We start from the raw sequence: 112,701 nt of genomic DNA on the forward strand, positions 1-112,701 counted from the left end.
CCCGGCCCGGACCCGCCCGGATCGCTCAGCGCCCGGCCTCGGCGCCGGTCCCCGGCAGCCAGCCCGCCTCGACGATCCGCGCCCCGAGGAAGGCCGCGCCCGGCAGGCTCCAGTGCCCGTAATCGAACAGCACCTTGCGCCCGTCCGGCGTGACGATGTCGCAAAGCTGCGCGGCGTCGTTGCAGATCAGCGTGCGCCGGTCGACATACCGCGCGCCGGTCTTCTCGGCCAGCGCGCGCAGGGCGGCGTTGATCGGGGCGGAGGCCGCGCGCAGCTCCAGCGCATAGGCCTGGCGGCGCAGCGCATCGGCGTCGAAGGGCGCGTCGCCGCGGCGCATCGCGGCGTCGAACAGCGGCAGGTCGCGATACCCGGGGAACATCGCGTTGTTGCCCGCCAGGATCACCTCCTTGCCCGCCGCCCGAGCGGTCTCGATGAAGGTCTCGAGCCGGGGCGAGAGCGGGGTCTCGTGCAGCGGCGCGACGAGCACCACGTCGGCCTTCGCCCAGGCCTCGGACCCCGTCAGCCGCGCCATCCGGCCCGGGGGCAGGTCGTTCTCCACCCCGAACCGCGCGAAGCGCCAGTCGGGCAGGGCGTCCTGGTTGGCCAGCAGCGCGTTGAACATGTCCTTGGCGTGGGAGTTGCCGATGATCAGCGCGCGCTTCGCCGTCTGCGGGTCCCCGGCCCCGAGATAGCGGAAATCGGGCGAGTCGAAGGGCGGCAGGCTGTCGAGCAGCGCCCAGCTCTCGGCCCGCAGGCGCTGGTTGTCGGGTTCCGCCGGGCCGTAGAGCGCCAGCAGCTCGGCCTGGCGGCTGCGCAGCCCGTCGGTGGCGACCATCGCCCCCGCGAACAGCATCGCCGCCGCCGCCGCCCCGCCGGTGAGCAGCGCGAAGGGCCGCGCGGGCAGGCTGTGGCGGAACGGGACCTCCACCAGCTTGTAGCCGATCCAGGAGCAGGCGACCGTCAGCGCCGTCCAGGCCGCCCAGTCCAGCGGCCCCGGGTCCCAGGTGGTCAGCCGCCCGAAGGCGAAGATCGGGAAGTGCCAGAGATAGAGCGAGTAGCTCAGCTTGCCGATCCACACGAAGGGGGCGGTCGACAGCAGGCGCGTCACCGGGTCCTCCGGTCGGGCGAAGGCGATCATCGCGCAGGTCCCGAGCACCACCGGCAGGGTCGAGAGGCCCGGGTGCATCGCCCCCGCCGCGCTGTCGCGCGACAGGAAGACCAGCGACAGCAGCACGGCGACGAGCGACGCGGACGGAACCCAGCGCAGCCGCTCGGCCCAGCGGTCGGGCACCGCCTGCCCGCCGCGCGTCTCGGCCAGCCAGGCGAGACAGCCGCCGGCCAGCAGCTCCCACGCGCGGCTGGTCGGCGAATAGAACGAGAGGTTGAAGCGCAGCTCGGTCGTGGCGACGGCGAGGATGAACCCCAGGACCAGCCCCGCCAGCAGCCCCGCGCCCACGATCCGCCACCGGTGGAACAGCATCAGCGCGACGGGCAGGACGATGTAGAACTGCTCCTCCACCGCCAGGCTCCAGGTGTGCAGGAACGGCTTGAGAAGCGCCGATTCCGCCCCGTAGGCGTGCTGCGCGCCGTACCAGAACCCGTTGGCGACGAAGAACAGCGCCGCGGGCAGGGACTGCGCGAATTCGACCATCTGCGAGGGCAGCAGGATGATCCAGGCGGCCGGCAGGCTCGCCAGCATCACCAGCAGCAGCGGCGGCAGGATCCGCCGCGCCCGGCGCGTGTAGAACGTCCCGTAGGACACCCGCCCGTTCGCCGCCACGTCCGCCAGCAGGATCCGCGTGATCAGGAAGCCCGAGAGGACGAAGAACACGTCGACCCCGAGATACCCCCCGCCCAGCAGCTGGACATCCCCGGCCAGCGTGATCTTGAGGTGGTAGATGATGACCGAGACCACCGCGATGGTGCGCAGGCCGTCGATTTCCGGGCGGTATCGCATGGGGAAATGGGCTCCGGGAACAGGTGGGCGCGCCGAAATGCATGGGCCGCGCGACGCGGCGGAGACTTGCACGCACGGTCCGGGCGCGCAGCAAGAGAATTGTCGCAAGGCCGGGGGCGGGGCGGCAAGGGCGGCGCGCGGGCGGGGAGGCGGGGCGCGGCCTGCGGGCGGGCCGCGCGAAGGCCGCGGCGGCCGCGCTTCAGGCGGGCCGCGGCCCCACGCGCAGGCGGCGGGGGCTTCGGGTCTTCGACCCGGCCCCGCCGACCCCCGAGAAACGAGAAGGGGGCGGCCGAAGTTTCCGGCCGCCCCCAGGATTCTTCGCCCTCCGCCCGCAGGCGCGGCGGATCAGGCAGAGGCTTCGAGCGCCGCGACGCCCGGCAGGGTCTTGCCCTCGAGCCACTCGAGGAACGCGCCGCCCGCGGTCGAGACGTAGGAGAACTTGGCCCCCGCGCCCGAGGCGTTCAGCGCCGCCACCGTGTCGCCGCCCCCGGCGACCGAGAGCAGCTTGCCGGCCTCGGTCAGCGCCGCGGCCTTCAGGGCGGCGGCGTCGGTGGCGGCGTTGAAGGGCTCGATCTCGAACGCGCCGAGCGGGCCGTTCCAGACCACGGTCTTCGCGGCCTCGAACTTCGCGGCCACGACGGCGACCGAGTCCGGCCCGGCGTCAAGGATCATCGCGTCGGCGGGGCAGGCGTCGGCGGCCACCGTCTCATTCGCCGCGTTGGCCGCGAACTCGCGCGCCACGACCACGTCCGTCGGCAGCACCAGCTCGCAGCCCTGCGCCTCGGCCTTGGCCATGATCTCCCGCGCGGTGTCGGCCAGGTCGTGCTCGCAGAGCGACTTGCCCACGTCGATGCCCCGGGCGGCGAGGAAGGTGTTGGCCATGCCGCCGCCGATGACGATGGCGTCGACCTTCTCCATCAGGTTGCTCAGCAGGTCGAGCTTGGTCGACACCTTGGCGCCGCCGACCACGGCCACCACCGGGCGCTCGGGCGCCGAGAGGGCGGCGGCGAGGGCTTTCAGCTCTTTTTCCATCAGCCGGCCCGCGGCGGCGGGCAGGGCGCGCGCCAGGCCTTCGGTCGAGGCATGGGCGCGGTGGGCGGCCGAGAAGGCGTCGTTGATGTAGACGTCGCCGAGCCTGGCCATCTCGGCGGCCAGGGCGGGGTCGTTCTTCTCTTCCCCGGCGTGGAAGCGGGTGTTCTCCAGCAGCACCGCCTCGCCCGGCGCGGCGGCGGCGATGGCCGAGGCGGCGGCGTCGCCGATGCAGTCCTCGGCGAATTTCACCGGGGCGCCGAGCGCGGCCTCGATCGCCGGGGCGACGACGCGCAGCGACATCTCGGGGACGACCTTGCCCTTGGGGCGGCCGAAATGGGCCAGCAGCACCGGCTTGCCCCCGGCGGCGAGGATGTCCTTCACCGTCGGCAGGATGGCCTGGATGCGGGTGTCGTCGGTGACCTTGCCGTCCTTCATGGGCACGTTCACGTCGACGCGCACGAGGGCGGTCTTGCCGGACAGGTCGAGGTCGTCGAGGGTCTTGTAGCTCATGGCGGCGCGGCTCCCGGATAAATGAAGGTCGCCCCGGGCGTCCGGGGCCTTGCAGTCGGGCGCATCTCTGGCAAGGGGCGGGCGCGGCGGCAAGGGCGCGCGGCGCCGCGGGGGGCATGATTTTCCTGCGCCCGGGCCAAGGTTTTCTGGGGCGGGGGCGTCAGGGCGGGGGCGTCACGTCGAAGCCCTCGGCCCGCAGGCGCGCCAGCCGCGGGCGCAGGGCCAGCGCGTGGGGGATGGGCGGCGGATCGGCGCCGTCATCCCGCGGCAGGCCGATCCCGGCGCCGGCCAGCGCGGCGCGCAGGGTGGGGCCGGGGGCCGCCAGCAGCCGCCACGGGTCGATCAGCGTCAGCCGGGCGGGCGAGGCGCGGTCGAGCAGCGCCCGCTCCGCCGCCACCGCGCGGCGCGCGGTCTCGGGGTCCGGCGCCGCCTCGCCCAGCGCCCAGGCGTCGCGCAGCACCAGGAGATGCGCCATCGGGTCCCCGCCTGCCGCCGCGACGACGGACGGCGCGTCCCGCGGGTCCAGCGCCAGCGCCGGGATCCGCGCGTCCGGCGCCGAGACGAGGGTGGAGAGGAGCCGCTCGGGCGCCGTGCACAGCAGGGCGCGGGTGACCACCATCCCCCCGGGCCCGACCTGCGCGCCCCCGGCGAAGCGCCCCGGCGGATCGGCGAAGATCCGCCCGTGCGGCGCGATGTCGGCGCGGGCGTTCAGCCAGTCCAGGATCGCCGCGCCCCAGGGCGCATCCAGCCCCACCAGCGCCTTCCATGGCCGCGGCGTCGCGGCCAGTCCCTCGGTCCGCAGCAAGGGCGCGCGGCCCGCGTGGCGCAGGCCCCGCGGCGGGTGCAGGGCGCGGGCCTCGATCGCGGCGAAGGGCAGGGCGGGGGGCGTCGCGGCGAAGCGCGCGTGCCCCTTCGGCCGGGGAAAGGCGGCGTCGAGCGTCGCGCCCGGCCAGGCCTTGCGCGCGAAGAAGAAATCCCCCGCCGCCAGCCCCCCAATATGGTCGTCATAGAGCAGCCACGGCTTGCCGGTCGCATCGAAGCGCTGGAAAGTCAGCGGCCCGCGCCGGTCCGGCGGCGCCGCGGAGACGCGCGGGACGAGGGTGGCGAAGAAGCTCTCGTCCGGCAGCCAGGAGAGGCGGAACCAACGGCAGAGGCGCGGCAGGTCGGGATCGGCCAGAAGCGCCTCGACCGAGCCGCGCGACAGGCACCACCATTGCAGCCCCAGCCGCGGTTGCATCGGCGGCGAGACCGCGGGCAGGGCCCGCCGGAACCCCGTCCGCCGCTGCAGGGCGCAGAGCGCGTCGAAGGCCCGTCGCCGCCGCCGCCAGTCGAGCGGGAACAGCCATTCGAACCGCTGGTGGGTCAGGCCCCCGCGACCCCATTCGGCGACCCTCGGGTCCACGCTTTCGATGAAATCCACCCCGGGATGGGCGGCCAGGAACCCGCGCAGCTCCGCCTCCGGCCGCAGTTGCAGATCGGCGCCCGAGAGCAGCGCGACATGGGAGAACGGCCGCCCCGAGGCGAGCAGCGCCGCGAGCCCGTCGAGGGTCGCCTGCACCAGCCCGAACCGCCCCCAGTCGGCGCGGCGGCGGGGGACCATGAGCGGCGCCGCGCCGGGCGGGAGCGCGGCGCGGAAGGGCGAGAGGTCGGCGCGCGCATCCACGTGCACCGCCACCGGCGCGCCATGGGCGCCGAGCCGGGCGGCGAGGCGGGCGGCGCGGGCCAGCCCGTCATGCGCCAGCATCAGGTAGGCGGGGCCGCTGTCCTGCATCAGCCGCGCGGGGCCATGGGCGCAGGGCGGCGGGGCGCGGCGCCGGGGCGTGCGCCCGCCAGGGCCGCAGGCTGCGCCCCCACGGACCGCATCAGGCCCAGAGCCCGCGGCCCATCAACCCGGCCCGGGCCAGGCTGCGCCAGCCCTGCAGCGGGGCCGAGAATGGGCCGTGAAACCCCGCGCCCCGGGCCGCCGCCGCGGCCCAGGCGGCATGTTCGCGCCCGCCCGCGTAGTGCTCGGCCATCCGGGCGGGGTCGGCGGCGCGCGCGGGGTCTCCGTCCAGCAGCTTGGTGTGCAGGATCGCGGCCGAAACCCCCTCGGCCCCGTCGCGCGCGAAGCCGCGGTTCAGCCCCCGCGGCAGCGCGGCATGGGCGCCCGAGACATAGGCGTCCCCGCGCGCCCAGCGGATCAGCGGCGTCTTGTTGAGGGCGGGGGCCTCGTGCGGCCGCTCCGCCGCCAGCCGCAGTCGCGGGCCGCCGCGGATCCACAGGTTGGCATAGCGCGGATCGCGCTCCACCAGCGTGTTGCACGGGTCGAACCAGGCGCGGTCCAGCCCGGCCCGGCGCCATGCGTCCCCGCCGGGGGCATCCGCGCCGCGACCAGGCGAGGCCCCCCCCGCGGCGCCGTCCCCGTGCAGGCGCGGCCCGCCCAGCCGCGCGTCCGGCGCCGGGTCCGGGGGGACCTCCGGCCCGGGATAGAGATCGACCATCTGCGCGGGCAGGCTGCGGCGCCCGCAACGCTCCAGCCAATGGGTCAGCGCCTGCAGGGGCCGGGCGTCGCACATCGGGTAGACCAGCAGCTCATCCGCATCGAGGGTCAGCACCCAGCGCCCCCGCGCCCAGCGGCCGAGCACGGCGTTGACCCAGTCCATGCCGAACCGCGCCGCGCGATAGCTGCCGCGGGCGCGCCACAGAACGGCGTCGGGCTGCGCCGCGACCCAATGGTCGCCGCCATCCACGCTGCCATTGTCGATGATGAGGAAGAGATCGACCCCGAGGCCGCGGTGCCAGTCGAAGAACCGGGGCAGGCGCTCGGCCTCGTCCCGGATCACGCACACCGCGCAAATCGCGCCGCGCGGCAGCCTGGCCAGCCTGGACCGCGCGGCGCGTCCGCCTTGTGGGGCCAGCGCGCGGCGGGCGGCCGTCGCGCGCAGGAGGATCAGGCGCCGTTCAAGGCGCAGCGAGAGGGCTTGGGCGAGGCCCATGCGGCTTCCTTTCCGCAGTCCCGTTCACCCGCTTCAGGGTGCTGACATTGGTTATCGCCGCGTTGAGTAAACGAAGGGTAAAGGCCGCCCCCCAGGCGTGAGGATTTTCCCGCGCCCCTCAGGTGAAATTGATCGCGGCCCCGGTCGCCATCGACCGGCGGCACGCGGCGCGCAGCAGCAAAAGCATGTACACTGCAACGGGTTGCGCCAGCCAGGCGGGCGCCTCCGCCGCGCCCTGAAGCGCCGCGTCGACCTCGGCCATCACCGCCGCGTCGTCGAAATCCGCGCCCTCGGGCAGGCCCAGCGCCGCCGCGACGGCGTCAAGCTCCTCCGCCAGCCGCGGGACCGAGCCCACGGTCCAGAGCGACTCGGCGAAATCCCCCGCCGAATCGCCGCGGATCGGCGCCGGGAAGTCCTGCGGCACGTACCAGCCGCAATCATCGGCATGCAGCAGCAGATGCGCAAAGGGCGGGCAGGGCGCGCCCGCGTCCAGCGCCGCGGAAATCCGCGTCGTCAGCGCATCCGCCGCCGGGGCCGCGCCTCCGTCCAGGGGCGCGTCGGGCAGGCCCTCGCCCGCCGCGATCCGCGCCGCGACCTCGCGCAGCGCGTGAAGGCCGGTTTAGCCCCAGCCGTCCTCGCCCCAGGGCTCGGCCTCGGCGGGCTCGGCGTGCGGGGCCAGGCCCGCCGCGGTCAGCGTGGCGGACAGGGCCGCCAGCTCCGCGCCCAGCTCCTCCCGCTCCGCGTCATCCTCGGCGTCGGCCAGCGCGCCGACCAGCACGAACAGGCCCATCGGATCAATACCGCCCCGTCTGCCGCCAGCGCCAGGCGTCGGTCACCATCGTCTCCATCACCGAGCGTTTCGGCGCCCAGCCCAGCGCCGCCTTGGCGCGCGACCCGTCGCAGACCAGCCGCGCCGGATCCCCGCCGCGCCGCGTCCCCATCTTGCGCGGCACCTTCATCTGCAGCGCCTCGTCCACCGCGTCGATCACCTCGCGCACCGAGAACCCGTGCCCGGTCCCGAGGTTCAGCCGCAGGCTGCCCCCGCCCTGCATCAGGTGGTCGAGCCCGAGGATATGCGCGTCGATCAGATCGCAGACATGGACGTAGTCGCGGATGCAGGTGCCGTCGGGCGTGGCGTAATCGTCGCCGAAGATGGTGATGTTCTCCCGATCTCCTGCCGCCGCATCCAGCACCAGCGGCACGAGATGCGTCTCGGGGCGGTGATCCTCGCCGATCTCGGCCTCGGGGTCGGCGCCGGCGACGTTGAAATAGCGGAAGGCGATGGATTTCAGGCCATGCGCGGCCTCGAAATCATCCAGCATCGCCTCGACCGCCAGTTTCGAGGCGCCGTAGGGGTTGATCGGCTTCTGCGGCGCCGTCTCGGTGATCGGGTCCTGGTCCGGCTCGCCATAGGTGGCGGCGGTGGAGGAAAAGACGATCTTGCCCACCCCCGCGTCGCGCATCGCCGACAGCAGGTTCAGGGAGCCGGTGACGTTGTTGCGCCAGTAAAGCTCGGGGTCCTTCACGCTCTCGCCCACGTTCGAGAGGGCGGCGAAATGCATCACCGCCTCGGGCTGCGCCTCCTTGAACGCGGCGGCGAGGGTGTCGCGGTCCAGCAGGTCGCCCTCGATCAGCGGGCCGAACTTCACCGCCGCCTTCCAGCCGGTGCGCAGGTTGTCGAAGGCGATGGGCTCATGCCCCGCGGCGCGGAGCATCTTGCAGGCGTGGCTGCCGATATAGCCGGCGCCGCCGGTGACGAGGATCCGGGACATGGGGATTCCTGTTGAAAGCGTGTCGCCGGCTGGGGACCGGCCGTTCAGAAAAAATTCATGCGCGCCGGGCGGGGAAATGCAAGGCGCGGCCCGGGCGCGGGGACGCGCCCCCTTGCGGAAGGGGGCGCGCCGCGAGGGGTCACTCGGCGGCTTCGACGCCGGCGACGGTGTTGCGCAGGAACTGCTCGAACTCGGGGCCGAGGTCCGGGCGGCGCAGGCCGAAGGCCACGGTGGCCTGCAGGAACCCGGCCTTGGAGCCGCAATCGTAGCGCTTGCCCTCGAACCGGCAGCCATAGACCTTGCGGCCCTGCTCGATCTCCTCGCAGATCGCATCGGTCAGCTGGATCTCGTTGCCGGCGCCGCGCTTGCCCTTGTCGAGGGTTTTCAGGACCGAGGGCTCCAGGATGTAGCGGCCGATGACGGCGAGGTTGGAGGGCGCCTCTTCCGCCAGCGGTTTTTCCACCATGCCCTTGGCTTCGACGAGGCGGCCCATGTCGCGCGAGATGTCGAGCACGCCGTAGGCGCTCGCCTTCTCGGGGGCGACCTCCATCGTCGCGACCATGCAGCCGCCGCGCAGCTCGTTATACGCCTCCATCATCTGCTGAAGGCAGGGGGTCTCGGCGGCGATCACGTCGTCGGGCAGCAGCACCGCGATCGGCTCGTCATCGTCGATCATCCGGCGGGCGCACCAGACGGCATGGCCGAGGCCGAGCTGCTCGGTCTGGCGGACATAGGCGATGGCGCCGCTGTCCATGTTGGTGCGCGAGACCTCTTTCAGAAGCGCGGTCTTGCCCTTGGCCTCGAGGCTGCGCTCCAGCTCCGGCGAGGTATCGAAATAGTCTTCCAGGGCCGATTTCCCGCGCGAGGTGACGAAGATGAATTCCTCGATCCCGGCGGCGCGGGCCTCGTCGATCGCGTACTGGATCAGCGGCCGGTCGACCAGCGGCAGGACCTCTTTCGGGATCGCCTTGGTGGCGGGCAGGAAGCGCGTGCCGAGCCCGGCGACGGGGAAGACGGCCTTGGTGACCTTGCGGGACATTCTGTTCTCTTCTCTCTTCTTCTGTCGGCGGCCCCTCGGGACCGGATCAAGCGGATCGCGCGGGGGCGGATGGGCCCGTGCGCTCAAAAAACTGGCGCGGCGCCGGGGCGGCCTGCGCGGTGATGTGCAATGCAGCATGCAACGGGCGCCCGCCCCGGACAACGACATAATTCCGCCGCGCAAGCGACGGTTCGGCGGCGAGCGTCCGCGCGATATCGGGCGGAATTGCGGCGGGGGCGAGCGGTTGCGGCGCCGCGTCGCCCGTCGGCGCAGGGGCCCCGCGCAGGGCGTAAGCGGGGGCGAGGAGAAGCTGCGCCGGGCGGCGCTCGGCGATGCGCGCAAGTTCCCGCGACAGGCGCGCGGCGCGGGAGAGGCGCGGGCGCGGCCGGTCCCGTTCCGCCATGCCCCAGAGCCCGCCGCGATGGACCCAGGCGCCGCTCTCGTCGAAGCGCAGCCGCAGCGGGCGCAGGCTGGCGCGCAGGTCCAGCAGGGTGACGATCCGGCCCCCGCGCGCGAGGGTCGCGGCGATGCGCGACAGGGCGGGCAGGTCGGCGGCGGGGCCGTGCAGGATGATCCCCTCGGCGGGCCGGTCCGGCGCCGCGTGGAGCGGCGTCCGCGGCGCCGCCGCGGGATGGGCGGGGGCGGCGCCGCGGGGCTGCGCGGCGCCGCGCGCGACCATGGGCCGCGTGCGCCGCGGGGCCGAATTCTCCACCCCGGAGGCGCGGAATTGGAGCGGTCGGGGCCCCGTCCCCCCGACCCCTGCGGCCAGCCCGGAGTCGAGCTCGGCCAGCAGCGGTTTCACCCGCCCCGGCTCCAGCCGCCCGGTCTCCATCGCCTCCAGCAGCGCGCGGCGGCGGCCCGCGCGGAACCGGGCCAGCGCCGCCCCGCGTTCGGCCTCGGGGCAGTGGCGGGCGAGGAACCGTGCGTAGGAGCGGCCGATGACCGACAGGCTCAGCGGCGTGCGGTCGGAGCGGCGGATGGCGCTGGCGGCGCGCAGGTGCTGGGCCTCGGCGCCCAGGGCGAAGCCGCCGGTCCAGCCGAGGGCGGCGAGGCGCAGGGCGAGGTCGGTCTCGTCGAGGTAATAGGCGAAGCCCTCGTCATAGCCGCCCGCCGCGGCCAGGGCGGCGGCGCGCACGGCATGGGCGGCGCCGATGATCGCGGGCGCGCGGTGCGGCGGGGCCAGGGTGAAGAGGGACTGGGTGAAGGGGGACTGGGTGAAGGGGGCGGCGGGCGCGATGGGGTGCGTTCGGGCGGCGCCGTCGACCCAGGCGGGGGGCGCCTCCTCCGACAGCCCGTTCCAGCCGCGCACCCGGGCGCCGACAAGACCCACCCGCGGGTCGGCGAAGGGGGCGGCGAGGGCGGCGAGGAACCCGGGCTCGGGGATCGCGTCGTCGTCGAGGAAGGCGATCACCGCGCCCTCGGCCGCCGCGGCGCCGATATTGCGCGCGGCGGAGACGTTGGGCGCAGGGCAGGGCAGGCGGAGAAGGCGCCGGGCCGGGGGCGGGCAGGGCAGCTCCGGCGCGTCGCCGACGAGGATCACCTCGAACCCGCGCGCGTCCTGGAAGGCCAGCGCGCGCAGGGCGCCGGCGAGGATTTCGGGTCGTCCCCGCGTGGGGATCACCAGCGAGACATGGGCGAGATCGCCCGCCGCCGCAGCCCCGTATTGCGCCGCCCCGGGCGCGCCGCCCACCAAGGCCCGCCGGTCAGTCGATCCCCGCGGCGGCCAGCGCGCCTTCCACGCGCGCGACGTCGACGGGGTTGTTCAGCTCCCAGAAGTCGCGCCCGCGGGCCTCGACCTCCACGCACTTCACCGCCGCGCCGTTCTCGAGGAAACGAAGCTGTTCCAGCCCCTCCCACGCCTCGTAGCGGCCTTCCGGCCACTCGGCATAAGCGCGCAGCGCGTCCGGCCGGTAGGCGTAGACGCCGACATGGTGGAACACGGGGCATGGTTCATCAGCGGTGAACATGCGCCCGGTGTAGGGGATAACCTCTTTCGAAAAGTAAAGGGCGCGGCCATTGCGGTCGAATACGGCCGTGGTCCCGCCGACGCGCCCCGCCGCGCGGTCCTCGGTGAAGCGCCGGTGGGCCTCGGCGTCGCAGCGCAGCACCGGGGTGGCGGCGGCGAATTCCTCCGCCCCCGACATCGCGTCGATCAGCGCGTCGAGGAACCAGACCGGGGTCAGCGGCGCGTCCCCCTGCAGGTTCACCACCAGTTCCGTCCCGGGAAGCTGGGGGAGCGCCGCGGCGCAGCGCTCCGTCCCGTTGCGGCAGGTGTCCGGCGTCATCACCACCTCGGCCCCGAAGCCGCGGGCGTGGTCGGCGATGCGCTCGTCATCCGTGGCCACCACCACGCGGTCCGCGCCCTTCGCCTGCATCCCCGCCTCCCAGCTGCGGCGGATCAGGGATTTCGCCTCGCCCGAGGCGCCCTTCAGCTCCACCAGCGGCTTGCCGGGATAGCGGGTCGAGGCGTAGCGGGCGGGGATGACGATGGTGGTGGACATGGGGGCCTCCGGTTGGATCAGAGCGGCTGGACGTCGACGCCCGGCGCGTAGCCGATGAAGAACGGGTTGTCCCAGCCGGGCTTGCCGTAAGCCAGCGGCCCGGTCCCGTCGAGCCGGTCGACGCAGCCGCCCGCGCCCAGCAGCACGGCGTGGCCCGCGGCGGTGTCCCATTCCATGGTGCGCCCGAGGCGGGGGTAGAGGTCGGCCTCGCCCGCGGCCACGAGGCAGAATTTCAGCGAGGAGCCCGCCGAGACGCTGTCCGCCACCTGGTACTTGTTGATGTAGTCGTCGGTGGCCTGGTCGCGATGGGATTTCGACGCCACCACGCGCAGGGCCGCGCCGTCGGGGGTGGAGACCTGGAGGCGTTTCGCGTTCGACCCGTCGGGGGCGCTTTCCCAGCTCAGCCCCTCGGCGTCGGTGTAGAACAGCCGCCCCTTGGCCGGCGCGTAGACCACGCCGCGGATCGGGCCGCCGTCCTGGACGAGGGCGATGTTCACGGTGAACTCGCCGCGGCGCTTGATGAACTCCTTGGTGCCGTCGAGCGGGTCGACGATGAAGAACAGCGCGGGCGCGGTGTCGGTCTGGGACGCGGCCTGCTCCTCGGTCACGATGGCGATCTCGGGGAAGGCGGCCTTCAGCTCGGCCGAGATATGGGCGTCGGCGGCGAGGTCGGCCTTGGTGACGGGGCTGTCGTCGGCCTTCGCCTCGACGCCCATGTCGGCGCTCTCGTAGATCTCCATGATCAGCGCGCCGGCATCGACGGCGATCTGCTTCAGCGCGGCTTCGATCTTAGCGTGATCCATGGCTTACGGCTCCTTAATGCAATCTCCCGCACTCTGCGGCGGGCGCCTGTCGGGCGCCCCGGGCGCAGGCCCCGGCGCAAATGCCGGGGCGGGCGGATCGTTTCGGGGCGCAAGGCCCCCTCCCGCCTGAATGCGCGCGCGAAGGCGCCGAGGCAAGGGACGAACGGACGCGGGGGGGGCGCGCGCGCGGGAGGAAGGCGGGAGGAAGGACGGAGCGCGGATGGCGGATGCAGGCGGCATGGGGATCAGCGGCGCGGGCGCGGCTCCGCCCGCGCGGCGGCGCGCGTCGCTGGCGCGCGAGGCGCTGCGCTTCTGCCTTCTGTGCCACGCGCTGGCGGTGCAGGGGATCGCGCGGCAGTCGACGGGCTCCTTCGGGCTGCTGGCGGCCTTCGCGACGCCGGTGGCGCTCTGCGCCGGGTTCCTCGCGGCGTATGAGATCCTGGGCCTGTTCCGCCCGGCGATCCGCGGCGACGTGGTGATCTTCCTGCTGACGGGGATCTACCTGTTCCAGCTCGCCGCGCGGGCGCGGGGGGCGGCGGATCTCAATGGCGGCGGGGCGCTGCTGTGGCACCAGCCGGTGCAGCCTGCGCTGGTGGTCTGGTCGGGGGCGCTGGGGGCGTTCTACATCACCGTCACCAGCATGGGGCTGATCCTGACGGGGGCGGCGCTGTGGCGCGGCGTGCCGCCGGCGGCGGACCCGGCGGGCCTCGGGGCGCCGCTGCTGCTGGCCTGGGGGTTCGGCGTCGGCTCCGGCATGGTGATGTCGGGCATCTCGCGCTACGCGGGGGGCGCGCAGCTGATGGGGATGCTGTGGCAGCGGGCGATGTTCCTGACCTCGGGGATCTTCTTCCTGGCCAGCGCGATCCCGGGCTGGCTGCGGCCGTTCTTCGACTGGAACCCGCTCTTCCACATCATCGACGCGATGCGCATGGCCGCCTTCGTGAACTATGGCGGCGGGGACACCTCGCTGGAATACGCCGCGCTCTGCGTCGCGGGGCTGCTGGCGGTGGGCCACGCGCTGGAGCGCAAGGTGCGGGCCGATTTCTCGATCTCTCGCAGCTGAGGGGGCCGGGGCAGGGGCGGGGCGGGCGCGCCGCCGGGTGCGGCGCGCGCATGACGCGGCGCCCGGCCGGGCCGGACGCCGCCGCGCTCCGCCTGCCTTCCAACGGGGAAAGACCTGCCAGGCGAAGCGCCGCCGCACCCGGCCCGCTGTGGGGCGGCCCGGGCGCGACGATCCTTGTTGGGAGGGCCCTGTCATGGGGGCCTTGTCATGGGGGCCTCACCATGGGGGCCTTGCTGCGCGGAGCCTGCGAAGGGGGCGCCATGCCGACGCCCCGGCCCTGCGCAGCCGCGGCTCAGGCGGCGGACGCCTTGCGCCGGCGCGCCGCGACGCCCATGGCCGCGAGGCCGAGCGCCATGAACGACGCCGCCGCCGGCAGCGGCACGTCGGCCGGGGCCTCGATCTGCCCGCGGATCGCGCCCGCGGCATAGGTCTGGGAATGCAGGTTCACGTAGAAATCGGTGAAGCCCGACGCGAACTCGATCATCGCGTAGATCGAATCCAGCCCCTCGGCCGAGGTCCAGACCCCGCTGATCTGCGTGCCGCCCGCGGTCGCGGTGATGCTGTCGGCGTCGGCGAGCAGGTCGAGCACGACCGGCCCGTTCATCCCGGGCGGCGCCTGGTGGATATGCATCGCCGTGGCCGCATCGCCCCCCGCGCCGCCGCCGCCGAAGCCGGTGAAGTCGAGCGCGTTGCTGATGGTGATGTCATAGCTCAGCGTCGCCGCGCCCATCGGGCCGTCGAGGCTCAGCAGCGCAAGCCCGTCCGCCGGGGACGCCGTGCCCGCGGGGCCGTTGTTCATCACCGCCTTGAAATCCTTGGGCAGGTGCGCGGCCTGCGCCGCGCCCGCGGCAAGGCCCGCCAGCGCGGCGGCGGCGGCGATTGATCGGATGGTCATCGGAAGCTCCTCTGTGTCATCGTCTCGCCCCGGGCACGCTGGGACCGTCCGGACGCGCCGTAGCAACGCGCCGCATCCGCGAAAGTTTCAGCCGAAACCTTACCCGCCCGCCGGGTTTCCACGCAATGGCGCCGGTTCCGGCAGGCGGCGCGGGCCGCCCGGCGCGATCCGGCTTGACCCCCGCCCCCCGCGCGCGACATGTGGGGCGCCCGCCCGATCCCGCCCGACCCCGCCCGAGGAGAGACCGCCCGTGACCGACCCGCGCGCGCCCGAACAGATCGCCCCCGACGCCCTGACCGAGACCGAGGCGCGGGCCGAGCTCGAACGCCTCGCCGCCGCGATGGAGGCGGCCGACCGCGCCTACCACCAGGAGGACGCGCCGCGGATCACGGATGCCGAATACGACGCGATGAAGGCCCGCAACGCGGCGATCGAGGCGCGGTTCCCGGAGCTCAAGCGCGCCGACAGCCCCTCGGACCGCGTCGGCGCCGCCCCGGCCGAGGGCTTCGGCAAGATCCGCCACCGGGTCCCCATGCTCTCCCTCGCCAACGCCTTCGAGGAAGAGGACGTGGCCGACTTCCTCGGCTCCGTGCGCCGGTTCCTCGGGATGGACGCCGGGGCGCCGCTGGCGATCCTGGCAGAGCCGAAGATCGACGGCCTCTCCCTCTCGCTGCGCTACGAGGACGGCAAGCTGGTCGAGGCCGCCACCCGCGGCGACGGCACGACCGGCGAGGACGTGACCCGCAACGCGCTGACCGTGGACGACATCCCCAAGACGCTGCCCGGGGGCGCCCCCGCGGTGCTCGAGGTCCGCGGCGAGGTCTACATGTCCCATGCCGATTTCGCCGCCCTGAACGCGCGGCAGGAGCAGGCCTGGCGGGACGAGCAGGCCCATCGCCGCGCCGCCGCCGAGGCGAAGGGCAAGGTCTACGAGCCGACCGGCGCGCCGCGCACCTTTGCCAACCCGCGCAACGCCGCCGCGGGATCTCTGCGCCAGCTCGACCCCACGATCACCGCGCAGCGCCCGCTGCGCTTCTTCGCCTATTCCTGGGGCGAGCTCTCCGCCCCCCTCGGCAAGACGCAGGAGGAGGCGCTGGCCACCCTGCGCGCCCTCGGCTTCACCACCAATGACCGCGCGACCCGCTGCGAAAGCCTCGCCGACATGATGGCCGTCTGGACCGGGATCGAGGCGGACCGGGCCGAGCTCGGCTATGACGTGGACGGCGTGGTCTACAAGGTCGACGACCTCGGGCTGCAGCAGCGGCTCGGGTTCCGGTCTTCGACGCCCCGCTGGGCGGTGGCGCACAAGCTCTCGGCCCAGACGGCCACGACGGTGCTGGAAGGGATCGACATCCAGGTCGGTCGCACCGGCGCGCTGTCGCCCGTCGCCCGCCTGCGCCCGGTGACGGTGGGGGGCGTGGTGGTGTCCAACGCCACGCTCCACAACGAAGACTACATCGCCGGGCGCGGCTCGGACGGCGAGCCCATCCGCGAGGGGCGCGACCTGCGCATCGGCGATCACGTCACCGTCTATCGCGCCGGCGACGTGATCCCCAAGGTGCTGGACGTGGACCTGACGCGCCGCGCCGCGGGCGCCGAGCCGTGGACGCCCCCGACCGTCTGCCCCGTCTGCGGATCGCACGCGGTGCGCGAGGAAGGCGAGGCCGTGCGCCGCTGCACCGGGGGGCTCATCTGCTCGGCCCAGGCGGTCGAACGGCTGAAGCACTTCGTCTCCCGCAACGCCTTCGACATCGAGGGGCTGGGCGCCAAGCAGGTCGAGGCGTTCCACACCCTCGGCTGGATCGCCGAGCCCGCGGACATCTTCGCGCTGGAGAAAACCCACGGTCCCGGCACGATGCAGAAGGTCGCGAACCTCGAGGGCTGGGGCGAGAAATCCGCCGCCAAGCTCTTCGCCGCCATCGACGCGCGCCGCGCGATCCCGCTCGAGCGGCTGATCTTCGGCCTCGGCATCCGCCATGTCGGCGAGACGACGGCCAAGATGCTGGCCCGGGCCTACGGGACCTGGGAGGAGTTCGACGCGGCGATGGAGGCGGCGGGCGCCGACCTCTCCGCCCGCCGCGCCGCCCTCGCCGCCCATGCCGCGGCGCCCGAAGACACGCGCCCGAAAAAGCCCGAGATGCCCGAGACCCCGGCCTGGGACGCGCTTCTCGGCATCGACGGGGTGGGCGAAGTGCTCGCCGTCTCGGTCGTCGAGTTCTTCGCCGAGGACCGCAACCGCGCCGCCGTCGCCCGCCTGGTCGCGCATCTGGACGTGCAGGAGGCGGAGAAGATCGCGGCCGAGGGCTCCCCGGTGCTGGGCAAGACCGTGGTGTTCACCGGCACGCTCGAAAAACTGACCCGCGCCGAGGCGAAGGCGGGGGCCGAGAGCCGGGGCGCCAAGGTCTCGGGCTCCGTCAGCAAGAAGACCGACATCCTGGTGGCGGGCGAGGCCGCGGGCAGCAAGCTGAAGAAGGCGCAGGAGCTGGGCGTGCAGGTGATGACCGAGGATGAGTGGATCGCGCTGATCGGCGGGTGAGCGCGGCGCCCGAATTCCTTTCCATATGAAACCATGGAAGGGCGAAGGCTTTCTGTTAAGCTGTGGCGAACCTTATTTCGCCATGGGAAGAGTTCCGTGAAACATGCATTCGCCGGCGCCGCGCTGGCCGCCCTCGCCGCCGCCACCCCCGCCGCCGCCGTCCCCTATGCCTGGACCGACTGGCAGAGCCAGACCGCGACCGGCGGCGTGACCGTGGAGGGCGAGATCACCACCGACACCGCGACCGTGGGCGTGACCTACAACAACCCGGTCGGCATCGGCTTCGCCCAGCTCTCGGGCGGGACGGATTACTGGCAGAACAACACCGGCGGGCGCAACGACGCGATCTCGCCCTATACCAGCCTTGCGAACCCGCTGCTGACCAACCCGTCGCCGGGCGTGGACAACAGCCCCACCGGCACGGACATCATCGCGCTGCGCTATGCCGGCCTGCAGACGCTGACCTTCACCGAGGCGGTGGCCAACCCGGTCTTCGCCTTCGTCTCGCTCAACGGCAACGGCTACGCCTTCGACCAGGACTTCGAGATCCTCAGCTGCACCCGCTGCAACATCGACGGCGCGGGGAACGACTCGGACGGGTATTACGGCGGCTCGAACAGCACCCAGAAGACGGTGGTCGAAACCTCGCCGGGCGTGTTCGAGTACCGGCTGATCTCCAATGACGGGGAGCCGCACGGCACGATCCGTTTCATCGGCTCGTTCAGCACGCTGACCTGGCGGTCGCTGTCGAACGAGTACTGGAACGGCTTCACCGTCGGCATCCAGGGCACGGCCGAGGAAGTGTTCTCGGACGTGCCGCTGCCCGCGGGCGCGGGGCTGCTGGTCGCCGGGCTGGCGGGCTTCGGCCTGGTGCGCCGCCGCGGCTGAGGCCGCCGGACCGCGCGAATGAAGAAGGGCCCGGCCGGGGAACGGCCGGGCCCTTTTGCGTGGGGCGGGGGGCGCGTGGGGCGGGCAGGGCGCGGCGCGCCTCAGCGCCGCTTGTCCCCGCCCTCCATCCAGCGGCCCAGCCGCCCGGCGATCAGCGGCAGCGCGAACAGGATCGCGAAGATCCGCGCCATGTGGTGGGTGGCGACGAAGCCCGGATCGGCGTCGATGGCGATGGCGATCAGCGACATCTCGGCCACGCCCCCCGGCGCGAAGGCGAGCATCGCGGCGAACAGGTCCACCCCCACCAGCCACTGCGCCGCCAGCCCGAACACCGCGGAGATGGCCATCAGCACGCAGGTCCCGACGAAGGTCCAGCCCAGCGTCGCCGCGAACACCCCCATCTTCACCCCGGCGAAGCGGGTGCCGATCGAGGCGCCGCAGACCAGCAGCGCCAGCTCCACCAGCCAGGCCGGGAGCTGCCCCTCCACCACCCCCGGAAAGCGCAGCGCGGCCGAGGCGATCAGCGGCCCGATCAGGTATGGCAGCGGCCAGCGCATCCGCGCCGCGCCCAGCGCCAGCACGGTCGAGGCCGCCGCCAGCAGCCCCGCATCGGCCCAGGAGATCGGGATCTCGGCCGCATAGGTCTCGGCCGTCGGGGCGGGCAGGCCCAGCAGCCCGAAGGCGATGGCGGGGGCCAGCAGCACCACGAAGGCCACGCGCATGGATTGCGACAGCGCCACCTGCCGCTCGTCCCCGCCCAGCCCCTGCGCGAAGATCGCCACCGCCGTCATCCCCCCGGGCAGGCCCGAGAGCAGCGCCGTGCCGCGCGGCATCCGTGCCGCGTGGCGGAACAGCAGGTAGCAGGCCGCCGCCCCGGTGGGCACGTAGGCCACCGCCATCAGGATGGTGGCGGGCCAGCGCGACAGCTGCGCCGCGGCGTCGGCGGTGAAGCTCTCCCCCAGGAACAGCCCGATCAGCCCCATGAAGATCATCCGCAGCCAGATCGGCACCATCACCGGCTGGCCTGCGACCGAGAACGCCATGCAGGCGAAGAGCGCCCCCAGCATCCAGGCCAGCGGCATCCCCGCCTCTTCCGCCGCCCAGCCGCCCGCGGCCCCGACCGCAAGCCCGTAAGCCAGCTTGGCGAGGTTCCGGCGGCTCAGCCGCTCGGCCCAGACCGCGCGCCAGTCGCCGCCGATCCCCGAGGCCTCGCCCTCGGCCGCCATGTTGGGGGTCTTGCCGGGCATTCAGTCGACCATCGGCTCGGACAGGATCACTTCGCCGCCGTCCTTCACCGCGGTGTAGAAGCACGACCGGCGGTTGGTGTGGCAGGCCGGGCCCTCCTGGCGCACCAGCATCAGCAGGCAGTCGCGGTCGCAGTCGACCCGCAGCTCCACCAGCGTCTGCACGTGCCCCGAGGTCTCGCCCTTGCGCCACAGCTGAGAGCGGGACCGGGACCAATAGGTGACTTGCCCGGTGGCGAGGGTTTCGCGCAGGCTGGTCTCGTTCATCCAGGCCATCATCAGCACTTCGCCATTGTCGGCGTCCTGCGCGATGGCGGGGATCAGCCCGGTCTCGGTCCACGTGAGGGTCTGGGGGTCGAAGGGCGTGCTCATCGGGGGCTCCTGTCGCGGCGCCCGGGGCGGGCGGCGGCTTGTAGGCGCCCCTCGGGGCGCGGCGGCGAACTCGCGGCTTTTACACCGGGCGCAAGGGGCCTATCTAGTGGCGGGACGCGCGCATCGCGGTGCGCGTCGAGGGCAGGAGAGCGACGAGATGTCGGACGGCGACCTGATCGACCTTTATTCCAAGCGCATCCTGGCGCTGGCGGCGGACATTCCGCATGACGCGGCGCTGGCGGACGCGATGGCCACGGCCAGGAAACGCTCGCCGCTCTGCGGCTCCACGGTGACGGCGCAGGTGTCGGTCGAGGACGGCAAGGTCTCGGGCTTCGGGCAGGACGTGAAGGCCTGCGCGCTGGGCCAGGCCTCGGCCGCCGTGCTGGGCGGCGCCATCATGGGCCGCACGCGCGACGAGTTGGCGACGGCGCGCGAGCAGCTCAAAGCTATGCTGAAAGCGGGCGGCCCGGTCCCCGACGCCCCGTTCGAGGGCTACGAGGTTCTGCGCCCGGCCAAGGACTACAAGAACCGCCACGCGTCGATCCTGCTGTCGCTCGACGCCGCCATCGCCGCGATGGACGAGGCGCTGGCTCAGGACGGCTGAGCGAGGGCGTCCAGCGTCAGCGGGCAGGGCGCGCCGCCGTAGAACCGGTGGAGGACCGCGTCGAAGGGGGCGGGGTCCAGGCCTTCCGCCTCCGCCGCCTGCGCGAACAGGGTCATCGAGCTGCGCAGCTTCAGGTCGTCGGGGCTGCCCATCACCTCCCGCGCCGTGCCCCGCGCCGCCGCCGCCAGCCCGGCGCAGCGGACCAGGCGGGGCCCGAGCTCGGGGTGGCGCAGGTACGCCCGCGCCTCGGCGAGGTCCGCGATCCCGTAGCGTTTCGCCGTGCCGCTGCGCCCCAGGGCGGCGAGCTGCGGGAAGATCCACCACATCCAGTGCGAGACCTTGGCGGAAGCCGCAAGCTCCGCCTCGGCCCGGGCGAGGGAGCCGTCCTGCGCGGCGGTGAAGCGGGAGAGGTCGTGCGGGTCCTGCATGGCGGCCTCCGTCACAGCGTCATCGACATTTCGTGCCAGCGCGCCCCGCCATAGCTCGACGCCGAGGGGCGGTCATAGCCATAGCCGAGCGCCTCGTAGAGCGGCACGTAATGCGTCTTGCACATCAGGTGGATCTCCTTCTTCCGGAGGGCGCGCATCCGCGCCACGAAGGCCTCCATCAACGGCCGCGCCAGCCCTTTTCCGTGATGCGCCGGGTCGAGCACCACCGACAGGATCACCACTTTCGGCGCCTCCGGGTCATGCCCGACCAGCGACTTGAACGCGTCATCGGCCATGTCGACGACATGCGCGCAGCCCGAGTTGATGAAACCCGCGATCTCGCCGTCCACCTCCAGCACCACGAAGCCCCCGGGGTTGAGGGCGATGCGCGTCTCGATCTTCGCCAGCGTCGCGGCCTCGTCGGGGCTGTAGGCGGCGGCCTCGATCTGGTGGCAGCGGGGGGCGTCTTCGGGGCGGGCGGTGCGGATGGTGTGCATGGGGCGGACGGTAACGCGGCCGGGCGCGGTTGACGACCCTCGCCGCCCCCGCGCGGGTTCGCCCCTGGCCGCGCGCGCCCCGTTCTGGCGCGCGGGCGGGTGGGCGAGCGGGGGGCCTTGCGCCCCCCCGAGCCCGCCCGCAGCTGCGCCCGGCAGGCCCGGAGCGCGCAGAAAAAAGCCGCCGCGCCCGGCAGGGGGACGCGGCGGCAGGGGGCGATATCCGGTGGAACTGGCGCCGGCGCGGCGCAAGGCGGAGGCAGGCGACCCCCGCGGCCGCCCCCCGGCCCGTCGCGAGGGACAGGACGGGCGGGGCGAAGGACCGGCAGGTCCGGAAACCGCGTGCAGGCGAAGCGCGGGCGAGGCGGCCCGCGGAACGCATCTCGGGAGTGTCTGGGAACGAGGAGGCGGGGCGCTCACGCCCCGCGGGAGGTCGGCGCGCAGACGGCTCGGGCGGCGCTCAGTACAGGCCCGCGGCCGAGAAGCCGCCGCCGATCAGCAGGCACAGGAACGCGAGCCCGATCGCGTCCTCGACGGCATAGCGGGGCAGGCGGTCGGCGGCGCGGACGATGCGGGCGATGGCGGTCATGGCGAGGTCTCCGATCCTGTCTTCTGCGGCTCTTCTGCGGCGGGTCTTCTGGCTTTCGGGGGCTTCGGAGCGCGCCGTTCGCGGCGTTCCGCTCCGTCCCTGTTGCCATTACGTTCTCACTCGAATCGGAAGAAAGCAAGAACATTTGCGGAATGTGAAGAGAACGTCACCGCCCCCGCGGACTCAAGGCATTGAAACGCAAGGGGAACATCGAATCGCCCGCGGAGCGCGGAACGTTCCCGGAACGCGCGCCCGCCGCCCGAATCGGAGACCACCGCGCGACTCGCGCCCTCAGCCGACCCCGAGCAGCCCGATCGCCGCGTCCCGCTCCATCAAATACAGCAGGATCCGCACCGCCTCGCCCCGCGGCGTGACCCAGAACGCCTCGCCCTCGGCGGCCAGCCGCTCCACGTCCAGCCGCGCCTCGTCCTGGGCGACGGCCATCAGCGCGGCCTGCCCCTCCATGTCGGCGATGCGGAATTTCGGCAGCCCCGATTGCTGGACCCCGAGCAGGTCCCCGGCCCCGCGCAGGCGCAGGTCCTCCTCGGCGATCACGAAACCGTCCTCGGTCTCGCGCATCACCGTCAGGCGCGCGCGGGCGCCCTCGGTCAGCGGCGGGTCGTACATCAACAGGCAGGTCGAGGCGTCCGAGCCGCGCCCGACCCGGCCCCGCAGCTGGTGCAGCTGCGCCAGCCCGAAGCTGTCGGCGCCCTCGATCACCATGATGGTGGCCTCGGGGACGTTGACCCCGACCTCGATCACCGTGGTGGCGACCAGCAATTGGGCGCGCCCTGCGATGAAATCCGCCATCGCCGCGTCCTTGTCGGAGGGCGTCATGCGGCCATGGACCAGGGCCACCTTGTCCTCCAGCTCCGGCCCCAGAAGGTGGCGCAGCGCGCGGGCGCGTTCCTCCGCCGCCGCCAGGTCCTTGGTGTCGGATTCCTCCACCAGCGGGCAGACCCAATAGGCCCGCCGCCCCTCGCGCAGGGCCTTCGCCAGCCGCCCGACGACCTCTTCCATCCGTTCGGAGGACACAAGCGCGGTGGTGACGGGTTTGCGGCCCGGCGGCTTCTCGTCCAGCACCGAGACGTCCATGTCCCCGTACTGCGCCAGCGCGAGGGACCGGGGAATGGGCGTCGCGGTCATCACCAGCACGTCCGGGCGCATCCCCTTCTGCGACAGGTCCATCCGCTGGCGCACGCCGAAGCGGTGCTGTTCGTCGATCACCGCAAGGCGCAGGTCGCGGAACCCCACGTCTTTCTGGAACAGCGCGTGGGTGCCGAGCACGATCGGCGCGCCGCCCGCGATCTCCATCAGCTTCGCCTCGCGCAGCTTGCCCTTGTCGCGGCCCGTGAGCAGCACCGGCTCGATCCCCAACGGGCTGAGCATGGGCGCCAGGCTCTCGAGGTGCTGGCGCGCGAGGATCTCGGTCGGGGCCATCAGCGCCGCCTGGCCCCCGGCCTCCACCGCCGCCAGCATCGAGAGCAGCGCGACGGCGGTCTTGCCCGAGCCGACATCCCCCTGCAGCAGCCGGTTCATCCGGGTCTCGGCGGCCATGTCCTGCGCGATCTCGCCCACCGCGCGTTCCTGCGCGCCGGTCAGCTTGAAGGGCAGCGCCTGCACCGCCTTCCCGCGCAGGCTTCCGTCGCCCTCGGACCGCCGCCCCGGCTTGCGCCGCATCGAGTGGCGGGCCAGCGACAGCGCCAGCTGGTGCGAGAGCATCTCGTCATAGGCCAGCCGTTCGCGCGCCGGGGCGGCGGCGGCGAGGTCCTCTTCCGACATCGGCGCATGGGCGGCGGCGAGCGCGTCGCGCCAGTCCGGCCAGCCATGTTTCTTCTTCAGCCCCGTGTCGATCCATTCCGGCAGGTCCGGCGCCATGGCGAGGGCCGAGGCGCAGGCCTTGTGCATCAGCCGCCCCGTCACCCCGTCGGTCAGCGGGTAGGTCGGCTCGAAATCCGGCAGCGGGTCTTCGGGCAGGCCGTCGGGGCCGATGGGGATCACGTGCTCGGGATGGGCGATCTGGGCGCGGCCGTTCCAGCGTTCCAGCTTGCCGGAGATAAGGCGGGTCGAGCCGACCGGCAGCAGCTTGTCCACCCAGCCCTGGTTGGCGCGGAAATAGACCAGCTCCAGGTCCTCGCCGCAGGCCTCGGCGTCGACGCGCCAGGGGCGGCCGCGGGCGTTCGGCGGGCGGTGGCGGTGGATATGGGCGATGACGGTGACGGTGGCGCCGTCGGGCACGTCCGAGATGTCGTCGCGCACCCGCCGGTCCACGGCCCCGTGCGGCAGGTGGAACAGCGCGTCGCGCGGGCGGGTGATGTCCAGCCGCTCGAGCGATTTCGCGACCTTGGGGCCGACGCCGTCCAGCTTCTCGGACGAGGCGAAGAGGGGGAACAGAATCTCGGGGCGGCCCTTGGTCATGCGGCGGACAATGCAACGGCTTGCGGGGAAGGGAAAGGCGGTATGCGTGGCGGGGGGCCTCAAGCCCCTCGGTCCCCCCGACAAGGGGGGCAGGCCCCCCTTGAGCCCCCGGGGGCCGGGGTGCGCGGTCGGGGAAAGGGGGCGCCCCGGGGGCGGGTCCGGCCGCTCAGGGGGGACCAGCCCCCATTCGCGGCGGGAGGCGGCTGCGCCGCCGGGCGCGCGTGGCAGGCGTGAGGCGCAGTGGGCGGGACGGGGCGCCGCCGCGCGACGCGCGGCCGGGCGGGCGGGCGGGGGCCTTGCGCCCCCCCGAGCCTGGCCGTCCTGCCCGTGCGGGCGAGGCTTGGCGGGCCGGAGCGGATCACTCCAGCGGCAGGCCGACCATGCGGCGGATGTCCTGCGGCGTCGCGCCCTCGGCCCGCAGCTCCTCGATGCCCTGGGCGCGGTCGCGCTTGGCCAGCCGCTTGCCCCCATCGTCCCGGATCAGCCGGTGGTGGCGGCGAGCGGGAGAAGGCAGCCCCAGCAGCGCCTCCAGCAGCACGTGGACCTGCGTGGCGTGGAACAGGTCCCGCCCGCGGGTCACGTGCGTGACCCCCTGCGCCGCGTCGTCCACGGTGACCGAGAGGTGATAGCTGGTCCCGCAATCCTTGCGCGCGATCACCACGTCGCCGACCCGCTCCACCAGCGCCTCGGGCGACAGGCGCTGGGGACCGGCCTGGCCCTCGGGGCCCTCGCCCAGTTCCTCCCAGCCCAGCGCGCCCACCGCCGCGGCGCCGCCGAGCGCCGCCACCGCCGCGCGCATGTTCAGCCGCAGCGCGGCGCCTTCGGGCGGGACGCCGTCCGAGGGCGCCGGGGTCGCGGGGCGGCAGGTTCCGGGATAGGCGAACCCGTCGGGGCCGGGCACGCCGGTCCGGGCCTGGCCGGGGGCGGGGGCGCCGCCCTCTTGCGGGGCGTCCAGCGCCTCGGCGATGTCGCGGCGGGTGCAGCTGCAGGGATAGAGCAGCCCGCGCGCCCCGAGCGCCGCCAGCGCCGCGGCATAGGCCGGGCCGCGCGCGGACTGGCGCATCACCGGCCCGTCCCAGGCCAGCCCCAGCCAGGCGAGGTCGCGGAAGATCGCCGCCTCGTGCTCCGGGCGGGCGCGGGCGCGGTCGATATCCTCGATCCGCAGCAGGAACCGCCCCCCGGCGGCGCGGGCCGCGTCATGGGCGAGGATCGCCGAATAGGCGTGCCCGAGATGCAGGCGGCCGTTGGGCGAGGGCGCGAACCGCTCGGTATGGAGCGCGGGGGCGCGGATGGGGGCGGGGGCGGACATGCAAGATGGTGTAGCGGGCGCGGCGGCGCGGCGCCAGCCGGGCGGGGGCGACGACGGGGACGGAGGGGGACGGGGCGGGGCGACGACGGGGCGGAAGAAGGACGGGGCGGGGGGAGGACGGCGCGGAGGGACGACGGGCGACGCCCCCGTCCCCGCCTGCGCCCGCATGCCGCGAGCGCCCGGCGCCGCCTTCGCCCTGATTTCGACAAATTGCGAAGTCGTTCTGCCCATCCCTTCCGCGCTGTCCCGCCCCGCCCGCCTTCGCGCGCCGGGGCGGGGCGCGCGCAGGCCCCCCGCAGACCCCGCCGCGCCCCCGCGCGCGGCCGCCAAACGACCGGACCGACCCATGCTCTTCGCCCACCGCCCCGCCGCCCGCGCCCTGCGCGCCGCCCTCTTCGCCGCGCCCCTCGCCCTCTCCGCGGCGCCCGCCGCGGCGGACGAGGTCGAGGACGCCATCGAGGCCGGGCTCGAGGCCTATCGCGCCGGCGACGTGGCCCTGGCGAAGGAGGAGCTGGACTTCGCCTCCCAGCTGCTGGCCCAGCAGAAGGCCGAGGGCCTGTCGGGCTTCCTGCCCGCGCCGCTGGACGGCTGGACGCGCGAGATGGGCGACGGCCAGGCCATGGCCGCGTCGATGTTCGGCGGCGGGATCATGGCCTCGGCCGATTACGCCGCCCCGGACGGGGCGATGGTCACCATCCAGATGATGGCCGACAACGCCATGGTCGCCTCGATGGGCGCGATGCTGGGCAACCCGGCGGCCATGGGCGCCATGGGCAAGGTGATCCGCGTCGGCCGCCAGAAGGCGGTGCAGACGCCCGAGGGCGACGTGCAGGCGCTGGTCGCGAACCGGGTGCTGGTGATGGTCGAGGGCGACGCCCCGGCCGAGGTGAAGCTCGACTATTTCAAGGCCATCGACTTCCGCGCCCTGGGGGACATGTAATCTCGGGGGACATGCAATCCGGTTATGGCGTCCATGCCGCGATCCGGCAGGGACGATGCGCCGCGCGGCGCCCGGCGCGGCGGCGGCGCAACATGGTCCCCGGCCGGGCGCCTCCGCCCCGGCCGGGAACGACAGGGGGCTTGGACATGACCACGGGACCGAACAGCACTTTCCACGCCGACGCCGCCGGGGCGCGCGCCACCATGGTCCTGCGCGACCGGGTCGACCCGTGGCAGGTCGCGGCGCTGCACGCGACGCTGGGCCGCCCCGGCCCGGCCCCGGCCGAGGGCGAGGCGCTGCCCCCCCTCTGGCACTTCATCCTGTTCCGCGAGGCCCGGCCGCGCGCCGAGCTCGGCCGCGACGGGCACCCGAAGCTCGGCGGCTTCATCCCCGATTTCGGCCTGCCGCGGCGGATGTGGGCCGGGGGGCGGCTGCGCTTTCACGCGCCGCTGAAACTGGGGCAGGAGGCGACCCGCACCTCCACCATCCTCGACACCGCGCTGAAGGACGGCCGCTCGGGCCGCCTCGCCTTCGTGACCCTGCTGCACCGGGTCGAGGGCCCCGACGGGCTGGCGGTGGAAGAGGAGCAGGACCTCGTCTACCGCGAGGAGCATGATCCGAACGGCCCCCCGCCCCCGAAGGCGCCGGACGCCCCCGCGGGCGGCGAATGGATGACCGAGATGACCGCGGACCCGACCCTGCTGTTCCGCTACTCGGCGCTGACCTTCAACGGGCACCGCATCCACTATGACCTCGCGCACGCGACGAAGACCGAGGGCTATGGCGGGCTGGTGGTCCATGGCCCGATGCTGGCGCAGCTGATGGCCGATCTCGCGCGCGAATGCAGCGGGCGGGCGCTGGCCGAATTCTCGTTCCGCGGGGTGTCGCCGGTGATCCACACCCAGCCCTTCGAGGTCTGCGGCGCCCCGGAGGGGGATGGCGCGAAGCTCTGGATCCGGGCGCCGGGCGGGCGGCTCGCGATGAAGGGCGAGGCGCGGTTCGCATGAGCGACCGGCGCCGCGACCGGAGGTTCGACGTCCTTCGGCCGGGGCGCGCCGCGTCCATGGGGGCGCGGGACCTGCGGCGTGCGCGCAGGCGCGCGGCGCAGGCGCTGATCGACGGGCCGCAGGCGGCGCATGGGCCCGGTCAGGGGGCGGGGCCGGGGGCGCAGGACGGGCCGCGCAGCGACCTGCCGGGGCTGGCCGCGCTGGCCGCCCTCGCCGCCATCGCGCATCTCGTCGCGCCGATGACCTTCCCCGGCGGCTTCGCGGGGATCGACGCGCTGTTCGTGCTGCTCGGCTTCGTCGCCGCGCGCGGCCTGGCCGGGGCGCAGGCGAAGGCGCAGGTGCAGGCCGGGGGACGGATGCCCTGGGCGGCGCTGATCCGCCGGGCGCTGGCGGCGTTCTGGCCGCCGCTGCTGGCCGCCCTCGCCGCCATCGCGGCGCTGTCCTTCTGGGCGCTGCCGCCGGATGCGCTGGCGCGCTTCTCCATGACCCTGGTGACCGCGCCCGCGGCGGCGGTGAACATCGCCATGGCCCCGGGCGCGCCGCTGACGGCCCCGGCGGGGGCGCTGCCGCTCGCGCATCTCTGGGCCCCGGCGGCGGCGGCGCAGCTGCTGGCGGCGCTGGCGCTGCTGACGGCCGTCGCCGCCCCGCGGATGCCGCAGGGCTTCCCGGCGCTCCTGTCGCTGCTGCTGGCGGCGAGCTTCGCCTACGCCGTCCAGGCGGCCCCCGGGGGCCTCGCCTATACCTCGGCCGCCGCGCGCGGCTGGGAGGTTCTGACCGGCGCCCTGGTGGCCGCGGGAGCGGGGCCGGAGCTGCGCCCCCGCATCGCCGGGGCCGCCGGGATCGCGGGGGCGGCGCTGCTGGGCGTGGCGCTGGCCTGGTCGCCGGGCCCGTCGGGGGCGCCGGGCTTTCCGTCGCTGGCGCCGGTGGCGGGGGCGGCGCTGATCCTGATGGCCGAGGGGCGCGGGCCGGTGGCGCGGATCCTGTCGCTGCGCCCGCTGGCGGCGCTGGGCCGGAACGCCTGGGGGCTGTGGCTCTGGCTGCCCGCCGCGGCGGCGCTGGCGGTCTCGGTGCGCGGCGAGGGCGCGGCGCTCGGCCTGCCGCTCGCCGCCGCCGCCCTTGCCGCGCTGACCGTCGGCGGGGCGCTGGCGGCGCTGCGTCGCCGGATGCGCTGGGGCGTCGGCGCCGGGCTCGGCCTTCTCTGCGCCGCGGCGCTGGTCTTCACCGGCTGGCAGGGCCTGCGCTCGGGCGGGGCGCCGCAGCGGCTGTCGCCCGGGGCGCTGGCGGTGCTCGAGGCCGCCGCCCCCCCGTTCGACGAGGAGCGCTGCGCCGCCTCTCCCCTCTTCCCCGGCTGCGATTTCGGGGTGGGGATCGAGAACCCCTATGACGGCGTCGGCCTGCGCGGCGCGCTCGCGCCCGCGCGGGTGGCGCTGTGGGGCGACGGGGCGGCGCTGGCGGCGCTGCCGGGCGTGGCCGCAGCGGCGACGCGGGCGGGGCTGCGGGGCCTGTCGCTGGCGCGCCCCGGCTGCCCGCCCTTCATCGGCCCGAACGCGTCCGAGGACTGCGCGGCGATGGTCGCCGCCGCCCCGAAGATGGCGGCCGAGGCGGGGGGGCGGATGGTGGTGCTCTCGGGCGGGTTCGCGCGCGCGATGGCCCGCGATCCCGGCGGCGCGCTGCAGCTGGTGGCGGCGGCCGAGGCGGCGCATGACGCGGGCCTGCAGGTGATCGTGCTGCCGCCGCCGCCGACGCTGGCGTTCGATCTCGGGGCCGCGCGGCTGCGGCGGGAACGCTTCGGCACGCCCCTGCCGCCCGCGCCCAGCCGCGCCGCCTACCGGGCCGAGACGGCGCTGTTGCTGCGCGCCGCCGCGGCGATGCCGCCGGGGACGGTCTATGTCGACCTGCTCGACGCCTGGTGCCCGCTGGACCCGGACAAGGGCCCGCGGGCCAGCGCCTGCCTGCTCGAGGACGAGACCGGCGCGCCGCTCTATCGCGACGACGCGCTGCCGACCGCCGCGGGGGCGATGCTGGCCGCGCCGGCCCTCGCGCAGGTGTTCGAGGTCTCGACCCCGCGCTGAACGCCTGCGCCCGGCGCCGCGGCGGCGCGCTTTGGATTGACCCCGGCGCCCATCTGCGGCGAGATGCGCCTCCCGCGCGCGCGCCGCATGGCGCCGCTCCGCCCGATCCAAGCTTTCCCGGAGCCCGCCATGTCCGACGCCCCCGCCCTCTCCGCCCGCGGCCCCCGCTTCACGCCCCTGGCGCAGTCGCTGCCCGCCTCGGTCCCCTTCGTCGGCCCCGAGGCGCAGGAACGCGCCCGGTCCCGCCCCTTCCGCGCCCGCATCGGCGCCAATGAAAGCGTGTTCGGCCCCTCGCCCCGCGCCCTCGCGGCGATGGAGGCGGAGCTGCGCGCGGGGATCTGGAAATACGCCGACCCCGAAAGCTACGAGCTGCGCGAGGCGCTGGCCGCCCATCACGGCGTGACGCCGCAGAACGTGGTGATCGGCGAGGGGATCGACGGGCTCCTCGGCCTCATCGTGCGGCTGGTGACCGAGGCGGGCACGCCCATCGTCACCTCGGACGGCGCCTACCCGACCTTCCTCTACCACGTGGCGGGCTTCGGCGGGCAGGCGGTCAAGGTCCCCTATGCCGGGGACCACGAAGACCCCGATGCGCTGCTGGCCGCGGCGCGGCAGACGGGCGCGCCGCTGGTCTATTTCGCCAACCCCGACAACCCGATGGGATCCTGGCACGACGCCGCCACGGTGCAGCGGATGATCGAGGGCGTGCCCGATGGCTGCCTGCTGATCCTCGACGAGGCCTATGCCGAATGCGCCCCCGAGGGGACGATGCCGCCGATCGACCCGAACGATCCGCGGGTGATCCGGATGCGCACCTTCTCGAAGGTGCACGGGATGGCGGGCGCCCGCATCGGCTATGCCATCGGCGAGGCGGGTGTGATCCGGGCGTTCGAGAAGGTGCGCAACCATTTCGGCATCAACCGCGTCGGCCAGGTCGGCGCGCTGGCGGCGCTGGCCGATGCCGACTACGCCGCGCAGACCGTGGCCCGCATCGCCGCGGCGCGGGACCGGATCGGCGCCATCGCCGCGGCGAACGGCCTCTCGGCGCTGCCCTCGGCGGCGAACTTCGTCGCCGTCGATTGCGGGCGGGGCGGGGACTTCGCCCGCGCCGTGCTGGGCGGCCTGATCGCGCGGGACGTGTTCGTGCGCATGCCCTTCGTGGCGCCGCAGGACCGCTGCATCCGGGTCTCCGCCGGAACCGACGCCGACCTCGACGCCTTCGCCGAGGCGCTGCCCGGCGCGCTGGCGGACGCGGCGGCGGCCCTGCCGGGCTGAGCCGCCGCGACGGGGGCGTCTGGCGCGCGCCGGTCGCCCCCTTTCCACCCGGCCGCGCCCGCGGCCCCGCCCCTGCCGCAAGCCATGTTTGCACTGCAGCAAGCGCCGCTTCTGCGCGCCCATGCCGCCTTTCGCCGCCGCCGCCCGGCCCTGCATCGTCGCCGGACCGCCTTCTTACGCCCGGGACACGACCCTGATGAGCACCCGCCTGCCGCGGCAGCACGAGAACCGCATCCCCCTCGCCAACGAGCTGCACGCCCGGCCGTTCCCCGAGCTGCGCGCGCCCTGCCGCGCCGTCCAGGTCGCCTTCAAGCAGCCCCAGCAGGCCGCTGAACGGGACCCCGCGCTCGACCGCGCGCATCTCGTGGACCTGATCGACCGCTTCGGCGCCGCCCACCCGGCGCCGGGCGCCGATCACTGGATGGGCCCGGTCGGCCGCGGGATGCTGAAATGGGAACGGCATACCGAGTTCGTCACCTACACGCTGTTCCTCGACGGCGCGGGCGAGAAGCCCTTCGACGGCGCGCCGCTGTCGCTGCTGCCGCGCGACTGGCTCGAGGCCGCGCCGGGGGTGGTGGTGTCGGCGAGCCTGGTGGAGGTCGCCGCCGCGCCGGACATCGCCGCCGCGGCGCAGATCCTGCCCGAGCGGTTCGGCGATCATTTCGTGCGCGAAAGCTTCGCCGCGGCCCGCATCCTCGGGGACGACGCCGCCGCGGGCAGCGATTTCCGGGTGCACGAGGACGGGCTGACGCGCATCGCCGTCGTGGCGCCCGAGGGGCTCGGCCCCCGGCGCCTCGGCCGCGCCGTGCAGCGCCTGCTGGAGGTGGAGACCTACAAGTCGGTCTCCATGCTCACCCTTCCCGTCGCCCGCCGCGTCTCGCGCCGCCTGGCCGAGATCGACCGCGAGCTGACGGCCCTGGCGCAGCACCTCGCCGCCGACGACCAGGCGGGGCGCGAGGTGCTGGCGCAGCTGACGGACCTGTCGGCCGAGATCGAGCGGATGAGCGCCGAGGCCGCCTTCCGCTTCGGCGCCGCCCGCGCCTATGCCGCCATCGTGGACGAACGCATCGCGGTGCTGCGCGAGGCGCGGCTGAACGGGCGCCAGACGATGGGCGAGTTCATGCTGCGCCGCTACAAGCCCGCCATGCGCACCTGCGAGGCGGCGGAGCGGCGGCTCTCGGACCTGTCCGACCGCGCCGCGCGCATCGCCAACCTGCTGCGCACGCGGGTCGAGGTCGACATCGCCCAGCAGAACCAGGCGCTGCTCGAGAGCATGGACAAGCGCGCCGAGACCCAGCTGCGGCTGCAGGAGACGGTCGAGGGCCTGTCCATCGTCGCCATCTCCTACTACGCGGTCTCGCTCTGCGCCTATACGCTGGGGCCGCTGGGCAAGTCGGTGGGGCTCGACAAGGCCTATGTGACGGCGCTGCTGGTGCCGCCGGTGGTGATCTGCGTGGGGATCTTCCTGCGGCGGATGAAGAAGAAGCTGGGGCACTAGGGGCATGGCCGAGGCGCGCTTCTCCCGCATCGTGATGGTGGACTGGTCGGCGGCGGACGGGCCGTCGGCGGCCCGTCCGGTCAAGGACGCGATCCATGCCGGGCTTGCCGACGCCGATGGCTGCGAGACCTTCTATTTCCGCACCCGGGCCGACTGCATGGGCTGGGTCGCAGGGCTCGCCCGCAAGACGATCGCCGAGGGCGGGCGGATGCTGGCGGGGTTCGACTTCGCCTTCGGCTACCCGGTCGGCGCCGCCTTTGCGCTGGCGGGGCGGCCCGATGCGCTGGCGCTCTGGCGCCGTCTCTCCGAGGTGATCGAGGACGACGCCGGGTCCAACCGGTCCAACCGCTTCGACGCCGCCGCGGCGCTGAACGACGCCTTCCCCGGCGAGGGGCCGTTCTGGGGCCACCCGCAGGGCCGGCGCTATGACGGGCTGTCGCCGAAGAAGGGGCCGGGCCATCCCGACCATCCGCCGGAGCTGCGCCTATGCGAGACCCACGCCCGCACGATGCCGGGCGCCGACGGCCAGGCGCAGCCGGTGTGGAAGCTGGCCTATCCCGGCTCGGTCGGCAGCCAGGCGCTGCTGGGCGTCAAGGCGCTGGAGGGGCTGCGCCAGGCCCCTGGCCTTGCCGGGTCGGTGGCGGTCTGGCCGTTCGAGGGCGGCTTCGTGCAACCCGACGCCCCGGTGACGCTGGCCGAGATCTTCCCCTCGCTCTGGGCCTCGGCCATCGAGGCGGCCCGGGGCCCGGAGGAGATTCGCGACGTGGCCCAGGTGCGCTTCCTCGCAGAGCGGTTCTCGGCGCTGGACCGGGCCGGGGCGCTGGAGGGGCTGTTCGCCCGGCCCGCCGGGTTGTCCGAGGCCGAGGCCTGGATCGCCGCGCGCGAGGAAGGCTGGATCCTCGGCATCGAATGACGCCGCGTCCACGCATGAAAAAAGGGGAGGGGCCGGGCCCCTCCCCTTTCGCATGTCAGCCCCGCGGGTCAGCCTTGCTGCGCGCTCACCACCACTTGCCGGGCTTCGCCTGGAAGCCCGCGGCGGTCTCGATGACGCTGGCGATGTTCATCATCTCGCCCTCTTCCCAGGGCCGCCCGATCAGCTGCAGGCCCAGCGGCAGGCCGGTCTTCGACAGGCCCGCGGGGACCGAGACGCCCGGCAGGCCCGCCAGGTTCACCGTCACGGTGAAGACGTCCTGCATGTACATCTCGACCGGGTCCGCGTCCTTCATGTCCCCGAGCCCGAAGGCCGCCGAGGGGGTGGCGGGGGTCAGGATCGCGTCCACGCCGTCCGCGAAGACGTTCTCGAAGTCGCGCTTGATCAGGGTGCGGACCTTCTGCGCCTTCAGGTAATAGGCGTCGTAATACCCGGCGGAGAGGACATAGGCGCCGATCATGATGCGGCGCTGCACCTCGGGGCCGAAGCCCTCGGCGCGGGTCTTCTCATAGAGCTCGGTGATCCCGTCCCCGGCCTCCAGCGTCGCGCGGCGCCCGTAGCGCACGCCGTCATAGCGCGCGAGGTTCGAAGACGCCTCGGCGGGCGCGATCACGTAATAGGCCGGCAGCGCGTACTTGGTGTGGGGCAGCGAGATGTCGACCACCTCGGCCCCCGCGTCGCGCAGCATCTCGGCGCCGCGATGCCAGAGGGCGTCGATCTCCTCCGGCATCCCGTCGATCTTGTATTCCTTCGGGATGCCGATCTTCTTGCCGCGGATGTCGCCTGTCAGCATCGCCTCGAAATCCGGGACGGGGATGTCGGCGGAGGTGCTGTCCTTGGGGTCATGCCCGGCCATGGCGCGCAGCATGATGGCGGAGTCGCGCACGGTCTTGGTCATCGGCCCCGCCTGGTCGAGCGAGGAGGCGAAGGCGACGATGCCGAAGCGCGAGCAGCGCCCATAGGTCGGCTTCACACCGGTGATGCCGGTGAAGGCGGCGGGCTGGCGGATCGACCCGCCGGTGTCGGTGCCGGTGGCCCCGAGGCACAGCTCCGCGGCCACCGCCGCCGCCGAGCCGCCCGAGGACCCGCCCGGGGTCAGCGCCTTGTCCGAGCCCTCGGCCCGCCACGGGTTCACGGCGTTCCCGTAGCACGAGGTTTCGTTCGACGAGCCCATGGCGAACTCATCCATGTTCAGCTTGCCGACCATCACCGCGCCCTGGTCCCAGAGCTGGGTGGTGACGGTGGATTCGTAAGGCGGCACGAAGCCGGAGAGGATGTTGGACGCGGCCTGGCTGGCGACGCCCTCGGTGCAGAACAGGTCCTTGATCCCGAGGGGGATGCCGCAGAGGTCCGGCGCGTCCCCGGCCTTGAGGCGCGCATCCGCGGCGGCGGCCATCTCGCGCGCCTTTTCGGGCGTCTTCGCGGTGACGGCCCCGAGCGCGTCCGCGGCGTCGATGGCGGCGAGGCTGGCCTCGGTCAGCTCGGCCGCCGTGACGTCCCCGGCGCGCAGCCGGTCGCGGGCCTCGGCGATGGTCAGTCGGGTGAGTTCGGACATGTCGGCCGCCTGTGATGAATGCGTGTCGGCGCGGCGCCCGGGCCGCCGCGGGGGGCGGCCCCGCGAAAGCCCCGCGCGCGCGGGTCTCAGCCGCCGGTGATAGCGGGGCGCGGGGGCGGCTTCAACCCGGGCGGCGCAGGGCGCGGCGGCGAAACGCGGGGGGAAAGGCGTGGCGGCGGTTCGGGGCGCGGGCGGCCCCCGGCCGCCCTCCGGTCGCGAGCGGGGGGCGCGGCCCCCCCGAGCGGCCGGATCCGCCCCCCGGTCGGCGAGGGGAGGGCCGCCGGGCTCGGGGGGCGCAGGGCCCCCGCTCGCCCGCCGGCCCGCGCCCGGGCAGGCGTCGCGCCGGCGGCCGGCGGCGGCGCAAGGCGCGGAAGCGGCCTCAGCGCCGGCGGAAGGCGGTGATCACCCCGTCGCGGACCCGGCAGCTCGCGTATTCCAGCGTCTCCCGCCCCCGGCGCCAGGCGGTGAACGGGCCCTCGACCCGCCAGGCCTGGCCCACGGATTCGATCCGGAAGTCGCGGGCGGAGGCGGCCTCGACCCAGAAGGCGTCGAGCCGGTCGGGGTTGTCCTCGGCGAACCGGCGGCAGGCGCGGATGGCGCGGCGCATCTCGCGCCGCTCGAACCGCTCGGCGCGGTTGTCATAGCGGTCGTCGTCGCGCTCGCCGCCGCCGATGATGATCTGCACGCCGGGGATCAACGAGATCACGCCGTCCGCGCGCCGCCCGTCGTCGCGCCGGTCGTCGTCCCAGTCATCGTCCCAGTCGTCGCGGCGCGGGCGCGGGGCCGGGGCGGGGGCGCGGCGGGGGCCTTCGCGCCACACGCCGTCCTCGCCCGGGGCGCGCCAGACGCCGCCATCGTCGCGCCGGTCGTCGCGCCCGTCGTCGCGTCGGTCATCCCGCCGGTCGTCGTCGCGGTCCCGCAGGCGCAGCTCCTCCCAGCCGCCGCCCGCGGGCCGCGCGCGCGCGGCGCGGTAGCCGAAGCGCCCCGCGCAGCCGCGATCCACCCAGACCTCGCCCGGCCGCGCGCCCCAGCTTTCGCCCCAGACGCAGGCGGCGTTGGAGCGGCGTTCCTCGAGCCGCACCCAGTTGGCGCCCAGCGGGATCTCGCAGCGCCGCCTTGCGTAGTCGTTGGAATTGCAGGCCACCTCGCCGCCCCGCAGCTCGGGGATGCCGATCACGCCGCCGCGCCGGCCCGGATCCACGATCACCCGGAACGCCGCCCGGCAGCCCTGGGAGACCCAGACGGAATCGCCCCGCACGCCCCAGGACGCGCCCTCGATGCAGCGGGCGCGGGAGCGCTGGTCGATCAGCACCGCGCTGCGCACGCGGCCGCCCGCGGGGCAGAGCTTCTCGCCGAAATCCGAGGAATTGCAGGTCAGCTCCCGCGTCTCGGCCCGCTGGGCGGCGGCGGGGTCGGGCAGGGCGGCGCTTCCGAACGCCGCGAGGGCGAGGGTCGCGAGGGCGGCCGGAAGGGCGGATAGGGCGGGGGCGAGGGCGCGCATTCTGGTCCTCCTGGCGTCAGGTCTGCGGCCGCGGCGGGACGCCGCGGGCGGGCATGATAACGCGCCGCTCGGGGCGGTGGGGTGAAATGCGCGTGGCGGGAAAATGGCGGCCCGAAAAGCGAAACGCCGCCCCGGGGGGCGGCGTTTCACCAGGCGCGGCAGGGGCGTTCCCCTTACTCGACCACTTTCGGGACGGTGAAGAACCCGTCGCGCGCGTCGGGCGCGTTGGCCAGCACCTTGTCCTGGATGCCGCCGTCGGTCACCTCGTCCTTGCGCCGCTTCAGCGCCATCGGGGTGACCGAGGTCATCGGCTCCACGCCCTCCACGTCGACCTCGCCGAGCTGCTCCATGAAGTCGAGGATCTTGCCGAGATCGGCGGCCAGCGGCTCGAGCTGCGCGTCCTCGACCCGGATGCGGGCGAGATGGGCGACGCGGGCGGCGGTGGCCTTGTCGATGGTCATGGGCGCAGGCTCCGGGGAAGCGGTGGACAGGTCTTGCGGGTGGGATAGCGCGGGCAGGGGCGCGGCGCAAGCGGGCGTCAGTCCGCCCGCTTCAGCGCCCCGTGGCGCACGATGATGACGGTCATCCAGGCCAGCATCACGCCGTTCAGCAGGTGCCAGGCCCAGTGCGTGCCGATGGGCAGCGCCGCGCAGACCGGCCCGTGCTGATCGTCGAGCGTGCGGAACACCAGCGAGACGAACAGCATCCCCGCCCCGATCAGCAGGTCCCTCCCCACCGCGCTGCGCGCCGTCTTCAGCGCCGCCGCGCCATAGCCGACGATCACCAGCAGCACCGCGCCATAGCCCGCCGAGCCGTTGAGCGGCCCCAGCACAGCCCTTATCGCCGCGCCCAGCCCCGCCGCCGTGGGAAAGAACGCCGCCACCGCAACGAGGCCGCCCCAGGCCGGGGCGCCGAAGAAGCGGGTGGTGGCGAAATGGATGTAGAACAGGATGAAGACCAGGATCGGGATCACGTCCGCCGCCGCCGCCCAGCGGGTGGCGAAGGTGTGGAACAGGAAGGACCCGACGCCGATCACCAGCTCGGTCCCCACCAGCGCGCGCACCGCGTAATCGCCGCTGCGCCCCGCCCGGCGCGCGATCCGCCAGGCGACCAGCGCGCAGATGATGAACGAGAGGTTGCTCAGCGCGTTCAGCGGCTCGGCCCAGAACCCGGGACCCAGGCGTTCGCAATAGCTGTCGATGGTCTCCATGCCCGCGCCCTTTCAGAGAGGTTCAACCGGGTTTCACCCGCCCTTCACGTCGCCGGGCTTGCCCGCGCCGCGTTCCCCGGCATGATAGGCCGCGGGCGCGCAGGGGCCATGCCCTTGCCGCGGAAAACATTTCCACGATGGAGAGTTCAAATGAAGATCACCTGGCTGGGCCATTCCGGCTTCCGCATCGAGATCGGCGACCAGGTCCTGCTGATCGACCCCTGGCTGCGCGGCAATCCCAGCTTCGACGAGGCGAAGTTCGACGAGGCGGTGGCGGGCGCGACCCATGTGCTGATCAGCCACGGCCATTTCGACCACATCAACGACGCGGCCGAGGTCTGCAAGGCGACCGGCGCGCCGCCCGTCTGCATCTACGACGCCGCGGGCAAGCTGTCCGAAGCCACGGGCCTCGAGGCGATCGGCTTCAACAAGGGCGGCACGGTGATGCTCGGCGACGTCGCGGTGACCATGGTCAACGCCGTCCATTCCTATGGCGAGGGCGCGGGGTCCGAGGCGGGCTTCATGATCTCGCACGCGGGCCGCACCATCTATTTCTCGGGCGACACCGACGTGACCGCCGACATGGGCGTGTTCGAGGCGCTGCACCAGCCCGAGATCGGCATCCTCTGCGCCGGCGGCCATTTCACCATGGACATGAAGCGCGCGACCTATGCGGCGAAGACCTTCTTCAACTTCAAGACGGTCATCCCCTGCCACTACAAGACCTTCCCGATCCTCGAGCAGTCGGCGCAGGTGATGAAGGACGGCCTGCCGGGCGTCGACGTGGTGGAGATGGACGTGATGGCGCCGCAAGAGTTCTGATCGCGCCCGCCGGGCGGGGCAAGCGCCCCCGCCCGGCGCAGGCGGGCGCGGCGCGCGCCGCAACGAAAGACGCCCCGGGCGCGGCCGGAGAGGTCTCCGGCGGCCCCGGGGCGCTTCGTTCTCAAATATGCCGTTCCCCGTGCCTGGAAGACGGCGTGCAACCCAATCGGTCAAGCCGCTGATGGCCGGGAGGGGGCCGGTGCGGCGAAGAAAAAGGCGTGTCGTCAAAGCCTCGACCGGGGAGGGAGGGCCCCCGGGGGCGTGCGCTCCCCCGGGGGCATGGAAGACGCCCGCTCCCCAGCGGCGACGACTTCCACAACGAGACCCTTTCAGCGGTCGGGCGCCGGGACTTCCGCATGCGAACTCCATGCGGCGGCGTCGACCTTGTCGCCCGGCCTGGGGGCGGGATCCCCATCACCCGCCCCCGGACCGAACTGTCGCGGACCTCCCCAGAAGGCCGCGACGCCGCGCTTTTGAGGCGCGGGACCGCCCATGGACGCGCGGGAACGGCGCGTCTTCCGGGCCCGTCTCTCTCCCCGCCTCCCCACGCTTCCTCAGCGAGGCGGGGCGAGAGGACGTCTTTCGTCTCGATGAAGAACGGGTACAGGTCCGCGCGTGACACGAACGTGATACCGCGTCAGCGAAATCGTTTTTCCTCGAAGAAATCGCGCAGCAGCGCGGCGCTTTCTTCGGCCGCCACGCCGGCGATCACCTCGGGGCGGTGATGGGACTGGGGATGGTCGAACACCCGCGGTCCCTGCTCGATTCCACCCGATTTCGGGTCCGCGGCGCCGTAAATCACCCGCGAAATGCGCGCCGCGGCGATGGCGGCGGCGCAGGCGGGGCAGGGCTCGAGCGTCACCCAAAGCACTGCGCCGGGCAGCCGTTCGGAGCCGGCGGCGGCGCAGGCGGCGCGAATCGCCAGGATCTCGGCATGGGCGATGGGGTCGTGCAGCTCGCGCACCCGGTTCCCGGCGCGGGCGATGATTCGGCCCGACGAATCGGTCAGAACCGCCCCCACGGGCGTCTCTCCGCGCGCGGCGGCGGCGCGGGCCTCGGCCAGGGCCTCGGGCATCAGGGATCGGAACGGCGCGTCGGTCATGCGCCCATGATGTAGGCGGGCGCGGGGCGGGGGGGAAGCCCGGCGCGCCCCGCCCCGCCGCCTCACGCAGAAAAAACGCGCATGAAAAAAAGGACGGCCCGGGGGCCGTCCCTTCCGAGGCTTCAGCCTCTCCGCTCCCCTTTCGAGGGCGGATGCGGTGCGCGCGCCTCAGCCGCGGCGGCGGCGCGCGGCGATCCCCATGGCCCCGAGCGCGCCCAGCAGCAGCGGCGCGGCGGCGGGGACGGGCACGTCGGCGGTCCCGCCGATCACATAGCCCTGGAAGGTCACCTCGGACACGAAGGTCCAGGAGCCGGAGGAGACGATGGTCATCTCGAACAGCGATCCGGCCGCGTTCAACGCGGTCAGGGTGGTGGAGGTCGGCCCGGCGACGTTGGACAGCGTCCCGGAGCTGAACGGGGTTCCGCCCTGCACGCCGAACGAGAAGCTGGCGGGCGCGTTCACGCCGCCCGTGGCCCCGCTGTCGTAATGCAGGGTGACCTCGTCGATCACCACGTCGGTCCCGAAGTCGAAGGTGATGACCGGGCTGTCGAGATACCAGCCGACATAGGGGCCGGTCCCCGCGGTGTTCTCGATCCCGGGCGTGTTCCAGTGCTGCGTCTCGATATACCCGTCGGTCAGGTCGCCGGCGCCGCCCGACAGGAATTCGCCATCCGAGGTCTTGGGGCCGGCCCCGCTGACCGCGCCGACGCCGTCATAGTTGATGTCCCAGTAGTTGAAGGAGCCGAAAGAGGCCTGCCCATCGCCGTTGATCATCGAATAGGTGACCGGCGACAGGGGGGCGGCGGCGGCGGCGCCTGCGAAAAGGGCGGCGGCGGCGGCGAGGGAAAAGGTCTTCTTCATCGAAACGGCTCCGGCGTGGTCCAGCGATCTCCGGCGGCGATTCCCCTCGGGAACGCAGGTCCGGTTCATATTCTCTTTACCCTTTCACGGCGGCCTGTGCGAGCTTTTCGAGCCCTGGCCCGCGCCCGGCGGCCTGCATGGCGGCGGATTTCCGGCCCCCGCCCCTCGGGCCCGCTTGGCGCGGCGGGCCGCGCGGCGTATGCCCATGACATGACCCAGGATGATTCCCGAGACGGCGAGCGCATCGCCAAACGCCTCGCCCGCGCGGGCGTCGCCTCGCGCCGCGTGGCCGAACGCATGATCGAGGACGGCCGCGTGCGCGTGAACGGCAAGCGCATCGACAGCCCGGCCCTCAATGTCGGGCCCGCCGACCTGGTGGAGGTCGACGGCGTGCCGCTCGATCCGCCCGAGCGCCCGCGGCTGTGGCGCTATCACAAGCCCGCCGGGCTGGTGACGACCGAGCGCGACGAGGAGGGCCGCGCCACGGTCTTCGCCAACCTGCCGCCCGAGCTGCCGCGGGTGGTGTCGGTCGGGCGGCTCGACCTCAATTCCGAGGGGCTGCTGCTGCTGACCAACGATGGCGATCTGAAGCGGCGGCTGGAGCTGCCGAGTACCGGCTGGCTGCGCCGCTACCGCGTGCGCGTGCATGGCCGCCCGACGGAAAAGGACCTGGCGCCGCTCGCCGACGGGATGGTGATCGACGGCGAGGTGTTCCAGCCGATGGAGTTCACGCTCGACCGCCAGCAGGGCGCCAACGCCTGGCTGACGGTGGGCCTGCGTGAGGGCCGCAACCGCGAGATCCGCCGCGCGCTGGGCGCGCTGGGCTTCGACGTGGGCCGCCTGATCCGGGTCAGCTACGGGCCGTTCCAGCTTGGCGAACTGCGCGCCGGGGATGCGGAGGAGATCAAGGCCAAGGTGCTGCGCGACCAGCTGGGGCTGGAGGCGTGGGAGCCGCCGGCGCCGAAGGGCCAGAAGGGCGGGGCGAAGGGCGGGGCGCGCGACGCCTCGGCCTCGCTGCGCCGCGGGGGCAAGCCCGGCGCGGGCGGGCCCGCGGACAAACCGGGCGGCAAGCCCGCCGCGGCGGCGCCGGCGCGGCGCAAGCCCGCGGGTCCCGGCATGCGCGGACGTGATTTCGAGGTCTCGGCCAAGCCCGGCCCGGCGGCGAGGGGCAAGCCCGGCGGCAAGGGCGGGCGCCCCGAGGGCGCGCGCGGCGGCGACAAGGCGTCGGGCTGGTCCGGCGGCCCGGCCCGTGACGGCGGTGGTCGCACCGGCGGCGGCGGCGAGCGCGGGGGAGAGCGCGGCGGGCCCTCGGGCGGCCGCGGTCCGGCTCGGTCCGGCGGCGGCGGCCGCGGTCCGGGCGGCGGCGATGGCGGGCGCGGCGGATCGGGCGGTCCCGGGCGCGGCCCGGGCGGCCCCGGCGGGCGCGGCCCCGGCGGCGGGCGCAAGCGCTGAAGACATGGCGGCGGCGCGGGGCGGGACCCCGCGCCGCCGTTTCCATCCCGGGGCTTTCTCTTGGGGCTTCGATCCCGGGACGTCCATCCTTGGGCCTCACGGCGCCTCCGCGTCCCCCGAGGGATGCACCATGACCCGCCAGCCTTCGCGCAGCGCGGCGACCGAGGCGGGCGGGGTCAGCAGCGCGGCCCGCCCCGGCAGGGCCTCGCGCGCGCCATAGCCCGCCCAGCCCCAGGGCCGCACGCCATCCTCGACCCGCAGCAGCGCCCGGCCGCCCGCATCCAGCAGCATCGCGCCCTGGGGCAGGGCGGCGGGGTCCGCGGCGGGGGCGACATGGGGGCGCGGCCCGAGGCGCTGCGCGTGCAGCGCCGCGTCCATCGCGGCGGCCCGCGCCCGCCCGCCGCGCAGGCCCGCGCCCCGGGCGAAGGCCTCGGCATAGGCGAGGGCGTCGGCGCGTCGGCACTCGAAGCAGGGGCGATGTCCGGCGGCGAGCGCGGCGGCCTCGTCGAGAAAGAACAGCGCCGTGTAGCCCCGCGGCGGCATCGGCGCCCGGCGGCGTCCCCTGAACGAGAGGGCGCAGCAGATCCAGGCCGTCGTGGTCCAGCGCCGCAGGACCCGCCCCCCGGCGTCGTGCAGCCGGCCGCGATTGCCCATCATCCCGCCGCGGGCAGGGACGGCGTGCAGCCCTCCCTCCGGGTCCACCCGGTTGCGCAGGGGGCGGGGCGCGCGGTCCGACGGGGCGACGATGGGGGCGTCGGCGGGGGCGCCGGCGTCGTCGTCGGCAGGCGGCTGCGGGGTCGACATCGGCGCGGCCTTCATGTTGCTCTGCGCCCCGCTGGATCTGCCGGAGACGCGCGAATGAGCCTGAGCATAACCGACCGCCCCTCGCCCAACCACGGCCCGCGCAAGGGGGGCGCGCGGCCGGACATCATCCTGATCCACGGCACGGCGATGGAGAGCATGGAGGCCGCGCGCGACCGGCTCTGCGATCCGGGGCCGGAGGTGTCGGCGCATTACCTGGTGGGCCGCGACGGGACCGTGCTGCGGCTGGTCCCCGAGGACCGGCGCGCCTGGCATGCGGGGCTGGCGGCCTGGGGGGACGTGCGGGACGTCAATTCGCGCTCGATCGGGATCGAGATCGACTATCCGGGGCCGTTCAGCGGGCCGGAGGCGCCGGACTATGCCGAGGCGGCGATGGCGGCGCTGATCCCGCTCCTGGCGCAGATCCGGGCGCGCTGGGACATCCCCGCTTCCCGCGTGCTGGCCCATTCCGACGTGGCCCCGGGGCGCAAGGACGACCCGGGCGAGCGTTTCGACTGGGAGCGGCTGGCGGCGGCGGGCCATGCCGTGCCGCGCCCCGCGGCGGCCGAGGGGCTGGCGCTCGAGGGGCTGGGTCGGGCGATGGCGCTCAGGGCCTGCGCCGGGCTGGGCTACCGCTGGGAGGGGGCCGCGGGCGAGGATGCGGCGCTCGAGGCCGCGCGGCTGCGCTGGGCGCCAGGGGCGGCGCGCACGGCGCCGGGGGGCGCGCCTTCGCGGGTCCTGGCGGCGCGGCTGGCGGCGCTGGCGCTGGCGCAGAGCTGACCGGGCGGGGCCGCGCGCCGGGGCGGCGCAGCCGCACGCCGGCGCCGAACGGGGGGCTCGTCCCCCCTGGGGCGGCCATTCGGGAAAGACCTGCGCCGGGTGCGGGCGGCCTCGGGGGGGCATGACGCCCCCCGCTCGGCCGCCCGGCGCCGCCGGGGCGGCGCGGCGCGGGCGGCCGCCGGGGCGCGGGAAACCCGTCCGCGGCGCTGGACGCGGACGCGATTGCGGCGTATCCAGCGCCCCGTGCGGATGGCTGGACGGTCGCGGCGCGCCTTCGGGCGGGCCGAGGAAAGTCCGGACGCCACGCAGACGCGGCGCCGGGTAACGCCCGGCCGGGGAGGGGTTCGCCCTGACCCGAGGGAAAGCGCCACAGAGAACAGACCGCCGTCCCGCGGGACGGCGACGGTGAAACGGTGGGGTAAGAGCCCACCGCGGCCCTGGCGACAGGGACGGCATGGCAAGCCCCGCCGGGCGCAAGGTCAAGTTATGGGGGAGCCGCCTCGCGCGGCGCCGGGTTGTCTGCGACCGGCCCCCAGTGGTGGACCGCGAGAACCCCCGGGCGACCGGGGGTCCAGATGAATGGCCGTCCAGGGGGCCTCGCGCCCCCGGACAGAATCCGGCTTACAGGCCGTTCGCACGCTTCTTCTCTTCCCCGCGCCGCCCGGCGCGGGCGCTCCGGCGCCGGGCGGCGGCCCTGGCGCCCATGCCGCGCCCTCCCGGGCGCCCGCGTCCCGGCGCCGGGCGCGGCCCACGGCGCGGTCCGTCCCATGCCATCCCACCCGTCCCCACAAGGGCGCCGCCGTGGCGCCGCCGGGATGCCGCCGGGATGCCGAGGGTCATCCCACCCCATCCCACCACGTGGCCGATCCCCGCCCGATTCACTGGATTCCCACGGGATCCCGGCGCGATTCGACCCGTTTCAGGCGAAACCGCGCCGGGGCGCGCCCGCCCGCCGTGATCCATCCAATTTTAATCATATACGTAAGATGAACGGATGGACCCCATATCTAGGGGCGCCTCGGTCCGAGGTCTCCATATCCGGCGGCGCCCCGTGCGCCGCCCCATCCCGGCCCATGCCGCGCGGGGGCTTTGTCCCATCAGAATCCATAAAATCCCCTTGGGTGGCCTGAAATGTCGTGGTAAATCATTTCCCAGAGGCGATGACCCGGGACGATCCAAAAAGGGCGGTCGGGTTTCACAGAGGCAAGGTCGAGCAGCCGAGCCCCATCGACAGCCGGGTCCGCCCGGCGACATGCGAAGAACGCGCGGAACGACGGAACTTCGTAGGGACGCGGGCGGGTCGCGCCAGGACATGGCGCGGCCCGCCTTGCGTTCGGGGAACCGAACGCGCGAACGAGGGAGAGCAGGGCCCCGATGCAAGAGGGCTTCCACGGCGCCTGGGTCCACAAGGTGGACTCGAAGGGACGGGTCTCCGTCCCGGCCGACTTCCGGCGAGAGCTGGAAGCCGAGGGCGTCCCCATGGCCCTGCGCCTTGTCCCCAACATGGACAAGGAGCCCTGCATCGACGGCTACTCGCTCCCCTACCTGAAGAAGATCCGCAAGAAGATCCGCCGCCTGCAGCCCGGCTCCGCCGCGCGCAAGAATCTCGAGCACCTGTTCGGCGCCCGCATGGAGGTCCTGCCCGTGGACCCGGCGGGGCGCGTGGTGCTGCCCGCCCACCTGCGCGAGGCCTACGCCGCCTCGGGGCAGGTCGCCTTCGTCGGCGCCGACCAGACCTTCCAGATCTGGGCCGCGGACGACTGGGCCGCCGAATGCGCCCGCCGCGACGAAGCCGCCCTCGACGACGGCAACCCGCTGCTGGGCCTCGACTGGGATGACGACGAGGAGGACGAGCTGTGATCCGCCTCCCCCTCCGGGCCGCGCCCCGCGCCCTTCATCCCGCAACCGTCTCCCGCCCGGCCCCCCACGGCCGCGCGGGTCGCGGGCGCGCCCCCGCGCCCGCCCCCGGGGTTTCGCATACCCCCCGGTCCCCCGCGTCGCTTTCCAATTCGCCCGGATCCCCCTCCGCCGGCGGCGCCCGTCCAGCGCCCGCCCGGCCCTGTCCCGGAGGCGCCCCATGACCGGCCCCGACCCGATCCGCGCCGCCGCCGAGGCCGCCGCCGCGGCGGGTCACGCCCCGGTCATGCCCGGCGAAGCGGTCGGCGCCCTCGTCGACGGCGCTTCGCCCGAGGTCCTGGCGGGCGTGTTCCTTGACGGCACCATGGGCGCGGGCGGCTATACCCGCGCCCTCGCCCTGCGCGTGGCCCCCCATGGCGGGCGGGTCTTCGCGCTCGACCGCGACCCCTCGGCCCACCGGATGGCCGAGGCCTGGGCCGCCGACCACCCCAACGTCACCCGGATCGAGGGCGCGTTCTCCGCGCTCGATCGCCATGCGGCCGAGGCCGGGTCCCCCGCGCTCTCGGGCGTGGTGCTCGATATCGGCGTGTCCTCCATGCAGATCGACCGGGACGCGCGGGGCTTTTCCTTCATGCGCTCCGGGCCGCTCGACATGCGCATGGGCGATGACGGGCCCACCGCCGCCGACCTCGTGGCCCATGCGACCGAGGGCGAGCTGGCCGACATCCTGTTCCATTACGGCGAAGAGCGCGCCTCGCGCCGCGTCGCCCGGGCGATCAAGAACGCCGGGCTGATCGAGACGACCAAGCGTCTCGCCGAAGTCATCTCGGGCGCCCTGCCACGCCCGAAGCCGGGGCAGATCCACCCCGCCACCCGCTCCTTCCAGGCGCTGCGCATCGCGGTGAATGACGAGCTGGGGGAGCTGGTCCGCGGCCTGTCGGCCGCCGAACGCGCGCTGGCCCCCGGCGGGCGGCTCGCCGTCGTGACCTTCCACAGCCTCGAGGACCGGATCGTCAAACGCTTCCTCGCCGATCGCTGCGGCGAGGGGCCGGGCGGCTCGCGCCACGCCCCGGCGGTGGAGCGCCCCGACCCCGCCTTCACCCGGTCCTCGCGCAAGGCGGTGGAGCCGTCGAAGGCCGAGGTCGAGGCCAACCCCCGGGCCCGCTCGGCCCGGCTTCGCGCGGCGGAACGCACCGCCGCCCACGCATCCACGCTCGACCCGATGGCGCGGGAGAACCTGCGCGCCCTCGGGGCCCCTGACATCCCGGCGCTGCAGGCGCCGCTGCGGAGGATCGGCGGATGAGAAGCGTTCTCTACGTGCTTGCGCTCGCGTTCGTGGCCGCCATGGCGGTCTGGACCTACAAGGTGAACTACCGGACCCTCGCCGCGGCGAAGCGGGTCGAGCAGCTGCAGCGCCAGAAGGCGGCCGAGCAGGAGGCGATCGACGTGCTGCGCGTCGAGTGGGCCTGGCTGAACGCGCCGGACCGGCTGCGGATGCTGGTGGCGGACCAGGGGCTGAAGCTGCGGCCGATGCGGCCGAGCGATTTCGCGGACATGGAGCTGATCGCCTATCCCGAGCCGCCGGAGCTTGCGCCGACCGCGCCGCCCATGGGCGCCGTGGCCCCCGAGCCCGAGCCGCAGCCGGGCGCCCTGGCCGCGATGCGCCCGGACGGGCCCATCGGCGTGTCGCTGAACGGCGAGGCGGCGGCCATGGCCGCGCGCCTCAATGCCGTCCAGGCGCCCGCGCCCGCCGCGGAGGTTGAAGCTGCGCCCGGGGCGGCGCCCGCCGCGGTCGCCGAAGCGGCGCCCGAAACCGCTCCGGCCTCCGACATCCCGATGACCGACCTGGCCGAGAACCCGGTCGCCGCCGCGCTCGCCCAGGCCGCGGCCGAGGAAGCCGCGCGCGAAGCCGAAGCCGAAGCCGCCGCCGATCCCGCCGACGCGCCTCGCCCGGAACCGGTGACCATGGCCCTCGCCGACGCGCCGGTGCCCGCGCCGCGCCCCGCCCGTGGAGGCGCGCGATGAGCGACCGCGATCTCGAACGTCCCTGGCGCGCCGCGCCCCCGGGCCCCGAGGAGCGGGCCGCCGCCGAGGCCGCCCGCCGCGCCGCCGCGGAGGCCGCCGCGCGCCGTGCGGCCGAGGCCGAGACCCGCGCCGCCGAGGCCCGCGCGGCCGCGGAGGCCGCCGCCGCGACCCCGCCCGCGCCCGCGCCCTGGCGCGCCGCCCCGGTTCCCTACCGCGCCGAGACCGCCGACCTGCCGCAGGCCGACGGGTTCGACCCCGCGCACCTTTCGCATGACGCGCCCGAGCCGCTGCCCGACGACGCCCCGCTCGGGGGGGCGCCGCTCGGAGGCAGCGCCGACGCCGCCGCCGCCCCGACGGACGCCGCCGAGGATCCCGGGGCCGCCGCCCCGCGCTCCCATTCCGCCGCCGGCGCCCGCCTGACCGAGGTCATCGACCAGCGCGCCCGCGGCCTCGACCCCAATGCCGAGGCCGCCCGCCGCCGCGCCGACATCGCCGCCGCCGCCCTGCGCGCGCAGCGCGACCGCGCGCGCTGGCGCATGGGGCTGCTCGGGGCCGCCTTCGCCCTCGCCTATGGCGCCGTCGGGCTGAACATGGCCCAGCTCGCCGCCTCCGAGCCGCGCGAGCCGCGCCGCTGGGCGGGCTCCGCCGGGCCCGTGGGCGCCGTGCGCGGCGAGATCACCGACCGAAACGGCGTGCTGCTGGCCGCCAACCTGCCGGTCGACAGCCTGTTCGCCCGCCCGCAGGACATGGTCGACCCCGAGGCCGCCGCCGCGGGGCTGGCGCGCATCTTCCCCGACCTCGACGCCGGCGACCTGCTGCGCCGCTTCACCGACGGGCGCAAGTTCTACTGGGTCAAGCGCCCCATCACTCCGGCCGAGCGGATCGCGGTCCATGACCTCGGCGAGCCGGGCCTGCAATTCGGCCCGCGCGAGATGCGCGTCTACCCGCAGGGGCGGCTCGCGGCCCATGTCCTCGGCGGCGCCAAGTGGGATGACGAGGGCGAGCTCGGCGCCGTCATCGCCGGCACCGCGGGGGTGGAGCACCACTTCAACGACCGCCTGAGCGACCCCGCCCGGGCGGTGGAGCCGCTGCGCCTGTCCATCGACGCGCGCGTGCAGACGGCGATGAAAGAGGCGCTGATCGCGGGCATGGACCGGTTCTACGCCAAGGCCGCCTCGGGCATCCTGATGGATGTGCGCACGGGCGAGATCCTGGCCATGGCCTCGCTCCCCGATTTCGACCCCAACCGCCGCAACGCCTTCTTCACGCAGGGCAAAAAGGAAGACTCGCCGCTTTTCAACAATGCGGCGCAGGGGCTGTATGAGCTGGGGTCCACCTACAAGGTCTTCACCGCCGCGATGATGATCGAGGAGGGCCTCGCCACCCCCGACACGCCGGTCGACGTGAAGGGTCCGATCCGCATCGGCCGCCACCGCATCGGCGACAGCCACCGGATGCCCGACGACGTGATCAGCCTGCGCGACGTGATCGTGCATTCCTCGAACGTCGGCACCGCGCGCCTGGCGGAAGAGGCGGGGGCCGAGCGCCAGAAGCGGTTCCTCGAGAAGCTCGGCCTCCTGTCGGCCGCGCCGGTGGAACTGCCCGAGGCGCGCCAGGCCGTGCCCTTCGTCGACGGCTGGCGGCGCACCAACGTGATGACCATCAGCTTCGGGCACGGCATCACCGGCTCGCCCCTCAACCTCGCCGCCGCCTATGCGACGCTGGTCAATGGCGGGCTGAAGGTGGAGCCGACGCTGCTCGCCGATCCGACCCCGCCGGGCGAGGAGGCGCGGGTGATCTCGCCGCTCACCTCCGCCTGGGTGCGCGACATGATGCGCGGCGTGGTCACCGAGGGCACGGCGAGCAAGGCCGAGGCGGTGGGCTATTCCATCGGCGGCAAGACCGGGACCGCGGACAAGGTGTCGGGGCGCGGCTATGCCGACCGCAAGGTCAAGGCGACCTTCGCGGGGGCGTTCCCGATCCACGATCCGAAATACGTCATCGTCATCAGCCTGGACGAGCCGGAAAACCGCGAGGAATGGCGGGTGTTCCGCGGCGCCGGCTGGACCGCGGCGCCGACCACGCGCATCGCGGTGGAGCGCATCGCGCCGATCCTCGGGATGCACCCGGCCCCCGCGGCGCCGCAGGCCGCACCCGATGGCGGCGCCATGGCCGCGCTGGTGCGCGCCGGAACCGAGCGGCGCTGAGCCGCGCCTCGCAGGGCGCCGGCATGGTTTGCCGGGCGGGCGCCATGCCCGCCCCTCGACCCCGGGCGCGGGCCGGGCGATAAGGCGGCGCCGCCGCGCTTCGCCCCACGCCGCCCCTCGCCGCGGCCCCTGGGTCCCCGCCGCGAATTCGCCCCGCGGCGGCCCGAACAAGACCCGGGCGGCGCCCCGCTTGCGCCGCTCCCGACCGACACAAAGGCCGGACAGACGCCGCCCCCGAAGGAAGACCCGCCATGGCCGACCCTGTTCCCGCCGCCGCCGCCCGCACCCTCGGGGCCCTCGGCTTCGCGCCCGGGGCCTGCCGCGGGGAAGCGACGCCGGACACCGCCGTCGATGCGCTGACCGTCGACAGCCGCGCCGCCGCGCCGGGGACGGTGTTCTTCGCCCTCAAGGGCGCGCGGTTCGACGGCGCCGAATTCGCCCCCTACGCCCTGCGCCAGGGCGCCTCGGCCGTGGTGCTGTCGCCCGAGGGCGCCGAGACCCTGCGCGCCCTGTGGGACCGGGCCCCCGCCTTCGAGGACCTGCCGCTGGTCATCGTCGATGAGCCGCGCCGCGCCCTCGCCCATGCCGCCGCCGCCTTCCACGGCGCCCAGCCGCCGGTGATCGCCGCCACCACGGGCACCAACGGCAAGACCTCGGTCGCCACCTTCCTGCGCCAGATCTGGACCGCGCTCGGCCGCAAGGCCGTCAATTTCGGCACCACCGGGGTGGAGGGCGCCGTCGCCGCCCCCCTCTCGCATACCACGCCAGAGCCGCTGACCCTGCACGCGCTGCTCGCGGACCTCGCCGCGCAGGGCGTCACCCACGCGGCGATGGAGGCGTCGTCCCACGGCCTCGCGCAATACCGGCTCGACGGGGTGCGCCTGTCCGCCGGGGGGCTGACCAACATCACCCGCGACCACATGGACTATCACCCGACGCACGAGGATTACGTGGACGCCAAGCTCGGCCTGTTCCGCCGCGTGCTGCCCGAGGGCGCGGCGGCGGCGCTCAACGTGGACGACCCGACCTTCCCCGCGGCGAAACAGGCCGCCGAGGCCCGCGGGATGCGCGTCATCGGCGTGGGCGAGGGGCCGGGCGCCGCGCTGCAGCTTCTGTCGGCCCGCTATCACGACGCGGGCCAGTCGATCCGCTTCGCCTGGGACGGGCATGAGCACGAGGCCGAATTGCAGCTGGTCGGCGGCTTCCAGGCGCATAACGCGCTGCTCGCCGCCGCGCTGGCCATCGGCTGCGGCGAGGACCCGGAGGACGTGTTCGGCGTGCTCCCCGCCCTCCGGGGCGTGCATGGGCGGATGGAGCACGTGGCGACGCGCGCCAATGGCGGGCGGGCCTACGTGGATTACGCCCACACGCCCGACGGGCTGCGCGCCGCGCTCTCGGCGCTGCGCCTCCACACGCCGGGGCGGCTGGTCGTGGTCTTCGGCGCCGGCGGCGACCGGGACCCGGGCAAGCGGCCGCTGATGGGCGCCGCCGCGCGGGCCGCGGACGTCGCCATCGTCACCGACGACAACCCGCGCTCGGAGGACCCGGGCCTGATCCGCGCGGCGATCATAGGCGCGATCCCCGAGGCGGAGGAGATCGGCGACCGCGCCGAGGCGATCCTGGCGGGGATGGACATGCTCGGCCCCGACGACCGGCTGCTGATCGCCGGCAAGGGGCACGAGACGGGGCAGATCGTCGGCGACGCGGTCCTGCCCTTCGACGACAGCGAACAGGCCCGCGCCGCCGCCGCGGCCCTCGACGGGTTGGACGCGGCCGAAGGATGGGGCGAGGATGCTTGACGACGCGCAGGCCCGAAAGGGAAGGGAAATGGACGTGACCGACCCGCTCTGGACATCGAAAGAGGCCGAGGCCGCGACCGGCGGGCGCGCGACGCGCCCCTGGAAGGCGACCGGCGTGTCGATCGACAGCCGCTCGATCGCGAAGGGGGACCTGTTCGTCGCCCTCGCGGATGTGCGCGACGGGCATGATTTCGTCGCCGCCGCGCTGGAGGCCGGGGCGGCGGCGGCCATGGTCTCGCGCATCCCCGAGGGCGTGCCGGAGGGCGCGCCGCTGCTGGTGGTGGATGACGTGCTCGAAGGGCTGCGCGGCCTCGCCGCCGCCGCCCGCGCCCGCGGCTTCGCCAAGGTGGTGGCGGTGACGGGCTCCGTCGGCAAGACCGGGGTGAAGGAGATGCTGCGCGCCTGCTTCGCCGCGCAGGGCGCCGTGCACGCGGCGGAAAAGAGCTTCAACAACCACTGGGGCGTGCCGCTGACCCTGGCGCGGATGCCGCGCCACACCGATTTCGCGGTGATCGAGATCGGCATGAACCATCCGGGCGAGATCCGCCCGCTGGTGGCCCTCGCCCGCCCGCACGCGGCCATCGTCACCACCGTCGCCCCGGCGCATATCGGCAATTTCAGGGACGAGACCGAGATCGCCTTCGCCAAGGCCGAGATCTTCGAGGGGATCGCGCCCGGCGGCGTCGCGATCCTCAACCGCGACAACGACCATTACGAGCGGCTCGCGCGCCGCGCCCGCCGGGTGGGGGTGCGCAGGATCCTGCGCTTCGGCGCCGCGCCCCGCTGCAATGCGCGGCTGATCGGCGCCTCCATCGGCCCGCGCGGCAACACCACGGTCGAGGCGCGGCTGAACGGGAAGAAGGTGCATTACAAGCTCGGCGCGCCGGGGCGGCACCTGGCGATGAACTCGCTCTCGGCGCTGCTGGCGGTGCAGGCGGTGGGCGCGGACGTGGCGCTGGCGGCGCTGGCGCTGTCCTCCTGGACGGCGCCCGACGGGCGCGGCGCGCGCTGGATGGTGCACCTGCGCCCGGCCCATGGCGGCCCCTCGGACCCCGAGGCGGACGGCACGGTCGAGCTGATCGACGAGAGCTACAACGCCAACCCGGTGTCGATGGAGGCCGCGCTCGAGGTCCTCGCCGCCGCGCGGCCCGTCGACGGGGTGGGCCGCAAGCGCCGCGGGCGGCGGGTGGCGATCCTGGGCGACATGCTGGAGCTGGGGCCGGAGGAGGCGGCGATCCACGCCGCCCTCGCCGCGCTGCCCGCCATGGCCGAGGTCGACGAGATCCACTGCGTCGGCCCGCGGATGAAGGCGCTGCACAAGGCGCTGCCCGCCGGGCGCAGGGGCAAGTGGCGCAAGACATCGGAGGAGATGGCGGCGGAGCTGCATCGCCTGCTTGACGCGGGCGACGTGGTCATGGTCAAGGGCTCGCTCGGCGCGCGGATGGCCCGCGTGATCGAGGGCGTCAAGCGGCTGGGCGACCCCGTCCCCGTGGGCGGCGAAACCGGCGAAGACATGGGCGAAGAGGCGATCTGAATGCTCTACCACCTGCTCACCCCGCTTTCGGAAGGGGGCGACCTGTTCAACCTCTTCCGCTACATCACCTTCCGGGCGGGGGGCGCGTTCCTGACCTCGATGCTGTTCGCCTTCGCCTTCGGGCCGATGATCATCAACCGCCTGCGCAAGATGCAGAAGAAGGGCCAGCCGATCCGCTCGGACGGGCCCGAGCGGCACATCATCGAGAAGGCGGGCACGCCCACGATGGGCGGGGTGCTGATCCTCGGGGGGCTGGTGCTGTCGACCCTGCTGTGGTCGCGGCTCGATATCGGCTACGTGTGGATCGTGCTGCTGGTGACGCTGGGCTTCGGGGCCATCGGCTTCGCGGACGACTTCATGAAGGTCACCAAGTTCTCCACCGGCGGCGTGCCGGGCAAGGTCCGCCTCGGCGCCGGCTTCGTCATTGCGCTGGGCGCCTCTCTCTGGGCGTCGCTGCTGCAGCCCGAGGAGCTCGCCTTCCACCTCGCGCTGCCGGTGTTCAAGGACACGCTGCTGAACTTCTCCTATCTCTACATCCCCTTCGCGATGATCGTGATCGTGGGCGCGGCCAACGCGGTGAACCTGACCGACGGGCTCGACGGCCTCGCGATCATGCCCGCGATGATCGCCGCCGGGTCCTTCGGCTTCATCGCCTATATCGTCGGGCGCACGGACTTCACCGAGTACCTGGGCCTGCACTACGTCCCCGGCACGGGCGAGATCGCGATCTTCTGCGCCGCGCTGATCGGCGCGGGCCTCGGCTTCCTGTGGTACAACGCGCCGCCCGCAATGGTGTTCATGGGCGACACCGGGTCCCTGGCGCTCGGCGGCGCGCTGGGCGCGATCGCGGTCTGCACCAAGCACGAGATCGTGCTGGCGATCATCGGCGGGCTCTTCGTCGTCGAGGCGCTGTCGGTCATCATCCAGGTGCTGTACTTCAAGAAAACCGGCAAGCGGGTCTTCCTGATGGCCCCCATCCACCACCATTTCGAGAAGAAGGGCTGGCAGGAGGCGACCATCGTCATCCGCTTCTGGATCATCGCGGTGATCCTGGCCCTGATCGGCCTCGCCACGCTCAAGCTGCGCTGAAGGATCTGCCGGGATGATCACGCTTCCTCCCTCCTACAAGGGCCGCAAGGTCGGGGTGCTCGGGCTCGGGCGCTCGGGCCTCGCCGCGGCGCGGGCGCTGGAAGATGCGGGTGCGGTCCCGATCTGCTGGGACGACGGCGAGGGCGGCCGCGCCGCCGCCGCCGCGCTGGGCCTGCGGATGGAGAACCTCGCCAGCCAGCGGACCTGGGAGGGCGAGGACGCCCCGCAGATGCTGATCGTCTCCCCCGGCATCCCGCACCTCTACCCGGCCCCGCACCCGGCGGTGCGCTGCGCCTGGGCGGCGGGCGCGCCGGTGGACAACGACGTGGGCCTGTTCTTCGAGGCCTGGGCCGAGACGGATTTCGACGATTACGACGACGCGCCGAAGATCATCTGCGTCACCGGATCGAACGGCAAATCCACCACCACCGCCCTCATCGCCCACCTTCTGACCGAGGCCGGGCGCCACGCGCAGGCGGGGGGCAATATCGGCCGCGCGGTCTTCGACCTCGAAATCCCGGACGATGGCGGCGTGGTGGTGCTGGAGCTCTCGAGCTACCAGACCGAGCTGGCCCGGCGCCTCGCGCCGGACGTGGCCTGCTTCATCAACCTCTCGCCCGACCATCTCGACCGCCATGGCGGCGAAGGCGGCTATTTCGCGGCCAAGGCCCGGCTCTTCACCCTCGGGGCGCCCGAGGTGGCGGTGGTGGGCACGGACCAGGAGGAGGGGCTGTTCCTCGCCGACCGCTGCCTGGGGCAGGGCGGGCAGGTGGTCCGCGTCGCCTCGGGGCGCAAGCCGTCGGGGCTGGGGCGCGAGGTGGTCGCGCGCAAGGGGTTCCTGAGCGAGACCCGCGGCGGCAAGCAGACCTCTTCGGTGGACCTGAGGGGCTGCCGCGCGCTGCAGGGCGCGCATAATCACCAGAACGCCGCCATCGCCTGGGCCGCCTGCCGCAGCCTGAACATCCCGCCGAAGGTGCTGGAGAAGGGGCTGCACTCCTTCCCCGGCCTGCCGCACCGGATGGAACGGGTGGGCGAGGCGGGGGGCGTGCTCTTCGTCAACGATTCCAAGGCCACCAACGCCGATGCGGCCGAGAAGGCGCTCGGGGCCTATGACAAGGTGCGCTGGATCCTCGGGGGCGTGCCCAAGGCGGGCGGGATCGACCCGCTGCGCCCGCTCTTCGGCAAGGTCGCCAAGGCCTACCTGATCGGCGAGGCGGCGGGGCTGTTCGCCCAGACGCTCGGGCACGCGGTGGAGCATGATTTCTCCGAGACGCTGGAGGCGGCGCTGGACCGCGCGGCGGCCGAGGCGCTGCCCGGCGAGGTGGTGCTGCTGTCGCCCGCCTGCGCCAGCTTCGACCAGTTCCAGAGCTTCGAGGCCCGCGGCGACGCCTTCCGCGCCCGGGCGCAGGCGCTGATCGCGGCGCAGGGCGGCGCGCTCGAGGGCGCAGGCCAGGAGACGAAAGGGGCGGCCTGAGCGGGCCGCCGCCGGGCGCCGTCCCGCTGGGGGCGGGCGGCGCGATGATGGACGAGACGACGACCGAACGGACGACGACGACGAGACCACCGACCAGACGAGCGCGAGCAGAAGGGGAGCACGCGACATGAGCATCTCTGACGACGCCCCGGGCGATCCTTTCGCGGCGCTGACCGGCGCCCCGCGCCGCGCGGCCCCGCCCCCGGCGGCGGAACCGATCGTGACCCGCTGGTGGCGCACGGTGGACAAGTGGCTCTTGGGCGCGGTGCTGGCGCTGGTGGTGATCGGGCTGGTGCTCGGCCTCGCCGCCTCGCCGCCGCTGGCGCTCGACAACGGCAAGCCGGAATTCCACTACGTCAAGCTCCAGGCCGTGTTCACCACGGTCAGCCTGTGCGTGATGGTGGCGGTCTCGATGCTGCCGCTCGCCGCCGTGCGGCGGCTGGGGGTGATCGGCTTCGGCTGCGGGCTGATCGCGCTGGGTCTGCTGCCGGTGATGGGCACCGATTTCGGCAAGGGGGCGGTGCGCTGGTACAGCCTCGGCTTCGCGTCGCTGCAGCCGTCGGAGTTCATGAAGCCCTGCTTCGCCATTTTCGCCGGCTGGCTGATGGCCGGGTCGCTGGAACGCGGCGGCCCGCCGGGCAAGCTGCTGTCCTTCTTCGCCGCCTGCCTGGTGGCGGGGCTGCTGGTGATCCAGCCCGATTTCGGCCAGGCCACGCTGGTGCTGGCGATCTGGGGGGTGATGTATTTCGTCGCCGGCGCCTCGATGCCGCTGATCGGCATCCTCGCGGGGGCCGTGGGCGCGGCGGGCTTCACCGCCTACCAGTCCTCGGAGCATTTCGCCCGCCGCATCGACGGGTTCCTGAACTCCGAGGTCGATCCGCGCACGCAGCTGGGCTACGCGACCCAGGCCATCGTCGAGGGCGGGTTCTTCGGCGTCGGCGTCGGCGAGGGGTCGGTCAAGAACACGCTGCCGGACGCGCATACCGATTTCATCATCGCGGTGGCGGCGGAAGAGTACGGCCTGGCGCTGGTGCTGCTGGTGATCGGGCTGTTCCTGCTCATCACCCTGCGCGCCCTGTCGCGCCTGGCGAACGAGCGCGACGCCTTCGCGCGGCTCGCCGGGGCGGGGCTGGCGGCGCTGTTCGGCCTCCAGGCCTTCGTCAATCTCGGGGTCGCGGTACGTATACTTCCGGCCAAGGGGATGACATTGCCCTTCATCTCCTACGGCGGATCGTCCATGTTGGCTGCGGGGATCGCGATGGGAGCGCTGCTCGCCGTGACGCGGCGGCGCCCGCAGACCGATGTGACGGAGGCCTTTGGATGAAGCGGACGAGGGGGCGCGGCGCAGGCCGCGCAGGCGCTGGGGGCGCCGATGACGGTTTAGTCCCGACCGGAGACATGCAGACCAGGGCCGCCGCGCGCGGCCGCCGCCCGGCCCGGGGCGGGGCGCGATGAGCGCGGCGACCCCGGCGTTCCAGGCCGGCGCCGACCGCTTCCTGCGCCGCCTCGACGCGGCCACCGCGCCCGAGCAGGTCTGGGACGCGGCGCTCGAGGCCTTCGGGTCCTTCGGCCCGGGCTGGCTGGGATTCTCGGTCGTGGACGCGGCGCGCGACGCGCTGCTGGGCTGGCGCAGCGCGATCCCGCCCGCGGTCGACGCCGCCTATGCCGAGCAGAAGATGCTCCGCTACGACTATTGCCTCGCCCACGCGCTGGCCAGCCGCACGCTGCTGTCCTGGGCGATCCCGGCGGACGGGCGCTCCTCCGCCGCGGGCGAGGGCGCGCGCCGCTTCGACGCCTTCCTCGCCGCCCATGGCCGCCGCCACGTGCTGGTGCAGCCGTTCCACGAAACCCACCGGCGGATCGGCGTCGCGCTGCTGCTGGCCGAGCCGTGGACGGCGGGCGAGGAGGGGCTGTCGCGGTTCCGCTTCTTCGCCAACCTGCTGCGCGCCCATTACCGCTGGGAAGGGGACCCGAACGCGGCCCCCACCTCCGGCCCGCTGGCCGCCCGCGCCCTGCTGACCCCGCGCGAGCGGGAGGCCCTGCGCCGCATCGCCGACGGGCGCACCGCGGTCGAGGCGGCGGCGGCGATGGGGGTCTCGGCGGCGGCGCTGCGCAAGCACATCGCCTCGGCCCGCGCCAAGCTGGGCGCCGCGACGCGGGAAGAGGCGGTGGCCGTCGCGCACCGGCTGGGCCTGATGCAGCCGCTGGCCGGGGGCGCGGCGCCCGGCGCCGCCCCCGGCGCGGCGCGGCCGCGGGGGGAGGGCGCATGACCGACGAGGAATTCGAGCGCCACGTCGCCCTCTACCTCCAGCGGCTCGAGGCGATGATCGCCCCCGACCGGGTGTGGGAGGCCTCGCTCGAGGCGTTCTCGATGTTCGGGACCGGCTGGCTCAGCTTCGGGCTGACGGACATGGAGGCGACCAGCCTCTACGCCTTCCGCACCGCCATTCCCGGCCCGGTGATCGCCGATTACGTGGCCCGCGGGCTGCGCAAGCATGACCACATCCCCCGCGCCTGCCGCGAGGGGCGCACCACGATGACCTACCTGCCGGACCTGCCCGGCGCCCGCGCGGCGGGGGATGCGAGCCGGGTGCTGCTCGACACCTTCCTGGCCGAGAAGGGCGTGCGGCGGATCCTCGGCCACCCGTTCTACGAGGGCGGGCGCAGCGCCTGCCTGTTCTTCCTGATCCTGGACGGCCCCGAGCCCTATGCGCAGGAGGAGGAGCGGTTCCGGGTGCTGACCACCCTGTTCCGCGCCCATTACGACGCCGACGGCGACCCGCGCGGGGCGCTGGAGCCGGCGCTGGCCCGCGAATACGGGCTGATGTCGGCGCGCGAGCGCGAGGTGCTCTGGCGGCTGGCCAACGGGCTGGGGCCGGCGCAGGCGGCGGAGAAGATGCACATCTCGACCGCCGCGGCGCGCAAGGCGCTGGTTTCGGCGCAGGAGAAGCTGGGCGCGCGGACCCGGGACGAGGCCATCGCCATCGCGCATCGCCTCGGGATGATGCAGCCGGTGGAGTCGGAGGAGGAGTAGCGCGGCGCGCATGGGGCCTCGCCCCGGGCCGGGCGCCGGGTTGCGGGCGGAGCGCCCGGGCCTGGGGGCCTGGACGGCCCCGCGCCGCCCGGCCGCGCGTCCCTGCGGGCCGCCCGCGCCCCGCTCCGGGGCGAGGCGCAACACCGGATGCCGGCCTGTCCGATGCGCTCCAACCGATGCGCCCCACCCGGTGCGCCCCGGTCCCCTGCGCGCCGATCCGGTGCGCGCCTCTCCGCCGCTCCCGGGCCGAAGCGATCCGCGCTGAGCGGCGCGCGGCGGCGGAACGCCGCCTCCGGCCGCGGACGGGGGGCTCGTCCCCCCAGGACGCGGCCGGACGCCCCCTCGCGGGCCGGGGACCTCCCGTGCGCCGTCCGGGCGCCGCGCGCCGACCGCCCCCCCCCCACGCGCGCCGCGTCCCGCCGCCCTCCCGGCGCCGCGCCCTTTCCGCCCGTCGCCCCCGCCTCTTCCCGTCGCCCCGCGATGGCCCGCCCCGCGCCCCCGGGGCGCCTTGAAACCGCCCCCCGCCGCGGTCCATCCTGCGCCCGACCCGGCTGCCCCCGCGCCGCCCGGCTTCTCTCGGCCCCGCGCGCGCCCCCGCCGCGCGCCGCCGCCTTCCCCGGAGACCGCCATGACCGCCCCCCATCTCGTCATCGCCGCCGGAGGCACCGGGGGGCACATGTTCCCCGCCCAGGCCCTGGCGCAGGAGGCCCTGCGCCGCGGCTGGCGCGTGACCCTCTCGACCGATCCGCGCGGCGCGCGCTACGCCGGCGGCTTCCCCGCGGCGGTGGAGCGGCGGCAGACCTCCTCCTCCACCTTCGCGCGCGGGGGGATCGGCGCGAAGCTCTCGGCCCCCTTCGCCATCCTCGGCGGCGTCGCCGCCACCGCGTCCTGGTTCGCGAAGGACCGGCCCTCGGTGGTGGCGGGCTTCGGCGGCTACCCGTCGCTGCCCGCCCTCTCGGCCGCCACGCTCCTCGGCGTTCCGCGCCTGATCCACGAGCAGAACGGCGTGCTCGGCCGGGTCAACCGCGCCTTCGCCCCGCGCGTCGCCGCGGTGGCCTGCGGGACCTGGCCGCTGTCCAACCCGCCCTCGGGCGCGACCCTCGTGCAGATGGGCAACCCGGTGCGTGACGACGCGCTGGTCGCCGCCGAAACCGCCTATGTCCCGCCCGCCGAAACCGGCCCCCTGAACCTGCTGGTCTTCGGCGGATCCCAGGGCGCCGCCGTCACCTCGCGCGTCGTGCCCGAGGCCATCGGCCTGCTCCCCGACGACCTGCGCGCGCGCCTCACCCTCACCCAGCAGGTGCGGGACGAGGACATGGAGCGGGTGCGCGCCCGCTACGGCGAGCTTGGCGTGACGGCGGACCTGGCCCCCTTCTTCGCCTGCATGCCCGAGCGGATCGCCGACGCGCAGCTGGTGATCGCCCGCGCCGGCGCCTCGACCATCGCCGAGCTGACGGCGATCGGCCGCCCGTCCATCCTGATCCCCTATCCCTCGGCCATGGACGACCACCAGACCGCCAACGCCCGGCCCCTCGGGGATGCGGGGGCGGCGGTCCTGGCGCCGGAAACCGGCCCCGATCCCTTGACGGCGGAGTCCCTTTCGGCCCAGATCGCCGCGATCCTGTCGGACCCCGCCCGCGCGTCCTCGATGGCCGCCGCCGCGAAGGGGCTGGGCCGTCCGACCGCCGCCGCCGACCTCGCGGACCTCGCCCTCCGCATCATGAACCGGGAGCCCATCACGTGAACGCAGCCCGCGCCGCCACCCGCCTGCCGCAGGACATCGGTCCCATCCATTTCGTCGGCATCGGCGGCATCGGCATGTCCGGCATCGCCGAGGTGATGCTGAACCTCGGCTATGACGTGCAGGGCTCGGACGCGGCTGAGAACGACAACGTCAAGCGCCTGCGCGCCCTCGGCGCCCGCATCGCCATCGGCCAGAGGGAGGAGAACCTCGACGGCGCCGAGGTGGTGGTGATCTCCTCGGCCATCAAGAAGGGCAACCCGGAGCTCGACGGCGCCCGCGCCCGCGGCCTTCCGGTGGTGCGCCGGGCCGAGATGCTGGCCGAGCTGATGCGCCTGAAGTCCAACGTCGCCGTGGCGGGCACCCACGGCAAGACCACCACGACCTCGATGGTCGCCGCGCTTCTCGATGCCGGGGGCGTCGATCCGACCGTCATCAATGGCGGCGTGATCCACGCCTACGGCTCCAACGCCCGGATGGGCGAGGGCGAGTGGATGGTGGTCGAGGCGGACGAATCCGACGGCACCTTCATCAAGCTGCCCGCCACCATCGCGGTGGTGACCAATATCGACCCCGAGCATCTCGACCATTACGGCTCGGAGGAGAACCTCTACGCCGCCTTCGACCAGTTCGCCTCGAACCTGCCCTTCTACGGCGTGGCCGTCTGCTGCATCGACCATCCCGGGGTGCAGTCGCTGGTGGGCCGGATCGACGACCGCCGGGTGCTGACCTATGGCTTCAGCCTGCAGGCCGATGTCTGCGGCGCCAACCTGCGCTGGGACGGGGGCGCGGCGCGGTTCGACGTGTTCGCGCGGCTCAAGGCCGGGGACCGGCGGATCCAGGACCTCGCCCTGCCGATGCCGGGGCGGCACAACGTGCTCAACGCCCTCGCCGCCATCGCGGTGGCGCTGGAGCTGGGCCTCTCGGACGACGCCATCCGCGCTGGGCTCTCGGCCTTCGAGGGGGTCAACCGCCGCTTCACCCGCGTGGGCGAATGGAACGGCGTGCAGATCATCGACGATTACGGCCATCACCCGGTGGAGATCGCCGCCGTCCTGACCGCGGCGCGCGAGGCGCTGGGCGATGGCGGCGGGCGGGTGATCGCGATCCACCAGCCGCACCGCTATTCGCGCCTGTCCTCGCTGTTCGAGGATTTCCGCCGTTGCTTCAACGACGCCGCCGTGGTGGCCATCGCCGATGTCTACACCGCCGGCGAAGCGCCGATCGAGGGCGCGGACCGGGACTCGCTGGTCGCGGGGCTGCGCGCCTCTGGCCACCGCGACGCGCGGGCGCTTGAGGCGGGGGACGAAGGGGCGGCCATCGCCAGCCTCGCCGCGCTGGTGAAGGCCGAGGCGAAGCCGGGGGACATGGTGGTGTGCCTCGGGGCCGGGTCGATCACGAAATGGGCCCATGCGCTGCCGGGGGCGCTGGCGGAGGGGTGAGGGATTGCGGTGGCGCCGCCCCCATCATCGCTTGGGCTGGCCCCCGCGCAAGGGGGCGGCCCCCCCCTGCGGACCCCCCGAGGTCCGTCTGTCGCGCGGGGTGAGGAGGGGCGTTCGCCATGCAGTGGATCCTGCAGGACTTCGAGGACACGCCGCAGCTTTGCGCGGCGCTCGACCGCGCCGGGCAGCGCTGGTCGCTGCACAAGGCCGTGCCCTTCACCGGAGAGCTTCTGCCCACGCCCGAGGTGGCGGACCCGGGCGACGTGATCCTGTTCGGCGCCTATTCGCTCTGGCGCCATGCCGAGGCGCAGGGCTGGCGGCCCGGCATGTTCCGCATCCGCCCCTTCGTGCGCGAAGCCGCCTGGGCGCCGTTCCTGCTCAACGGGCCGGGGGAGGCGCTGTTCCTCACCCTCGCCGAGGTCCCGGAGCGCCTGCCCCAGGACGGTCGCGACTGGTTCATGCGCCCCGAGGATGACAGCAAGGCCGAGCCCGGCCGGGTGCGCCCGGCCTCCGAGATCCACGAGCTGGCCGCCCGCGTCGCGCGCCTCCCGGATGACGAGATCCCGCTCGGCGCCCTGCGCAATGACACCGCCCTGATGCTCACGCCCCCGGCGCGGATCGAGCGGGAATGGCGGCTCTGGGTCGTCGCGGACCGCATCGCCGCGTTCTCGCTCTACCGCGAGGGGCGGCGGGTGGTGTACCGGCGGCGGATCGACCCGGACGCGCTGGCCTTCGGCGAAACCCTCGTCGCCGCCAATCCGGGCTACGCGCCCGCCTATGTCCTCGACATCTGCCGCACGCCCGAGGGGCTGCGGATGCTCGAGACCAACTGCATCAACGCCGCCGGCTTCTACGCCGCCGATCTCGACGCGCTTGTCGCTGCGCTGGCCGGGGGCTGCGGCCCGGGGCGAACCGACCGGGGAGACGCCGCATGAAACCCTTCCGCTTCACCTGCGCCTGCTGCGGCGAGACGCACCAGGGCCTGCCCGCCTTCGCGCTCGACCGGCCGCCCGAGATCCACGCGCTGCCGCCCGAGGCGCGGGCGGCGCGGGGGCGGGTCTCGGACGATTTCTGCGCGCTGCTGCCCGAGGGGGGGGAGGGGGCGCCGCGGATGTGGATCCGCACGGTGATGATCCTGCCGATCCGGGGCGAGGACGAGACGCTGGAATTCGGCTTCTGGCTCGAGGTCTCGAACGAGGATTTCGATCGCTACCTGCACAGCTTCGACGGCGAGCAGGACGGGATGAGCTGCCGCGGCGTGCTCTCCACCGATTGCGAGGTGTACCGGGATTTCGGGATCGAGGGGCTGGCATGCACGGCGGAGTGGTTCACCGAGGCGCGCCCGCTGCTGACCCCGGACATGGCGGCGCATCCGCTGGCGCGCGACTGGCACGAGGGCGTGCCGCCCGAGCGGGCGGCGCAGGTCGCCGCCGCCTACCTGCACCGCTGATCCCCGCCGCCGCCGCCCCGGCGCGGCCCCGCGCCCACGGGCGGGGGAAGGGGCGCCGGGCGCGCCGGGACCGGCGGGCGAGGCGGCCGGGCCGGCGCGCGCCGAGCGGCGCGCGGGGGAGGGCGGCGGGCCGAGGCCCCCCGCGCCCCATCGCTGCCCGGCCTTGCCGCGGGACGGCCCGCGCGCCACTCTCCCCGTCATCCCCCGCCGCAACGGATGACGCCGCATGACCTCGCCTTCCCCCGCCTCTCCGCCCGGCCTCAAGCGCGGGCTCGGCCTCGGGCTGCTCACGCTCTACGGCATCGGGGTGATGGTCGGCGCGGGGATCTACGTGCTGGTCGGCGCCGTCGCCGGGGCCGCGGGGACCTATGCGCCGCTGGCATTCCTCCTTGCCGGCCTGATCGCCGCGCCCACCGCCGCGACCTATGCCGAGCTGTCCTCGCGCATCCCCGAATCGGGCGGCGAGGCGGCGTATTTGCGCGAGGCGTTCGGGATCCGCTGGCTGGGTCGCCTCGCGGGGCTCGCCATCATCGGCGGCGCCACCATCTCCGGCGCCGCGGTGCTGCAGGGGGGCGTGGGGTATCTCCAGCACCTCGTGCCGCTGCCGGACGTCGCGCTGATCGTCGGCCTCGGGCTGCTGCTGGCGCTCGCCGCCATCGCGGGGGTGGTCGAGAGCCTGGCGCTCGCCGCGTTCCTGACGCTGGTCGAGGCGGGGGGGCTGCTGGCGGTCATCGCCGCGGGGGCGCTGGCGCCCGCGATCGGCGACCCGGTGGCGGCGCTCGACGCCGCTTTCGCCGGGTGGCTGGCCGACGCCTTCGCCGCCCATGCCGCGGGGGGCGGGGCGGCGGCGCCGCTGGCGCAGGGGGGCCTCGCGGGGATCGGCGCGGGCGCGCTGCTGGCCTTCTTCGCCTTCATCGGCTTCGAGGACATGGTGAACATGGCCGAGGAGACGAAGGACCCCGAGCGGACCATGCCGCGGGCGATCCTGCTGGCGCTTGGGGTGGTGACGCTCCTCTATGCCGGGGTCTCCTGGGCCGCGCTGCGGGCGGTCGAGGCCTCGGCGCTGGCGGCCTCGGACCGGCCGCTGGCGCTGGTGATGGAGGCGGGGCTGCCGCAGGGGACCGGCGCGCTGGCGCTGATCGCCTTCGCGGCGGCGCTGAACGGCGTGCTGGCGCAGATGGTGATGTGCGCGCGGATGCTGTTCGGGCTGGGCCGGGACGGGCGGCTCTTCGCCGTGTTCCACCACGCCCACCCGCGTTTCGGCACGCCGGTGCTGGCCACCGCGGCGGCGGCCGCGGTGATGATCGGCGTGGCGCTGGGCGTGCCGCTGCTGCAGCTCGCCGCCACCTCGGCCACGATCCTGCTCTTCGCCTTCTGCGCGGTGAATTTCGCCCTGATCCGCCTGAAACGGCGCGATCCGCGCCCCGCGGGCGCCTTCGTCACGCCCATGTGGGTCCCGTACATGGGTCTCGTCACCGCCGTCGCCGCCCTCGCCATGGGCTGGATCTGAGCGCAGGCCGCGGTCGCGCACCCGCCTTGACCCGGATGCGCCGAGCGGGGAAACAGCACCCGTCCGTCCCGGAGGAACATCGCCATGACCGCCGCCCTCGCCCCCGACGCCCTGGTCGCCCGCCTGCCGCAGGTGCGCGGGCGGATCACGCCGATGCAGAGCCTCGCCGCCCTGACCTGGCTGCGGGTCGGCGGCCCGGCCGAGGCGATGTTCACCCCTGCTGACGCCGAGGACCTCTCGGCCTTCCTCGCCGCCCTTCCCGCGGACATCCCCGTCACGCCCCTCGGCGTCGGCTCGAACCTGATCGTGCGCGACGGCGGGGTGCCGGGGGTGTGCATCCGCCTCTCGCCCCGCGGCTTCGGCGCGCTCGAGCCGTTGGAGGGGCGCCGCATCCGCGTCGGCGCGGCGCAGCTCGACGCCCGCGCGGCGCAGGCGGCGGCGCAGGCGGGGATCGCGGGGCTCGAGTTCCTGCGCACCATCCCCGGCGCCATCGGCGGCGCGGTGCGCATGAACGCCGGGTGCTACGGCGCCTACATGGCCGACGTGCTGGAAAGCGCGACCGTGATCCGCCGGGACGGAACCGTGGACACCCTCGGCCCCGACGCGCTGGGCTTCGCCTACCGCTCCTGCACCCTGCCGCCCGACAGCATCGTGACCGAGGTGATCCTGAAGGGCCGCCCCGGCGATCCCGGGGAGATCGCCGCGCAGATGGACGCCGCCCTGAAGCGGCGCGAGGAGAGCCAGCCCACCGACCGCCGCTCCGCCGGGTCCACCTTCCGCAACCCGGCCGGGTTCTCCTCCACCGGCCGGGCCGACGACGTGCATGACCTCAAGGCCTGGAAGCTGATCGACGACGCCGGCTGCCGCGGATTGCGCCGCGGGGGGGCGATGATGTCGGACATGCACTGCAATTTCCTGCTCAACGCCGAGGACGCCACCGCCGCCGATCTCGAGGGATTGGGCGAAGAGGTGCGCGAAAGGGTGGCGGCATTCAGCGGAATTAAGCTAGAATGGGAGATACAGCGCATCGGCCTTCCGCTTGAGGGGGATGCGCCAGCTTTGCAAGAGGCCCCGGAGAAGGGCTGAACCCTTCCCGAAAGGCCAGCAAGACCAATGACTTCACGCCGCGCGGGCGACCGGGAAAACCCGGCGCGCGCCGCGGCGGCGCCCCCGCGCTTGAGGCAGGGCTGGGGCGTATCACCGGGGGGACCCGGTGGGGACAGGCGAGAGGCCGCTGCATTCCACACATGCGGCGCCTCCTGGCGATATTCCGCGCGCCCGGCAAAAGGGCGCCGGGTGGAACGATGAGGCGGGCATGTCGAGCAGGGCATTCTCCCGCGTCGCGGTGCTGATGGGCGGACCGTCGGCCGAGCGTGAGGTCTCCCTCTCCTCGGGCGCGGAATGCGCCGCCGCGCTGCGCAGGGCGGGTTACGACGTCACCGAGATCGATGCCGGGCCGGGCGGGAACGACGCGCTGGTCGCGGCGCTGAAGGACGCGCGCCCGGACGCCGTGTTCAACGCCCTGCACGGGCGCTGGGGCGAGGACGGCTGCGTGCAGGGCCTCCTGGAATGGCTGCGCATCCCCTACACCCATTCGGGCGTGCTGGCCTCGGCCCTCGCCATGGACAAGGCCCGCACCAAGGACGTCTACGCCGCCCACGGCATCCCCGTGGTCCCGCACAAGGTGGTGACGCGCGAGGAGGCGAAGGCAGGGCACCCGCTGCCGCCGCCTTACGTGGTCAAGCCGGTCAACGAGGGCTCCTCGGTCGGCATCTACATCGTGGACGCCGACGCCAACGGCCCGGCGCAGCTCTCGGACGACATGCCGGACCTGGTGATGGCCGAGGCCTTCGCCCCGGGGCGCGAGCTGACCTGCGCCGTGATGGGCGACCGCGCGCTGACGGTGACGGACATCGTCGCGACCTCGGGCTGGTACGACTACGACGCCAAGTACAAGCCCGGCGGCTCGCGCCACGTGATCCCCGCCGAGATCCCGGCGGAGGTGTTCGACGCCTGCCTCGAGATCAGCCGCAAGGCCCATGCCGCCCTCGGCTGCCGCGGGCTGTCGCGCACCGATCTGCGCTGGGACGAGAGCCGCGGCGTGGACGGGCTGGTGGCGCTCGAGACCAACACCCAGCCGGGCATGACCCCGACCTCGCTCGCGCCCGAACAGGCGGCGGAATGCGGGATCACGTTCGAAGAGCTGGTGACCTGGATCACGGAGGACGCCTCATGCCTTCGCTGAGGGACCTTCTGGGCGGCGGCAAGGGGCCGGAGGAGGACCCGCGCGACGCGGCCCTGCGCGCGGCGCTGCGCAAGGCCGATGACGCGGCGCGCAAGCTGGCCGAGGCGGAGAACGCCTCGGGCGACTGGGACGCGCCCTGGGGCGGGGTCGAGGCGGGGCAGGGCGGTGATGCGCCCGCCGCCTCCCCGCGCGCCGGGGATGACGCGGCGCCCGCCGAGGCGGCCCCCGGGGCGCCCGGGGCGCCCGTCGCCGCGACCCCCGACATTCCCGCCGCGGCGCTGCCGGGCGCCGGGCGTCCCGCGCCCCGCCGCGCCCCGCGCGACGCCGCCGCCGCCCTGCGCGCCGCCTTCCGCGGCGAGCGCGAGCAGGCCGAGGCCGAGGCGCAGGCCGCGTCCGCCGCGCCCCTGCCGCCGCGGGTCGATCTCGACGCCCCCTGGGGCGGCGCCCCGGCGCCGGAGGCCGGGCTGGACGCGGGCGAGGCGCCTGCCGCCGACGCGCTCGAAGCGGCGCCCGCCGAAGCCGCGCCCGCCGATGAAGGCGCCGCCGCGGCGCCGGAGCCGACGCCGACCCTGCATTTCCCCGCCCACGCGGCCGATCCGCAGGGGCAGGAGGCGGCGGACGGCGTCGCCGACCCGGCCCCGGAGGACGCCCCCGGCGCCGCCCCGTCGCTGGGGGTGATGTCCGGCGCCGACGGCGCGCCGGTCTTCGGCGCCCGCCCCGAGGCCGCGCCGCCCGCCGAGGCGCCCGCGGGGCTCGGCCTCGTCGCCCGCGCGCGCGAGGCCGCGGGCCTCTCGCCCATGGCCGACCGCGCCGACCCCGGGGCCGATGCGACCGAAGCGACCGAAGCGACCGCGGAGCAGGCGGCGCCCGAAGCCCCTGCCGCCGAGGCGGTCGAGGCGGTCGAGGCGGCCGCCCCGCGCCCGCATTCCGCCATGCGCGCCCTGCGTCCCGAACCCGCGCTGACCCGGCGCCGCGCCGCGCCGCGCGCTTCCGATGCCGCCGCCGATGCGGATGGGCGGGTCGAGCCCGCCGCCCCGGCGCCGCGCCGCAAGGGCCTGCGCGGGCTGCTGGGCGGGCGGGGCGCCGACCCGGCGGCCACGCTCGCCGCCCAGAAGGATGGCGTCTGGTCCGGCGTCGCCGCGCCGGAGGCGCCCGTGGAAACGGCGCTTGAGGCGGGTGCAGGGGCCGACCACGCGCCCGCCGCTGCGCCCGCCGCCGCGCCCGCCGCCGAAGCCCTGCCGACCCCGGGGGCGGCATCCGCCCCCGCGCCTGCCGATGCGGGCCGCTTCGGCGCCGCGCTGCGCCGTGCCGCGGGCGCCGGGTCTCTCCCTGAAACCGCCGTGCCTGAAGAGACTTCCGCCCACGCGGACGCCGCCGCCGCCGACCCCGATGCGGACACGGCGCCGAAACCCGCCCCGCGGGTGCGCCGCCTGCGCGGCCTGTCGTCCCGCGGGGCCGAGGCCCCCGAGGCCCCCGAGGCGCCCGCCCGCACGGCGCGCGCCGGGGGCGGCCGCCTCGCCGCCCTGCGCCTGCGCCGCGCCCCGCCCGGGGCGCATGGCGCCGCGGATGATGCGCCGGAGGAGGCCCCGCGCGCGGTTCCGCCCGAGGCGATGGCGCCGCGGGCCTTGCCCGTGGACCCGGCCGACCCGCGCCCCGCCGCGCCCGCGCCGTCCCGTCGCCGCGCCCGCGCGGCCCGGGGCGTGCTCGCCCGCCTCGCCGCCGGCCGTCGCCGCGCCGCGCCCGCCGCCGCCCCGGCCCCCGAGGCGCGCCCAGCCGCCGAGGCGGCCGCGCCCGCGCCGGACGCCGCCGCCATGCCCCGGCCCGCGGCCTCGGCCCGGCCCGCCGCGCGCGCCGCCGCCGCCGAGGGGCGCCGCCGCCGCCACGACCCGTCCCCCTCGCGCTGGCGCTACAGGTATGAGCGGCTCAAGCGCCGCTCCTCGGTGCAGTTCGCCGTCCGGCGGCTCTCGATCCCGCTGGTGCTGCTGGGCCTCGGCGCCTGGGCCTGGCAGGAGGAGCGCCTCTGGGCCTGGGGCGAGGCGCAGGTCGCCGCGGTCGAGCGCATGATCGCCGAGCGCCCCGAATTCACCGTCGCCGCGCTCGAGGTCTCGGGCATCGAGCCGGCGCTGGAGGAGAAGGCGCGCGAGGTGATCGGCTTCACCGGGCCGATCTCGTCCCTCGATCTCGACCTCGAGGCGCTGCGGCGGCGGGTGGAGAACCTGCCGGGCGTCGCGCAGGCGCGCCTGTCCATCGGGCCGGACCGGATCCTGCGGGCCGACGTGGTCGCCCGCACCCCCGTCGCCCTCTGGCGCTGGCAGGAGCAGCTGCACCTCGTCGACCGCGAGGGGGTGGTGATCGCCCCCGTCGTCGCGCGCACCGACCGGCCGGACCTGCCGCTGATCATCGGCCCCGGCGCCGACATGGCGGTGCCCGAGGCGCTGCGGTTGCACGCCCGCGCGGCGCCGCTGCATGACCGGCTGCGCGCGCTGGTGCGGGTGGGCGAGCGGCGCTGGGACGTCGCGCTCGACCGCGACCAGCGCATCCGCCTTCCGGCCGAGGGGGCCGAGGACGCGCTCTCGCACGTGCTGGCGCTGCAGGCCTCCGAGGACCTTCGGCTGCTGGACCGCGACGCGATCGCCGTGGACATGCGCCTGCCCGACCGCCCGACGGTGGAGCTGTCGGAGCGCGCGCGGTTCGAACTGATCCGCCTGCGGGCGCTGGCGGCGGGGGAGGAGGACGCATGATCCGCCCCCGGCCCCTCCGCGCCCGCGCTTCCGCCCCCGCCGGGCCGACGCCCGGCTGACGGCCCCGACGTCGCCTGTCCCTTCCTCTCGCCTCCCCGCCCCGAGGACCCATCCAGATGATCCGCACCAACGCCTTTTCCGCCCAGCGCCGCATGCGCGAACAGCTCCGCTCCGCCCTGCGCCGGGGCCTGCTGGCCGTGCTCGACATCGGCACGACCAAGACGGCGTGCTTCGTGGTGCGGGTGGATGCGGACAAGCTGGCGCGCTCGGCCTCCGAGCCGCACCTGGGGGGCTTCGGCGCGCTCAGGATCATCGGCGTGGGCGTGACCCAGTCGCGCGGGGTGCGGCTGGGCGAGATCGCGGACATGGAGGAGACGGGGCGGGCCATCCGCACCGCGCTGCAGACGGCCGAGAAGATGGCGGGCGTGCGCGTCGACCAGGCCATCGCGGTGCTGTCGGGCGGGCGGCCCCTGTCCTTCGGCGCGATGGGCGAGACGGAGATCGAGGGCCAGGCGGTGTCCGAACGCGACGTGGCGCGGGCGCTGGCCAGCTGCCCCGAGCCGCCGCTGGAGGAGGGGCGCGAGATCCTGCACGCGCTGCCGGTCAACTTCTCGCTCGACGGCGCGAGCTTCCTGAAGGATCCGCGCGGGATGACGGGCGAGCGGCTGGCGGTGGACATGCACGTGATGTCGATCACCGGCGCGCCGCTCTATAACCTCGCGCGCTGCGTGCGGGACTGCGACCTGGAGCTGGCGGGGGTGGTCTCGGCCCCCTTCGCCGCCGGGCTGTCGGCGCTGACGGAGGATGAGCAGGAGATCGGCGCGGCCTGCATCGATCTTGGCGGCGGGTCGTCCTCGGTGTCCATTTTCCTGCGCCGCCAGATGATCTATGCCGACAGCGCGCGGGTGGGCGGGGTCCACGTGACGCGGGACGTGTCGGAGGCGTTCTCGCTGCCCTTCTCGGACGCCGAGCGGATCAAGGTGCTGCATGGCGGGGTTATGGCGACCGGGATCGACGACCGGGACATGATCGCGGTTCCGGCGGCGGACGAGCCGTCGGGGGAGCGGCTGATCTCGCGCGCCGCCTTGATCGGGGTGATCCGGCCGCGGATCGAGGAGACCTTCGAGGAGGTGCGGGCGCTGCTGGACCAGGCGGGGTTCGGCGCGCTGCCGATGCGCCGGGTGGTTCTGACCGGGGGCGCGAGCCTGATGCCGGGGCTGGAGGATGTCGGGCGCCGGGTGATCGGCCCGCAGGTGCGCTGCGGGCGGCCGCTGCGGATGGGCGGCTTGCCGCAATCGGCGGCGGGACCGGCGTTCTCGGCCCTCGTGGGTCTGTGCGCCTGGTCGGTGCGGCCGCAGGACGAGCTCTGGGATTACGACGCCGGGCTGGCGCTGGGCGGGGCGACCCGGCTGCGGCGCGCGGTGCGTTGGTTCTCGGACAACTGGTGAGGCGCTGCGGGGGAGGCGGTTGGTGCGCGGCTGCGCTGCGCTTGCCGGCGCCCCGCCCGCCCCGGGCGCGAAGGCGCGCCCTTCCCCCTGGCCCCCGGGCGCGAAGGCGCGCCCTTTCCCAAGCCCTTGGGCGCGAAGGCGCGCCCTTCCCCTTGGTCCCCGCGCCGGTCCCGCGGGCCCCGGAGACGCCCCGCGCAAGGGCTGCTCGAATCGGGCGCAATGGTCAAAAACCTTGACGCGCGATTAACCATAACCCGCGAAATTCGCTTCCAGAACGCGGTTTCGGCCCCGTTTTCCACGTGACCCGCGGCGGCGAGTCGGGTACGTTTCATGGCTAATGAATGACAAAGACGCGCAGTCGGGCCAACCGGCGCGCATTTTGAGCAGTCCGAGCAACTTACAGGCGAGCCATGTCCACCCTGAATCTGATCGTGCCGGAGGAGTCCTCCGACCTGCGCCCGCGCATCACCGTTTTCGGCGTCGGCGGCGCCGGCGGCAATGCCGTCAACAACATGATCGAGAAGGAGCTGGAGGGGGTCGATTTCGTCGTCGCGAACACCGACGCCCAGGCCCTTCAGCAGTCCCAGTCCGAGCGGCGCATCCAGCTCGGCGTCGGCGTGACCCAGGGCCTCGGGGCCGGGGCCAAGCCGCAGGTCGGCGGCGCCGCGGCGGAAGAGTCGATCGAGGAGATCGTCGAGCAGCTGCACGGCGCCCACATGTGCTTCATCACCGCCGGGATGGGCGGCGGCACCGGCACCGGCGCCGCCCCGGTCATCGCCCGCGCGGCGCGTGAGCTCGGCGTGCTGACCGTCGGCGTGGTGACGAAACCGTTCCACTTCGAGGGCACCAAGCGCATGCGCTTCGCCGAAGCCGGCGTGGCCGAGCTTCAGAAGGTGGTCGACACCCTCATCATCATCCCGAACCAGAACCTGTTCCGCATCGCCAACGAACGCACCACCTTCGCCGAGGCCTTCATGCTGGCCGACGACGTCCTCTACCAGGGCGTGAAGGGGGTCACCGACCTGATGGTGCGCCCGGGCCTGATCAACCTCGACTTCGCCGACGTCCGCTCGGTGATGGACGAGATGGGCAAGGCGATGATGGGCACCGGCGAGGCCGAGGGCGAAGAGCGCGCGGTGCAGGCGGCCGAGAAGGCCATCGCCAACCCGCTGCTCGACGAGATCAGCCTCAAGGGCGCCCGCGGCGTGCTGATCAACATCACCGGCGGCTACGACCTGACGCTGTTCGAACTCGACGAAGCCGCCAACCGCATCCGCCAGGAAGTGGACCCGGAGGCGAACATCATCGTCGGCTCGACCCTCGACCCGGAGATCGAGGGCGTGATGCGCGTCTCGGTCGTCGCCACCGGCATCGAGGCGGACGAGGCCGCGCGCCCCGTCCCGCAGCCGCAGCGCGAGACGCAGGCCGTGGCCGCCGCCCCGGCCGCGCCCGCCGCCGCGCCGGCCCCGGCCCCCGAGGCCGAGATCGCCCAGCGCGCCGCGGCCGAGGGCGCCTTCGTGCCCCCGGCGCCCGCCGCGCCCGAGGATGTCGCGTCCGAGCCCGAGACCGCCGCGGCGCCCGAGCCGACCCCGGCCCCGGCCCCGGTCGAGACCCCGGCCCCCGCGCCCGTCGCGGCGCAGGCGCCCCAGCCCGCCGCGGGCGAGCCGTCGGCCGAGGTGCTCGCGCGCCTGCAGGCCGCCGTCTCGAAACAGCCCGAGGGCGGCCGCGCCCCGCTGCGCGCCGATCCGCGCCCCGCGCCGAAGCCCGCCGCGGCCCCGGCCCCGGCGGCCGAGCGCAAGCCCGCCGCCGCCCCCGTGTCGGCGGATGCCGATCGCGGCCGGTTCGGCATCAACAGCCTGATCCACCGCATGGCCGGCGGCGCCGAGGCCCGCCAGCCCGAGCCGGCGCCGAGCGCCGAGCGGATGGACGAGAACGACCGCCTGCGCGACGTTCCGGCCTTCCTGCGCCGCCAGGCCAACTGACCCGAGATCACGCCAGGGCGCCGTCCCCCGTCAGCGGGGGGCGGCGCGGACTGCCACTGCCCCCGCCCCGGCCCAGCCGCGGCGGGGTTTTTCATGCGCGGGGCGGGCGCGTCATGGCTGAGGGCCATTGAAGGGCCTGGCCGGGCGGGGCGGGACGAAGTCCTGCGGACAGGGCGTGCCGCAGCTTGCCGGTTATCGACAATCGCTAGGTCGGGAACGGGGCGGGGGTCACGGCGCTTTCGGCCCGCGCGACCGCGCCGCGCGTGCCGACGCCGCCCGGGCCCGGCATTTCACCCCGCGGCTTCTGCGCGACGACGGGCTGCGCGCCCGCCCGTATTTCCCGGCGCAGGAGGCGCCGCCCGCGCGCGAGGAGGGCTTGAGGGTCTTCGGACCGGCGCAGGCCGCGGCCCCATGGCCGAATAATTTTAACAATATGTGACGGACGGCGCGGTTTCGTGAGCGGTCTGGAAAAATGTTGCGATCCGTGAAAACCGTATTACCAATTGAATATCAGTAGCTTGCCGCGCCTGCGCGTCCCCTTGCCGCGTCGCGGCGTCGATCCCGGCCCCGTTGCGTTGCAAAGCGACACAAACCTTGAATTGTCATGATTCCCCTTCGCGCCTATCCCTACGATCACCGGCCGCATAACCAGAATAACCGGCCCGGATGACAGAGCGAGGCGATATCATGCAGACCACCGTGCGCGGCGCGCTGACCTTCGACGGCATCGGACTCCATTCCGGGCGGCCCGCCCGCCTGCGCGTCCTGCCGGCCTCCGGCGAATACGGCATCTGGTTCAAACGCATGGACGTGGTCGGCGCCGACCCGATGGTCCCGGCCGCCTGGGACCGCGTCACCGACACCCGCCTCTGCACCCTCGTCTCGAACGCCGACGGGGTCACCGTCTCCACCGTCGAGCACCTGATGGCCGCCCTCGCCGCCTGCGGCGTGGACAACGCGCTGATCGAGATCGACGGCCCGGAAATCCCGATCATGGACGGCTCCTCGGTCGAATTCGTGCGCGCCATCCGCGCCCGCGGCCTGCGCGACGTGGCCGGCGAGGCCCGCCGCATCCGCATCCTCAAGACCGTCGAGGTCGCCGATGGCGACCGCGTCGCGCGGCTTGAGCCGACCGGCGGCGACAGCCTCGAAATCGATTTCGTCATCGCCTTCGACGACGCCGCCATCGGCGTGCAGTCCGAGCGGCTGGACATCGCCGGCCGCGCCTTCGACCGCGAGCTGATGGACTGCCGCACCTTCTGCCGCGCGGCCGAGGTCGAGGCGCTGCGCAAGATGGGCCTCGCCCAGGGCGGCAGCCTCGAGAACGCGGTGGTGGTGGACGGCGACAAGGTGCTGAACCCCGAGGGTCTGCGCCGCCCGGACGAGTTCGTGCGTCACAAGATGCTCGACGCCGTGGGCGACCTGGCGCTGGCCGGCGCCCCGATCCTGGGCCGCTACGTGGGCCGCAAGGCGGGGCACGAGATGAACAACAAGATCCTGCGCGCCCTCTTCGCCCGGCCCGACGCCTGGCGGTTCGAGGTCGAGCAGCGCGTGGCCCCCGCGGCGGTCGCCGGGGCCTGATACCGGGCCTTTCTGGGGTGAGAGTTGCGAGGGGCCGTCCCGATGGGGCGGCCCCTTTCGCTTGGGGGCGGTGTCGGGTGGGCGCGCCGGGGACGTGCCCGATTGCGGCCCATGGAGGCCATTGCTGCAATATGCAGGCGCGTTTGCAGGCTATATCCTCCATGTGCCAGCCGGGGAGCCGCCTATGGATATCGCGCATCAAGAGTTCAGCGGATCAGGTATGACCCCTTGGCGCGACGCGATCCTCTCAAGGCTGGACGCGTATTGTGAGTTTGATGTCGTCGCCAGCGCGCATCACCTCGTCGTCTCCTGCCGAAATACGGAGAGCTTTGACGTATCGTTTCATGATCTTGGTGGAGAATTTCAGGTCGCTTTTGACGGCTGGCACGAGCATTTCGAGGCGGAGGCCGACGCCCTCAACTGTTTCGCGTTTGGTCTTTCCGACGCGTGCCGTCTGAAGGTCGTCAAGCGAGGCGCAACCGAGTGCAGTTGGACCGTCCAATGTCAGCAAGGCGAAACCTGGATCGATGACAGTTCAACCAGTTTGATGTTCATCCCGGTCTGGCGGCGAAAGACACTCGTATACCGGCGCAATCGACTGAAAAAGAAACGATAGATGGCCCAGGCGAGCGGGGATCCCTCTGGATGCGTGCAGCGTCCGGTTGGTCCCGCGGTCCCGACCCCGGGGCGGGCCGCAGCGGAGCGCCGCGCCTCGCCCCCGCCGGACGAACCGCCCCGGCGGCCGACGCCCCGCGGCCCGCGCCCGGCGCCCGCACCGCTGCAGGTTGCAGGCGCGGCGGCGGCGTGGGACGGTGTCGCCGCGGCCCCGGATCATCGGGGCGCATCTTCCGTGCAAGGTCAGGACAGGTCGGCGGCTTGGACTTCATCATCGATTTCGCAGCCGTCATGGTCCTTCCGGCGGCCATCTTCTCGTTCTCGCGATATGTCGCCCGGGACGAATACAAGGCCCTGCGCGACAGCGGTCAGAAGCTCAACCTCAACATGGCCAACCTTCGCTCGGCCCGCCGCCGCGCCGCTGACGACCCCCTGCGCGAAAGCCACCTGAAGATCGCGCGCATCGGGCGCCTTCACTGGATCGCCGTTCCGGTCGCGCTGCTCGCGCTTCTGCTGTTCGGGGCGGCGCTGGAGCTTCTCCGGTAAGGTTTCCCAGTCCGGGCGGCGGGGCGGCGGCGATGGCGGCGCGCCAGGTTTCGGCGCCGGGCGCGGCTTGCCTTTCGCCCGCGCACGGGTGATCGCGCCCGCGGCGGCGCGCGGCATTTGCCAGCGCGCCCGGATCGTGCGAGACAGTCCCCCACGATCCGGCGCGTCCGCGCGCGCCGCCGCCGAAGGAGTCCGCCGTCCCATGCGCCGCCCCACCTGCCGCTCCGCCCTGAGGCTCGCGACCGTCGCCGCCCTGGGGCTCTCGCTCTCCGCCTGTTCCATGTTCGGCGACGGCGCCGAGAAGGACCCCTTCTCCGATCCCTATGCGGGCCGGTCCGCCGCGGAAATCTACGCCCAGGCCGAGGCGCAGCTCGAGGACGGCGAAGCCGTCGCCGCGGGCGAGACGCTGGAGGAGCTGGAGCGCGTCCACCCCTATTCCGAATGGGCCAAGCGGGCGATGATCCTCTCGGCCTACGCCTATCACCAGGCCGGGGAAATGGACCGCGCGCGCCTCGCCGCGCAGCGCTTCATCGACTTCTTCCCGTCGGATTCCGAGGCGCCCTACGCCCAGTACCTGATCGGCCTGACCTGGTATGACGAGATCGTCGACGTCGCCCGCGACCAGCGCTCCGCCCGCAAGGCGCTGGAGGAGCTGCAGAAGGTCGTCAGCCGCTACCCGGGCAGCGCCTATGCGCGCGAGGCGCAGCTGAAGATCGACCTGTGCAACGACCAGCTGGCCGGCAAGGAGATGATGATCGGCCGCTACTACCTCGGGCAGGCCAAGCGCATCGCGGCGATCAACCGGTTCAAGACGGTGCTGACCCGCTACCAGACCACCTCCCACGCCCCCGAGGCGCTGCACCGGCTGGTCGAGGCCTACCTGGAGCTGGGGCTGGAGAGCGAGGCGCGCACCGCCGCCGCCGTGCTCGGCCACAACTTCCCCGGCTCGGACTGGTACCAGGCCAGCTACGCGCTGATGCAGGGCGCCGACCTCGCCCCGTTCGAGGACGAGGAAAGCTGGATCTCCCGCGCCTTCCGCCAGATCACCACCGGCTCGACGCTGTAAGCGGGCTGGATGCTGGACCGATGGACGCCGCCCCTCGGGGCGGCGTTCTTCGTTTCCGGGCGCCGGCGCGGGATGGCGCAGGGGAGGAAGGCCCGCGGGCCTCCCTCCCCCGCACCCCCACCCTCCGCAAACTTTGAGTGCGTAACTGCTTCTGAGCGCGCTTGAAGAAAATTTGGGGAGTTCGAGGGGGCGAAGCCCCCTCGAGCGGGGGCGGCGCACTGCGACGCCGGGGCGGCAGCCCCCGCCACCCCGGGCGGGGCGCCCAGCCCCGCAACCTTCAGTCCGCCAGCAGCGCCCTTGCCGCTTCGCGCGCCGCCTCGGTGACCGTCTCGCCCGCCAGCATCCGGGCCAGCTCGCCCTCGCGCTCGGCCTCGCCGATGGGGCGCACGATGGTGCGGGTCTCGTCGCCCTCGACGCGCTTCTCGATATGCAGGTGCGCGGCGCCGCGGGCGGCGACCTGGGGCGCGTGGGTGACGACCAGCACCTGCCCGCCATGGGACAGGGCCTCGAGCCGCCGCCCGACGGCGTCGGCGGTGGCGCCGCCGACGCCGCGGTCGATCTCGTCGAAGATCATCGTCTTTTCCTCGCCCCGCCCGGCCAGCGAGGCCTTGAGCGCAAGGAGGAACCGCGAGAGCTCGCCGCCCGAGGCGATGGCGCCGAGGGGCCCGGCGGGGGCGCCCGGGTTGGGGGCGACGGTGAAGGCCACGCGGTCGACGCCGTCGGGGCCGGGGGCCTCGGGGGCGACGTCGACGGCGAAGATCGCGCGCTCCATCTTCAGCGGCGGAAGTTCGGCGCCCACGGCGGCTTCCAGCTTGGCGGCGGCGTCCTTGCGGGCGGCGGTCAGGGCCGCGGCGGCGCCGTCATAGGCGGCGCGGGCGGCGGCGGCGGCGGCTTCGAGCCCGGCGATATGCTCCTCGCCCCCGTCGATCTCGGCAAGACGGCGGCGCATGTCCTCTGCCAGCTCGGGCAGCGCCTCGGGGCCGACCCGGTGCTTGCGGGCGAGGCCGCGCAGGGCGAACAGCCGCTCGGTCACCATTTCCAGCCGCGCGGGGTCGAAGGCGAGGTTCTCCAGCGCCGTCTCCACCCCCGCCTGCGCGTCGGCAAGCTCGTGCAGCGCGCGTTCCAGCGCGGCGATGGGGCCGTCGAGCGCGCCGTCCGCGGACTGGCTGGCGTCTTCGAGCCAGCGCATCGCGTCCGCCGTCATCCCCTCGGCCCCGTCGCGGCCCAGCGCCTGCTGCGCGCGGCCCACGTCCTGCCCTATGCGCTCGGCCGCCTGCATCAGGCGGCGCTCGGAATCCAGCGCCTCGTCCTCGCCCGGTTGCGGCGCGAGCGCGTCCAGTTCTTCGACCGCGTGGCGCAGGAATTCGGCGTCCTCGGCGGCGGCGGCGAGGGCGCGGCGGGCGTCGTCCAGCGCGCCCTCGGCGCGGCGCAACGCGTCCCATTTCGCGCGGGCGTCGGCCAGCAGGGCGCCGTGCCCGGCCCAGCCGTCGAGGATGCCGCGATGGCCGCGCGGGTTCAGCAGCCCGCGGTCGTCATGCTGGCCGTGGACCTCGAGCAGCGCGTCGCCGAGGCGGGCGAGCGCGTCGGCGGTGGCGCGCCGGTCGTTGACCCAGGCCGCGGTGCGCCCCTCGGCCGTCACCTGGCGGCGCAGGATCAGCTCTTCCCCCGCATCCATGCCGAGCTCGGCCAGCGCGGCGCGCACGGCATGGCCCTCGGGGCAGTCGAACACCGCCTCCACCACGCCCTTCTCGGTCCCGGCGCGCGCGCTGGCGCCCCGGCCGCGGCGGCCGATGGCGAAGCCGAGCGCGCCCAGGAGGATCGATTTGCCCGCCCCCGTCTCGCCGGTCAGAACCGTGAGGCCCGGGCCGAATTCGAGGTCAAGGCGGTCGATCAGGACGATGTCCTGGATGGAAAGGCTGCGGAGCATGGCGGTGGAAAAGTCCCAGGGCTGCGGTGGCGCGGGCGCAGATTGGACCAAGCGGAGGCCGGTGGAAAGGGGGGGCTGGGTGTTGCGGGGCTGGGCGCCTCGCCCCGGTGGCGGGGGCTGCCGCCCCGGCGTCGCAGTGCGCCGCCCCCGCTCGAAGGGGGCTTCGCCCCCTCGAACCCCCCCGTTGTCTTGGCGCTTCGCCCATAATGCGGAGGGAGGGGGTGCGGGGGAGGGAGGCATGCATGCCTCCCTCCCCTGCGCCATCCCGCGCTGGCGTGGGCCTTTATCAGCCGAAGCCCGGCCCGCCCTCGGACGGGGCGCAGCGGATGAGGCGGGAGGTCTTCACCGCCGCCTGCCGGTGCACCACGGCCTGCTGGTAGACCGGGTCGGTGACCATGGCCAGGAACGCCTTCGCATCGGGATAGCGGGCGATGAAGCAGGCGTCCCAGGCCTCGTCCCCCGGCCCGATCAGCATGCAGTCCATGCGCCCGCGCCAGATGATCTCTCCGCCCAGCCGCTGGAACACCGGGCCGCTGTCCTTGCCGTAATTGGCATAGGCCTCGGCCCCGGTCAGGCCCTTGCCGTGAAGCGCGTGCCCCTCGGGATACGCGGCCTCCGCCCGGAAGGCGACGAGGTTGAGCATCTCGATCGGCTGGTCCCGGGGCAGGGCCTTGAAGGCCTCGAACTGGGCGCGCTCGGGGTCGATATGGGCGTCGGACATCTGCGGCTTCCTCCTGCGAAATTTTGTTTCGCGCATTGAGCCGGATTCGGGCGCCCCTGTCGAGCGCCGAGCGCCGAGCGCCGAGCCTCGGGCGCGGGCGCGGGCGGGGGCTTGCGCGCCCCGGGGGCGCGTGGCGCGCGCGGGGCTCGCCCCCCCATTCATCGGGGGGGGCGACGCCGGGCGGAAACCGCCGCGCCCCCGGCGCCTTGCGCGTCCGCCCGCCGCCCCCGATAGTTCCCCCATGCCCGCCCCTTACTCCTACCGGCGCGACCCTTCCATCCCGCCCTTCGACGACGCGGCGCCCATCGCGGTGATGGACGCGGCCTGCGCCCTGTGCAGCTGGGGCGCGCGGATGATCCACCGGATGGACCGGAGCGGGACGGTGCGCATCTGCCCGGTGCAATCGCCGCTGGGCGCCGCGCTGCTGCGCCATTACGGGCTGCGGGCCGAGGACCCCGAAAGCTGGCTGTTCCTCGACGCGGGCGTCGCCCATGCGGACGCCGAGGCGGTGATCCACGCCGCGCGGCGCTTCGGCGGCCCGGGGCGGGCGGCGGTTCTGCTGCTGGCGCTGCCGCGGCCGCTGCGGGGCTGGCTCTACCGCCGCGTGGCGCGCAATCGCTACGCGCTGTTCGGGCGGGGGGACATGTGCGCGCTGCCCGACCCGGCGTTCCAGGAGCGGTTGATGCGATGAGGGCGGGGCGATGAGGCCGGGGCGATGAGGGCGCGCGGATGAGGGTCCTGCTGCTCGGCGGCTACGGGGTGTTCGGCGCGCGGCTGGCCGAGCTGCTGGTCCGGGACGGGCATGACGTCTGCATCGCTGGCCGCAGCCTGGCGAAGGCGCGGGCCTGCGCGGCGCCGCTGGGCTGCCGCGCCGCGGCGCTGGACCGGGCGGCGCCGGACGCCGCGCTGGCCGCGGCGCTGGCGGGCGAGGACGCGGTCGTGGACGCCGCGGGCCCGTTCCAGGCCTATGGCGCCGATCCCTACCGGCTGGCCCGCGCGGCGATGGCCGCGGGGGTGCATTACCTCGACCTGTGCGACGACGCCGCGTTCTGCGCCGGGATCGGGGCGCTGGACGGGCAGGCGCGGGCGGCGGGGGTCTGCGTGGTCTCGGGGCTGTCCTCGGTTCCCGCGCTGTCCTCGGCCGCCGTGCGGGCGCTGGCAGGCGAGGACCCGCCGCTGGTCATCGACGGCGCGATCCTGCCCGGCAACCGGGCGCCGCGGGGGCTGTCGGTGATGCAGTCGATCCTTTCGCAGGCGGGGCGGCCGATGCCGCTGTGGCGCGGCGGGCGGTGGGAGACGGCCCCGGGCTGGTCCGCACCCGCGGAGTACGCGCTGCCCGGCGGGCTGACCCGCCAGGGCTGGATGATCGGCGTCCCCGACCAGCGCCTGTTCCCGGCCCATTTCGGCGCGGGCGCGGTGATCTTCCGCGCGGGGCTGGAGCTGGGGGTGATGCGCTACGGCCTCTTCGCCTTCGCGCTGCTGCGCCGGGCCCTGCCGATCCCGGTCGGGCCGCCGCTGGTGCGGGCCTTCAAGCTGGCCGCCGACGCGCTGGCGCCGTTCGGGACCGGGCGCGGGGGCATGGCCGTGCAGGTGACGACGGCGGGGGAGGTCCGCGCCTGGCGGCTGCTGGCCGAGGACGGCGACGGGCCCTACATCCCCGCCGTCCCCGCCCGGGCCCTGCTGCGCCGCGCCGCGCCGCCTCCGGGCGCGCGCCCGGCGCTGGAGGCGATCACGCTGGAGGAGGCCGAGGCCGCCATGGCCGACCTGCGGGTGCGGACCGAGCGGAGCGCCGCCCCCCGCGCCCCCCTCTTCCCCCGCGCGCTGGGCGCGGATTTCGCTGCCTTGCCCGAGGCGGTGCAGGCCACGCACCGCACCGCCGACACCGCGCGCTGGACGGGCCGCTGCCGGGTCGAGCGGGGCCGGGGCGCCTGGCCGCGGCTTCTGTGCGCGCTCTTCGGCTTCCCCGCGGCGGCCGGGGACGTGGCGGTCGAGGTGAGCAAGCGGGCCGATCCCGGGGGCGAGACCTGGGAGCGCCGCTTCGGCGCCCGCCGCTTCCGCTCGCGCCTCTCGCTCGCGCCCGATGGTCTGCGGGAACGCTTCGGGCCGTTCAGCTTCACCATCGGGCTGCGGGTGCAGGACGGCGCGCTGCACTTCCCGGTGACGGCGGGGCGGCTGGGGCCGCTGCGGCTGCCGCGGGCGCTGCTGCCGGGCTCCGAGGCGCGCGAATACGCGGCGGACGGGGCGTTCCATTTCGACGTGGCGCTGCGCGCGCCGATCACCGGCGGGCTGATGGTGCGCTATGCCGGGCGCCTCGCGCCCGCCGCGCCGGGCGACCCCGCGGCGCCGCCGGGGTGACGCAAGGCCATTTCATCCCCAGCCGCCCCCATATCCTGTGGACAACTGCCCCCAGCGCCCCCATATGGGCCGCCCTGCGGCTTGACTCGGACCCCGCCGTCCCGGACCATTCCGCACGCGCGCCTCAACCCCGGATCCCGCCCCGCCCATGCAGTTCGTCAAGCTCCGCCTCCAGGGCTTCAAAAGCTTCGTCGACCCCACGGAACTGGTCATCGAACCGGGGCTGACCGGCGTGGTCGGGCCCAATGGCTGCGGCAAGTCCAACCTGCTCGAAGCCCTGCGCTGGGTGATGGGGGAGACGTCGGCCAAGGCCATGCGCGGCGCAGGCATGGAGGACGTGATCTTCGCCGGCGCCGCCAGCCGCCCCGCCAAGCGCTTCGCCGAAGTGGCGCTGCACCTTGACGACCGCACCCACCAGGCGCCGCCTGTCTTCCCGACCTCCGACAGCATCGAGATCGTCCGCCGCATCACCCGCGAGGCCGGGTCCGCCTACCGCGCCAATGGCAAGGAGGTGCGGGCCCGCGACGTCAAGATGCTGTTCGCCGACGCCGCCACGGGGGCGCATTCCCCGGCGCTGGTGCGGCAGGGCATGATCTCGGAGCTGGTCAACGCCCGCCCCAAGGCCCGCCGCGCGATCCTGGAGGAAGCCGCGGGCATCGGCGGCCTCTACCAGCGGCGGCACGAGGCGGAGCTGAAGCTCGGCCAGTCGGAACAGAACCTCGAGCGCGTCACGGACGTGATCGAGCAGCTCGACGGGCAACTCGGCGCGTTGGCCCGCCAGGCCAGGCAGGCGGCCAAGTACCGGGAGATCGCGTCCGAGCTGCGCCGCGCCGAATCCATGCTGCTGTGGCTGCGCTGGCGTGAGGCGGCGTCCGAGGCCGAAGCCGCGAGGGCGGCGCTGGAAGAGGCCGCCGCCGCCGCCTCCCGCGCCCAGGCCGCGACGCAGGAGACGGCGGCTGCGCGCGAGGCCGCGGAAGAGGCGCTGCCGGACCTGCGCGAAGAAGACGGCATCGCCCGCGCCGTGATCCAGAAGCTGCTGGCCGAGCGCGAGCGGGTGGAGGAGCGCGACCGCCAGGCCCATGCCGACATCCAGCGCCTCGAGGGCCGCATCAACCAGCTGAACAAGGACCTCGAACGCGAGGGGTCCCTGAACCGCGACGCCGACGAGATGCAGGAGCAGCTGGACTGGGAGGAGACCCAGCTGCGCGACGCCCATGCCGGCCACGACGCGCGCAAGGCGCTGGCCGAGGAGGCCGCCCGCGAGGCGGGGGAGATCCTGCGCGACCGCGAGGCCGCCGTGGATCGCTTGTCCGCCGATTACGCCCGCCTCCAGGCCCGCCGCCAGTCGGTCGAACGCCGGGTGTCCGAGACCGAGACCGCCGCCGAGCGCGCGGCCGCCGAGGCCGCCCGCACCGAGGCGCAGGTGGATGCGCTGGTGGGCGAGATCGCCGCCGCCGAAACCACGCTCGCCCGCGCCGAGGAAGAGGCGGAGGAGGCGGAGATCTACTCCGCCGCCACCGAAGACGCGCTGGCCGCCGCCGAGGCGGAGCGCGCCGCCGCCCAGGCCGCCGAGTCCGAGGGCCGCGCCGCCCGCGCCGCCGCGCAGGGCGAGGCGCGTGCGCTGCGGGCCGAGGCGGATGCGCTGCGCAAGCTGCTGGACCGGGACCGGTCGGCGGCGGGGCAGCTCCTCGACCAGGTGCGGGCCGAACCGGGCTATGAGGCCGCGCTCGGCGCCGCGCTCGGGGACGACCTGCGCGCACGGGAGTTGAAGGACGGGGAAAGCGGTGCGACCGGGTGGTCCGCCCTCGGCGCGCTGCCCGGGCCGGGGGACTGGCCCGCGGGGGCGGCGCCGCTGTCGGACCATGTGGATGCGCCCGCCGCCCTCGCCCGGCGCCTGGCGCGCACCGCCGTCATCGACCGCGCGGCGGGGGATGCGGCGCAGGCGGCGCTCGGCCCCGGGATGCGGCTGGTGTCGCGCGACGGGGACCTGTGGCGCTGGGACGGGTTCCGGGTCTCGGCCGAGGACGCGCCCTCCGCCGCCGCCCTGCGCCTGCAACAGAAGAACCGCCTCGATGCGCTGGACGAGCAATTGTACGAGGCCGAGGCCGCGGAAGAGGCCGCCGCCGAGGCGCATGAGGAGGCGAAGGCGACCCTGTCGGCGGCCACCGACGCCGAAACCCAGGCCCGCGCCGCCCGCCGCGACGCCGACCGGCGCCAGACCGAGACCCAGCGCGCCCGCGCCCGGGCGGACTCGGAACTCGACCTGCGCCGCGGGCGGCTCGAAGCCCAGCGCCATGCGCTCGATGCGCGGCGCGAGGAAGCCGCCGCCGCCCGCGGCGCGCTTGAAGAAGCCCGGCGCGCGGTCGATGACCTCGAAGACCTCGGCGAAGCGCAGGCGCGGCTGGAAGAATCCCGCCACGCGCTCGCGGAATCGCGCCAGGGGCTGATGTCCGCCCGCTCCCATGCCGACGAGATCCGGCGCGAGGGCGAGGCGCGCGCCCGCCGCCTCTCCGATATCGGCAAGGAACGCGCAGGCTGGCTGAAACGCCAGGAAAGCGCCGCCGCGCGGCTGTCGGACCTGCAGGGGCGGATCGAGCGGTCCGAGGACGAGCTGACCGTGGCCCGCGAGGCGCCGGAGACGCTGGCCCGCGAACGCGACGCCCTGGTGGGCCGCATCGCGCAAGGAGAGATCCGCGCGCGCGAGGCGGGCGAGGCGCTGTCCGCCGCCGAGGCCGCCCTGCGCGCCGCCGACGCCGCCGCCCGCGACGCCGAGCGCGAGGCGAGCGCGCGGCGCGAGGCCCGCGCCCGCGCCGAGGCGGTGAACGAGGCCGCCGCCGCCCGCGCCGCCGAGGCCGCCCAGCGGGTCGAGGAAGAGACCGGCGCCGGGCCGGATGCGCTTGCCGACACGCTCAAGGTGACGGGCGAGGAGGCCGAGACGCCCCCCACCCTCCAGGCCACCGAACTGTCGATCATCGACCTGCGCCGCCGCCGCGACGCCATGGGCGCGGTCAACCTGCGCGCCGAGGAAGACGCCGCCGAGGTGCAGGCGGAACGCGACGAGCTCGCCTCCGAGAAGGACGACCTCGAGGAAGCCATCGCGCGGCTCAGGAAGGGCGTGGCGGAGCTGAACTCCGAGGGCCGCGCCCGCCTTCTGGCCGCGTTCGAGGAGGTGAAGGGCAGCTTCGCGACGCTCTTCACCCATCTCTTCGGCGGCGGCGAAGCCTCGCTGGAGCTGGTGGAAAGCGACGATCCGCTGGATGCGGGGCTGGAGATCATGGCCATGCCGCCGGGCAAGCGCCTGACCTCGCTGTCGCTGATGTCGGGCGGCGAGCAGACGCTGACCGCGCTGTCGCTGATCTTCGCGGTGTTCCTGGCCAACCCCGCCCCGATCTGCGTGCTGGATGAGGTGGACGCACCGCTCGACGACGCCAACGTGACGCGGTTCTGCGACCTGCTGGACGAGATGACCCGGCGGACCTCGACCCGTTTCCTGATCATCACCCACCACGCGCTGACCATGTCGCGCATGGACCGGCTGTTCGGCGTGACGATGCAGGAACAGGGGGTGAGCCAGCTGGTCTCTGTCGACCTGCGCCGGGCGGCGGAGATGGTGGAGGGGTGAGCGCGCCGCTCTCCCGCGCCGCCCTGTGCGTGGCGGGCGAGAATCTGTGCGACGTGGACGGCGACGCGGCGGAGGCTTTCGCCTGGGACGCGCTCACAGCGCTGGAGACGCCGCCCGACGCGCTCGGCGCGCTGGCGGGCCGCTGGGCCGGGGCCGCGCCGTCCGAGCGGCACGCGCTGGTCGAGGCGGTTCTGCAGGCGCTCGGGGCGCCGGCGGACCGCTCGCCCGCAACCGGCGCCGTGCTGCGCGTGCTCGCCCTTCTGCCGGTGCAGCGGGGGCCGGGGGACGACTACCTCGCGCTGCGCAAGATCTACGACATCGCCATCGCGTTCCACGAGGCGGACGGCCCAGCGGGCGCGTGGCTGTGGCGGGCGCTGAGCCTCTATTGGGCGATGACCGACGTGGTGGATGACGGCATGGGCTGGTCCACGCTCATCATGGAGATCAACGAGGCCAACATCGCCGAGGCGGTGGCGCAGGAATGCGCCGCGCTGCTGGCCGATCCGCCGCCCGGGGCGCGGGCCTGGATCGCCTGGGCCGAGGGGCTGGCCTGAGCGGCGCGGGGCCGGGGCCGGACCCCCTTTTCGCGCCCTCCCTCAGCCGAAGCCCGGCGGCGGGGGCGCGTCCGGGCCGGTGAGCGCGAGGGCCTTGAACAGCGTGCCCATCTCCTCGGGGTGGCAGAGGCGGCGGTGGGCGGCGGCCACCGCCTCGGCGTCGCCGCGGGCGGCCAGCGCCTGGGCGCGGGCGGTGATCCCCAGCGTCTCCAGCAGCGCGCCCTGGGTCATCAGCGGCCAGGCCTTGGCGCCCGCCGCTTCCGCCGCCTTCGCGATAGCGGCGAAGTCGACATGGGCGGTCAGGTCCGCCTCGCCCGGCGCCTCATACGGGTCGGTGTAGGCGTGGCCGCGCATGGCCTGGAAGGTGTCGCCGCCCGAAAGCGGCTGGGCGGGATAGCCGTAATCGACGATCAGCGCCGCGCCGCCATGGGCGGCGAGGCGGGCGCCGATCTGCGCCGCCACGGCCTCGCAGGCCGGGGAGTGTTCGCGCAGGGCGCCCTCGGGGGCGTGGGCGGGCAGGTCGTCGGCCTTCGCCAGCGGCCCGAGCGCCAGCGCCAGCTTGCCGTCCTTCGCCGTCACCACCCGCTCGCGCCACCGCCCGCCGCGCTTCTGGTACTGGCGGATCGGCAGGGCGTCGAAGAACTCGTTGGCCAGCAGGAACAGCGGGCCGTCGGGCAGGTCCTCGACCCGGTCCCGCCATTCGGGGTCGCGCCCGGCCAGCGCCTCGGCCTGGCGGGCGCGCAGGACGGGGGAGATGTCGACAAGCTGCGGGCGGCCGAGCGCCTCGGCGAGGCCGGGGACGCGGGAGGCGGCGCGGAGAGCGTCCGCCGAGAGCGTGCCGCGGCCCGGCCCGAGCTCGGCATAGACGCCCCGCGGGGCGCCCTGGTCCATCCAGGCCTGCGCCAGCCAGAGGCCGAGGAGTTCGCCGAACATCTGGGAGATTTCGGGCGCCGTGGTGAAATCCCCGGCGGCGCCGAGCGGGTCGCGGGAGGTGTAGTAGCCATGCTCGGGGTGGCCGAGGCAGAGGGCCATGTATTCCGACAGCGGCATCGGCCCGGACTGCTCGATCCGGCGCAGGAGGATGGGGAGGAGCGCGCTCATCCCTCGGCCTCCGGTTCGGGCCTGCGGGCGAGGGCGATGAAGGCGATCCCGGCGGCGATCATCGGCAGGGACAGGATCTGGCCCATGGTCAGGCCCAGCGTCTCGGTGAATTGCAGCGCGTGGCCGAGCGGGTTGCCCGGGCCCTGGAAGAAGGCGTCGGGCTGGCGGAACAGCTCGACGAAGGCGCGGGCGGCGCCGTAGCCGATCAGGAACACGCCGATGAGGGTTCCGGGGCGTTTCAGCGCGTCCTTGCGGGTTCCCATCCACCACATCGCCAGGAACAGGAGCGCGCCTTCGAACAGCGCCTCGTAGAGCTGCGAGGGGTGGCGGGGCAGGTCCCCGGCATTGGGGAAGATGACGGCCCAGGGCACGTCCGTGGTGCGGCCCCAGAGCTCGGCGTTGATGAAATTGGCGAGGCGGCCGAGGAGCAGCCCGATGGGGGCCGCCATGGCCACCGCGTCGCCGACCTGCAGCAGAGGCAGGCGGTTGAAGCGGCAATACCCGATGACCCCGAGGACGACGCCGAGGAAGCCGCCATGGAAGGACATGCCCCCGTTCCAGACCTGCAGGATCTCCCCCGGGTTCGCGAGGTAATGGCCGGGTTGGTAGAACAGCACGAAGCCGAGCCGCCCGCCGAGGATGACGCCGAGCACCATCCAGGTGAGCAGGTCCTCGGGCTGGTCCGGGGTCATCGGCGCGGCGTTTCCGGGCCAGATCGCGGGGCGCTTCATCAGCGACCGGACATAGCGCCAGGCGAGGACGAGGCCGACGATATAGGCCAGCGCGTACCAGCGCAGCGACAGGGTGGCGCCGAAGAGATCGACGCTGAGCAGCACCGGGTCGACGTTGGGGAAGGGGATGGCGAGCATGGGGGCTCCGGCGAGTGGCGGCGGCGCGGCGCGGCGGGGCGGCGGCGGGCGTTGGGGGCGGGCGTGTGGGCGGCGGCGGCCCGGTCGGGCGGGGCGCCGGGTTGGGCGCCGGGTTGGGCGCGGGGCGCCGGTGATCCTGTGCGGTGCAATATAGGGCGCCCGGCGGCGGCGGAAATGGCGGTGGCGGAGCGTCCCCGGCGGGGGCCTGCGTGTCAACCGGGCGGGGCGGCGCGGGGCAGGGGCGCCGTTCGGGGTCTTGTGCGCGGCAGGCGGGCCGGGCGCGGGCGGCGGGACGCCGCCTCCGGCCGCGATCGGGGGCCCTGGCCCCCATCGAGCGGGCGGACCCTGCGCCCCGGGCGCCGTTCCGCGCGCCGGTCGGCGCGGCGGCGGGATTCCGGCGGGGGCGCGCGCGGACCGCGCCTTGCGTCGCTGCGCGCCGCGCGGCGGCGGCCCGCCCGCCCGGCCGCAGCCGCGGCCTTCCCCCATCCTCGCACGTGCGCGCCCTTCCCCCATGCCTTGCACAGCCGCGCCCGTCCCCCGGCGCCCGCGGCGCCCCGACGCAAGCCGCCCCCATGCGCCCCGACGCCGCGCCGCGCGGGGCCCGGCCCCCCGCGCTTTCCCTTGCCCCCCGGGCGCGGTCTTGCCACGCTGCGGCTCCCCTCACCCGACCGCCGGAGCCTTGCCTTCATGTCCCTGCCCACCATCCCCACAGACTGGCTCGAAGACGTCCGACACGGCTTCTTCACCCGCGAAGGGGGCGTCTCGAAATCCATCTACGGCACGCTCAACTGCGGTCCCGGCTCGGATGACGACCCCGAGGCGGTCGCGGAGAACCGCGCCCGCGTGGCCGAGGCCATGGGGGTGCTGCCCGGCAAGCTGCTGACCTGCCGCCAGGTGCATTCGGCGAAGGCGGTGATCGTCGAGGAGCCGTGGTCCGCCGCGGACCGCCCCGAGGCCGACGCCATGGTCACCGACCGCGGCGGGCTGGCGCTGTGCATCCTCACCGCCGATTGCGCGCCGGTGCTGTTCCACGACCCGGTCGCCAAGGTGATCGGCGCCGCCCATGCCGGCTGGCGCGGGGCGCTGGGCGGCGTGCTCGAGGAAACCATCAACGCCATGCGCGCCCTCGGCGCCCGCCCCGACCGGATCGAGGCCGAGGTCGGGCCCTGCATCTCCCAGCGCGCCTACGAGGTCGGGGAGGAATTCCTCGACGCCTTCATGGCCGAGGATCACGAGCACAGCCGCTTCTTCGCCATGGGCCCGCGGGGCAAATACGTGTTCGACCTGCCCGCCTTCTGCCTGCACCGGCTGCGCGAAGCGGGGGTGGACGGCTGCGGCTGGGTGCGCCGCTGCACCTACGAGGACAAGGGCCGGTTCTTCTCCTTCCGCCGCGCCACCCATTTCAACGAGCGCGACTATGGCCGCCAGGCCTCGTGCATCGCGCTGCCGGGATACGCCTGATGCTGCACTTCTCCGACGCCGAATACGCCGCCCGCCTCTCGGCCGTGCGCGCGCAGATGGAGCGGCGGGGCCTCGGGGGCCTGCTGCTCTTCGCGCCCGAAAGCCAGTACTGGCTGACCGGCTACGACACCTTCGGCTACTGCTTCTTCCAGTGCCTGGTGGTGACGCCCGAGCGCACCGCGCTGCTCACCCGCTCGGCCGATTTGCGGCAGGCGCAGCTGACCTCGACCCTGCAGGACATCCGCGTGTGGAAGGACGGGGCGGGCAAGGACCCGACCGAGGATCTGTGGGAGATGCTCCAGGACCTGGGCCTCTCCGGCAAGCGGCTGGGGTGGGAGATCGACACCCATGGCCTGACCGCGCTCAACGGCGGGCTGGTGGCGGCGCGGCTGGCCGGGAAGGCCGAGCTGGTCCCCGCCGACGACCTGGTGGGCCCCTTGCGGCTGGTGAAGTCCGAGGCGGAGCTGGCCCATGTGCGCCGGGCGGCGGAAACGGCGGACAGCGCCTGGCGCGAGGCGGCGCCGCTGATCCGCCACGGGGCCTATGAGGGCGACATCCTCGCCGCCCTCGAGGGCCGGATCTATGAGCTTGGCGGCGGCTATTCGGGCAACCCGCCGATCCTCGGCTCCGGGAACCACGCGCTGCTGTGCCGGGCGCAGGCCGGGCGGCGGCACCTGCAGGCGCAGGACCAGCTGACGGTGGAATGGGCGGGCACCTCGGCCCAGTACCACGCCGCGATGATGCGCACCGCCATCGTGGGCAAGCCTCAGGACCCCCATCTGCGGATGCACGAGGCGGCGGTGGAGGCGCTGGAGGCCTGCGAGGCGGCGCTGCAGCCCGGGCGGCCGATGGGCGAGGTCTTCGCCGAGCACGCAAGGGTGCTGGACGCGCGCGGGCTGTCGGCGCATCGGCTCAACGCCTGCGGGTACAGCCTCGGCGCGCGCTATGCGCCGTCGTGGATGGAGCGGGAGATGTTCTACGAGAACGCCCCGACGCTGATGGCGCCGGGGATGGTGTTCTTCCTGCACATGATCCTGATGGACAGCGACTCGGGCTGCGCGATGACGCTGGGGCGCACGTCCGTGGTGACGATGACGGGGGCCGAGCCGCTCTCGGCCCTGCCGCTGGCCCTCGACATCTTCTGACGAAAAAGGGGGGCCGCGACGCCCCCCTTTCCCTTTCGGCCGCCTGGGCTCAGCCGCCCGCGCCCGCCCCGGCGCCCGCGCCGGTGGCGATCTTGAGCGTCGCCCAGGCCTTGGCCGCCTCGTTCGCCGCCGAGGCGGCGCTGATCCGCGCGGCCGCCGCGTTGCGGTCGGTGTCCAGGAGGTCCAGCAGGCTGATCGCGCCGGAGCGGTAATTCTCCCGCGCCAGGCGAAGCGCCCGGTCATAGCCCCGCGCCGCGGTCCGCAGCGCCGCGGCCCGCTGGCGCCCGCGCGACAGGGCGGATTGCGCGATCTGCACGTCCTCCACCGCCGAGAGCACCGAGGCCTGCCACTCCAGCTTCGCCGCCTCGACCGCCGCCAGCGCGCCGTCCCGCTCGGCCCTGAGCGCGGGCTGGTTGAACACGGGCAGGCGCAGCGCCGGGCCGAAGCTCCAGCCCTGGCCGGAGGTCGAGAGGGTGATTTCGCCCGAGAGGGTGAGCGAGGGGTAGAGCGCCGCCTCCGCCACCCCCGCCGCGGCGACGGCCGAGGCGAGGTCGGCCTCGGCGCCGCGCACGTCGGGGCGGTTGCGCAGCAGGTCGGCGGGAACCCCCGAGGCGGGCGTCTCGGGGATGCGCAGCAGCGGCGCCCCCTTTTGCATCCGCGCCATCAGCGGCCGCGCGGGCTCGGCCAGCAGCGTCGCGATGGCGAAGACATTGGCCTCGAACCCCGCGGCATAGCCCGGCGCGGCGGCGCGGGCATTGGCCAGAAGCGCCTCGATCTCGGCCAGCTCGTATTCCGTGGCCGCGCCCGCCGCGCGCTGGCGGCGGGTGATCTCGGTCGTCTCCTCGCGCGCGGCGATGGTCTGGCGGGTCAGGGCCAGCGCCTCCTGGTTGTAGCGCGCATCGGAATAGGCGGCGACGAGGGCGGCGGCCCAGGCGAGGCGCGCGGTCTCCTCGGCCGCGCGGGCCGAGGCGAGGTCGGCCTCGGCCCCCTGCCGGGCGCGCTCCAGCCCGCCGAACAGGTCGATGACGAGGGCGGCGCCGAGGCCGCCGGCCGACGCCTCGTCCGCATAGCCCTCGCCGCCCGAGGCGGTCCAGCCGGCGGTCAGGTCGCCGGACCAGGGCGCGGGGCCCCCGGCCCGGCGCAGCGCCGCCTCGGCCCGCCGGATCCGCGCCGCGGCGGCCTGGGTCGAGAGGTCCTGCGCCAGCCCGCGGGCGGTCAGCTCGGACAGGATCGGGTCGCGATAGGCGTCCCACCATTCTTCCTGCGCCACGGCGCCGAGGGGGGCGGGGGCCTCGGCGCCCTGGGGCGGGGCGTCCGCGGCGGCGAAGCGGGCGGTCAGCGGCGCCTCGGGGCGGATGTAATCGGGCCCCACCGTGGTGCAGCCGGCGGCGAGGGCGAGGGCGGCCAGCGCCGCCCCCCGCCGTGCGAGGCGGGGGGGACGGGGGAACGTGACGGCGATCATGCGCGGGCTTCCTTCCTGGCGGGACGGATACGGGAGACGGCGGCGATCACCGCGACATAGAGGATGGGCACCATGACGATCCCGAACAGGGTGGAGAAGATGATCCCGCCCAGCATGCCGATGCCGATCGAGTGCTGGGCGTTCGCGCCCGCGCCCGAGGCGAGGGCGAGCGGCAGGATGCCGAAGCCGAAGGCGAGCGAGGTCATCAGGATCGGGCGCAGCCGCTGGCGCGCGGCCTCGACCGTCGCTTCGACCAGCGCCTTGCCCTCGGCCCGCAGCGTCTCGGCGAACTCCACGATCAGGATCGCGTTGCGCGCTGCGAGGCCGATGGTCGTGAGCAGGCCGACCTTGAAATAGACGTCGTTCGACTGGTCGAACCACATCGTCGCCAGCATCGCCCCGAGGATGCCCACCGGCACCGAGAGCATGACCGCGAAGGGCACGCTCCAGCTCTCGTAAAGGGCGGCGAGGCACAGGAACACCACCAGCGCCGAGAGGGTGTAGAGCAGCGGCTCCTGGTCGCCCGACAGCCGCTCCTGGTAGGACAGCCCGGTCCAGGCGACGCCGTAGCCGCCCGGAAGCTCGGCCACCAGCGCCTCCATCTCCTCCATCGCGTCGCCCGAGGACACGCCCTGGACGGCCGAGCCCGAGATCTCCATGGCCCGCGTGCCGCCATAGCGCGACAGGCTGGCCGAGGTGCTGTCCCATTCGCGGGTGATGACGGCCCCGAGGGGGACCATCTCGCCCGACGCGTTGCGCGCGTGCCAGCCCTCGATGTCCGCGGGCTGCATCCGGAAGGGGGCGTCGCCCTGCACGATCACCTGCCGCAGGTCGGCCCCGAGCGGGAAGTCGTTGACGTAGGACCCCGCGAAGACGGTGGCCAGCAAGGCGTTGACCTCGGGCAGGGACAGGCCGAGCGCCTCGGCCTTGGGCTGGTCGATGTCGAGGCGCAGCGACGGTTCGGTCACGTCGCTGGACCCGCGCAGGCTGGTCACCCGCCCGCCCTCGGTCGCCTGCGCGATCAGGGTGTCGGCGGCCTCCTTCAGCGCCTCGACCCCGTTCCCGCCCTGGTCGACCAGCTGCATGGTGAAGCCCGAGGAGGTGCCGAGCCCCGGGATCGCCGGCGGCTGCAGGAAGAACACCTGCCCGAAGCGGTTGCCCCAGAAGGCGCCGTTGGCCGCGGCGGCGACCGAGGCGGCGTCCATGCCCGGGGCGCTGCGCTCCTCGAACGGTTTGAGCTTCACGAACAGCATGGCGTAGTTCTGCCCCGACCCGGCGAAGCTGAACCCCACCGCGGCGAACACCGATTCCACCGCCGGCTGGGCCAGCATGTGATCCTCGATGCGCTGCACCGCCTCGTCCGTCTGGGCGGTCACCGCCTGGCGCGGAAGCTCCACCATCGCCATCAGCACGCCCTGGTCCTCGGAGGGCAGGAAGGCCGAGGGCAGCCGGTCATAGACCTGCCAGGCGCCGATGCCGACGAGGCCGAGCACCAGGATCATCCGCGCGGGGCGGCGCGACATCCGCCGCACGCCGCCGCCATAGCCGTTCGTCAGCCGGTCGAGCCCGCCGTTGAACCAGCGCAGCGGCGCGAAGCGCGGGGCGCCGTGGCCGGGCCTCAGCAGCTGGGCGCAGAGCGCGGGCGTCAGGATCAGCGCGACGAACAGCGACAGCACCATGGCCGAGATGATGGTGACCGAGAACTGCCGGTAGATGATCCCGGTCGAGCCGGTCATGAAGGCCATCGGCAGGAACACGGCCGAGAGGACCAGCACGATGCCGACCAGGGCCGAGGAGATCTCGGTCATGCTCTTCTCGGTCGCCGCCACCGGGTCCAGCCCGTCCTCCTCCATCACCCGCTCGACGTTCTCCACCACCACGATGGCGTCGTCGACCAGAAGGCCGATGGCGAGGACCAGCGCGAACATGGTCAGCGTGTTGATCGACATGTCGAAGGCGGCGAGCACGCCGAACGTGCCCAGCAGCACCACCGGCACCGCGATGGTGGGGATCAGCGTCGCGCGCCAGCTCTGCAGGAACAGCAGGATCACGAGGAACACGAGGCCGACCGCCTCGAACAGCGTGTGGTAAACTTGGTTGATCGACTGCTCGACGAAGGGCGAGGTGTCATAGGGGTACTGCACCTCGACCCCCGGCGGCAGCGCCGATTCCAGCCCCGCGATCACCGTCTTCACCCGCTCGGCCGTCTCCACCGCGTTGGCGCCGGTGGCGAGGTTCACGCCGAAGCCCGCCGCGGGCATCCGGCTCCAGCGGTTCATCTGGCCGTAAGTCTCCTGGCCCAGCTCCACCCGCGCCACGTCGGCGAGGTAGACGGAGGCGCCGTCGGCGGTGGTCTTGAGCAGGATCCGCTCGAAATCGCGCACGGTCGACAGCTGCGACTGGGCCGAGAGCGAGACGCTGATCTGCTGGCCGTGGACCGCCGGCTGGGCGCCGAGCGAGCCGACGGTGACGTTGGTGTTCTGCGCCGAGACCGCCGCGGTCACGTCCGTGGGCGTCAGCTGGTACTGGAACAGCCGGGCGGGATCGAGCCAGATGCGCATGGCGTATTCGGTGCCGAAGATGCGCACCGAGCCGACGCCCTCGGTGCGCTGCACCGGGTCCTCGAGCGTGGAGCTGAGGATGTCGCCGAGCTCGGCCGTCGAATAGGACCCGTCGCGCGACACCAGCGCGCCCACCAGCAGGATCGAGGAGGTCGAGCGGGTGACGTTCACCCCCTGCTGCGTCACCGCGGTCGGCAGGCGCGACTGCACCAGCTGCAGCTTGTTCTGCACCCGGACCTGGGCCATGTCCGGGTCGATCGTGTCGTCGAAGGTCAGCGTGACCGTGGCCGACCCCTCGGAGGAGGAGGAGGTCATGTAGGTCATGCCGTCGAGGCCGGTCATCCCGTCCTCGATCAGCGTGGTCACGGAATTCTCCACCGTCTCGGCGGAGGCGCCGGGATAGGTGGCCGAGATGCGCACCGTGGTCGGCGCGATGTCCGGGTACTGGGAGATGGCGAGCGAGTTGAGCCCGAAGGCGCCCGCCAGCATCACCACGATGGCCAGCACCCAGGCGAAGACGGGGCGGTGGATGAAGAAATGCGCCATCGGATCAGTTCCCGTCCTGGCCGAGGTCGCGCACCAGCCCGTTGGCGCCCACCGTCGCCGGAACCGGGGCGACCTTCGCCCCCGCGCGCAGCGATTTCAGGCCGTCGACGATCAGCATGTCGCCTTCCGAGAGGCCCTCGGGGACGATCCAGGCGTTGTCGTGCACGCCCGTCTCCTCGATCTCGACCCGCTCGGCCACGCCGTCCTTCGCGATCAGCACCGACAGCCGCCCCGCCTTGTCACGCTGGGCCGCGCGCTGGGGCACGAGGAAGGCCTCGACCTCGCCCAGCCGCACGACGCCGCGCAGGAACATGCCCGGCAGGATCCGCCGGTCGGGATTGTCGAAGCGGAACCGCACCTGGAACGCGCCGGTGGAGGTGGAGACGGTCGCGGCCGGGGTGACCATGCGGCCCGTGGCCTGGTAGGTGCGCCCGTCCTCGAGCGTCAGCGACGCCTCGAGCGTGTCGGACATCTTCAGCAGCCCGTCATCCATCTGGCGGCGGATCGACAGCATCCGGGCCGAGGTCTCGAGCATGTCGACATCGATCGGGTCGAGCCGGGTGACGATGGTCAGCGGGTCGGCCTGGGCCGCGGTCGCGAGGTCGCCGACCGAGACGTCGGCCACCTCGACCACCCCGTCGATGGGGCTGCGGATCACCGCCCAGGACAGCTCGGTCTGCGCGAAGTCGAGCGCGGCGCGCGCCCCGTCGGCGGCGGCCTGCGCCTGCGCCAGGGTGGTTCGCACGCTTTCGACCTGCGCCTCGGAATAGCCCGATCCCTCGAGCTTCTGCGCGCGGTTGTAGGAGGATTGCGCCTCGGACAGCGCCGCCTCGGCGGTGGCGAGCTCGGCGGCGGCGGCGGCGGCGGCGGCGCGCAGGGCCGCGTCGTCGAGGCGGAACAGCGGCGTGCCCGCGGTGACGCGGGCGCCGGGGGTGTAGAGGATCTCCTCGATCACGCCGCCGGCGCGGGGGCGGATCTCGACCTGCTGATAGGCCACGGCGCGGCCGGGCAGGGTGACGACCATGGGGGCGGCGGTGCGCTCGAGCGCGACCGTGCCGACCTGGGCGGGCGGCGGCCCGCCCTCCTGCGCCGCGGCGGGAACGGCGGCGATGAGCGCGAGGCCGAGCGCGGCGCCGCGGGCGCCCCGTGCGATGGCCAGGACCGAAGTGTGCATGTTCAACTCGCCTTGAAAGGGTGGCTTGTGCTGGAAATGCGATCCGTGCAAAGTTTGCACAGTCTGCAAGTTTCGGGAGGTAAGCGGTTGAGCGCCGAAGGCAAGACCCCGCTGCGCGAAAGGCGTCGAAAACAGACCGCCCGCGACATTCAGCGCGCCACGCTGCGCCTGGCGCGGGAGGAGGGGCTGGACGCGGTGACCACCGAGCGAATCGCGCGGGCGGCGGGGGTGAGCCCGCGGACCTTCTTCAACTACTTCCCGAACAAGGAGGCGGCGGTGATCGGGACCCCGGTCCCGTTGCCGGACGCGGCGCTGGCCGCGGTGCGCGGCGGCTCGGGCCCGCCGGGGCCGGACATGCGGGCGCTGGCGGCGGCGCATCTGCGCAACCTCGAGGACGAGCTGGAGGTGATCCGGGGCCTTGATGCGCTGAAGACCCGCGACGCGCGGGTCCGGCAGCTGTTCGACGAGGCGATGGGGCGCTATGCGGAGGAGGTGGAGGGCGCGCTCGCGGCCCGCGCGCCCGGGATGTCGCCGGGGGCGCGGATGATGGCCGCGGAGCTGGCGCTGCGCTGCATGGGCGTGTCGCTCATGGCCTGGGCGGCGGGCGACACGACCCGGCCGGAGGCGGCGCTCGACACGGCCTGGGCGAACCTGCGGGCCGGGGCGGAGGCGCTGCTGGGGGATTGAGGCGGTGGGGCTGAGGTGTGGGGCTGGTGCGTGAGGGCTGCGGCGAGGGGGCTGGGGCGTGGGGGCGCGCCGCCGCCCTGCCGGGCCGTGCCGCGCCCTGGTTCAGCCCCCGGACGCCGCTTGCGTCGCAGCCGGCGGGGCGCGGTCCGGCCTGTCGCGGTTCTGATCGTGGCGGCTCCGTTCGTGTTCGTCCCGTCCGCCGCGGTCCCGACCGCCGTCGTCGCGCCGCTTGCCGTCCCGTCCGCCGCGGTCCCGTTCGCCGCCGTCCTGCCCGTCGCGGCTCCGTCCGTCGCGGGTGCGTCCGTCCGGGTGCGTCTGTCGCGGCGCCGTCCGCCGCGGTCCCGACCGCCGTCGTCGCGCCGCTTGCAGTCTCGTCCGCCGCGGTCCCGTTCGCCGCCGTCCTGCCCGTCGCGGCTGCGGCCGTCGCGGGTGCGTCCGTCCGGGTGCGTCCGTCCGGGTGCGTCCGTCGCCGTTGCGCGCGTTGCGGTTCCGCCCGTCGTCGTCGCGCCCGCCCCGGTGGCGCATCGCCGTCCCGTCCGTCGCCCTCCGGAGGGCTCCCCGGCGGCGCGGCGCCCGCGACCCTGCGCCCACGTTCTCACGACGTCCACTCACCACCTCCACGGCGACGACCCGCGCCGTCTCGCGCGCCCTGCCGCGCGGGTCTCCGCCTGCCGCCTTCCGCCGGTAGCTCGACGCAGGTCCGCCGCGTCGCGTCGTCGTCCCCGCTTCGGTCCCCGGGCCCGGGGCGCCCGTTCAGGCCGCCGCGCGCTGGCGCTCCAGGTAGACGTCCGCCACGTCCAGCGCCCGGCGGATGGTCACGTCCATGTCGATATAGCTGTAGGTCCCGAGCCGCCCGACGAAGGTCACGCCCGGAACCTCGGCCGCCATCTCCTCGTAGCGGCGCAGCATCGCTTTCTCCTCCACCAGCCGGATCGGGTAATAGGGGATGTCGTCCGCCCCGCAGGCGCGCGCGTATTCGCGGAAGCGGATCGAGCCGGTGATCTCCCCCGCCTCCCAGGGCGCGAAGTGCTTGTGCTCCGAGATCCGGGTCCAGGGGGTGTCGCGGTCCGGATGGTTCATCACCGCGCAGCCCTGCATGTCGCCCTCGCCCCGCTCCGCCTCGAAATCCAGCGTCCGGTAGCCGAGCCGCCCGGCGCGCCAGTTGAAGAACCGGTCGATGGGGCCGGAATAGAAGGTGTGGCCGAAGCCCTCCTCCAGCTCCTCGTAGCGGCAGCGCAGGCGGGTTTCGATCAGGGGGTGGTCGAGGATCCGCGCGATCAGCGCGGTGTAGCCATGGCGGGGCATCGCCTGCCAGCGGTGGTCGAAGTAATTGTCGTCGTAGTTGAAGCGCAGCGGCAGCCGCTTGAGGATCGAGGCGGGCAGCTCGGACGGCTCGCAGCCCCATTGTTTGCGGGTGTAGCCCTCGAAGAAGGCGCGGTAGATCTCCTTCCCCACGAAGCGCAGGGCCTGTTCCTCGAAGGTCTGCGGGTCCTCGATATCGGTGCGCGCGCGGGCGGCGAGGAAGCGGCGCGCCTGTTCGGGCCCCATCGCCGTGCCGAAGAACTGGTTGATGGTGTGCAGGTTGATCGGCAGCGAGTAGACCCGCCCGCGCACCGTCGCCTTCACCCGGTTCACATAGGGAACCATTTCGGCGAAGCGGTTGACATAGGCCCAGACCTCGGCGTCGCTGGTGTGGAAGATATGCGGGCCATAGCGGTGCACCAGCACGCCCGTCCGGGGGTCCCGCTCGGTATGGCAGTTGCCCGCGACATGGGAGCGTTCGTCGATGACCAGCGAAGCGATGCCCGCCTCGGCCAGTTTTCGCGCGATGACCGCGCCGCTGAAACCGGCGCCGGCGATGCAGATGCGCGTCATCAGGGTTCTCCCGTCCATGTGCGTCGGGGGGATGCTGGACCGGTTTGGTTTCGCACCGGTTAAGGGAAGCGGGATTTGAGCGCGCCGGTCCTCGTCGTGCTGCGGCTCGGGGCCGATCACCGGGTTTCGGGCTGGGCCAAGACGCCCCGCGCGGCGCGGGACTGGGACCTGGTTCTCTCGCCATACCAGGAGGTTGCGGATCTCTCCGCGTTCGAGGGGGAGGTGGTCCCCGCCCCCGGCGGCAAGTGGGAGGCGCTGCACGCCCTCTTCGTCGCGCGGCCCGAATTGTGGGAGCATCGCGCGCGAATCTGGATGCCGGACGATGATCTCGAGGGGGATGCGGCGACGGTCGCGCGGTTCCTCGCGCTCGCGCGCGCGCGGGAGCTTTCCCTCGCGCAACCCGCGCTGACGCCGGACAGCGCCTTCTCGCACTTCGTCACCGTTCGGCATCTGTTAACCACGGTCCGCTACACCAATTTCGTCGAGTTGATGGCGCCGCTGGCGACGCCGGAGGTCCTGCGCGCGAGCTTGCCGATGATGGAGGGGCGGGCGGGCGCCAAGGGGCTCGATTACCTCTGGGCGCGCGGGCTTCCCCCGCGCGCGGTGGGCGTCGTTGATGCGGCGCCGATGCGCCACGCGCGGCCCCTCGGCGGCGCGCTGGCCCCCGCCATGGCGAAGGTCGGGCGGGATCTCGAGGCCGAGCGCGCGGCCTTCTTCGCCGCGCATCTCGGCGGCGCCCATCCGCGCAGCCGCAGCCTCGGGCATGACGGCCCGCTGGGGCGCGGGCGGCCCGGGCGGGCTTGCGTGACGCTGGCCGGGGCGCTGACGGTGGCGCTGTCGCCGCCGCTCTGGCGGCGCGCGGCGCTGGTCCGCGCGGGCAAGACCTTGTGGGCGCAGATCGCCCGGGCGGACGACGCCCCGTGACGGGACCCCCTCCCGCCGCGGGGCGCAAGGGAAGGGAGCGCGGTGACGGGCAGGGCGGAGGACAGGCGCGGCGGCCTTGGCTGGACCGCGCTGGCGGCCGGGGCGGGGCGGCCCCGGCGCCCCCGTGCGGCCGCCTGGTCCGAGGCGCCCGCGCCGGGGCTTTTCCTGCCGGCCTGCCTCGCGCCCGCGCTGCCGGGCCATCCGGCGATCTGCTTCGCCGACGGCGGCGCGCGGCCGGGTCCCTTGCCGGACCCCGGGGCGATCCGGGCCGAGCGGCTGTTCTGGCCCGCCGTGCGCCATGACGCGGTGGAGGCCGAGACCGTCCTGCTGCTCTCTCCCGGCGAGCGGCCGGAGGCGCTGGAGCCGTCGCTGCGCGCGCGCTTCGGCCCGGACCTGGTGGTCGTCGGCCCGGGGCGGGCGGCGCCGGACATGAGCCATGTGCGCCCCGACCGGTTGCGCCGCGTGGTGGCGGCCGAGGGCGCGCCGGCGCTGCTCTGGGCCGCGCTGGCGGGGCTCGGGGTCCATGCCGTCAGCCCGCCCGGGGCGGCGCGCCCGGGCGCGGGGCACGGTGGCGCGGGGGCCGGGGGCGCGGGGCACGGTGGCGCGGCGGACGGGGCCGGGGCGCGGACGCGGCCCGACCTCTCGGCCTGGCTGTCGCGGCTGCGCTGGCGCGACCCGTGGACGGGGCGCGAGGTGGACGCCGCGGCGGGGATCGAGGCCGCCGCCGCCCTCCGCCGCGCCGCGCAGGCCAATGACCGGCCCGTGGTCACCGCCGGGTTCACCCCGTGGAAGCGGCGCTGCACGGCGCCCTTCCTGCGCGGACCCTGCGGCCCCCCGCGCGCCTGCCGCACGCCCGAGGCCGCGGCCGAGCTCGCCGCCCGCATCGGCGGCCGCGTCGCGGTCTGGGGCATGCGCGACGCGCCCGCCCCGCGCCCCGGCCTCGCCCCCGCCTGGCGGCTCGAGGACGGGTTCATCCGCTCGGTCGGCCTGGGGCTGCAGCACACGCCGCCCGCCTCGCTCTGCGTCGCGGAGCATGGCCTGCATTTCGACGCCCATGCCGACAGCGACTTCGCCCGCATCGCCCGGGGGGCCGATTACCCGCCCGCGCTGCTCGCCCGCGCGGCGCGGCTGCGGGCGCGCATGACGGCCGAGGGGGTCACCAAGTACAACCTTGCCGGAGACGCCCCCCTGCCGGAGACGGACCGTCCCCGCCTGCTGGTGGCGGGGCAGGTCGAGGACGACGCCTCGATCCGTCACGGCGCGCCGGGGCTGGCGACCAACGCCGCGCTGCTGCAGGCGGCGCGGGCGCGGCGGCCGGACGCCTTCATCCTGTGGCGCCCGCATCCCGACGTGCTGACCGGGATGCGCCCCGGCGCCGTGCCGCCGGAGGTGGTCGCCGCCTGCGCCGACGCGGCGGCCGAGGGCGCGTCGACCGAGGCCTGCCTCGACTGGGCCGGGGAGGTGGAGTGCATCACCTCGCAGATCGGGTTCGAGGCGCTTCTGCGCGGGCGGCGCGCGGCGGTCCACGGGCGGCCCTTCTATGCCGGCTGGGGCCTGACCGAGGAGCTGTCCGCGCCGGGCTTCAGCCGCGGGCGGCGGCTGACCCTCGACATGCTGGCGGCGGCGGCGCTGATCCTTTACCCGCGCTGCATCGACCCGGCGACCCGGCTGCCCTGCACGCCCGAACGCCTGCTGGACGCGCTGGCCGAGGAACGGGCCGCGGCGGCGACCCTGAAGGCGCGGGCAAGGCGGGCGGCGCGGCGCGGCGCCTCCTGGGCGCTGAACCGGCTGCGCTGAACCGGCTGCGCTGAGGCGGCCGCCGCAGCGGACCCGGGACCCGGGGGCCGGGCCGTCCCCTGGCGCGCCGGCCCGCGGCCCGGGCGCCGCCGCGCCGGGGCGCGGCGCGGGCGGCCGAGCGGGGGCTTCACGCCCCCCGAGGTCGCCCGCCCCTCCGCACTCCCCTCGCCATGGCGGCCCGCCCCTGATAGCCTTCCCGCGCGGCCGCGGGCGGCGCCCGCGCCAATGCAACGAAGGACATGCCGATGGGCTTTCTGGGACGATACGGCTGGGCCCTCATCATCGCCGTCGCGATCATGTGGACGCCCTTCATGTACGAGATCGCCCGGCGCAGCATGGGCCCCGAACCGGCCCCCGCCGCGGCCCCGGCGCCCCTCGCCGACCCGGCGGCCGAGGACCAGATGCTGCGCCTCCAGCGCCAGATCGACGACCTCTCGATCGGCATCGACGGGCTGCTGGACCGCGTCGACGAGCTGGAGCGCGAGCTCGAGCGCCGCGGGGACGCGCCCGCCGAAACCCCCGCCGTCGCCGAGATCCCCGCCGCCGCCGTGCGCTATGTCGCCCTCGTGCGCCCGCCCGAGCGGCGGACCGTCAACGACACGCTCGACCCCTCGGGCCACGCCTGGCTCGAGGCCTTTTTCGGCTCGCCGCGCGTCGGGCGCGACTACACCCAGGACTGCCGCCCCCCGGACAACCCGCGCCTGAGCGCCAATCTCGAGCTGCGCGACGTCGGCCCGTTCCGGGTGCGGATGCTCAAGCCCGCGCTCGACAGCCTCGAGCGGATCTTCGCGCGGCTCAAGGAGGAGGAGCCCGACCTCTACGCGCTGCTCGGCTCCGCCGGATCGCTCTGCGGGCGGCTGGTGCGCGGCTCGGCCGACCGGATCTCGGGCCATGCCTATGGCGCGGCGCTGGACGTGACCATCGCGGGCAGCCTCGACGACATGGGCGACGCGAAGACCCAGCTCGGCCTCGTGCTGCTGCACGAGTATTTCCGCGAAGAAGGCTGGTACTGGGGCGTCGCCTTCCGGCGCGAGGACAGCATGCATTTCGAGGTCAGCCGCCAGACCCTCGAGGCGTGGAAGGCGCAGGGCGCCTTCGACACGCGCCACGCCGTTCCGCGCGGCGGCGCGCAGACCGCGGCGAATGGCGGACAAGTGGAGATCTTGCAGTGAACATGCAGGCCTATACCGGCGAGACGGATTACGGCGAGGGCGAGGTCCCGCGCGGGCGGATCACGATGCAGAGCCTGGCGATGCCCGCCGACACCAACGCCAATGGCGACATTTTCGGCGGCTGGCTGATGGCGCAGATGGATCTCGGCTCTTCCGTGCTGGCGCGCAGCCGCGCGCGGGGGCGGGTGGCGACCATCGTCGTCGACAGCATGAAGTTCCACCGGCCGGTGCATGTCGGCGACCTGGTGTCGATCCATTCAGAGATGCTCAAGGAAGGCACCACCTCGATGCAGATCGGGGTGGAGGTGTGGATCACCCGCCAGCCCTCGGAGGAGCATGTGAAGGTGACCGAGGCGGTCTTCACCTTCGTCGCCATCGACGAGAACGGGGTGAAGCGCCCGCTGCCCTGACGGGGGCGCCTTCCCGGGCATGTCCGACCGCTCATGGGGGGCAGGCCCCCCTTCGCGGGCGGAGCGTCGGCTGCGCCGCCGCGGGCGCGGAGGGCAGGGCGCGCGCGCTCAGTCCGCCGCTTCGCGCAGGCCCGCCCAGCCGAAGGCCTCCGGTCCCTCGCCCTCGGCCGCGATGCGGTCGAGCCGCGCGAAGCCCTCGGCCAGCCCGGGGCGCGTTCCCGGCGCCACCGGCCACATGGCGAGGTGCGGGCGGCCGAGCGGGACGAACCACTCGGCGCGGCGGTCGAAGAAGCGCCGGTGGACCGTCTTGTGGGCGAAGGCGCGCACCGCCTCGACGCTGGTCCAGACCGAGACTGTGACGGTCAGCAGCGGGTCCTCGGCGATCATCTGCGGCCAGTACGGGTCCGCGCTTTCATCCCTCAGGCGCCAGACGAAGCCCGCGCTGCGCTCGGCCAGCGCATTCATCCGCGCGACCCCGTCGAAAAAGCCCTGCACCTGCGGATCCCCCTGCGGCGCGCGCAGGCGGGCGATGTTGATCTGCCCGACATGCATGCCGGGCGGCGGGGCGAAGGACATGGCGTTCTCCTAGCGGCGTCCCCCGACTGTGCCGTGCGCTTCCCTGCAATGCCAGCGCGACGCAGCCGTATTTCGGGGGGTCCAAGGGGGGCGTTGCCCCCCTTGTCGGGGGACCGGGGGCGGAAGCCCCCGCAGCCCTTGCCCCGCGGCGGCCACCCGGCGATGCTCGCCCCACAGGGGCCCGCCGCAGAGGCCCCGCCGCAAGGGAGGCGCGTGATGAGCGATCAGAAACCCGGTTTCGGCCCCGCCGAGATGTCGAAGCTGCTTGAGGACGCCTTCGCCCCCTGGGTGCAGGCGCTGGGCCTTGTCCCCGTGGCGCTGACCGAAACCGGCGCCACGTTCCGCCTTCCGGGAACCGAGGCCATCGCCCGCAAGGGCGGCGACGGGCCCGCCGTGGTCTGCGGCCAGGCGCTGGCCGCCGCCGCCGATACCGCCGCGGTGCTCACGCTCTGCGGCCTCAACGGGCGGTTCCGCAACTGCACCACGGTCGACCTGACGGTCCATTTCATGCGCCCGCTGATGGGGGGCGAGGACGTGGAGGTCTCGGTCGAGGCGCTGTCCAACGGGCGCCGCATGGCCACGGTGCGGGTGGAGTTCCGGGCCGCGGGGTCGGCCAAATGCGCCGCCGCGGCCACCTGCGCCTTCGCCTATCTCGAGAACTGAAGCCGGGGCAGGGCGCGCCCGCGCCCCGTCCGCGCCGGGCCCTCAGCGGCGCCGCGTGCTGGCCGGTTCCGGCGCGGGCAGGCGCACGATCACCTTCAGCCCGCCCAGCTCCGACGTCTCCAGCGTCAGCGAGCCGCCATAGGCCTCGACGATGTCCGAACAGATCGCGAGGCCCAGCCCCGTGCCCGGCACCGCCTCGTCCAGCCGCCCGCCCGCGGCCAGCGCCTTCTGGCGCTTCTGCTCGGGGATGCCCGGGCCGTCATCCTCGACCGTGATGACGCCCACGGGCCCCTCGCGCCGCGCGACCACCTTCACCACGCCGATGGCCCATTTATGGGCGTTGTCCATGAGGTTGCCGAACAGCTCCTCTACATCCTCCTCCTCGGCGCGCACCCGCAGCGTCTCGTCGAGCTCGAGCTCGAGGTCCAGGCCCGCGTCGCGGTGGATCTGGCGCATCACCCGCCCGAGATCCTCGAGCACGTGGACCACCTCGCACAGCGCCCCCGCCCCGGCGGCGCCGGCAAGCCGCGCGCGGGCGGTGTAGCGGTTGATCAGGCTCTCGACCCGGGTCACCGCCTCCTCCATCCGCTGGCGGCGGACGGCGGCGTCGATGTCGTTGCGCGGGTTGGAGGCGAGGTCGTTGCGCAGCACCGCCGCGGGGGTCTTGAGCGCGTGGGCGAGGTCCGCGGCCTGGCGGCGGGCGCGGACCATCATCTCCTCGTTGCGGTCGAGAAGGTCGTTCAGATCGTCCACCAGCGTGGCGATGTCCGAGGGGTAGCGCCCCTCGATCCGGTGCGTCTCGCCCTCGCGATAGCTCAGGAAGGCGGCGCGCATGGCCACCAGCGGGCGCAGCGCCATGCCGGTCTGCGCCGCGCCCGCCAGCACCAGCGAGGCGCCGAGGCCGATCAGCGCGCCGAACAGCGAGCGGCGGAATTCCAGCTGGTCGCGGGTCAGGGCGGCGCGCGGCTCGGCCACCCGGATGGTCCATTCGCCGACGGTGCCGGCGACGGTGGTGGTGCGCACGGTGCGCGCCACCACCTGGATCAGCAGCCCCGAGGGGAGCCGCGCGACGTAGCGCGCGCCCCGGGTTTCGCGCAGCTGGCGCCGGTAATCCCCGATCGGTCCCTGGAGGGAGCGTTCGGCCGCCGTGTCGGCCGGGATCGGCGCGCCCTCGAGCGAGGGCGAGAGCAGCGATTGCCCGGTCGGCGTCTGGATCTGCCAGAACACGTCGCGCCCGCGGGCGAAGAGGGGGCCGGACAGCATCCCGCCCCCGATCCCGTCATCGAGCGCGCCCGAGCGGATCAGCGTCTCGAGCTGCTCCGCCCGGCCCGCCAGCGTCTCCTGGAAGGAGCGCTCCGAGATCTCGTCGAAGGTGGAGACCAGCACGTAGCCCGACAGGCCCACGGCGATGATGATCCACACGATCCCGCCCAGCAGCGCACGCGCGCGCAGGGACAGGGCGGTGGACAGGCCCAGGACGGACATGCGTGCAGGCGGCCTTCGTCAGCGGATCAGAACGCCGCGCCGTCGAACTGGTAGCCGCGGCCGCGGATGGTCACGATCGCCTTGTGGCCCAGCTTGCGCCGCAGGCGGCCGATGAAGACCTCGATCGTGTTGCTGTCGCGCTCGGTGTCGTAGCCGTAGACATGCTCCGACAGCTCGGTGCGGGACACCACCTTGTCGCGGTTCAGGATCAGGTAGGCGAGGATGTTCGTCTCCTGCGCCGTCAGCGGCACCGAGCCGCCGCCGAGCATGACCCGGCCGGAGCGGGTGTCGAACTCGAACTGGCCCTGCTTGAAGATCGGGTTGGCCTGGCCGGAGGAGCGGCGGATGAGGGCGCGCAGGCGGGCCAGCAGCTCGTCCATCTGGAACGGCTTGGTCAGGTAGTCGTCCGCGCCGCTGTCGAGGCCGGCGACCTTGTCGCGCCAGGAGTTGCGGGCGGTCAGGATCAGCACCGGGGACTTCACGCCGTTCTCGCGCCAGTCGCGCAGCACGGTGTGGCCGTCCTTCTTGGGCAGGCCAAGGTCCAGGACGATGGCGTCATAGGGCTCGGTCGACCCGAGGAAGCTGCCTTCCTCGCCGTCGGAGGCGATGTCGACCACGCGGCCTTCCCGCTCGAGGGCGTCTTTGACCTGTACGGCCAGGTTCTGCTCGTCTTCAACAACCAGCACGCGCATGGATTTCGCTCCACCATTGTCTTGTTATCCGAACGCCGACCCGACGCGGAGGCGCCGGGACGGACCGCGCCGGTCGGCGCGCTCGGCCAGCCCCATGCGCAGGATGCTATCCGATCAGGGGGGGCGCCCACAAATCGAATCATTCGCGGCGGTTCCTGGGGATGGGCGGGTTTTTCGATGGTTATATGAACAGATCATGCAATGTGGCGAAGGTTTGGCCGTCGGGCGTCTTTGCGCCGCATTCGGGGATGCGCATGTGCCGAAACCATGCTGCCCTGCGGCAAGGGATTGTTTTGCAAGGAAGCCCTGGCCTTGATGGTGAACGGAGGCCGCGCGCGCCCGCTATGTCCCGGCAAAACAACGATTCACCGCTTGCAACCATGCATGATTTCGTCACCATTAGAGGACTTCGGGGCCCCCCAATCCCGAAGGAGGTTCCCGGGGCGTTGCATCACCCCCAGTCTTTTCGGCACGGAAGATCATTCACTTTCGGCCGGGCAGGCATATCCCACACACACCCGCAACGCTCCGGAACCTCACCTGTTTCCCAGATCACCGCCGGAACTTCCCTGGACCCTCTCCGCCATCGCGGCCCAGGGGGGAGCGAGCTGCGGCCCGGCGCGTTCATTATTGTGGCGAAATTGGGGCGTTTTCACCAGGTGGAAAAACCCGGCCCCGCCGGGCCGCCGCGCCCGCGGGGGCGGCCGCGCCGCCGCGGCGCTCGACCGGGGGAGCGCCCGCGCGGCGCAGGGTCCGCAACGATTCCCGCAAGGATGAGCGCCGCGCTCAGCCGCCCCGCGCGCGGCGGACGGCCCATGAAAAAGCCCCGCGCCCTTGGGGGCGCGGGGCCTGTCCTGTGTCGGCCGCCGCCGCTCCTGCGTCGGCCGCCGCCGAGGCGCGGCCTCAGCGGCCGGGACGCGGCTTGCGGGGCGGCTCTTCCTCGCCCGGGCCGGCGCGGCCCACGCCCTTGAACAGCTTCTTGAAGGGCAGGGCCCAGAGGAAGCCGAGGCCCACATAGACCCCGAGCTCCACCCAGATCGACGGGCGCTCGAACAGGCTGACCAGCCACAGCGCGGCGACGATGTAGAGCGGCAGCCACACCACCAGCAGGAAGATGGCGATGCGCTTGCGCGCCTTGTGGGACAGGGCCATCGGGCGCCCCCCTCAGCGGCCCGCGAAGGGGTCGGTGACGAGGATGGTGTCCTCGCGCTCGGGGCTGGTGGAGAGGATCGCCACCGGGCAGCCGATCAGCTCCTCGACGCGGCGCACGTACTTGACCGCGGCGGCGGGCAGGTCGGCCCAGGAGCGCGCGCCCTCGGTCGAATCCGACCAGCCGGGCATGGTCTCGTAGATCGGCTCCACGCGGCGCTGCTGCTCGGAGGCGATGGGGAGGTGGTCGATCTCCTTCCCGTCGAGCATGTAGCCGGTGCAGATCTTCAGCTCCTCGAACCCGTCGAGGACGTCGAGCTTGGTCAGCGCGATGCCCGAGACGCCGCCCTGGGTGCAGGTCTGGCGCACCAGGGCCGCGTCGAACCAGCCGCAGCGGCGCTTGCGCCCGGTGACGGTGCCGAACTCGTGCCCGCGCTCGCCCAGCCGCTGGCCGACGGCGTCGTCCAGTTCCGTGGGGAAGGGGCCTTCGCCGACGCGCGTCGTATACGCCTTCACGATGCCCAGCACGTAGTCGATGCCGTTCGGGCCGATGCCGGCGCCGGGGCTCGCCATGCCGGCCATGGTGTTGGAGGAGGTGACATAGGGGTAGGTGCCGAAATCGACGTCCAGCAGCGCGCCCTGCGCGCCCTCGAACAGCACCCGCTTGCCGGCCTTGATGTGCTCCGACATCTCCTTCCACGCCGCGCAGGCGAAGGGCAGGATCTGCGGCGCGATCGCCTCCAGCTCGGCCTTCAGCGCGGCGCGGTCGACGGGCTCGGCCCCGAGGCCCTTGCGCAGGGCGTCGTGATGGGCGAGCAGCCGGTCGATGCGCGTCTCCAGCGTCGCCGGGTCGGCGAGGTCGGCGACGCGGATGGCGCGGCGGCCGACCTTGTCCTCGTAGGCCGGGCCGATGCCGCGGCCGGTGGTGCCGATCTTGGCCTTGCCCGCGGCGGCCTCGCGCATCTGGTCGAGGTCCCGGTGCACCGGCAGGATCAGCGGCGTGTTCTCGGCGATGCCGAGCGTCTCGGGGGTGGCGACCACGCCCTGCTTCGAGAGCTTCTCGATCTCGGCGACCAGGGCCCAGGGGTCCAGGACCACGCCGTTGCCGATGATCGACCGCTTGCCCTTGCGCACGATGCCCGAGGGCAGCAGCGAGAGCTTGTAGACCTCGCCGTCCACGACCAGCGTGTGCCCGGCATTGTGCCCGCCCTGGAAGCGCACGATCACGTCCGCGCGCTCCGAGAGCCAGTCAACCAGCTTGCCTTTGCCTTCGTCGCCCCACTGGGCGCCGACAACCGCGACGTTGGCCATGAAGATGTCTCCTACCGCCTTATCCTGCGACGGCGCCCCGTTTAGCAGAGGCCGCGGGGCTTGGACAGGGCCGCCGCGGCGGATTCCGGCCCCTGCGGCGCTTGAAACCATTTCGACGCTGCGACGTTTTGGCGGTACACTTTAACGCGCGAAACGATTCCCGCTTTCCTGTCCAGGTAGGATGACGATGGCCGAGCGTAGGGCGATCCAGAGCAGACATGCGCGCGCCGTGGCCGTGGTCGCCGCGGGCGTGGTAGCCGCCAACGCCGTCGCCGGGATCGGCATCGCGCTGGCGCTTCAGAAGGATGCAGGGGAAAGCGTCGCCGCCGCGGCCGCCGGGCAGGGCGACGCCCATGCCCTCGCCGCCGTGTTCCAGTCCCCGCACGAGGCGATGGCGGCGGGGGCCATGGTCTTCGCCCTCTCGGGCTTCGCCTCGGCCCTGGTCATGCGCCTTGGCGCCAGACCGGGCGAGGAGAGGGCCGGCGGGGAGGACGCGCCCCCCCGCCGCAAGCAGCGCGTCGCCTCAGCCCGCGAGGACGAGCCGCGGCAGCCATAGCACGATGTCCGGGAAGGCGATCAGCACGCCCACCGTCGCCACGTCGGCGACGAAGAAGGGCGAGGCCCCCCGGAACACGTCCTGCGCCGAGATGTCGGGGCGCACGCCCGCCACCACGAAGCAGTTCAGCCCGATGGGCGGCGTGATCAAACACAGCTCGGCCATCTTCACCACGATGATCCCGAACCACACCGCGCATTCCGCGCCGGACATGCCGAGCGCCGAATCCGCCGCCGACACCCCCGCGCCGCCATTGAGCGCGATCACGGCGGGGAAGGTCACCGGCAGCGTCAGGATCAGCATCCCGATCGCGTCCATGAACATGCCCAGCACCACGTAGGCCAGCAGGATCAGCATCAGCGTCATCATCGCCGGCTGGTCCAGGCCGCTGATCCACTCGGCGAAATGCTGCGGCAGCTTGGCGAAACCAAGGTATCGCACGAAGATCAGCACGCCCCAGATCATGGTGAAGATCATGACGGTGAGTTTGGCGCTCTCCATCAGCGCGCCCGACAGGTCCTTCCAGCGCATCCCGCGCCAGATCGCCATCAGCAGGACCACGAAGGCCCCCAGCGCGCCCGCCTCGGTCGGGGTGCCCCAGCCGAAATAGATGCAGAACACGATGATCGCGACCACGAAGGCGATGGGCAGCGCGCCCGGCAGCACCTCGAGGCGCTGCTTCCACGTGAATCCGCGCACCGGCGGGCCGAGGGACGGGCGCATCTTGGCGAGGCCGATCACCAGCCCGCCATAGATCAGCGCGGACACCGCGCCCGGCAGGAAGCCCGCCATCAGGAGCTGCCCGACCGAGCTTTCGGTGATGATCGCGTAGATCACGAGGATCGCCGAAGGCGGGATCAGCGAGGCCAGCGTGCCGCCCGCCGCCACCACGCCCGCCGCGAAGCGCTTGTCATAGCCGAGCTTGAGCATCTCGGGGATCGCGATGCGCGCGAACACGGCCGAGGTGGCGACCGAGGCGCCGGAGACGGCGGCGAAGCCCGCGGTGGCGAAGACGGTGGCGACCCCGAGGCCCCCCGGCAGCCAGCCGACCCAGCGCTTGGCCGCCTCGAACAGCGCCTTGGTCAGCCCGGCGAAATAGGCCAGGTACCCGATCAGGATGAAGGTGGGGATCAGCCCGAGCACGTGGCTCGCCGTCTTCGAATGCGGCACCTGCCCGGCCATCTTCATGGCCACGGTGAAGCCCTTCTCCACCCCGAGGTTCTTGTCGAAGGCGAAGAACAGGAACAGGCCGGTGAAGCCGATCAGCGCGGTGGCGAAGGCCACCCGGACGCCGAGGAAGACGAGCGCCAGCAGCAGCCCGGCCAGCAGCATCGCGGTGTCGATGGTCTCCATCAACGGGCCTCCTTCTCGTCTTCGAGGCCCGAGACGGTCTCCGCCTCGTTCCGCGCCTGGGTGGCCGCGTCCTCGATCATCGGCGCCGCCGCGGGCTCGGTCTCGCCCGAGCCGATGGCGCGCGCATAGGCCCAGAGCTGCAGCAGGCAGCGGATGCAGAACAGGGCGAGCATCACGCTGATCAGCACCTTGGCGGGCGCCGTCGGCAGGTGGATGTCGGTGGTGGAATCGCCGAGCTGGATGGCGCGGCCGGCATGGTCCCAGGTGCCGAAGACCAGCACGCCCGCGATCAGCATCATCAACAGCGTGCCGACGAATTCCGCGACCCACAGGCCGCGCCCCGCGAGGCGCCCGACCAGGATGTCCATGCGGATATGGCCCCCGAGGCGCTGGGTGTAGGCCAGCCCGAGGAAGGCGACGGCGGGCACCAGCTGGGTCATCCAGTCGATATAGCCCGACACCGGCGTGTCGAAGAGCTTTCGCCCGAGGATATGGGCGACCGAGAGCAGCATCATCCCGAGGATCGTGAGCCCGCCGAGCAGGTTCAGCAGCCGTTCGAGATGGTGCAGGGCGACGTCGGCGCGGCTGACGGCCGAGCCGTCCTCGCGCACGGAGCTGGCGGACATGCGGCCTCTCCCTGGTGTGGTGGGGCGCCCGGGCCGGGGGGGCGTCCGGGCGGGCGTGCGGCGGCGGGGGGCTGCGCCCGGCGCGCCCGGCAGGGCCGGGGGCGGGGACGGCGGGCCGGCGCCGCCGGCGGTGAAACGAAAGCCGCCCGCGCGGGGGGGCGCCGGGCCGGGGCCGGGCGCGCCCCCCGCGCGGGCGGGGCGGGGCGGGGGACGGGCGGCGCCCGCCGCCCCGCCCGCAGGCTCAGTTCATGTCGGCCAGGACCTTCTGCGTCAGGTCATAGAGCTCCTGCGCCGGAAGGCCCTGCGCGGTCATGTCGGCGATCCACTGCTCGCGGATCGGGTCGGCGGCCTTGGCCTTGAACGCCGCGATCTGCTCGGCGTCGAACATCACCTTCTGCACGCCCTTCTCGGCCAGCACCGACTCCCACTTGTCGAACACCTTGCCGTAGGTGGCCAGGTAGTGGTCCATCGCCTCGTCCAGCGAGCCGTCGAGCGCGGCCTTGTGCTCGGGCGACAGCGCCGCGTAGGCGTCGGTGTTCACCACGACCGGGCAGTTCACGGTGCCGGGGTTCAGGTTGCCGGTCCACCACTTGGCGATGTCGATGGTGCCATAGGCGAAATGCGCGTGCTGGGCGAAGGCCACCGCGTCGACCACGCCCGATTCCAGCGCGGTGTAGGATTCCGAGGCGGTCACCGAGGTCGGGGTCGCGCCGACGGTGCGGAACGCTTCGCCGAGGCCGCCGGTGGCGCGGATGCGCATGCCCTCGAAGCTGCTGAGCCCGGTCGGCGCGTCGCCGACGCCCGCCACGTTGTACTGCGGCATGGGCGAGGTCATCAGCAGCTTGGCGTTCCAGCGCGCGAGATCCGCGGCCACCGCCGGGTGGGCGTAGACGGCGTGGGACACGGCGACCTCTTCCTCGAGGGTGTTCACCCCGAGGAACGGCAGTTCCAGCACGGTGATCGAGGGGTTCTTGTCGCGGTGATAGCCGGCGCAGAACTGCGCCATCTCGAAGGCGCCGATGGAGATGCCGTCGAGGTTCTCGCGGCTGTTCGACAGCCCGCCATAGGAGATGTTGAGCGTGAACTCGCCATTGGTCTTGGCGGCCAGCAGCTCGCCCAGCTTCTCGACATGCTCGGTGAAGGCGCGGCGCTTGCCCCAGACGGACACGTTCCATTCGACGGCGTAGGCCTCGGCCCCGGCGAACGAGGCGACGGCGGCGGCCAGGACGGCCGCGCGGATGGGCATGCGGTTCATGCGAATTTCTCCCGTTTGCGCGCCGGCCGCGGCGGTATGCCCGCGACGGC

General features: G+C 74.0%; 93 protein-coding genes and 1 other RNA gene. 52 read left to right on the plus strand and 42 right to left on the minus strand.

The window, feature by feature from the left end:
- Positions 1-25: 25 nt before the first annotated feature.
- From ACQ5SO_RS01155 to cysQ, 11 genes are all read right to left on the minus strand, one after another.
- Positions 26-1,957, minus strand: coding sequence for an acyltransferase family protein (locus ACQ5SO_RS01155; RefSeq protein WP_430939729.1), 1,932 nt, complete (start codon positions 1,955-1,957; stop codon positions 26-28).
- A 345-nt stretch (positions 1,958-2,302) separates the two neighbouring features.
- A complete protein-coding gene (locus ACQ5SO_RS01160) occupies positions 2,303-3,499 on the minus strand; it encodes a phosphoglycerate kinase (RefSeq protein WP_430939730.1) in 1,197 nt (398 codons plus the stop codon).
- Positions 3,500-3,659: 160 nt separating this feature from the next.
- A complete protein-coding gene (locus tag ACQ5SO_RS01165) occupies positions 3,660-5,270 on the minus strand; it encodes a beta-1,6-N-acetylglucosaminyltransferase (RefSeq protein WP_430939731.1) in 1,611 nt (536 codons plus the stop codon).
- A gap of 91 nt (positions 5,271-5,361) precedes the next feature.
- Entirely contained in the window at positions 5,362-6,474 is a 1,113-nt protein-coding gene (locus tag ACQ5SO_RS01170; protein ID WP_430939732.1) for a glycosyltransferase family 2 protein, read from the minus strand.
- A 118-nt stretch (positions 6,475-6,592) separates the two neighbouring features.
- Positions 6,593-6,898 (minus strand): hypothetical protein, encoded by a 306-nt coding sequence (locus ACQ5SO_RS01175; RefSeq protein WP_430939733.1) that lies wholly within the window; start codon positions 6,896-6,898, stop codon positions 6,593-6,595.
- Between the two features lie 195 nt (positions 6,899-7,093).
- The gene (locus tag ACQ5SO_RS01180) at positions 7,094-7,264 is read right to left on the minus strand and encodes a hypothetical protein (RefSeq protein WP_430939734.1); all 171 of its coding nucleotides are present in this window, start codon (positions 7,262-7,264) and stop codon (positions 7,094-7,096) included.
- A gap of 4 nt (positions 7,265-7,268) precedes the next feature.
- On the minus strand, positions 7,269-8,246 hold the full coding sequence (galE, locus tag ACQ5SO_RS01185; protein ID WP_430939735.1) for a UDP-glucose 4-epimerase GalE: 978 nt from the start codon (positions 8,244-8,246) through the stop codon (positions 7,269-7,271).
- A 139-nt stretch (positions 8,247-8,385) separates the two neighbouring features.
- Entirely contained in the window at positions 8,386-9,285 is a 900-nt protein-coding gene (gene galU, locus ACQ5SO_RS01190; protein WP_430939736.1) for a UTP--glucose-1-phosphate uridylyltransferase GalU, read from the minus strand.
- A gap of 46 nt (positions 9,286-9,331) precedes the next feature.
- Positions 9,332-10,975 (minus strand): glycosyltransferase family 2 protein, encoded by a 1,644-nt coding sequence (locus ACQ5SO_RS01195; RefSeq protein ID WP_430939737.1) that lies wholly within the window; start codon positions 10,973-10,975, stop codon positions 9,332-9,334.
- Positions 10,976-10,988: 13 nt separating this feature from the next.
- Positions 10,989-11,786, minus strand: coding sequence for a 3-deoxy-manno-octulosonate cytidylyltransferase (locus tag ACQ5SO_RS01200; protein ID WP_430939738.1), 798 nt, complete (start codon positions 11,784-11,786; stop codon positions 10,989-10,991).
- Between the two features lie 17 nt (positions 11,787-11,803).
- Positions 11,804-12,589 (minus strand): 3'(2'),5'-bisphosphate nucleotidase CysQ, encoded by a 786-nt coding sequence (gene cysQ, locus ACQ5SO_RS01205; protein ID WP_430939739.1) that lies wholly within the window; start codon positions 12,587-12,589, stop codon positions 11,804-11,806.
- Between the two features lie 220 nt (positions 12,590-12,809).
- Between cysQ and ACQ5SO_RS01210 the strand changes: the two genes are divergently transcribed.
- Complete coding sequence (locus ACQ5SO_RS01210; protein WP_430939740.1) at positions 12,810-13,652, plus strand: ABC transporter permease; 843 nt, start codon at positions 12,810-12,812, stop codon at positions 13,650-13,652.
- 292 nt (positions 13,653-13,944) lie between these two features.
- Here ACQ5SO_RS01210 and ACQ5SO_RS01215 read toward each other — a convergent pair whose 3' ends face one another.
- Positions 13,945-14,547, minus strand: coding sequence for a CHRD domain-containing protein (locus ACQ5SO_RS01215; protein ID WP_430939741.1), 603 nt, complete (start codon positions 14,545-14,547; stop codon positions 13,945-13,947).
- A 250-nt stretch (positions 14,548-14,797) separates the two neighbouring features.
- Here ACQ5SO_RS01215 and ligA point away from each other — a divergent pair, with 250 nt between their 5' ends.
- Both ligA and ACQ5SO_RS01225 read left to right on the plus strand, forming a co-directional pair.
- On the plus strand, positions 14,798-17,083 hold the full coding sequence (gene ligA, locus ACQ5SO_RS01220) for an NAD-dependent DNA ligase LigA (RefSeq protein WP_430939742.1): 2,286 nt from the start codon (positions 14,798-14,800) through the stop codon (positions 17,081-17,083).
- Between the two features lie 96 nt (positions 17,084-17,179).
- A complete protein-coding gene (locus ACQ5SO_RS01225) occupies positions 17,180-17,971 on the plus strand; it encodes a VPLPA-CTERM sorting domain-containing protein (protein ID WP_430939743.1) in 792 nt (263 codons plus the stop codon).
- A gap of 101 nt (positions 17,972-18,072) precedes the next feature.
- On the opposite strand, the gene ACQ5SO_RS01230 is transcribed toward ACQ5SO_RS01225, so the two are convergent.
- Complete coding sequence (locus ACQ5SO_RS01230; protein WP_430939744.1) at positions 18,073-19,218, minus strand: AbrB family transcriptional regulator; 1,146 nt, start codon at positions 19,216-19,218, stop codon at positions 18,073-18,075.
- The gene (gene hisI / locus ACQ5SO_RS01235; RefSeq protein WP_430939745.1) at positions 19,219-19,587 is read right to left on the minus strand and encodes a phosphoribosyl-AMP cyclohydrolase; all 369 of its coding nucleotides are present in this window, start codon (positions 19,585-19,587) and stop codon (positions 19,219-19,221) included.
- Positions 19,588-19,744: 157 nt separating this feature from the next.
- On the opposite strand from hisI, the gene ACQ5SO_RS01240 reads away from it, so the two are divergent.
- Positions 19,745-20,191: an iron-sulfur cluster assembly scaffold protein gene (locus tag ACQ5SO_RS01240; protein WP_430939746.1), complete on the plus strand. Its 447-nt coding sequence runs from the start codon at positions 19,745-19,747 to the stop codon at positions 20,189-20,191.
- Here the strand turns inward: ACQ5SO_RS01240 and ACQ5SO_RS01245 are convergent.
- The 5 genes from ACQ5SO_RS01245 to gluQRS form a co-directional block, all read right to left on the minus strand.
- Positions 20,179-20,619, minus strand: coding sequence for a DUF1810 domain-containing protein (locus tag ACQ5SO_RS01245; RefSeq protein ID WP_430939747.1), 441 nt, complete (start codon positions 20,617-20,619; stop codon positions 20,179-20,181). The genes ACQ5SO_RS01240 and ACQ5SO_RS01245 overlap by 13 nt on opposite strands.
- A gap of 11 nt (positions 20,620-20,630) precedes the next feature.
- Complete coding sequence (locus ACQ5SO_RS01250) at positions 20,631-21,116, minus strand: GNAT family N-acetyltransferase (protein WP_430939748.1); 486 nt, start codon at positions 21,114-21,116, stop codon at positions 20,631-20,633.
- Between the two features lie 457 nt (positions 21,117-21,573).
- On the minus strand, positions 21,574-21,702 hold the full coding sequence (locus ACQ5SO_RS01255) for a hypothetical protein (protein ID WP_430939749.1): 129 nt from the start codon (positions 21,700-21,702) through the stop codon (positions 21,574-21,576).
- 291 nt (positions 21,703-21,993) lie between these two features.
- Positions 21,994-24,120, minus strand: a complete 2,127-nt coding sequence (recG, locus tag ACQ5SO_RS01260) for an ATP-dependent DNA helicase RecG (protein WP_430939750.1) — start codon at positions 24,118-24,120, stop codon at positions 21,994-21,996.
- A 358-nt stretch (positions 24,121-24,478) separates the two neighbouring features.
- Positions 24,479-25,429, minus strand: coding sequence for a tRNA glutamyl-Q(34) synthetase GluQRS (gene gluQRS, locus ACQ5SO_RS01265; protein ID WP_430939751.1), 951 nt, complete (start codon positions 25,427-25,429; stop codon positions 24,479-24,481).
- Between the two features lie 346 nt (positions 25,430-25,775).
- On the opposite strand from gluQRS, the gene ACQ5SO_RS01270 reads away from it, so the two are divergent.
- The 6 genes from ACQ5SO_RS01270 (at position 25,776) to ACQ5SO_RS01295 (ending at position 33,134) form a co-directional block, all read left to right on the plus strand.
- A complete protein-coding gene (locus tag ACQ5SO_RS01270) occupies positions 25,776-26,369 on the plus strand; it encodes a hypothetical protein (protein ID WP_430939752.1) in 594 nt (197 codons plus the stop codon).
- A gap of 146 nt (positions 26,370-26,515) precedes the next feature.
- The gene (locus ACQ5SO_RS01275) at positions 26,516-27,376 is read left to right on the plus strand and encodes an FAS1-like dehydratase domain-containing protein (RefSeq protein ID WP_430939753.1); all 861 of its coding nucleotides are present in this window, start codon (positions 26,516-26,518) and stop codon (positions 27,374-27,376) included.
- Positions 27,373-29,448 carry an SGNH hydrolase domain-containing protein gene (locus tag ACQ5SO_RS01280; protein WP_430939754.1) on the plus strand — a complete coding sequence of 692 codons (2,076 nt, stop codon included), beginning with the start codon at positions 27,373-27,375 and terminating at the stop codon, positions 29,446-29,448. The genes ACQ5SO_RS01275 and ACQ5SO_RS01280 overlap by 4 nt, the downstream gene beginning before the upstream one ends.
- A gap of 129 nt (positions 29,449-29,577) precedes the next feature.
- Complete coding sequence (locus ACQ5SO_RS01285; RefSeq protein ID WP_430939755.1) at positions 29,578-30,723, plus strand: pyridoxal phosphate-dependent aminotransferase; 1,146 nt, start codon at positions 29,578-29,580, stop codon at positions 30,721-30,723.
- A 196-nt stretch (positions 30,724-30,919) separates the two neighbouring features.
- Positions 30,920-32,221: a DUF3422 family protein gene (locus tag ACQ5SO_RS01290; RefSeq protein ID WP_430939756.1), complete on the plus strand. Its 1,302-nt coding sequence runs from the start codon at positions 30,920-30,922 to the stop codon at positions 32,219-32,221.
- Between the two features lie 4 nt (positions 32,222-32,225).
- Positions 32,226-33,134 (plus strand): hypothetical protein, encoded by a 909-nt coding sequence (locus tag ACQ5SO_RS01295; RefSeq protein WP_430939757.1) that lies wholly within the window; start codon positions 32,226-32,228, stop codon positions 33,132-33,134.
- 85 nt (positions 33,135-33,219) lie between these two features.
- Here ACQ5SO_RS01295 and gatA read toward each other — a convergent pair whose 3' ends face one another.
- The 4 genes from gatA to ACQ5SO_RS01315 form a co-directional block, all read right to left on the minus strand.
- Positions 33,220-34,707: an Asp-tRNA(Asn)/Glu-tRNA(Gln) amidotransferase subunit GatA gene (gatA, locus tag ACQ5SO_RS01300; RefSeq protein ID WP_430939758.1), complete on the minus strand. Its 1,488-nt coding sequence runs from the start codon at positions 34,705-34,707 to the stop codon at positions 33,220-33,222.
- 379 nt (positions 34,708-35,086) lie between these two features.
- On the minus strand, positions 35,087-36,208 hold the full coding sequence (locus tag ACQ5SO_RS01305) for a DUF3011 domain-containing protein (protein ID WP_430939759.1): 1,122 nt from the start codon (positions 36,206-36,208) through the stop codon (positions 35,087-35,089).
- A 173-nt stretch (positions 36,209-36,381) separates the two neighbouring features.
- On the minus strand, positions 36,382-36,669 hold the full coding sequence (gene gatC / locus ACQ5SO_RS01310; protein ID WP_430939760.1) for an Asp-tRNA(Asn)/Glu-tRNA(Gln) amidotransferase subunit GatC: 288 nt from the start codon (positions 36,667-36,669) through the stop codon (positions 36,382-36,384).
- A gap of 77 nt (positions 36,670-36,746) precedes the next feature.
- Positions 36,747-37,418 (minus strand): hypothetical protein, encoded by a 672-nt coding sequence (locus tag ACQ5SO_RS01315; RefSeq protein WP_430939761.1) that lies wholly within the window; start codon positions 37,416-37,418, stop codon positions 36,747-36,749.
- A 150-nt stretch (positions 37,419-37,568) separates the two neighbouring features.
- Between ACQ5SO_RS01315 and ACQ5SO_RS01320 the strand changes: the two genes are divergently transcribed.
- Positions 37,569-38,240 carry a metal-dependent hydrolase gene (locus ACQ5SO_RS01320; RefSeq protein WP_430939762.1) on the plus strand — a complete coding sequence of 224 codons (672 nt, stop codon included), beginning with the start codon at positions 37,569-37,571 and terminating at the stop codon, positions 38,238-38,240.
- A gap of 637 nt (positions 38,241-38,877) precedes the next feature.
- Here ACQ5SO_RS01320 and ACQ5SO_RS01325 read toward each other — a convergent pair.
- Both ACQ5SO_RS01325 and ACQ5SO_RS01330 read right to left on the minus strand, forming a co-directional pair.
- Positions 38,878-39,342, minus strand: coding sequence for a nucleoside deaminase (locus ACQ5SO_RS01325; protein ID WP_430939763.1), 465 nt, complete (start codon positions 39,340-39,342; stop codon positions 38,878-38,880).
- 168 nt (positions 39,343-39,510) lie between these two features.
- Positions 39,511-40,203, minus strand: a complete 693-nt coding sequence (locus ACQ5SO_RS01330) for a VPLPA-CTERM sorting domain-containing protein (protein ID WP_430939764.1) — start codon at positions 40,201-40,203, stop codon at positions 39,511-39,513.
- A 210-nt stretch (positions 40,204-40,413) separates the two neighbouring features.
- Here ACQ5SO_RS01330 and ACQ5SO_RS01335 point away from each other — a divergent pair, with 210 nt between their 5' ends.
- Positions 40,414-41,655, plus strand: coding sequence for a pseudouridine synthase (locus tag ACQ5SO_RS01335; RefSeq protein ID WP_430939765.1), 1,242 nt, complete (start codon positions 40,414-40,416; stop codon positions 41,653-41,655).
- 96 nt (positions 41,656-41,751) lie between these two features.
- On the opposite strand, the gene ACQ5SO_RS01340 is transcribed toward ACQ5SO_RS01335, so the two are convergent.
- Positions 41,752-42,474 (minus strand): hypothetical protein, encoded by a 723-nt coding sequence (locus ACQ5SO_RS01340; protein WP_430939766.1) that lies wholly within the window; start codon positions 42,472-42,474, stop codon positions 41,752-41,754.
- A 39-nt stretch (positions 42,475-42,513) separates the two neighbouring features.
- On the opposite strand from ACQ5SO_RS01340, the gene ACQ5SO_RS01345 reads away from it, so the two are divergent.
- From ACQ5SO_RS01345 to ACQ5SO_RS01475, 27 genes are all read left to right on the plus strand, one after another.
- Positions 42,514-43,236: an N-acetylmuramoyl-L-alanine amidase gene (locus ACQ5SO_RS01345; protein ID WP_430939767.1), complete on the plus strand. Its 723-nt coding sequence runs from the start codon at positions 42,514-42,516 to the stop codon at positions 43,234-43,236.
- A gap of 245 nt (positions 43,237-43,481) precedes the next feature.
- Positions 43,482-43,876, plus strand: an RNA gene (rnpB, locus tag ACQ5SO_RS01350) — RNase P RNA component class A.
- Between the two features lie 734 nt (positions 43,877-44,610).
- Complete coding sequence (locus ACQ5SO_RS01355) at positions 44,611-45,096, plus strand: division/cell wall cluster transcriptional repressor MraZ (RefSeq protein WP_430939768.1); 486 nt, start codon at positions 44,611-44,613, stop codon at positions 45,094-45,096.
- Positions 45,097-45,313: 217 nt separating this feature from the next.
- A complete protein-coding gene (gene rsmH / locus ACQ5SO_RS01360; protein WP_430939769.1) occupies positions 45,314-46,396 on the plus strand; it encodes a 16S rRNA (cytosine(1402)-N(4))-methyltransferase RsmH in 1,083 nt (360 codons plus the stop codon).
- Positions 46,393-47,118 (plus strand): cell division protein FtsL, encoded by a 726-nt coding sequence (gene ftsL / locus ACQ5SO_RS01365; RefSeq protein WP_430939770.1) that lies wholly within the window; start codon positions 46,393-46,395, stop codon positions 47,116-47,118. The genes rsmH and ftsL overlap by 4 nt, the downstream gene beginning before the upstream one ends.
- Complete coding sequence (locus ACQ5SO_RS01370; RefSeq protein WP_430939771.1) at positions 47,115-49,325, plus strand: peptidoglycan D,D-transpeptidase FtsI family protein; 2,211 nt, start codon at positions 47,115-47,117, stop codon at positions 49,323-49,325. The genes ftsL and ACQ5SO_RS01370 overlap by 4 nt, the downstream gene beginning before the upstream one ends.
- Before the next feature lie 251 nt (positions 49,326-49,576).
- A complete protein-coding gene (locus tag ACQ5SO_RS01375) occupies positions 49,577-51,124 on the plus strand; it encodes a UDP-N-acetylmuramoyl-L-alanyl-D-glutamate--2,6-diaminopimelate ligase (RefSeq protein ID WP_430939772.1) in 1,548 nt (515 codons plus the stop codon).
- Positions 51,125-51,158: 34 nt separating this feature from the next.
- Positions 51,159-52,658 (plus strand): UDP-N-acetylmuramoyl-tripeptide--D-alanyl-D-alanine ligase, encoded by a 1,500-nt coding sequence (locus tag ACQ5SO_RS01380; protein WP_430939773.1) that lies wholly within the window; start codon positions 51,159-51,161, stop codon positions 52,656-52,658.
- Entirely contained in the window at positions 52,659-53,747 is a 1,089-nt protein-coding gene (gene mraY / locus ACQ5SO_RS01385; RefSeq protein ID WP_430939774.1) for a phospho-N-acetylmuramoyl-pentapeptide-transferase, read from the plus strand.
- A 13-nt stretch (positions 53,748-53,760) separates the two neighbouring features.
- On the plus strand, positions 53,761-55,221 hold the full coding sequence (murD, locus tag ACQ5SO_RS01390) for a UDP-N-acetylmuramoyl-L-alanine--D-glutamate ligase (RefSeq protein WP_430939775.1): 1,461 nt from the start codon (positions 53,761-53,763) through the stop codon (positions 55,219-55,221).
- A gap of 169 nt (positions 55,222-55,390) precedes the next feature.
- The gene (locus ACQ5SO_RS01395; protein WP_430939892.1) at positions 55,391-56,545 is read left to right on the plus strand and encodes an FtsW/RodA/SpoVE family cell cycle protein; all 1,155 of its coding nucleotides are present in this window, start codon (positions 55,391-55,393) and stop codon (positions 56,543-56,545) included.
- A gap of 127 nt (positions 56,546-56,672) precedes the next feature.
- Positions 56,673-57,491, plus strand: coding sequence for a response regulator transcription factor (locus ACQ5SO_RS01400; protein ID WP_430939776.1), 819 nt, complete (start codon positions 56,673-56,675; stop codon positions 57,489-57,491).
- Positions 57,488-58,255 (plus strand): response regulator transcription factor, encoded by a 768-nt coding sequence (locus tag ACQ5SO_RS01405; protein ID WP_430939777.1) that lies wholly within the window; start codon positions 57,488-57,490, stop codon positions 58,253-58,255. The genes ACQ5SO_RS01400 and ACQ5SO_RS01405 overlap by 4 nt, the downstream gene beginning before the upstream one ends.
- 628 nt (positions 58,256-58,883) lie before the next feature.
- Positions 58,884-59,999, plus strand: coding sequence for a UDP-N-acetylglucosamine--N-acetylmuramyl-(pentapeptide) pyrophosphoryl-undecaprenol N-acetylglucosamine transferase (locus ACQ5SO_RS01410; RefSeq protein ID WP_430939778.1), 1,116 nt, complete (start codon positions 58,884-58,886; stop codon positions 59,997-59,999).
- The gene (murC, locus tag ACQ5SO_RS01415) at positions 59,996-61,438 is read left to right on the plus strand and encodes a UDP-N-acetylmuramate--L-alanine ligase (RefSeq protein ID WP_430939779.1); all 1,443 of its coding nucleotides are present in this window, start codon (positions 59,996-59,998) and stop codon (positions 61,436-61,438) included. Before ACQ5SO_RS01410 ends, murC begins: the two co-directional genes overlap by 4 nt.
- A 119-nt stretch (positions 61,439-61,557) precedes the next feature.
- On the plus strand, positions 61,558-62,373 hold the full coding sequence (locus ACQ5SO_RS01420) for an ATP-grasp domain-containing protein (protein ID WP_430939780.1): 816 nt from the start codon (positions 61,558-61,560) through the stop codon (positions 62,371-62,373).
- Positions 62,370-62,888 (plus strand): DUF2199 domain-containing protein, encoded by a 519-nt coding sequence (locus ACQ5SO_RS01425; protein ID WP_430939781.1) that lies wholly within the window; start codon positions 62,370-62,372, stop codon positions 62,886-62,888. Before ACQ5SO_RS01420 ends, ACQ5SO_RS01425 begins: the two co-directional genes overlap by 4 nt.
- A 226-nt stretch (positions 62,889-63,114) precedes the next feature.
- Positions 63,115-64,398 (plus strand): APC family permease, encoded by a 1,284-nt coding sequence (locus ACQ5SO_RS01430; RefSeq protein ID WP_430939782.1) that lies wholly within the window; start codon positions 63,115-63,117, stop codon positions 64,396-64,398.
- 84 nt (positions 64,399-64,482) lie between these two features.
- Positions 64,483-65,484 carry a UDP-N-acetylmuramate dehydrogenase gene (murB, locus tag ACQ5SO_RS01435; RefSeq protein ID WP_430939783.1) on the plus strand — a complete coding sequence of 334 codons (1,002 nt, stop codon included), beginning with the start codon at positions 64,483-64,485 and terminating at the stop codon, positions 65,482-65,484.
- A gap of 229 nt (positions 65,485-65,713) precedes the next feature.
- Entirely contained in the window at positions 65,714-66,643 is a 930-nt protein-coding gene (locus ACQ5SO_RS01440) for a D-alanine--D-alanine ligase (RefSeq protein WP_430939784.1), read from the plus strand.
- Positions 66,631-69,384, plus strand: a complete 2,754-nt coding sequence (locus ACQ5SO_RS01445) for a cell division protein FtsQ/DivIB (RefSeq protein ID WP_430939785.1) — start codon at positions 66,631-66,633, stop codon at positions 69,382-69,384. The genes ACQ5SO_RS01440 and ACQ5SO_RS01445 overlap by 13 nt, the downstream gene beginning before the upstream one ends.
- Before the next feature lie 116 nt (positions 69,385-69,500).
- Entirely contained in the window at positions 69,501-70,832 is a 1,332-nt protein-coding gene (gene ftsA / locus ACQ5SO_RS01450) for a cell division protein FtsA (protein WP_430939786.1), read from the plus strand.
- 410 nt (positions 70,833-71,242) lie between these two features.
- Entirely contained in the window at positions 71,243-72,814 is a 1,572-nt protein-coding gene (gene ftsZ, locus ACQ5SO_RS01455) for a cell division protein FtsZ (protein ID WP_430939787.1), read from the plus strand.
- A gap of 687 nt (positions 72,815-73,501) precedes the next feature.
- A complete protein-coding gene (gene lpxC / locus ACQ5SO_RS01460; RefSeq protein ID WP_430939788.1) occupies positions 73,502-74,395 on the plus strand; it encodes a UDP-3-O-acyl-N-acetylglucosamine deacetylase in 894 nt (297 codons plus the stop codon).
- Between the two features lie 184 nt (positions 74,396-74,579).
- Complete coding sequence (locus ACQ5SO_RS01465) at positions 74,580-75,011, plus strand: hypothetical protein (RefSeq protein WP_430939789.1); 432 nt, start codon at positions 74,580-74,582, stop codon at positions 75,009-75,011.
- 260 nt (positions 75,012-75,271) lie between these two features.
- On the plus strand, positions 75,272-75,556 hold the full coding sequence (locus ACQ5SO_RS01470; protein ID WP_430939790.1) for a hypothetical protein: 285 nt from the start codon (positions 75,272-75,274) through the stop codon (positions 75,554-75,556).
- 202 nt (positions 75,557-75,758) lie between these two features.
- On the plus strand, positions 75,759-76,622 hold the full coding sequence (locus ACQ5SO_RS01475) for an outer membrane protein assembly factor BamD (RefSeq protein ID WP_430939791.1): 864 nt from the start codon (positions 75,759-75,761) through the stop codon (positions 76,620-76,622).
- Positions 76,623-76,899: 277 nt separating this feature from the next.
- Here ACQ5SO_RS01475 and recN read toward each other — a convergent pair whose 3' ends face one another.
- The gene (recN, locus tag ACQ5SO_RS01480; RefSeq protein WP_430939792.1) at positions 76,900-78,549 is read right to left on the minus strand and encodes a DNA repair protein RecN; all 1,650 of its coding nucleotides are present in this window, start codon (positions 78,547-78,549) and stop codon (positions 76,900-76,902) included.
- A 286-nt stretch (positions 78,550-78,835) separates the two neighbouring features.
- On the minus strand, positions 78,836-79,270 hold the full coding sequence (locus ACQ5SO_RS01485) for a DUF1330 domain-containing protein (RefSeq protein WP_430939793.1): 435 nt from the start codon (positions 79,268-79,270) through the stop codon (positions 78,836-78,838).
- Between the two features lie 241 nt (positions 79,271-79,511).
- On the opposite strand from ACQ5SO_RS01485, the gene ACQ5SO_RS01490 reads away from it, so the two are divergent.
- The 4 genes from ACQ5SO_RS01490 (at position 79,512) to ACQ5SO_RS01505 (ending at position 85,801) form a co-directional block, all read left to right on the plus strand.
- Positions 79,512-79,961: a thiol-disulfide oxidoreductase DCC family protein gene (locus tag ACQ5SO_RS01490; RefSeq protein ID WP_430939794.1), complete on the plus strand. Its 450-nt coding sequence runs from the start codon at positions 79,512-79,514 to the stop codon at positions 79,959-79,961.
- 38 nt (positions 79,962-79,999) lie between these two features.
- The gene (locus ACQ5SO_RS01495) at positions 80,000-81,625 is read left to right on the plus strand and encodes a DUF4166 domain-containing protein (protein WP_430939795.1); all 1,626 of its coding nucleotides are present in this window, start codon (positions 80,000-80,002) and stop codon (positions 81,623-81,625) included.
- A gap of 148 nt (positions 81,626-81,773) precedes the next feature.
- Positions 81,774-85,247 (plus strand): chromosome segregation protein SMC, encoded by a 3,474-nt coding sequence (gene smc, locus ACQ5SO_RS01500; RefSeq protein WP_430939796.1) that lies wholly within the window; start codon positions 81,774-81,776, stop codon positions 85,245-85,247.
- Entirely contained in the window at positions 85,244-85,801 is a 558-nt protein-coding gene (locus ACQ5SO_RS01505) for a hypothetical protein (RefSeq protein ID WP_430939797.1), read from the plus strand. The genes smc and ACQ5SO_RS01505 overlap by 4 nt, the downstream gene beginning before the upstream one ends.
- Before the next feature lie 42 nt (positions 85,802-85,843).
- Here the strand turns inward: ACQ5SO_RS01505 and ACQ5SO_RS01510 are convergent, their stop codons facing one another.
- Together ACQ5SO_RS01510 and lgt are read right to left on the minus strand one after the other, a co-directional pair.
- Complete coding sequence (locus ACQ5SO_RS01510; RefSeq protein ID WP_430939798.1) at positions 85,844-86,902, minus strand: class I SAM-dependent methyltransferase; 1,059 nt, start codon at positions 86,900-86,902, stop codon at positions 85,844-85,846.
- Positions 86,899-87,771, minus strand: a complete 873-nt coding sequence (gene lgt, locus ACQ5SO_RS01515) for a prolipoprotein diacylglyceryl transferase (RefSeq protein WP_430939799.1) — start codon at positions 87,769-87,771, stop codon at positions 86,899-86,901. The genes ACQ5SO_RS01510 and lgt overlap by 4 nt, the downstream gene beginning before the upstream one ends.
- A gap of 687 nt (positions 87,772-88,458) precedes the next feature.
- On the opposite strand from lgt, the gene pgeF reads away from it, so the two are divergent.
- Together pgeF and ACQ5SO_RS01525 are read left to right on the plus strand one after the other, a co-directional pair.
- Entirely contained in the window at positions 88,459-89,232 is a 774-nt protein-coding gene (gene pgeF / locus ACQ5SO_RS01520) for a peptidoglycan editing factor PgeF (protein ID WP_430939800.1), read from the plus strand.
- A complete protein-coding gene (locus tag ACQ5SO_RS01525; RefSeq protein WP_430939801.1) occupies positions 89,232-90,377 on the plus strand; it encodes a M24 family metallopeptidase in 1,146 nt (381 codons plus the stop codon). Before pgeF ends, ACQ5SO_RS01525 begins: the two co-directional genes overlap by 1 nt.
- 49 nt (positions 90,378-90,426) lie before the next feature.
- Here the strand turns inward: ACQ5SO_RS01525 and ACQ5SO_RS01530 are convergent, their stop codons facing one another.
- Genes ACQ5SO_RS01530 through ACQ5SO_RS01540 form a run of 3 tightly spaced genes read right to left on the minus strand, consistent with a single transcriptional unit; the run spans position 90,427 to position 96,120 of the window.
- Positions 90,427-91,839: an efflux transporter outer membrane subunit gene (locus ACQ5SO_RS01530; RefSeq protein ID WP_430939802.1), complete on the minus strand. Its 1,413-nt coding sequence runs from the start codon at positions 91,837-91,839 to the stop codon at positions 90,427-90,429.
- Complete coding sequence (locus tag ACQ5SO_RS01535) at positions 91,836-94,946, minus strand: efflux RND transporter permease subunit (protein ID WP_430939803.1); 3,111 nt, start codon at positions 94,944-94,946, stop codon at positions 91,836-91,838. Before ACQ5SO_RS01535 ends, ACQ5SO_RS01530 begins: the two co-directional genes overlap by 4 nt.
- A 4-nt stretch (positions 94,947-94,950) precedes the next feature.
- Complete coding sequence (locus ACQ5SO_RS01540) at positions 94,951-96,120, minus strand: efflux RND transporter periplasmic adaptor subunit (RefSeq protein WP_430939804.1); 1,170 nt, start codon at positions 96,118-96,120, stop codon at positions 94,951-94,953.
- 87 nt (positions 96,121-96,207) lie between these two features.
- Between ACQ5SO_RS01540 and ACQ5SO_RS01545 the strand changes: the two genes are divergently transcribed.
- Positions 96,208-96,807: a TetR family transcriptional regulator gene (locus ACQ5SO_RS01545; RefSeq protein WP_430939805.1), complete on the plus strand. Its 600-nt coding sequence runs from the start codon at positions 96,208-96,210 to the stop codon at positions 96,805-96,807.
- Between the two features lie 753 nt (positions 96,808-97,560).
- On the opposite strand, the gene ACQ5SO_RS01550 is transcribed toward ACQ5SO_RS01545, so the two are convergent.
- Positions 97,561-98,682 (minus strand): UDP-galactopyranose/dTDP-fucopyranose mutase family protein, encoded by a 1,122-nt coding sequence (locus ACQ5SO_RS01550; RefSeq protein ID WP_430939806.1) that lies wholly within the window; start codon positions 98,680-98,682, stop codon positions 97,561-97,563.
- 75 nt (positions 98,683-98,757) lie between these two features.
- Here ACQ5SO_RS01550 and ACQ5SO_RS01555 point away from each other — a divergent pair, with 75 nt between their 5' ends.
- The 4 genes from ACQ5SO_RS01555 to ACQ5SO_RS01570 all read left to right on the plus strand — a co-directional run bounded on the left by ACQ5SO_RS01555 (position 98,758) and on the right by ACQ5SO_RS01570 (position 102,985).
- Positions 98,758-99,606 (plus strand): hypothetical protein, encoded by an 849-nt coding sequence (locus ACQ5SO_RS01555; RefSeq protein ID WP_430939807.1) that lies wholly within the window; start codon positions 98,758-98,760, stop codon positions 99,604-99,606.
- Between the two features lie 42 nt (positions 99,607-99,648).
- A complete protein-coding gene (locus tag ACQ5SO_RS01560) occupies positions 99,649-101,403 on the plus strand; it encodes a hypothetical protein (RefSeq protein WP_430939808.1) in 1,755 nt (584 codons plus the stop codon).
- Positions 101,404-101,648: 245 nt separating this feature from the next.
- On the plus strand, positions 101,649-102,575 hold the full coding sequence (locus ACQ5SO_RS01565) for a M15 family metallopeptidase (protein WP_430939809.1): 927 nt from the start codon (positions 101,649-101,651) through the stop codon (positions 102,573-102,575).
- A gap of 2 nt (positions 102,576-102,577) precedes the next feature.
- Complete coding sequence (locus tag ACQ5SO_RS01570; RefSeq protein WP_430939893.1) at positions 102,578-102,985, plus strand: acyl-CoA thioesterase; 408 nt, start codon at positions 102,578-102,580, stop codon at positions 102,983-102,985.
- Positions 102,986-103,093: 108 nt separating this feature from the next.
- On the opposite strand, the gene ACQ5SO_RS01575 is transcribed toward ACQ5SO_RS01570, so the two are convergent.
- The gene (locus tag ACQ5SO_RS01575; RefSeq protein WP_430939810.1) at positions 103,094-103,561 is read right to left on the minus strand and encodes a DUF3291 domain-containing protein; all 468 of its coding nucleotides are present in this window, start codon (positions 103,559-103,561) and stop codon (positions 103,094-103,096) included.
- Positions 103,562-103,777: 216 nt separating this feature from the next.
- Here ACQ5SO_RS01575 and ACQ5SO_RS01580 point away from each other — a divergent pair, with 216 nt between their 5' ends.
- Positions 103,778-104,224, plus strand: coding sequence for a PaaI family thioesterase (locus ACQ5SO_RS01580; RefSeq protein ID WP_430939811.1), 447 nt, complete (start codon positions 103,778-103,780; stop codon positions 104,222-104,224).
- Positions 104,225-104,266: 42 nt separating this feature from the next.
- Here the strand turns inward: ACQ5SO_RS01580 and ACQ5SO_RS01585 are convergent, their stop codons facing one another.
- The 4 genes from ACQ5SO_RS01585 to ACQ5SO_RS01600 form a co-directional block, all read right to left on the minus strand.
- On the minus strand, positions 104,267-105,709 hold the full coding sequence (locus ACQ5SO_RS01585) for a sensor histidine kinase (RefSeq protein ID WP_430939812.1): 1,443 nt from the start codon (positions 105,707-105,709) through the stop codon (positions 104,267-104,269).
- Positions 105,710-105,735: 26 nt separating this feature from the next.
- Entirely contained in the window at positions 105,736-106,401 is a 666-nt protein-coding gene (locus tag ACQ5SO_RS01590) for a response regulator transcription factor (RefSeq protein ID WP_430939813.1), read from the minus strand.
- A 903-nt stretch (positions 106,402-107,304) separates the two neighbouring features.
- Complete coding sequence (locus ACQ5SO_RS01595; protein WP_430939814.1) at positions 107,305-107,553, minus strand: DUF2842 domain-containing protein; 249 nt, start codon at positions 107,551-107,553, stop codon at positions 107,305-107,307.
- A gap of 12 nt (positions 107,554-107,565) precedes the next feature.
- Complete coding sequence (locus ACQ5SO_RS01600) at positions 107,566-108,861, minus strand: adenylosuccinate synthase (protein WP_430939815.1); 1,296 nt, start codon at positions 108,859-108,861, stop codon at positions 107,566-107,568.
- Between the two features lie 187 nt (positions 108,862-109,048).
- Between ACQ5SO_RS01600 and ACQ5SO_RS01605 the strand changes: the two genes are divergently transcribed.
- Positions 109,049-109,417 carry a hypothetical protein gene (locus tag ACQ5SO_RS01605; RefSeq protein ID WP_430939816.1) on the plus strand — a complete coding sequence of 123 codons (369 nt, stop codon included), beginning with the start codon at positions 109,049-109,051 and terminating at the stop codon, positions 109,415-109,417.
- Here ACQ5SO_RS01605 and ACQ5SO_RS01610 read toward each other — a convergent pair.
- The 3 genes from ACQ5SO_RS01610 to ACQ5SO_RS01620 form a co-directional block, all read right to left on the minus strand.
- On the minus strand, positions 109,385-110,770 hold the full coding sequence (locus tag ACQ5SO_RS01610) for a TRAP transporter large permease (RefSeq protein WP_430939817.1): 1,386 nt from the start codon (positions 110,768-110,770) through the stop codon (positions 109,385-109,387). The two genes, ACQ5SO_RS01605 and ACQ5SO_RS01610, sit on opposite strands and share 33 nt — an antisense overlap.
- Positions 110,770-111,396: a TRAP transporter small permease subunit gene (locus ACQ5SO_RS01615; RefSeq protein WP_430939818.1), complete on the minus strand. Its 627-nt coding sequence runs from the start codon at positions 111,394-111,396 to the stop codon at positions 110,770-110,772. The genes ACQ5SO_RS01610 and ACQ5SO_RS01615 overlap by 1 nt, the downstream gene beginning before the upstream one ends.
- Positions 111,397-111,637: 241 nt before the next feature.
- A complete protein-coding gene (locus tag ACQ5SO_RS01620; protein ID WP_430939819.1) occupies positions 111,638-112,651 on the minus strand; it encodes a C4-dicarboxylate TRAP transporter substrate-binding protein in 1,014 nt (337 codons plus the stop codon).
- Between the last annotated feature and the right edge of the window lie 50 nt (positions 112,652-112,701).

This window comes from Rhodovulum sp. DZ06 (assembly GCF_050586345.1).
Taxonomy (GTDB): domain Bacteria; phylum Pseudomonadota; class Alphaproteobacteria; order Rhodobacterales; family Rhodobacteraceae; genus JBOCEF01.

Excerpts from the sequence above, each read along its gene's own strand:
- ACQ5SO_RS01155 (WP_430939729.1), bottom strand. The coding sequence starts at position 1,957 with ATGCGATACCGCCCGGAAATCGACGGCCTGCGCACCATCGCGGTGGTC.
- ACQ5SO_RS01160 (WP_430939730.1), bottom strand. The coding sequence starts at position 3,499 with ATGAGCTACAAGACCCTCGACGACCTCGACCTGTCCGGCAAGACCGCC.
- ACQ5SO_RS01165 (WP_430939731.1), bottom strand. The coding sequence starts at position 5,270 with ATGCAGGACAGCGGCCCCGCCTACCTGATGCTGGCGCATGACGGGCTG.
- ACQ5SO_RS01170 (WP_430939732.1), bottom strand. The coding sequence starts at position 6,474 with ATGGGCCTCGCCCAAGCCCTCTCGCTGCGCCTTGAACGGCGCCTGATC.
- ACQ5SO_RS01180 (WP_430939734.1), bottom strand. The coding sequence starts at position 7,264 with ATGGGCCTGTTCGTGCTGGTCGGCGCGCTGGCCGACGCCGAGGATGAC.
- galE (WP_430939735.1), bottom strand. The coding sequence starts at position 8,246 with ATGTCCCGGATCCTCGTCACCGGCGGCGCCGGCTATATCGGCAGCCAC.
- galU (WP_430939736.1), bottom strand. The coding sequence starts at position 9,285 with ATGTCCCGCAAGGTCACCAAGGCCGTCTTCCCCGTCGCCGGGCTCGGC.
- ACQ5SO_RS01200 (WP_430939738.1), bottom strand. The coding sequence starts at position 11,786 with ATGTCCACCACCATCGTCATCCCCGCCCGCTACGCCTCGACCCGCTAT.
- cysQ (WP_430939739.1), bottom strand. The coding sequence starts at position 12,589 with ATGGATCACGCTAAGATCGAAGCCGCGCTGAAGCAGATCGCCGTCGAT.
- ACQ5SO_RS01210 (WP_430939740.1), top strand. The coding sequence starts at position 12,810 with ATGGCGGATGCAGGCGGCATGGGGATCAGCGGCGCGGGCGCGGCTCCG.
- ACQ5SO_RS01215 (WP_430939741.1), bottom strand. The coding sequence starts at position 14,547 with ATGACCATCCGATCAATCGCCGCCGCCGCCGCGCTGGCGGGCCTTGCC.
- ACQ5SO_RS01230 (WP_430939744.1), bottom strand. The coding sequence starts at position 19,218 with ATGCCCGGCAAGACCCCCAACATGGCGGCCGAGGGCGAGGCCTCGGGG.
- hisI (WP_430939745.1), bottom strand. The coding sequence starts at position 19,587 with ATGAGCACGCCCTTCGACCCCCAGACCCTCACGTGGACCGAGACCGGG.
- ACQ5SO_RS01240 (WP_430939746.1), top strand. The coding sequence starts at position 19,745 with ATGTCGGACGGCGACCTGATCGACCTTTATTCCAAGCGCATCCTGGCG.
- ACQ5SO_RS01245 (WP_430939747.1), bottom strand. The coding sequence starts at position 20,619 with ATGCAGGACCCGCACGACCTCTCCCGCTTCACCGCCGCGCAGGACGGC.
- ACQ5SO_RS01250 (WP_430939748.1), bottom strand. The coding sequence starts at position 21,116 with ATGCACACCATCCGCACCGCCCGCCCCGAAGACGCCCCCCGCTGCCAC.
- ACQ5SO_RS01255 (WP_430939749.1), bottom strand. The coding sequence starts at position 21,702 with ATGACCGCCATCGCCCGCATCGTCCGCGCCGCCGACCGCCTGCCCCGC.
- recG (WP_430939750.1), bottom strand. The coding sequence starts at position 24,120 with ATGACCAAGGGCCGCCCCGAGATTCTGTTCCCCCTCTTCGCCTCGTCC.
- gluQRS (WP_430939751.1), bottom strand. The coding sequence starts at position 25,429 with ATGTCCGCCCCCGCCCCCATCCGCGCCCCCGCGCTCCATACCGAGCGG.
- ACQ5SO_RS01270 (WP_430939752.1), top strand. The coding sequence starts at position 25,776 with ATGCTCTTCGCCCACCGCCCCGCCGCCCGCGCCCTGCGCGCCGCCCTC.
- ACQ5SO_RS01275 (WP_430939753.1), top strand. The coding sequence starts at position 26,516 with ATGACCACGGGACCGAACAGCACTTTCCACGCCGACGCCGCCGGGGCG.
- ACQ5SO_RS01280 (WP_430939754.1), top strand. The coding sequence starts at position 27,373 with ATGAGCGACCGGCGCCGCGACCGGAGGTTCGACGTCCTTCGGCCGGGG.
- ACQ5SO_RS01285 (WP_430939755.1), top strand. The coding sequence starts at position 29,578 with ATGTCCGACGCCCCCGCCCTCTCCGCCCGCGGCCCCCGCTTCACGCCC.
- ACQ5SO_RS01290 (WP_430939756.1), top strand. The coding sequence starts at position 30,920 with ATGAGCACCCGCCTGCCGCGGCAGCACGAGAACCGCATCCCCCTCGCC.
- ACQ5SO_RS01295 (WP_430939757.1), top strand. The coding sequence starts at position 32,226 with ATGGCCGAGGCGCGCTTCTCCCGCATCGTGATGGTGGACTGGTCGGCG.
- gatA (WP_430939758.1), bottom strand. The coding sequence starts at position 34,707 with ATGTCCGAACTCACCCGACTGACCATCGCCGAGGCCCGCGACCGGCTG.
- ACQ5SO_RS01305 (WP_430939759.1), bottom strand. The coding sequence starts at position 36,208 with ATGCGCGCCCTCGCCCCCGCCCTATCCGCCCTTCCGGCCGCCCTCGCG.
- gatC (WP_430939760.1), bottom strand. The coding sequence starts at position 36,669 with ATGACCATCGACAAGGCCACCGCCGCCCGCGTCGCCCATCTCGCCCGC.
- ACQ5SO_RS01315 (WP_430939761.1), bottom strand. The coding sequence starts at position 37,418 with ATGGAGACCATCGACAGCTATTGCGAACGCCTGGGTCCCGGGTTCTGG.
- ACQ5SO_RS01320 (WP_430939762.1), top strand. The coding sequence starts at position 37,569 with ATGAAGATCACCTGGCTGGGCCATTCCGGCTTCCGCATCGAGATCGGC.
- ACQ5SO_RS01325 (WP_430939763.1), bottom strand. The coding sequence starts at position 39,342 with ATGACCGACGCGCCGTTCCGATCCCTGATGCCCGAGGCCCTGGCCGAG.
- ACQ5SO_RS01330 (WP_430939764.1), bottom strand. The coding sequence starts at position 40,203 with ATGAAGAAGACCTTTTCCCTCGCCGCCGCCGCCGCCCTTTTCGCAGGC.
- ACQ5SO_RS01335 (WP_430939765.1), top strand. The coding sequence starts at position 40,414 with ATGACCCAGGATGATTCCCGAGACGGCGAGCGCATCGCCAAACGCCTC.
- ACQ5SO_RS01340 (WP_430939766.1), bottom strand. The coding sequence starts at position 42,474 with ATGAAGGCCGCGCCGATGTCGACCCCGCAGCCGCCTGCCGACGACGAC.
- ACQ5SO_RS01345 (WP_430939767.1), top strand. The coding sequence starts at position 42,514 with ATGAGCCTGAGCATAACCGACCGCCCCTCGCCCAACCACGGCCCGCGC.
- ACQ5SO_RS01355 (WP_430939768.1), top strand. The coding sequence starts at position 44,611 with ATGCAAGAGGGCTTCCACGGCGCCTGGGTCCACAAGGTGGACTCGAAG.
- rsmH (WP_430939769.1), top strand. The coding sequence starts at position 45,314 with ATGACCGGCCCCGACCCGATCCGCGCCGCCGCCGAGGCCGCCGCCGCG.
- ftsL (WP_430939770.1), top strand. The coding sequence starts at position 46,393 with ATGAGAAGCGTTCTCTACGTGCTTGCGCTCGCGTTCGTGGCCGCCATG.
- ACQ5SO_RS01370 (WP_430939771.1), top strand. The coding sequence starts at position 47,115 with ATGAGCGACCGCGATCTCGAACGTCCCTGGCGCGCCGCGCCCCCGGGC.
- ACQ5SO_RS01375 (WP_430939772.1), top strand. The coding sequence starts at position 49,577 with ATGGCCGACCCTGTTCCCGCCGCCGCCGCCCGCACCCTCGGGGCCCTC.
- mraY (WP_430939774.1), top strand. The coding sequence starts at position 52,659 with ATGCTCTACCACCTGCTCACCCCGCTTTCGGAAGGGGGCGACCTGTTC.
- murD (WP_430939775.1), top strand. The coding sequence starts at position 53,761 with ATGATCACGCTTCCTCCCTCCTACAAGGGCCGCAAGGTCGGGGTGCTC.
- ACQ5SO_RS01400 (WP_430939776.1), top strand. The coding sequence starts at position 56,673 with ATGAGCGCGGCGACCCCGGCGTTCCAGGCCGGCGCCGACCGCTTCCTG.
- ACQ5SO_RS01405 (WP_430939777.1), top strand. The coding sequence starts at position 57,488 with ATGACCGACGAGGAATTCGAGCGCCACGTCGCCCTCTACCTCCAGCGG.
- ACQ5SO_RS01410 (WP_430939778.1), top strand. The coding sequence starts at position 58,884 with ATGACCGCCCCCCATCTCGTCATCGCCGCCGGAGGCACCGGGGGGCAC.
- ACQ5SO_RS01420 (WP_430939780.1), top strand. The coding sequence starts at position 61,558 with ATGCAGTGGATCCTGCAGGACTTCGAGGACACGCCGCAGCTTTGCGCG.
- ACQ5SO_RS01425 (WP_430939781.1), top strand. The coding sequence starts at position 62,370 with ATGAAACCCTTCCGCTTCACCTGCGCCTGCTGCGGCGAGACGCACCAG.
- ACQ5SO_RS01430 (WP_430939782.1), top strand. The coding sequence starts at position 63,115 with ATGACCTCGCCTTCCCCCGCCTCTCCGCCCGGCCTCAAGCGCGGGCTC.
- murB (WP_430939783.1), top strand. The coding sequence starts at position 64,483 with ATGACCGCCGCCCTCGCCCCCGACGCCCTGGTCGCCCGCCTGCCGCAG.
- ACQ5SO_RS01440 (WP_430939784.1), top strand. The coding sequence starts at position 65,714 with ATGTCGAGCAGGGCATTCTCCCGCGTCGCGGTGCTGATGGGCGGACCG.
- ACQ5SO_RS01445 (WP_430939785.1), top strand. The coding sequence starts at position 66,631 with ATGCCTTCGCTGAGGGACCTTCTGGGCGGCGGCAAGGGGCCGGAGGAG.
- ftsA (WP_430939786.1), top strand. The coding sequence starts at position 69,501 with ATGATCCGCACCAACGCCTTTTCCGCCCAGCGCCGCATGCGCGAACAG.
- ftsZ (WP_430939787.1), top strand. The coding sequence starts at position 71,243 with ATGTCCACCCTGAATCTGATCGTGCCGGAGGAGTCCTCCGACCTGCGC.
- lpxC (WP_430939788.1), top strand. The coding sequence starts at position 73,502 with ATGCAGACCACCGTGCGCGGCGCGCTGACCTTCGACGGCATCGGACTC.
- ACQ5SO_RS01465 (WP_430939789.1), top strand. The coding sequence starts at position 74,580 with ATGGATATCGCGCATCAAGAGTTCAGCGGATCAGGTATGACCCCTTGG.
- ACQ5SO_RS01475 (WP_430939791.1), top strand. The coding sequence starts at position 75,759 with ATGCGCCGCCCCACCTGCCGCTCCGCCCTGAGGCTCGCGACCGTCGCC.
- recN (WP_430939792.1), bottom strand. The coding sequence starts at position 78,549 with ATGCTCCGCAGCCTTTCCATCCAGGACATCGTCCTGATCGACCGCCTT.
- ACQ5SO_RS01485 (WP_430939793.1), bottom strand. The coding sequence starts at position 79,270 with ATGTCCGACGCCCATATCGACCCCGAGCGCGCCCAGTTCGAGGCCTTC.
- ACQ5SO_RS01490 (WP_430939794.1), top strand. The coding sequence starts at position 79,512 with ATGCCCGCCCCTTACTCCTACCGGCGCGACCCTTCCATCCCGCCCTTC.
- ACQ5SO_RS01495 (WP_430939795.1), top strand. The coding sequence starts at position 80,000 with ATGAGGGTCCTGCTGCTCGGCGGCTACGGGGTGTTCGGCGCGCGGCTG.
- smc (WP_430939796.1), top strand. The coding sequence starts at position 81,774 with ATGCAGTTCGTCAAGCTCCGCCTCCAGGGCTTCAAAAGCTTCGTCGAC.
- ACQ5SO_RS01510 (WP_430939798.1), bottom strand. The coding sequence starts at position 86,902 with ATGAGCGCGCTCCTCCCCATCCTCCTGCGCCGGATCGAGCAGTCCGGG.
- lgt (WP_430939799.1), bottom strand. The coding sequence starts at position 87,771 with ATGCTCGCCATCCCCTTCCCCAACGTCGACCCGGTGCTGCTCAGCGTC.
- pgeF (WP_430939800.1), top strand. The coding sequence starts at position 88,459 with ATGTCCCTGCCCACCATCCCCACAGACTGGCTCGAAGACGTCCGACAC.
- ACQ5SO_RS01525 (WP_430939801.1), top strand. The coding sequence starts at position 89,232 with ATGCTGCACTTCTCCGACGCCGAATACGCCGCCCGCCTCTCGGCCGTG.
- ACQ5SO_RS01530 (WP_430939802.1), bottom strand. The coding sequence starts at position 91,839 with ATGATCGCCGTCACGTTCCCCCGTCCCCCCCGCCTCGCACGGCGGGGG.
- ACQ5SO_RS01535 (WP_430939803.1), bottom strand. The coding sequence starts at position 94,946 with ATGGCGCATTTCTTCATCCACCGCCCCGTCTTCGCCTGGGTGCTGGCC.
- ACQ5SO_RS01540 (WP_430939804.1), bottom strand. The coding sequence starts at position 96,120 with ATGCACACTTCGGTCCTGGCCATCGCACGGGGCGCCCGCGGCGCCGCG.
- ACQ5SO_RS01550 (WP_430939806.1), bottom strand. The coding sequence starts at position 98,682 with ATGACGCGCATCTGCATCGCCGGCGCCGGTTTCAGCGGCGCGGTCATC.
- ACQ5SO_RS01565 (WP_430939809.1), top strand. The coding sequence starts at position 101,649 with ATGGGCTTTCTGGGACGATACGGCTGGGCCCTCATCATCGCCGTCGCG.
- ACQ5SO_RS01570 (WP_430939893.1), top strand. The coding sequence starts at position 102,578 with ATGCAGGCCTATACCGGCGAGACGGATTACGGCGAGGGCGAGGTCCCG.
- ACQ5SO_RS01575 (WP_430939810.1), bottom strand. The coding sequence starts at position 103,561 with ATGTCCTTCGCCCCGCCGCCCGGCATGCATGTCGGGCAGATCAACATC.
- ACQ5SO_RS01580 (WP_430939811.1), top strand. The coding sequence starts at position 103,778 with ATGAGCGATCAGAAACCCGGTTTCGGCCCCGCCGAGATGTCGAAGCTG.
- ACQ5SO_RS01585 (WP_430939812.1), bottom strand. The coding sequence starts at position 105,709 with ATGTCCGTCCTGGGCCTGTCCACCGCCCTGTCCCTGCGCGCGCGTGCG.
- ACQ5SO_RS01590 (WP_430939813.1), bottom strand. The coding sequence starts at position 106,401 with ATGCGCGTGCTGGTTGTTGAAGACGAGCAGAACCTGGCCGTACAGGTC.
- ACQ5SO_RS01595 (WP_430939814.1), bottom strand. The coding sequence starts at position 107,553 with ATGGCCCTGTCCCACAAGGCGCGCAAGCGCATCGCCATCTTCCTGCTG.
- ACQ5SO_RS01600 (WP_430939815.1), bottom strand. The coding sequence starts at position 108,861 with ATGGCCAACGTCGCGGTTGTCGGCGCCCAGTGGGGCGACGAAGGCAAA.
- ACQ5SO_RS01605 (WP_430939816.1), top strand. The coding sequence starts at position 109,049 with ATGGCCGAGCGTAGGGCGATCCAGAGCAGACATGCGCGCGCCGTGGCC.
- ACQ5SO_RS01610 (WP_430939817.1), bottom strand. The coding sequence starts at position 110,770 with ATGGAGACCATCGACACCGCGATGCTGCTGGCCGGGCTGCTGCTGGCG.
- ACQ5SO_RS01615 (WP_430939818.1), bottom strand. The coding sequence starts at position 111,396 with ATGTCCGCCAGCTCCGTGCGCGAGGACGGCTCGGCCGTCAGCCGCGCC.
- ACQ5SO_RS01620 (WP_430939819.1), bottom strand. The coding sequence starts at position 112,651 with ATGAACCGCATGCCCATCCGCGCGGCCGTCCTGGCCGCCGCCGTCGCC.